Raw genomic sequence first — 115,343 nt, 5'->3', positions numbered from 1 at the left:
GGTATCGGGAATTTCAAGTACTGCGTAGCGGGTGCTGCTCCGGCGGGCTGCGCTATCTTCAACTATGCTCAGGAAGTCTCGGCGGATGGCTACGGGCTGCGGGGCTGGCGCTGGACGAAGGGAGACTATCAGTTCTCCGTGAAGACCGCCAACGCCGGAACGCTCCGGTACATCTCCTGTGAGCATGTCGTCAACGCTCGCGCTTTCGAGGCGGCGGAGCGGGCGATGATTGAAGGCACGGCGGGCTTCTGAGGCTGAGGGGATGAGGGGGAGTGTTCGGTCTATCCTTCCCTAGTTTCTCCCTTCCCTCTCTACCGAAGGTCACGCTCCCGAAGTTTTCCTTTCCCTCATTACCGAAGGTAACGCTGCCGACTCTGCCGAAGATTTCCCTCCCGAAAATCTCTGTACCGTCGCTGCCGAAGGTCTCTCTTCCTTCTCTACCCTCTCTCCCTGCGGGGATGCGGGCGGGCACAAAGGCGGCGCAGAAGTGGGTTGAAGAACAGGCACAAGCGGCACGGTGGGCGGCGGAAGCGGCGGCTTCGGCTGGCTCGATGCTCCCGAAAGTCGCTCCTCCGGTTATCTCCATCCCGAAGGTCGCTCTGCCGACCGTCAAGATTCCGGACATACCGAAGGTAACGCTTCCGACGCTGCCGAAGGTCGTGCTGCCTTCTCTTCCGGCGGTCAAACTGCCGGATCTCTCCGGGGCGGTGGTCGGGCTTCCGGCGGCGGTGATGGGTGCGGGTGCGGTTACGACTGCTGCGGTCGTCTCCGGTAAGCTGCCTGATCTTCCGAAACTGCCGGATATCGGCGGGGCGGTCGGTGCGGTCGGGAACACCCTTGGCGGCGCTGCCGGTGCAATCGGGGGCGCTCTCCCGGCTCTCCCGAAGCTTCCGGATAACCCGGAACTGAAGACGGTGAGCGGGGCGGCGGATGCGCTGATAGGTGCTCGGGATAAGAGTTACGAGGACGGGTTAACGCGGGCTTTTGCGGGTCGGAACACGGCGGAGACGGCGTTAGGGGTCGCTCAGGTCGGCGGCACGATGGCGGCGGATGCCGTCTTACCGATGGACTTGATCAACGTCGTCAATAAGACCGCTACGGGTCGCGGCGGGGATTTGACGGGTGAAGATTACTTTTGGGCGGCGGTGGATGCCGGAACGCTCGCGCTCGGTGTCGCTACCGGCGGTATCGGGTATGGCGTGGCTCGCGGTCTGATAAAAGGGGGAAAACTCGGCTCAAAAGGCTTGAAAGTAGGTGGTGACATGCTTAAACTGGGTAATGTTCGCAAAGTAGCGGGCGCTATCGGCGGGAAGTTCGGGAGCGTGAAGAAACCGGCCTGGGTGCAGGAACTCCGGAAGGCTCCGGCTCCGAAGAAAGCTCCCGCTCCGGCTCCGCGAAAAAATACGGTTTCGTGGAGGGAGACCTATACAAAGAAGGCTCCCGTTCCGGAGACTCCCCGCTATAAAACTCCGGCTCCTGAGAGCGGGATGATGAAGATAGCGGATACCGAAGCGCCGAAGATGCCGGATATCCCGAAGGCGCAGAGTAAAGTGAAGACGCTCGGCACGGCGGCGCTCGTCGGGGTGACGGGTGCGGGGCTCGGCACGATGGCCTTAAACGCGCTCGGCGCTTTCGGCGCTCCTCCGGGTGAAGACGGCGGCGGGGAGTACCCGTATGATCCGTATGCAGGGTACAACCCATACGGCACGGCTCCGGGGGCTGCCGACTATCCCGGCGAGTATGAGTATCCGGGCGGCTGGTGGGGTGCTGACCCGACCGGCGGCGAGTCTCCGTATGATCCGTACTATCCCGGTGAGGACGGCAACGGCGACGGCTATTATGATCCGGGGTATCCCGGCGGGGAGTACTTCGTGCCGGTGGAGAACTTCGCGCAGGATGTCGGCGGCTTCCTGGAAGGTCTGCCGGTCGTCGGGGGGCTCTTCGCTGAGGCGGCGCGGCGGGGGCTGGCGTTCCCGCTGCTCCTTGGGTGCTGCATCGTCATCGCGGGCGGCGGCTACTACGTCGCCACGAAGACGAAGGCGGGACGGTCGGCTATCCGGACGGTAAAGGGGGTTGTCGCGTGAGCGTCTACAATCCTCTGCTCCGGGTCGCGCAGATGGCGAAGACCGGCGAGATTTCGCAGAGCCTTAAGGGAGCGTCTGAAGTTTTTCAGTCGGTCGGGCAGCGGGGCGCTTCGGTGGTGCGGGATATTGGGGCGGCTCCCGGCTCGAAGGCGGCGCTCGGGCGGTTCGGCAAGATGTTTGCGTATCCGGCGGGGCTCGGTGCGGGTCTCGGTGTCGGGGCGTATGCGGCGGGAACGGGTGTGAAAGAGGGCTTCGGGCTGAATCCGGCGAATCCGGGCGATATGGTGAAGCAGAGTACCGGGCTGATTCTCTTCTTCGTGTTCCTTGTCGCGGGGCTATGGGTCGTCGGGAAATACATGGCGCTGAGGCGGTGAGCGGGCGGTATGTCTCTTGAAACGGTGGCGCTCTTTGTGGCTATCGGGGGGCAATACGCGCTCCTCTTCTCCCTGTACCAGAAGATAACGGTCGCGCTCTTTGAGATGCGGTGCTGTCCGTATCATACCAAGATGACCGGGAAGAAGGAACCGAAAGAGGGTGTTTAGATGGGCTGCGTTACCTGTGCGGATATCCTGGCGAATATGGCGGGAGAGGATGAGGCGGAAGGCTGGAAGCAGTACCTCCCGTATCTCCTGGGTGCGCTCGTCGTTGTCGGAGCATATCTGCTCCTCAAAAAGCGGAAGGGGTGAGCGATGGTCGATCTAACCTGTTTCGCCAAACTCTTCTGCTCGGAGATGCAGGAAGTCCGGAAAGGTCTGGTAAGGCTCATCGAGTCGGCGGGCGACGGCGTGAAGATCCTCGGGCTGATCTACAAGACGCAGTTTACGAAGGAGATTGAGGCCGATCTGTATCTGAATCAGTGGGATAACTTCCTCGTCGGGAAGCTCAAACCGATTCTGAAGAATAATCTCTCCGTCGATTCGGCGGCGATGGTGCGGATTCATATCTGCCTCGGAACGGCGGCGAAGCTCGTCTACTACATCAACGGGCGGTCGGCGTACCTCAATTCGGCTCAGGAGTTAAGCGCGGAGTGCGGGTACGTCTTCGACGTGCCGATGAATCCGGGCGATACGCTGAACTATGCCTTATCGTTCGATGATTCGGTATTCACGGAGATTACCGTTAAGTTCGTCCGGCTTCAGGAGGTGCGGTGAGTGCCGGAGTCGCTCACCCCTCCTCAGGGGCTTATTGCTATCACCGAGCGAAAGACGATCTACGGTCTGCCGATGGGGGTCGGCTGCGGCGGCGGGAGTACGAAAGTATCTACCTCACTCCCTCCGGCGTACAAGGCTGGCGGTGGGATGAGCATAACGCTCATTCCGGGGGATTGGTATCCGGCGGCGCTCCCTCCGGTTGTCGAATTTCCGAATTATACAAGAGCGGCGGGCTCGGGAAATGCGGTGAGCGTTACGCTCGGTTCCGCATTACCGAACGCTTCCGGCGGGGGCTCGATGCGGGTTTTGGTCGTCTCGGATGTGGTGAACATCAGAAACGGCGGCGGGGGCACGTTCGTAAGTGCTCAGTTATAGGGGGCTCATGAATGATTGATGCGATTAACAACGAGAGCAGCGAAGGCGGGAACGGCTCGGCGGTACACCTCACGGTGACGGTGAGGGATGCCGAAGGGCGGATAGTTTCGGAAGAGTGCAAGGATAACGATCTGTATCTGCTCAACTGGGGCGCTCTCATTGCGGGAGTGCTGAAAGAGGCGATCAGCACCTCTTATGCTCAGCGGTTCAAGGGGCATGACTTAAACGGTGATTCCTACACGACCGGTGGCGGGTTCTGGGGGTCTCCGGATAACTCACAAGAGGACGGCGGCGGCTGGGATAATACCGGGCGTATTCAGTTCGGCGTATCGTCCACTCCTCCGACGATTTACGATTTCGCGTTGGGGAATTATACGGCGGAAGTACAGCCGAACGCGCCGGTTATCCTGAACGATGGGAATACCATAAAAATTGTGTTCACCGGTACGTTGTCGTTTGAAAATTCGATTACGCTCTCCGAAGTTGCGTATAAGGTGAAAGAACCTCATGCAAGGGTGTACTGCATCTTAACGCGGGATATCTTCACGCCGGTTACCGTCCCGGCGGGCGGGTCGATCACGGTGCAGTTCGAGTACTGGCTGAACGGTATGCCGTCCTGAGGTGAGAAAATGTCGATGCTAGCGATTCTGGTTAAGGGATTCGATGAAGACGGGAATGTTATCGCGGAAGAGTGCAAGAAGAACGATCTGTATCTCTGGAACTTCGCGGTCTTCCTCACGCACTGGATTAAGCGATGGAACAACACGAGCGATCCGACGACCTATCAGTATACCGATATCAACGGTACGGTGAGGACGATCAGCAGCTACGTCGTTGCCTCTCATAGCCTGTACTCGTATAACGACCCTGGCAGCTATGAGGGTTCCTGGGCGAACAGTCTAAAGGCGATTGTCGGAAGCAACGATACGCCGCCGACGATTACCGACTATCAGTTGTATGCTCAGGTCGCGGAGGCGCTGCCGACTGCTCCGGCGCTCATCACCTCCGGGAGTATCATCAAGCAGTTATTCTCGGCTACCTTCCCGATGGCTTCCGAGACGGTCTGCGCTGAGGTCGGGCTGAAGATGGAGAGTCAGGATACCTATAACGGGGGTTACCCTACGCTGATTACGCGGGATGTATTCGCTCCGGTCACTGTCCCGGCGGGAGGCTCGCTGACGGTGCAGTTTGAGTTTTGGTGGAACGGGACACCCGCATAATAATTATCCTTTATTATTATGTCTTTTTAGGATTAAAGGGTGGATTAGAGATGAAATTAAGCACTTATGTATATATAACCGTACAAGCCAATAAAGCGTAAGGTAACCATAATGAATGTGGATACACTCGTCAGACTGCTCGAATTATTCAATCAGCATCATGTTATTATTGTTGTATTGGCAGTAATCATTAGCGCTATTGTGGCTTGGCATATTCACAGAAAGGAAAAGGCACTAGGTATGGCATTTGTTTGGGGCGTTTGTTGTTTCCTAGGAATATTGGGTTTTATCGTTTCGTTTCTTGGAATTGGATTGATTGAAGTGAGTTACAATCAATTATTACTAGCATCATCAACACCAGAGTCATTAACACCAGAGTCATTTTGGGGACTGACCTTTAACAACGGTTCATTACTTCTTAACTTCGGTTTTGCAGCAGTAATCGCTGTATTGAGCATTATGTTTGGGGTAGCTGCCAAATCGAATAGCGTAGATAATAAGATCTCAAGTGACCTCGATGATAGGTTTACGGCTATTGAAAAAAAATTGAATGCCATTATCGAAAATGCAGAATCAAATAGGGATGAAACAAGAAAGGCAACTGGCTCGTGCGAGCTCCAAATTAACATAAATAGTATAAAATCTGCTAAAACACCTAATAGGTCAACCGTAGGGTCTATCCTTGCCAAACGAAGGAACTTAAAGTAAACTAAATTTCACTTTTAAGTTAATCTCCGTGCAGATTGATAAGCTAAGACAAAAAAATTAAATCGGGAACTTCCCGATTAGTTTTTCATACTCTTCCGTTGCATTCTGAACCTTATTCAGATAGTGAGCGCTGCCGACCGTTGCGGCTGCCCTGCCCTGGATGAAGTCTGCTATGCTCTCCGTCACTCTCTGCTTGATCATGAAATTCATGTGCCACTTCCGGATGGTCTTAGAATTAACGCGGTCATGGGCGAGCTTCTTGTATATCGTATCCTCATGCTCGTAGGGAAGCGAATAGCACTTCAGCTCACTAACAAGGCTGGCCGGGAAGTATACGTGAAAGGTTCGTTTCGTGCCTTTGGCTAACTCGGACGTGGGATAGTGCGCCACTTCCGGGTATTCCTCATCGATGATAACCTGTCGGATATCAAAGGACTTGATCAGACCGATAAGGTGAGTGCCCCTACTCCCCGAGTACATCATGAGCCTGAAGAACGTCTTGAGTTCATCCGGACAATGCTCATAGGCTTCTCGAATCTCGTCATTGGAGACGTATATCTCCACAACGCCGGACTGTTTTACTTTGGCCGGTTTTAACCATCGCTCAGGCGGTATCCCCAAGATGCTGTCATACCCTTTCAGGTCTTCAAGGAAGTGAATGAAATTCCGAAAGGCTTTCGTCGAGTTTTCTCTTAAACTCGCCAATACCAAATCTGGAACGGAGGATATGGGCGGCAGTTTTTCCATATCATTAATGTACCACCGGGCTTTCTTCTCAGTAATCTTTCGGACGTTCAGGAGATACTCCCCGTATTCCTTCTTAAATCGTTTAAACAGGCTGTTAATCGACTCAGGGGGCTTGGAAATTTCCTTCGATTTTTTAGCCTTTGATTCTTCATCCGCAGATTTATCACTGAGATATTCGGCATCTGAGGCTGAAATCGCCCCCATGCCTTGGCATGGAAGAGGCCGCGGGTTCAATTCCCGCTCGGTCCATCTTATTTTCTGAAAGTTATTATCGCAGGCTTCACCCCGGAAATTGCATCTCTTGTTCATGCGTCCGGAGATCGACTGGCGTTGCCAACGCGATTTTTCCAGGGAAATCCGTCTTAAAACTGACTTTTACAGATGAAATGATTACTACGCTGTACAACAGTAGAACCCTTTACAGATCCGCAATCCCGGCCGAATCCCCCGGAAAAACCACCCTCACAGAAGCCCGTAGACGGCCGATCGCAAGGCGAGACAGGGTATCCATCCTCTCACAATTACCCTTGCTCATATGGCCATTATACCTCGATGATTCTCCATTCTTTCAGGAATCCGGACAATATCCTCCACCTAATTCCACTACCGGCATCCGGGCTTCTGAACCTCCTGTAAAATCGGAAAATACTGCACATCTGCCCTCCTTTCAGGACAGAGAGAATCCGGCTCTCCCTTCCATCCCCGGAGTGCTATGATCCCGGGGAGTATTCGAAGTGCTCGTGTTCAGTACCACACCCGCTCCATGATCACCCGGCCGTCCCCCCGGAACCTGACGCCCTCCATCTCGAGCAGCCTTCGTTTCACAACCTGGCCTGACTGAAACCCCCCCAGCTGCCCGTTCGCTCGCAGGGCACGGTGGCAGGGAATGACGATGGGAAACGGGTTGCGGGCGAGCGCGTTGCCGACAGCCCGGGCGGCACCGGGATTCCCGAGATGTCGGGCGATGCGTCCGTAGGTGCTGACGTACCCTCGGGGTATGCCGTATTCGGCGAGGAGTACGCGCCGCTGGAACGATGGGCACCGATCAAGGTCGAGCAGGTCGGTAGTCAAGTGTATGTCATTTCCCATGAGGAAGGACTGTATCCCGGCAATCAGCACCTGGATGCCTTTATCACGGGGCTTTTCGATGGAAGGCATGTTTTCGGTCACTATCGTACCGGATCGCGGATCGCCGGGGAGGATAATTCTCCGCACCTTCGGCTCCGATGCGGCGTGAACCCAGATGAGGCATACCTGACCCAGTGCCGTTGCGATAGTGGTGACCGCCGGCATCATCCCGGGCAGACAGTCACGAGATCGATCCATGATCGGCGTATGTCACCTGCTGACATAGTATCCTGCATACGTCGCCAGCTCCCGGTTCCGGTGACGCAAAACGGCGTTTACGGAGCGCAGGCGTCCCTCCACAAAAAAGAATAGCTTATTGATGCCGCTTCAGGAAATCAATCGCAGCCTGCTGCGCCTCTTCGGCCTGAGGCGATGCCCAGAAGCAGAAGTGCGTACCCTTTTCGATCCAGAAATGTTCTGCGCCTTTAATGGCATCCGCTGCGTAGAGTGCATCGCCGATGTCGACGTCTGCGTCTGCTGTTCCATGGATGATGAGGGCGGGAGCCGTGATCTTCGCGACAGGCAGTGCATCAATCTGTGAGTAGTTCGCGAGATCGTTCTCGGTCCCCTCCTTTCTCCGGCTGTACGGATACAGCGTATGGAAGAGCTTCAGGATATAGTCCAGTTTCTTCTCATCGCTCATGATGTGACCGACTCGTGATTTCAGCTCTTCCTTGGACAGCCTGCCTTCCGTTTTGATCATCTCCGCAACGATGGACCTCGGGAAAAAGTCTCCCAGCATCAGTTCGAACTTCAGGCCGGGATCGGAGAGGAAGAGCGCCTGCTCTACCCTGCCCGCCTGATCGGGCATGAGGTACTTTCTGCTGACGCCGTCGATGACGATAATCGCTTTCGTCCTCTCCGGATGCCGAAGTGCAAACTCATACGTGGGAGGACCTCCTGCAGACGCTCCCATCACAAAGACCCTGTCGATCCCGAGAGCGTCCAGAAGAGCTGCAGCGACATCTGCCTGATCGGCAATCGTTCTTCCGGTTGCAAGTGGCGTCCCCAGGTATCCCGGTCGTGATATGCAGATCAGTGAAAAGCCTGCATCTGCAAACATGTCGAACGTCAGTGCACTCTGGTCAAACCCTCCCGGGCCGCCATGAAAACACAGGATATGCGGCCCTTCCCCTACGATTGCATATTCAAGGGGGCCAGACGCAGTTTGGCAGATTGTACTGTCTGGGAGAGGATATTCTCGGTGTTTCATACATTCACATCGTGCAGGGTAGATAAGTACATATCGAAAACACGGGTCATGAATATCAGGCGGATCGGTATTATCCCGGGTATTGAAGAGGCTATCGGGATAAATCCCCACGCTAAATCGATTTTTGGTATCAGGAAGATTCCGGGATAGGAAGCGGGCTGCTTTGATCGGTGAGCCCTGCCTTCGCCGGTCACCGCGCTCTCTGCTTTTCCACCAGTCCGGCCAACCGATCCATGGATTCGGTCACCTCTTTCTCCATCCCCGATTGAAGCATCCCGTCGCGGTCTTCGACTATCTGGAAGATAGATCGATCCGTCATCTTCGTCCTCCCATTCAGGTCTTCGAACGTCACCGTCTCAAGCTGCACACGGCCCGGCATGCCCTCGAACTCAGAGGTATAAACAAGCCGCTCGGGCAGCGCGACCTCGTGGTATACGCCATGGAACGCGTACTCGTTACCGTCGGCGTCGCGCTGGACGAATCGCCAGATGCCGCCGGGCCTTACATCCCTCACAGTAACCGTGGTCGTGAAGCTCCTTGACCCCCACCAGCGTGGTATAAGCTCCGGAACCGTGACCGTCCTCCAAACGTCTTCCCGTGGTGCGTCGAAGATCCGCGTCATGACGATCTCCTGCTTTCCCGGCTCGGCAGTAATATTCATCTTCGCCATCCCGGCTTCTCCTTCCTCCAGGACTTCTGCGAGCGTGTCGAGGGATTCGTCCCAGCCGGCCTTGCTCAATTCATTAATCTCATCGCAGCCACCATGAAAACCGGGAGAACGGTGACGGATATTTTTCGTGGAAGACCACGACTCCGCGTTCTATCTCAGAGGCCGCATAAGACGGGGATGGCCTCTCCTGTCTGTCAAAACCGGATTGGCGGGAAGGGCAGAACCGACGCTCAACCCGGAGGAACGTCACTATCCTCATCGCACTCGAGAATGAACGCCCCGTTGTATCCACACTGCCGACAGTAATACATCGTCGCATACAGGCCGCGGGCGTCCCAATAGATGTTGGTGCTCCGGCAGATTGGGCAGCGTATTATCTTTCGTGTCATTGACGCATCACTCTGCTACATCCGGGGTTCCCGGACTACATGAAGGAGAAGGATGGGAGACTATTCAAAAATGTTCACCGGTTCTCTTGGGCGCTCACGCAGGAACTTCGACAGCGGGGGCATATCGGGCAGCCCTTCCCCGGAGAGATCTTCCATAACCGTGCAGGAGAGGCGCCCCACACACATCTGTCGGCTCCCCGGCCTGACACCCACCATAAGGAATACTGCAGCCGGATGCCGGCACCGGGCCGGAATCGCCCCCCTGCTTTCCCGCCTGCACCTCCCTGGAAGGCACGCGGGAGGGGTCAGGAGCAGATAAGGCACATTCCAGGGAAGAAGCGACGAGCGGGTGTCCTGCAGATCGGAATAGAGTTTCGGGAACACCGGCTCATACCCCATCGCGGGGATTATTATAAAGCGGTAGCAATATAAACAGAGCATACGGAGGGAGCGTCCGACCATGGCACCACTGACCGAAAATGCCCGCTTATTTATCATCGGCACCCTGCTCGCGGTATCGGTCATTGCGACCTACTACTTCCATGTGGTTCTGGGAATAGGTACGGTATTTTCCCATTTTTTCTACATACCCATCATCCTCGCGACGCTCTGGTGGGGGAGAAAGGGGATCATTGTGGCATTTTTCCTTGCCGGGCTCGTCCTCGCAAGCCACTTCCTCCTCAGGACAGATCCGGGGACGTTCAACGACTACGGGCGTGCGCTGATGCTCGTCATGGTCGGATTCGTCATCGCCTGGCTCTCCGAGCGCCTGAAGGAGCAGCAGAAGAATACCGAGAAAGAGCGCGACCGGGCGCAGAGCTACCTGGATGTGGCCGCTGTTCTGCTCGTCGTCATCAACGCAGATCAGACCATCGCCCTCGTCAACCGTCGCGGGTGCGAACTCCTGGGGTACCGGGAAGACGAGCTCCTCGGGAAGAACTGGTTTGACGTTGTGATACCGGAGCGGATCCGGGAGGACACCCGGCAGGCATTCACGCACCGGTTATCCGGGATAGCCTCATCGTATGGGAGTGATGAGTATGTTGTCGTGACGAGGGGTGGAGATGAACGCACGCTCATCTGGAGGGGGGCCATTCTGAAGGACGCCGGCGGTCGCGTCACCGGGATCATCGGGTCGGGGAAGGACATCACCGACCGGATCCGGGCAGAGGAGGCACTCCGGAACAGCGAAACCCAACTCCGTACAGTTGTCGAGAGCCTGAACGAAGGGCTGGTCGTCGCCGACCTCAATGGCAACCTGGTCAACTGGAACCGTGCCGCTCTGGAGATGTACGAGCTGCCCGGTCTTGGGGAAGCACTGGATAACCAGCGTGCGTTCGCCACCATCTTCGAGCTCTCAACCATGGACGGCACCTTCCTCCCGGTGGAAGAGTGGCCCCTGTCACGCATCCTTCGCGGGGAGACCATCCAGGATATGGAAGTCCTTACACGGCGCATCGGAGCCGACTGGCAGCGCATATTCAACTACGGCGGTACCCTCATCTACGATGCGGCCGGCGACCCACTCATGGCAGTGGTTACGTTCACCGATATCACCGAGCGCAAACAGGCAGAAGAAGCCATCCTGGCGGCGAATGAAGAGGCGAACCTCTACCTCGACATCATGGTGCACGACATCAACAACGCCAATTCGGTAGCACTCGGCTACACCGACCTTCTCAAAGATGAACTCGAGGGGAAAAACCGGACAATGGCACAGAAGATCCGATCGGCCGTCAGCCGGAGCATCCAGATCATCCAGAACGTCTCCACGATCAGGCATCTCCGCTCCCCGAACCCCGCCTTGAAACCCGTCGACCTCGACGCGGTTATCAGGGCTGAAATACGGCAGCACCCTGAGACGACCATCAGGTATCGCGGAAGACCGCTCTTCGTCAGGGCCGACGACCTCCTCCCCGAAATCTTCACAAACCTCATCGGCAACAGCATCAAGTTCGGCGAGCCCGATATCGTGATCACAATCCGTGCCCTTGAGCAGGACGGCGGGGTGCTGGTCTCGGTCGAGGACACGGGCCCCGGTATACCCGATGCGATAAAACCCACACTATTCTCCCGGTTCCAGAAAGGAAAGAGCAAGAGGAGCGGAAAGGGTCTCGGCCTCTATATCGTGCGGACGCTCGTGGAACGCTACGGCGGAAGCATCCGGGTGGAGGACAGGGTGCCCGGAAAGCCGGAAGAGGGAACGGCATTCCGGTTCACGCTGCAGAAGGTGCGCCCGGACGAGCAGCGGCACCGGGACGAAGCGACAATCCCGGACTGAGCCCGTCCGCCGATACAGGGTGCATAAACCTTTTCAGTGCTCGAACTGCAGCCTGACCCGGCACTCTCCGTCCCGCTCATCCGTGCGGACGGTATCGGCATACTGCCGGATCAGAAGCACGGGGAGGCGGGAGAAGTCTCCCCCGTCGGCAAGCAGGTCGGCTGGCAGTCGGCCGGGTTCGAGGTCGAGCGCTCTGCCCCGGTAGCGGGCAACGATAGTGAGCGCCTCTTCGGTGAACTTCACATCTACCTGCACCGGGCCGTCCGCGGCACCGGTGATGGTGACGAGTTCCATCAGCTCGTTCACTGCAGATTCCGCCCGGCGGATCACCTCGGGCCGGGCACCCCAGGCGCCTCCGACCCGCTCGAAGAACGAGAAGATCGCGTCCGGAAACCCGGTCCCGGACTCGAGCGTCAGCGACTGGCGCTCTGCTATTCCGATCCGAAAGACAAGGTTGACGACGAGTGCCGTCACGGTCGCGACGGAGAGCGCGGAGACGAAAACGGGCTGGACGAGCGGGTGCATGCCGTCGGCGAAGCCCGGGATCATCCCCGCCGCAAGGCCGAAGATGAACGAGAGCCCGACGACGAAGGTCTTGCGGGCGTCCATCATCCGTGAGGTGATGATCCGCAGCCCCGTGACGATGATGAAGGTGACGGCGTAGATAACGACCGACCCCATCACCGGCGCAGGCATGATGACGAAGGCCGCGGCCAGTTTCGGGACGAAGACGAGGACGAGCAGTATCGCTGCAACGACGTACGCAATCGCCCTGCTTGCGGCTCCCGTTCCGATGGAAAGCCCGACGTTGCTCGAGGAGGTCGCCTGCCCCATCCCGCCGAGGAGGCCCGCGACGACGGCGGAGAGGCCGTCTGCAAGGATGCCGCCGCTGATGTTCTGCATATCCGGCCGTTTCCAGTCGGCGTCGTTGATCTTCTGGCAGGTGATCAGGTCGCCGATGGTCTTGAACGTGGAGGAGAGCACGACGATGATGAACGGGAGGAGGAGTGCCGCATCGAACGACCATCCGGGGTGGCGGATCTCGGGGAGTGCAAAGAGCGGCGCCTCAACGAATTGGGCGATCGCGTCTGCCCCGAGGACGCCCGTTATCCCGGCGGCGATGTACCCGGCCACCATCCCGACGAGGACGGAGTAGAGTCGGAGCCCTCCCTTGCTCCAGACGCTGGCGGCGATCATCGTGCCGAGAGTGACGGCCGCGACGATAAGTTCCGCCGGTTCGCTGACGGGATCGCCGGTTCCGGTGCCGATGAGATTCTGGACGGCTATCGGGATGACCGCTATCCCGACCATCGTGACGACCACCCCGGTGACCTCGGTCGGGAAGAGAAACCGAAGGCGGTGGAGGAACCGCGAGAAGATGGTTTCGGCAACACCGGCGGCGGCCGTCATGCCGTAGAGCAGGGAGAGGCCGCCGGTCTGCACCGCGAGGAGCGATGCGGCGATATAGGACGGGCCGCAGACCGCCGGGCAGAGGTACCCCGACCCGATCCCTCTTCGGTTCACCGTCTGCAGCACCGTTCCGATAGCGCCCGCGAGCATCGACATGGTGACGACGAACGCCGTGTCTTCGGCGCTCCCCCCGACCGCCCGGATGATGACGACCGGGAAGACGAGTGCGCTCATAACGATGAAGATATGCTGCAGCCCGAGGAGGAGCAGGGGGACGGTCGGCGGTGTCTCGTCCACACCGTAGATCAGGTCGGGCGGCTTTGTCGGCATGGTACTCGTGGCCTACAGGAGAACAGGTGTGTCATCAGGTTCGATGCCCTGCAGGTGCCCGGAAACGTTTGGATCCTGCCGATTCGTTTTAACCGATGAAGCATCTCCTTTACCGGAACTATTCCTTCTGCGTGAAGAAAATGGTTTTGAAAAGGATCCGCTCTTTCCGAGCACGGCCACACGGGGTGAATCAGAGTCTCAGGACGGCCGGTGACGGTTCCGGGTAGACCCGGTCGGCGTACCTTCGATAACTGCCCGGCACCGCTCTTCACCCCCCCCGGGAACGATACCCGGAAGAGAAACTATCATCACGGATGCCTGCTATCCTCACAAAACAGTGGAGATCTTCAGACCGGAGGCAAGACTATGAGTGTTATCGGAAGAATGTTTCCAGAGATCAAGGGGCATGCACTTGCAGGATCGGATGTGGCGATTCCCGGTGTAGCGGCAGGCCGTATTACGCTCATCTCCGTCGCGTTCGAACGGCATGCACAGGGAATGCTGGATTCCTGGAGTGAGCCTTTTGTACGGAAATTCGGCGGCGACGAGACCTATGTCACCTATGAACTGCCCGTCATCGACGCGTTCTGGCCGCGGCTCATGTCGTTCTCCATCGATGCAGGCATGAGAAGCGGGATTCCCCGCGAAAAACACCCCTATGTAGTGACCTACTACGGCGACTCGACCGCGTTTCGGCAGGCGCTCGAGATCAGCGACCGCTCGCTCGGGTATGTCTATCTCCTTGACCATCAGGGGGTCATCCGGTGGGCAGGCAGCGGCTATGCGACCGATGAGCGTATACACGAGATGATCGGCATTGCAGGCGAACTCGGGCGAAAGGCGGAGGTGACCCGGGCACCCGCACACGGGGGTGCTTAAAGAGCAGGATCTCCGACCCTCACAGAAGCCTTCAGACGGCCGATCCCGGAGCTAGGGGAGAGAACCTCGCTCCTATAGCCGTTATATTTCAATACGTTCTCCCTATTTTGCGCATCTGAACAAAATTCCCGCTTTTCCGGATCCCCTCTTTTCGCCCACCGGAAACGGCGGGAAAGAATGGAATATGCGTCCTCTTCGGCGGTATTTCCAGCAGGGATAAGACCCCCTGGCCGCCCGCCCCTTTCCCAACACCATTAAACCCCCCCGGTTCGTTCTTGTACACACAGGAAGATTGTCATGGACGTCGTCGAGGGCTTCATCTACATAATTATCTCCATCGGCCTGCTGGTCTTTCTGGCCGGCGGCGGGGTTGCCGTAGCGGCGTACGCCGTTCTCCGCCACCTCGAGGAGAGGCTGATGCGGGCCGGGCTTCTTGCCGCCGGCATGGCGCTGAACTTCATCCTCTTTGCACAGACCGATCCATCATGGCTGCTCATCGGGGCGCTCCTCATCGGGACACCGATGGCCGTCCTTGTCCCGCCGTTTCTGATCTTCGACCGCATCGGAAAGGATCTGCGTATCTTCCACGTCCTGATCTGCTACGTGCTCGTCGCGGTGCCGGGCATCCTGCTCCCGTTCGGCCTCATCGCCTCCGGGCTCTCTATGATCCCGTTCATCTCCTGGCATACGACGCTCAGTAGCGGCCTGATCTACCTCGGTCTCATGCTCGCCGATATCGCCGTGGCCACGGCTATCTACCTGCTCATCGATGGAATCTCCGCGGTGCTGCGGAGGCCGTCATCCGCTGCCCGGTGAGATATCCCTTCGGGAAGGGAGAATGCGGTAAAAAGTGCTGGTAGAATATCGTAGTGTATACAGCACCATTTCCTTTAACGGTCGGTACTGCATAGTATGTACCTATGAGTGGGAAGGAAGGCCAGTATACCCGGATCCGGGAATTTCTTCAGGACCGGTATCCCGAGGCGGTTTCAATCTCCACAATCTCGCGTACCTTGAAAATGAACCGCGGTTCCGTGGCCAAATATCTCGAGGTCCTCCAGTCTCACGGCCATGTAATCATGAAACCCTTCGGCAAGGCCAAATTATATTCTTCGGCTCAAAACGTCCCGTTCGACGATCTCTTCGACTATCTTTCCGATGCGATCGTCATCCTTGACGCGGACCTGCATATCCTCATGGTGAATAGAAGTTTCATCGATACCTTCAACATCCATTCCGGAAGGAACATCATCGGCAGCGAACTGTCCCGGATACATCTGGCGCTCTTTGATAACCCCACGATCTGGGAAAACATTAACCGGATCTTAAGTTCCCAGACCTTCATCAACGAGATGCTGCTGATCGAGCGTGGGACTGAACGGATATTTCTCATGGAATTCATCTCCACGGTTATACCTTCCATCTCATTTACCGGAAACCCGGGGATCATGATAAGTCTCCGCGACATCACCACATGGAAAAAAACCGAAGAGGCGTTGAAAAACAGCGAACGTAAGATTCGCACCCTTTTCGAGGAAGTTCCGAGCGGCATCTTCCTCTTCCAGGAAGACGGGACTATCCTGAATGCAAACCGGGCTTCGCTCGAGATCCTCGGGCTCGCGAGGTTCACCGACCTTGCAGACTTCAAACTCTATGACGTCATGTGTTCCCGGGACATCATCCAGGACCTTATCAGGAAAGGGAAGATCGCTGAATTAACGCTGTCGTGCAATTTCGACCGGCTGAAATCAGAGACGCTTACATCGACCAAAAAATCAGGCGTCGCGTATTTCCAGGTTGTGTTTGCACCGGTCACCGACAAAGGGGGAAAAGCGCCCCGTGAATTTTTTATTCTCTTCCTCGATATAACAGCAAAGAAAATTGCCGAGAAACAGCTGAAAGAGCGATACCAGGGAATAATGAGCAACCTACCGGGGATCATTTACCAGTTCTATGCCCGCGATTCCGGAGAATGGGGAGTCTATTACGTCAATGAACGCTCGCAGGAGATCTATGGGGTAACAACCGAGCCGCTGGACACATGGTTTGAGAGGTACGGCGCATGCATCGCTCCGGAAGACCAGGAACGCTGGTTCGACTCGATCAACGATGTGATACGGAGGGTTGCACCCTGGGAATTCGAAGGGCGATTCCTGAAACCCACCGGGGAGGAGATGCACATCCGGGGAGTATCCCAGCCGGTGCGTCTGAAGAACGAGACGGTCTGGAACGGGATATTCCTCGATATTACCGACCGGAGGAAAGCGGAGGAGGCACTCCGCATGAGCGAGGAACGGCTCCGGGGTATCACCAGCAACCTTCCGGGGATCGTCTACCAGTTCTATGCCCGCGACTCCGGCGAATGGGGCACCTATTATGTCGATGACCGTTCCACCGAGGTCTACGGCCTCTGCCCTGACCCCCTGGACACCTGGATCCAGCGATACAGTACGTGTATCGCTCCGGAAGACCAGAGACGCTGGTTCAAATCGATAGAAGATGTGATAGGGAGGGTTGCACCCTGGGAGTTCGAGGGGAGATTTATCAAACCCACCGGGGAGGAGATGTTCATCCGGGTACTCTCACAACCCGTCCGGCTGAAGAACGAGACGGTCTGGAATGGGATCATCCTCGATATCACCGACCGGAAGAGAGCGGAGGAGGCGCTTCGCAGGACCGAATTGAAGGAGGTCCGGTATCACTCGTTCTTTGAGAACACCTGCAACGGCGTCTTGATCTATGAGCCGGTCGGGCAGGGAGAGGAGTACATCATCAAAGACGTCAACAGGGTAACAGCAGCCCTCCTGCGGACGAACAAAGAAGATCTCGTCGGAAAGAAACTCTTCGAAGAATTCCCCGATCTCCCGAACCCGTACGTGCACGATCTTCTGTATCGCGTTCTGACCACTGAAAAGCCGGAGTTCGTTACGCCGCTCAAATACCGGAACCGCGAGGACTTTCCCTGGATATCCCATTATGTCTTCAAGCTTCCTTCCGGGGAGATCGCGTCATTCATGATCGACGTCACCGAAGCGGTGATCGAGGATACAGACCCCGGATCAGGGGCCGGCACGGACTGACCGCGGTGCCTGGCTCGCACACCTTCCGGCGGGGACCCCTCTTTTTCGCGCTCATGCCTCTTCGCCACCGTTACTATCCGTGCATGCAACATTCAATGGCGAGCAATAACTGGTCGCAGATCTTTTCGCAGGGAGAGGAACCGGGAGTATTTTTCCACGTACCGGGGAAAACCGGGAGTATTCCCAGAATCATTGACCGTGGCGGTCTTCACGTAATGGCGAGCAATAAAAAACAGGTTTATCCGTGTCATGGTGAAATTTCAGTACGTGGATGAAAGTCCACAATACCGGAAACGAGCGAAACAGCATGGGCGAGGCAGCCGGGATCCACAATAGCGTACATTGAGGTCAACAACTTTCGACGAGTATCGCCTCGGATATGTGGACTCCAGCCGAACACACCGATCAATGTATAACCGGAACAATAGTTCAATATTTTGGTCGCGGGATCGTCATTTACCCGTGCATGCCCCTCTTTTCCGGCACGAGGTAGTAGACATGGAAACGAAAGTAGGATATTTCGCGTCTCTGGAGCAGTACAAGCCGAGGGATGCACTGGAACAGACCATTCGGGCAGAAAATGTCGGTTTTGACTCGGTCTGGGCCGACGACCATTTCCACCCGTGGTATCACACGAATGCGCAGTCCGCACAGGCCTGGGCATGGATGGGAGCGGCACTTGAGGCAACCAAGAAGGTCTTTATCTCCACCTGTATCACCTGCCCGGTCATGCGATACAATCCGGCGATTGTTGCGCAGACATTTGCGACACTCCGGCAGATGTATCCGGGAAGAGTTGGTATCGCCGTCGGCGCCGGCGAGGCCATGAATGAGGTCCCGGTGACCGGTGAATGGCCAAGCGTACCCGAGCGGCAGGACATGACGGTGGAAGCCATCGGAGTGATGCGTCAGCTCTGGGGAAGCCAGGAGCCCGTCACCTTCAAGGGGAAGTATTTCACCCTCGACAAGGCGTTCATGTACACCAAACCCGAAGATGAGGTTCCTCTCTACTTCAGCGGAATGGGTCCGAAGGGTGCACGGCTTGCAGGGAAATACGGCGACCACCTTATGACGGTGGCTGCGGATCCGTCCGTACTGAAGAACGTTACCATCCCGAACTTCGTAAAAGGTGCGGCTGACGCGGGAAAAGACCCCGCCAAGATGGAGCGTGCGATGCTGATCTGGTACTCCGTCGATCCCGACTATGACAAAGCAATTGAGGGACTGCGTTTCTGGGCCGGTTGCCTGGTTCCTGCCATGTTCAAATACAAGGTCTACGATTCAAAGGAGGTCGAACTCCACGCGAACCTCGTAGGGCATGACACGATGAAAGAAAACTTCATGGTTGCAACCGATGCGGAAGGGCTCATCAAGGAGATCGAGAGATTCAAAGCCGCCGGAATCACTCATTTCTGCCTCGGAAATTCGAGTCCCGATGTGAACCGGGGCATCGATATCTTCAAGGAAGTAATCCCCGCAGTGAAAGACTGAGATGAATCCATCTTACTCTTTTTACCTGCCGATGCGACTGGAGAACAATTATGGAACAGAAGAACGTCCTGGATATCTTTGACCAGGGAGTCGTGTTTCTCCCCGATCTTGAGATCATGAGTGCGGAAAAACCCTGGTATCCGCATCCTGAGTGGAAAGGGGTCTTTCTCAAAGACCTGGTGACCGGAAAAGAGACTGGCGGTGCGTTCAGTTACCACCTCGTCCGGGTGTGGAAGAACCATGAGGTCATGGACCATAACCATGAAACCCAGTGGGAATGGAATCGTATCATCGACGGGACGGGGGTCTTTTTGTTCGAAGACAAGGAAATTCCCCTCGCTGACGGTCAGACATTTGTCACCCCGCCAGGAGTCCGTCATGCGGTGAGTGCGCACCATGAGGATCTTTCGCTGCTGGCAGTGTTCGTACCGGCGCTCGTATGAGTCGTCACATGCGGATGAGCCTGTACCGGAGTTTGTCCCCAAAACACTCTGGCAGGAGGGGGCGATCCCCCTCCCGCCCCTCTCCCGATATGATAACCCGGCATCTATTGCAGTTATTTCCGCTGATCCGGTGACCAAAAAGTACCCCGTTCCAGATCGATCTTTTCATTCCCGGACACCTTTGGGATTTGCTCCCGGTAGCATTCGGCTTTTTGGGAACGAATCTCCCTGCCCAAGCAAGTAACGGCGGTGACTATCACGGCCGGAACGGTTCCCCGAGATGGCAGCGTGAATGTTCCCTCAATCGGGCGGGGACGATCGTGAAAACATGACGCCTATCCGGCAGGGTGATGCCTGCTCCTGCCTTCGCCAATGTAACGGAACTATCGGAAAGGCCACCGGCAGCAATTGGGACGAACTCACACGTCGCATTCGATTCTATAATCTCACGGCTTTGAGTGGGTAAAGGTAAAGGGACCCGGAGAAGAGGTCAGGTTTCGTATTGCATGCCGGAGAGCTTTTCCAGCCGCTGTCCGGGGGTACTGCAACAGGAAGACAAGATTCCCCCGGCATCGTCGCGGATACACTTTTCCCTGTAATTATTCCCTGTGCCTCGTCCCCCATGCAATCCGATATGTCCTGAAGCATATAGTATCCTGGAGTATGCTCAATGCATAACTCGGGATCCGCTTTTTGGCCATGTCTCCTGTAAACACCGATCATCATTGCCCGCATCGCTTTCATCGCGAGTTTTCTCTCCCGTCGAGTAAGATTGGGTGCAATCGATAATCGCAAGGCGTGCACCGGCAGGACGCCTTCCCTGCATGATGCGCAGTGTATGGTTACGACCCAGGGCACTCGTCGCCCGGTATGCGGAAGAGTCCCGGCGGCACGTGGATCTCGAACCGTGCACCCTTGCCGTGCGTCCCGGTCTCCCGGATCGACAGCCCCGTGATGGCGAGTATCTCGCGTGAGAGAAACAGGCCGAGCCCGGAATTCTTCCCGACACCCCGCCGGAAGATCGCCTCCTTATCACTGTCCGGAACGCCGACGCCGTCGTCCTCGTAGACGATAATGAGGCTTCCGGCATCGAAGCGGTAGGAGAGGGTGACGGTGGTGACCTTCCCGCCGTGCCTGCAGGAGTTGTCGACCAGGTTGTAGAGCACCTTTTCGAACATACCGTCGGCATAGATCCGGGTGCCCGGCGCCGGGAGATGGAGCGTCTGCTTCCCGAGAAGGCTTCTCAAGGAGGCGTCGCTCATGACTGCGACGGGATCGATCCAATCCGGCTCCTGCAGCCCGAGGTTCTGGTACTGGCCGGTGAACCGGATCAGGTGGGTGATCCTCTCGCCGCTTTCGACGACCGCCCGGATCATCCGCTCCTCCTCGGCATTCCGTGGCCGTTCAAGCAGCATCTCGCCGTAGGCGGTGACGACCATCGCCTGGTTGAGGATGTCGTGGCGGGTGATGCCGGTGAGCAGGTTCAGCTTCTCGTGCGCCGTCTTCAGGGCGGCCTCTGCCTTCCGGAGGGGCGTGATGTCGTAGAGGAGCCCGATCGCCCGGGCATCCTCCCGCTCCTTCCCCGGGATCACCCGGACGTGCGCTCGGAGGTGCTGCAGGCTCCCGTCGTCGCGCCGTATCGGAAACTCGGTCGTCAGATCGCCACCGTCCCGCTCGTACCGCCCGACTGTCTCCTGCAGCCGGCGAAACTCCTCGTTCCCCTCAAGATGGTGCCGGATATCCTGCATACTCGCATCGGTACCCGCACCGGCTCCGACGAGGCGGTCGAGCGAGGCGTCGCGAGCGAGTGCTCCCGTCCTTATGTCCATATCCCAGATACCCGCATCCCCCGAGGAGATTGCAAGGGCATAACGGTCGGCGAGGTCTTCGGCCGCCCGCTTCGCACAGGTGAGTTCGGTCGACATCCTCTGGAAATGCAGGAGGAGAAACAGGAACGTCGCAGTAAAGGTTGTCACGAGGACGAAGAGGCGCCCTATCCTCTGCAGGGGCGTATCGTTGACGAGTGTGAAGGCGGTCGGATCGAATACCCCGGATACGAGGCGCAGAACGATCAGGAGTATGAGCAGGGCGTAGATGGATGCCAGCAGGCGGGAGAGGGTTCTCTGCTCCTGAGCGGCGAGGAGGACGGCGATGCTCTGCGAGACGATCAGGACGAATGTTCCGGAGAAGAGGATGTTGAGCAGGAGGAGGTTTTGCGTCATCGCGATAAGCAGAGCAGCGGCGACGAGGGCAGGGATCCCGGCAACGTAGATCTCGCGCCGAAGCGGGCTTTTGCGGAAGAAACGGGTGAGCCCGTCGAGGAGGAAGAGTACTGCGAGCAGGATGCAGAAGCCGTTTATAATCATGACGCCCCGCTCCGGCAGGACTCCGTCGAGGAAGAGGGAGGCCGTCTGCCCGACGGCCATGGTCAGGAGGCTGAGAAACGATACGGAGAAACCGGGATAGGTACTCTGCATCTTCCAGTACGCGGCAAGGGGTATCGCGAGGAAGACCTCGACGACGATGGTGCAGAGGATCACCGTATCCGTATCAATCATGCGTCTGTTTCACCGACAGGAGAGACCGAACGGATCCGGCGGGCAGAAGTACCATGAGCGATACGCGGTAGAAAATGCAGGCAAAGGTGTGGGTATTCGCTCTTTGCCGAAAATACGGTTCGACAGAACCCTCCCGTGGTCGTACGTCTCCGTATAGCGTGCGAATTTCCTGCATGTATTCCTTTTTGTTTGACTCGCCGGAACGCCCCGGGCTCCGGATGGAAGGTACACTGCTGCAATGGTGTGCATCCGGAGCACCCGTCGGGTTGACCCGTCTTCGAGATCCGGAGGGAGCTTGGAAACAACCTCCTGATCATCTACCGAAGAACGATCGAGAAAAACAGAATCGCCATCTTCCCGGGGACGTCTTTCATGCATGTGGCGGGCGCCGCTCAGCACGTACCTGCAGGTGTATTTCTTTCGCCGGAAAGGGGGATGGGAAAACCGTCGTCTGCCGATCGGTTCCGACCTTCCCACTTCAAAAAGAGTTATTCTCCTTTCTCCGGGATCTCAGGCCCCGGTCCGAGCGGAGGCAGGGTAGGAGCGGAGAGGATGGAAACCGTCCAGTTGCCGGGATTGTCCCGGGCAAGGACGCTCATAATATACTCGCCCGACTGAGGGATCGTGATGATCCGGAACGTTTCAGGAGAAAGTTCGTGGAATCCGGGCTCGACGTAGGTGTTGTTCGCATCCATGACGTAACTGCCGTTCGCATACAGAAGTTCGTACAGGGGCGAAGATACGCCGGTCTCATTTCTCTCGAATATATACTGCCCTTCTTCCAGGTAGAACGCCGGAGGCACTTTTGTGCCGTCGCCGGAGAGGTTCAGCGGCGCTCTCAGGACGGCATCCGGTTCGAATCGCGAGACACTCGCGGTCCATGCACCGGTTCCGGAGACGTTCAGCAGATACTCTTCCTTCTGGGGGACCGGAAGCACGAGCGAACCGTCGAAAGGCCCTGTCGTGGAAAAGTCATACCATACACTGTATACGTCGGAGACATCCGCAAAACCAATATCCATCTTCTGCGCCCCGGCAGCGTGGAACGACAGGAGAAGGACGCCCGCATCGAGAGAGAGCGTTGCGTTGGGGCTGGAGTCGGAGAGGCGTGCAAGGGCGGGCTGGTCGGCAGCCGTCGGCGTAGTCGTCGGTTCCGTCGGAGAAACTGCGGACTGCTGGGTACAGCCGCACGTGAGGATTACGGCTGCGATAAGGAGCAGTATCCAGAATGCGTATTTCATATGGTTATTTTGTGCTATCTGAGGGCAATAGACTTTTGCTTTGAGAAACGGAGCATGACGGTCGGATAGCGCAGTATTTGACGAGGTCCAGAGTGCGGTCTTCTCGCTCTCCGGGTATCTCGAACTGGAGAGGGAGCTTGGGATGACCCGGCAGCGGGAGGAGTGTCGGCAGGAGCAGGCGCTCCGGGATTCGCTTGCCTTTGCCAGGAATTAGCAGGATCTTGGGCTTCGGCCTGGCAGAATGTGATGCATGCATTCCTCTACGCGATATCCCATCTCGACATGCTTGATGTTTCCCGCGATCTCAGAGTCGACGGGCTCGAGATCTATGCTGGCCTGCTCCTTGAGAAGGTCTTCGTGGTGCTGGTGGAGAACGTCGTCCTGCACGCCGCAGGGGCAACGAGGATCAGCCTGCAGTACCGTGAGACCGACGACGGGGCCGGAATACCTCAGCACCTGAAAGAGCAGATGTTTGAGAGGAGGTTCGAGGAAAAGCCAGGGATGGCCCTTTTCCTTGCCCGCGCGTTTCTCTCCATCGCCGACATAGCAATCCGGGAGACCGGCGAGCCGGAGGGCGGGGCACGGTTTGAGATGCTGGTGCCGAAGGGGGCGTACCGGTTCGCAGAGGGCGCGGAGTAACCGGCGTTGCGCATCCCCGACCGCGAGGCCTATCACCTCTTGTAGCACTACCTTCCGGCCATGACGAGGATACTGGCGTTCAGCGATCTTGCATGGGGAGTGAAGATGCGGGGCTCTTCCGGGAACCGGAGGGTCGACGCCTCCTCGTTCCTCCGCGTGGTCAGGGAGACCGACCCTGCAATCGTTGTCTTTGCCGGCGATGCCGCCTACGACCGGTGTTCACGGGCGGAGCCGAACGAGACCGACCGGTTCATCGGCCTTCTTCGCCACCTCGTATCAGCAGGAAGGCACTGCATCGTCGTCGAGGGGAACAACGACGACTCAATCGGCACGTACAACCGTGTCCGCGATGCAGCAGAAGCAAGCCCCTACCTCCACGAAGTCTCGTCAAGGACAGAGGCCGTTCGCGGCATACGCTTCCTCGGCGTCCCCACCGGGAACGAGCGGAGGATGGCCGAATCAGTCCTCGAAGCGGTCGATATCGTGGTGGCGCACGCCCCGTACGCAAACCGGACGTGGCTCTTCGATCTTCCGGCAGCGTGCATCATCACCGGCCACTACGGGACGCTGGTCGGCGAGATTGCCGGAAAGGCGTATATCTCCCTCGACTGCTCACCGTTCTCCTACGCGGTGATCGATTGGCAGCAGGGGTGGCGGCGGATCGAGTACGCCGCAGTCTCCGCAACCGGAACCTGCCGTATCGAGGTGCACCGGGAGGATGGTTTTGCCGGGGCGACAGGCACCGGCTGTGGCCCTGCCGAGCTCCGGCGCCTGACGGAGGGGGAAGGGCCGATCCCATACCGCGACGAGATCGAAGCGCTGCGCCGGGCAAAGAGCGAGATCGCGATCTTCGGCCGGGAGGAGGTCTTCGGACGCCTGCTCGGAAGGGGGATACCAAAGACGCATATCGAGCGATACCTCGGGAGACGGCAGGTCATGAATCGTCATGCACGATAAGTATGGCATTTTCCCGGGGTAGAGGGGACACTATCGTGTCGATTCCCGATACGCCTCAAGGAGTCGGTTTCGATCGATGAACTCTGCTGTGCCTTCTTCACGCGGTTTTTCCCAGGCGAGCGCCCAATTCGAATCCCCGCCTGCAGTCCTCCGGGAAGACCGTCCTGTGCCGTTCCCGCCGCTCCTCAGGGTCGAAGTAGCTGAAGACGACCTTATCGTAGTCCTCGAACTGGAGCGTCTCGAACGAGCAGAGCGACTCCGCCTGACCAAACAGCATCTTCAGGGCATACTCGTTGGCTCCGATATGGCCTGCGTAGATCTCCTTTGCGTACGCTTCAGGAGCATTCATCGTGTAGATAAAAGCCGTCCGGATCTTCCGTTCGAAGAGGGAGGATGGGGGACTCGAGTACACCAGGTACGGGAAGAGCAGCCGCTCCATAAAAGACCGCATCTCCCCGGTAACGGTGCCGAAGTAGATCGGCGAACCGAGGATGAGGCCGTCCGCTTCGGCGATCCGGTCGAGTACCGGGGTCAGTTCGTCGTGCACGGCACATCTCCCGTAACTCTTTCCGCCTTTCAGCTTGCAGGCAAAGCAGCTCGAGCATCCCTTGAAGTCAAGGTCGTAGAGGTGGACGAGTTCCGTCTCCGCCCCCTCCGATGCGGCGCCTTCGAGCGCGTGTTCGAGCAAGGTTGCCGTGTTCCACGTTTTTCGTGGGCTCCCGTTGATCGCGATAACAGTCATGGCAGCTCGTTCCCGGGGATACTTTTCAGCCATCCGCACCTATCTCCAGGTCACCTGCGCCGGGCTCCTGCGGGGGATGCCGCAGACCCTGTACTGCGGATGGCCGAACATCATTGCATAGGCGCTCTTCCGCCCTGCGGGGAGGCCGAGTTCTCTTTGGAGCGGCTCGTGCGAGGCGGCGGCCATTGCGACAAAGCCGGCCCAGCAGGTGCCGATGCCGAATGCCGGGGCGGCGATATCGACGTGTGTCAGCGCGATGATGGCATCCACGGATGCGACCGGGTTCCCTTCCGGCACGTGGGCAAAGAGCAGGTGCGGAGCGCCGCGGCAGATGACATCGTTCCCTGCCTCCCATGCTCCGATGAGCCCCGGCACGTAGCCGCTCATCGGATGGCTGCTCTGCAGCAGGGTCTTCATCCAGTCGACGGTCAGCCCGGCGATTTTTTGGACGTTCTCCGGATCGTGAACGACAAGCCACTGTACCGGCTGTCCGTTTCCTCCCGAAGGTGCGTACCGGGCGATATCGAGAATCTGCAGGATCGTCTCCCTGGAGACGGGATCGTCTGTGTAATGACGGACGGACCGGCGCTTTTGCAGGTAAACACCGAGGCCTTCAGCCGACAGGGCGCCGGCACCGGCCGGTATACCCACCTTCTCGTCCGGCCTGACATTCAGGAGGAGCGCCTGCGACGGGCAGGAGACTTCGCAGTGCCCGCAGACAATACACATCCCGGCCTTCTCCTCCCGAACTTCGGGAAGGGTATGGTCATCCGCCGCATCGACAATCGAGATCGGGCAGACGACGGAACAGATCCCGCAGCGGGTGCAGAGATCCTGATCTACGAATATGGTTTCCATCCTATGCCGTCCGTTCAGGTTCTTTGCGACTGCTGTATCAGGTCCCTGCCGGCGCTCCAAGCATCCCCTGCAGGTTCCCCGAGCCGCCGGTAGCGGTTGTCGGGCATCGTCAGGAGGAGCGGGTCGATCGCGGGGAAGTCCGGTTTTCCGTCCTGCATCACCGACGCATCTGCATACGCCCCCGCAATCTCGCCGATAAAGATCGTATTGGTCGGAAGCGGCACCGCCTGCACGAGGCGGCATTCGAGATTTACCGGGCATTCCCGGATCATCGGTGCGGTCTTGAGCGAGCCGTAGAAGATATCGAACACGCCGGACTTGTCAGTCGCATCCCCGGAGACGAGCCCGCAGTAATCGGTCTTCTCCATCAGAGCCGATGACGGGATATTCACCGAGAAGGTCTCCGTCTCTGCAATCCCTCGTGGCGTATAGTGGTGGTTCCCGATTCCGCAGAGGATCATAGGCGGGTTCGCGTTCGCCCGCGAGCACCAGCCTACGGTCATGAAGTTCGCTTTTCCGTTCACCTGCGTCCCGACGAGCACTACCGGCATCGGGATGAAGAAGTTCAGTCCGATCTGTATCTTATCCATAGATATCTCCTCACTCCGCTCTGTATGCGAAGACTCCTGGGTAACCCCTCGCAGGGATAACGGCTATTCTTCTGCAAGGGCAATCCGACCCATTAGACTACTATCTGCCCTAACTGAATATATAGGAGATACGGGCATAATTGTAATATACTTTCATTGGAGTAACCATGATCTACACGAAGAACGGGAAGACGTACCATTGCCCGGTCGAGGCTGCACTCGACGTCATCGGAGGAAAATGGAAGCCGCTTATCCTCTGGGCGCTCGGCGACGATGTGATGCGCTTTTCCGAGCTGCAGAAGATGATACCGGGAGTCAACACGAAGATGCTCACGAAGCAGCTCCGCGAGCTCGAGGCGGACGGGGTTCTCACGAGGACGGTGTATCCCGAGGTGCCGCCCCGGGTGGAATATGCCATCACGGACTTCGGCAAGACCCTGCTCCCGATCATGGAAGCGCTCTGCGCCTGGGGTGCGCAATATCTCGGCATCGACGATGCGGCCGTATCCCGATGCCCGACGAAGGCCGGGAAAGGGAAGGCATGACCTGCCCGGGAGTCACCGATGCCTCCTATCGAATATCACACCATTGGCATCACCGATATCGAACTGATCCGCCCGCTCTGGGTCAGGCTCAACGACCATCACCATACACATGCCCGGGCGTTCCGGAGCCGGTACGAGCGGATGACCTTCGCCGACCGGAAGGCACACTTCGTGAGACTCATAGCGGCCGGCGCCCTGCAGGTCGACCTTGCCTTCGATCCGGCGGCTGGCAGATACGTGGGTTACTGCGTAAGTTCGCTCTCGCCGGAGATGACGGGCGAGATCGAGTCGATCTATGTCGAAGAGACGTACCGCTCAGCAGGGATCGGCACGACCCTCGTGAACCGGGCGCTCGCGTGGCTGGATGCGAACGGCTCGGTCAGGAACCGGGTCTCGGTCGCCGACGGGAACGAGGAGTCCTTTTCGTTTTATTGGAAATTCGGGTTCTGCCCCCGGCAGACGGTGCTCGAGCAGAAGAGGGAGTAGCCGGGGGAGGGGCATCCCCCGGATACCACATCACTTATCGCGCATCCGGACGAACATTCGAATACGATAGACGAGGCTCATCGAGATGGAATTCATCGTACGGGAAATGAGCGCCGCTGACCGGGAAGATCTCCACCGTATTCATCTGGAGGGTATTGCCACCGGCAACGCAACGTTCGAATCGGAAGCACCGTCATGGGAGCGTTGGGATGCGGGCCATATTCGATCCTGCCGTTTTGTTGCCGTCGGCAACGGGAAGATTCTGGGCTGGGCAGCGCTCAGCCCCTACTCCGGGCGCCCGGTTTACGCCGGCGTGGCCGAAGTCAGTGTCTACGTAGGAAAAGATGCCCGAGGGTTGGGGGTCGGGAGCGCGCTCTTAGCCGAGCTCATCGCCGCATCGGAACGGGAAGGGTTCTGGACGCTACAGGCAGGCATCTTTCCGGAGAACGAACCCAGCCTCGCCCTCCATAAGAAGCACGGCTTTTGCGTCGTCGGCCGCCGCGAACGCCTGGGCCGGATGAAAGATGGCACCTGGCGGGACGTGCTGCTCCTGGAACGCAGGAGTCTCAGGGCGGGTCTATGACTCCCCCGACTGACGGCGGATATGCGATGAACTCTTCTTTGGCATTCCCGACAGACCCGACCCTTTCATAGAGCCGGAAGAAGCACCCGTGTTACAGTTTTGCCGCCACACATACTCCAGTAGATGCGTCGGGAGAGACGTATCAAATCCTATATTCCGGAGTTTCCGCCGGATTTCCTCACCATTATCGGTCAGGTGCGTGTACAGGAAGAGGGCAGCATCCAGATCCTCCAAACCAGCCCGCCGCATCCCTTATCATCCCTCCCTTCGTACACCTGAATAATGGATCCGGTCATCGAATCGATACGGCAGGAACTCGCGGCGCACGCGGACCCCGAGATCCGGAAGAAGTCGCAGCGGTTCTTCAAGGAAGACGTCCGGTGCTACGGGATGAAGACCGCAACCGCAACGGCAATTGCAAAGAAGTACTGGAAAGACGTCAAGTCCCGGGATAAGCAAGAGATCTTCCGGCTCTGCGAAGAGCTCTACCGCTCGGGGCTCATGGAGGAGGCGTTCGTGGTATCCACATGGGTTCCGAAGCTCGCAGACAGGTTCGAACCCGATGACATCGCCGTCTTTTCCCGCTGGATCGATACCTACATCACCAACTGGGCTGCCTGCGATGGGTTCTGCAATCACGCCGTCGGGGATCTCGTCATGCGGTATCCCGACCTGATCGGGGAGCTGCAGGGCTGGACGCAGTCGGAGAACCGCTGGATGCGGCGGGCGGCAGCAGTCTCGCTGATCGTGCCGGCAAAGCGCGGGATGTTCCTCGCCGAGGTCTTCGCGATCGCCGACCTGCTCCTCACCGATACGGATGATATGGTGCAGAAGGGCTACGGGTGGCTCTTAAAGGAGGCGAGCCGGAAGCACCAGGACGAAGTCTTCGCCTATGTCATGCAGAAGAAGCGGGAGATGCCCCGGACGGCGCTCCGGTACGCCGTCGAGCTGATGCCGAAAGATCTCCGGGCGGAGGCGATGAAGAAAGACTGGTGAATTACGCCTTCAGCTCGGCTATCTCCCGGCATCTCTCCTGTTGTGCCCGGCGTATACCGCCGGGAGTGCTCCCCGGAGACCGGGCGTGGGTAAGGTATATATTCGATGTGGCAGGGGAAGGAGCGAGGTGAAGCAATGCTGTTTGTCCTGTGGTACCAGTTCGAGCCGGAGCATACGCACCGGGTCGTGGAACTCTGGAAACATTTCCAGTTTCCGTCGGACGTGAAGGTGCATCATCGGTATGTCCTGATCGGGAGACACATGTCGGTAGCGGTCTTCGAGGCCGACGACGAGAAGTCCGTGATGCGGATCACCGCACCGTTCAGCTCCTACGGCGTGGCGCACGTCGCACCGGCGATGCCGATCGAAGAAGCAATCAAAGTGCAGTGATCCCGTGATGATTCCGGGGATCCTCTCCTTTTTGCAGCCGTGAAAAGTGCCGTGCGCGGATCCCGTGAAGGTCTGCTGCAGCGTCAGGGCCGGGTTTTGGTTTTATCTCCGCCGTAAAAGGAGACCGGGAACGACGATCAGCCCGAAGGCGAGCAGGAGAGCGACGCCGATGAGCAGACTCCCACTGAACCTTCTGTGCTGAAGATCGCTGTAGTCGGCGCCGGTCTCCTTGAGGATGACCGGGATACGCCGTTCGGCGCCGGAGATAGGATCGATGGCAGTGACGATCAGTCCTCCCCGAGGCAGATCCGATACACGTATCACGCCGCTGTAGTGACGGGTCGTATCGTCGGGCTCCTCGACCGCGTCCGACGAAAGGGGGTACGTCCCGATAACTTTCTCATCCGAAACACTGTAGAGCGTCACCTGGATAACCCCAGGCGGCGGATACACGCTCCCCTCCCGGTGCCACGCTACGGAGATTGTCATACCGTCATCGGGAAGTATCGTGCCGTCAGATACCGAGAGCGTGAGCTCGGGTAGCAGCGGTGGGGTTGATCCCAGAGCAGAGTGGGGAACAACCGAAAGCGCGAGGAGACACGCCGCCGTCACGAGAAGGAATCGAGAGGGAGATCGATACCGTTCAGAAGGCGCCATGGAGTGAGATCTTCGTATCAAATAATACTTTTTCCCCTTTCCCGAGGAGCCTGTCAAACCGGCGCCGTGCACCGGGGATCATGACCGCTTCGCTCATGCTTCGAGGAATGTAAACCAGTCAGGGCATGAAGAATAATATTCGCATTTCTGGCAAATTAGGAATCAAAATTTCATAGTATCTAAAAATAGAATGAAATAATCGATATCGGAAAACAGATGTTATATATAGGGGAATTTCCAGAAATAATTCGTGTTCTCCTGGTATGGGATTATGACACAGCTCTTCTTCGTCGCTGCCGTCGCCGTGGCCCTCCTCGGGGCATTTGTCCTTGGAAAGAATCCTGCGAGTCGCCTCCATCAGATATTCTTTCTCTCCTCGGTCACGGGATCGCTCTGGGCGTTCAGCGAATTCATGCAGTTCGCGCTCGGGGAGGCGTCCGCCGGCGTCTGGAACGCAGTGGGAGCGATCTGGCCCGTCGATACCGCCCTTACCGTTCACTTCATCCTCTTGTTTACGAAAAATCGGCACCTCCGCGGCTCCCGTACCCCCTGGACGCTCGCCGGCCTCTACCTTCCCGCCGTGGCGTTTGCAGCTGCAGCGTACTCGATCGAGACGGACTACGCAAACGTGCATCCCGTCATTCTCCTGGCGTACTTCTGGACGCTCGCCTGCGCCACGCTCGCCTGGCTCCTCTGCACCCGGTATATGCTTCGGGTTCCGGACGGGGCTGAACGACGGCAGGCCAGACTCGTCGCCGTCGGAATATCCGTCCCGCTGTTGTCGGGCTTTTCCTACCTCGCCGCGGATACGATACCGTTCTTCGCGATATTCGAGCTCCCGGCGGTCACCGCGATCTGGTACACATTCTTCGTCGGATACGCGATCTGGAGGTACGGACTCTTCATCATCACCCCGCAGACGACGGCGGATACCATTGTATCCACGATGAACGACGGGCTGCTGCTCCTCGACGACAATAACCACATCATCGAGACGAACGCTGCGCTGACGGCGATGCTCGGGCGCGACCGCCCCGGTCTCGCCGGCACTCCGGCAGATACGCTCTTCGCCGACCGCCCGGAGGCCGGGCGGATCTTCTCGGCCATCCGGACGGACGGATCGGTCTCTGACCGCGAAACCACCCTGGAGCAGAGAGACGGCCGCCCGCTCCCGGTAAGTATCTCCGGCGCCGGTATCCGGAGCGACGACGGAGCATTTGCCGGAGCTGTGGTGATACTCCGGGATATCACAGAACGGAAGAGGCACGAGAACGCCCTCCGGGAGTCGAACAGAAAACTCGCCCTCCTCTCAAGCATCACCCGGCACGACCTCTTAAACCAGGTGATGGTTCTCCGTGGTCACCTCTCCTTTGCGTCGGAGGATACAAAAGATCCCATCCTTCTCAACCGGCTTGCAAAATGCGATACGGCGGCCGGGATCATCCAGCAGCAGGTCGAGTTCACCCGTGACTATCAGGATCTCGGCCAGCAGTCTCCGGTCTGGCAGAACGTCGGAACCATCGTGGAGAGGGAGGCCGCCTCGTTCCGGAGCTATCCGGTGACGATCCGTGCCGATACCGATGGTGCCGAGATCTATGCCGATCCCCTCTTCTCCAGGGTCGTCTACAACCTCATTGAGAACGCGCTCCGCCACGGCGGGAATGTGACGGAGATCACCTTCTCGGTCAGGCGCGACAACGGCAGCACGTTCCTCCGGTGCGAGGACGACGGACAGGGCGTCCCGATGGAGGAGAGGGACGGACTCTTCCGGTGGGGTGTCGGCAGGAACACCGGCCACGGCCTCTTCCTCTCGCGTGAGATCCTCGCCATCACCGGGATTGCCCTCCTGGAGACCGGAACGCACGGCAGCGGAGCCCGGTTCGATATGCGAGTCCCGGACGGCAACATCCGATACGGCAAGGCATAGTGTCAGGGAGAACCTCCGGCAGCGGCCTCTACGGGAGCACGGCCTGGCGTGCTCTTCATTCCTGGCAACGACTGGAGAACGCGCGAAAACACCGAAAACTCCAGTAAGACAGCCAATAGAGATAGAAAGGTTTATCCAATGTTTATCTCTGTTATCTTGTATGGATCACCGTTTCGTTACCGCTCTTCTGGTCGTATCCGCCCTCCTTCTCTCGTTTGCGGCGGGCTGCACCGGCATAACGGAAGAAAAGAAAGTACCCGATGCATCGGGCGCCTCGCCTGCCGACGAGGCATATGCCCGGGGTCTGGCCGAATACGCGGATGCAAACTACCGGATCGCTGAGAAACGCTTTGCGGAGGCCTGTGCCCTCTATGCCGGTGCCGGCGATTCCGATAATGCACAGGCGGCCAGGAATGCAATGTTCCGGGCGAACAGGACATACATTGAGTATCAGTTCGATGCCGCGGGCGCAGAGGCGGCGCTGCGGGAGAAGGTATCCGGCATCACCGACGAGAAGATAACCGACTGGCTGGAGAACCGTGCGCAGACGATCGTCTCGGAGAACGAGACGCTCTACTTCTACGACGTCGCCTCGGACTACCTCTACGCGCACGTCGACGAGATGCAGAAGATCAAGAGTATTGATATCGACTATACCGCTCGATACGCCTGGTCGGAGACCCCATCCGGGAAGACCGGGCTGTACGTGAACCCGGTGCACTACGCCGGAGTCGAGCTGCTTGAGATTCCGCACGAGATGCTTCCCTCGTCGGGCATGCTGAAGATCTGGTACCCGCTTCCGGTCGAGACGGACTCGCAACGGAACGTGACCGTTACGAACCTGTCGTGCCCGGATTACATCGTCGCCGGCCCAGTCACCACGGGAGTCATCGGCTACGTCTACTACGAGATCCCGGCCGAAGCGGTCAACGGAGACCTGATACTCTCGGCGGATATCGATTTTGTCTCCTACGAACAGGTCTTTGACGACATCGACCCGGCACAGGTCGGGGAGTACAACACGAGCGATCCCGAGTACCTGCTCTACACGACATCCGAGCGGAACATCGAGATCACGGATGCGATCCGGCAGAAAGCAAAGGAGATCGTCGGGAATGAGACGAACCCGCACCTCCAGGCACAGCTGATCTACCGCTACATCATCGAGACCTACCCCTACAGCCACGTCCCGCATACGTCACTCGACGCCCGGGTGCCGAAGGTCGCTGAGTCCACCTACATGTTCGAGACCGGTCACGGCGACTGCGGCACCCAGAGCATGCTCTTTGCTGCGCTCTGCCGGTCGCTCGGGATCCCGGCCCGCACGCCCGGAGGCTACCAGATGCTGCTGTCTGAGGATGCCGGCACCCACTTCTGGTCGGAGTACTACCTGCCCGGCTACGGATGGGTCCCGAACGACGTGACGGTTGCCGATGCGGGGGACTGGGTCACCATACCCGACGAGAAGCGAACAGTGTTCAAGGACTACTATGCCACCAACCTCGATCCTGCGCGCCTCATCATCCAGAAGAACGTCGACACCCCGATGGATCCCGCACTGCCGGAGGACGCCGCCCTCTTCAGGCTTGCCAGGCAGTATCCGGCGATCGTCTCCGATACGGCAGAATACGATCTGGCTCTCTTCAGCGGGGACTGCTTCAGCATCAGTATTGCGGCCGTCGAGTGAAGATTCCACAAACATCTTTTTTTGTGCCGCGGGTACGGGGGGGGCGTTGTGATCTCCCGGGCACGGGACGCTTCGCCCCTCCCTGCCCGGGAGTATCAGGTATTATGACTCCCTCCCGCACACCTCTACACACGATGGTCCCGCACCGGGGGTATAAACCCGATGCCGACAGTCTGCGATGTGATGATCATGTTTCAGCGAATCACCTGTACCCGTATCGGCGACGGCGAGTTTGTCCAGGATGTCGCCAGAGAGGCGCCGGTGGCGATCTTCGTCAACGGCAGGCACCTGACGACCGTGATCCTGAGCCCCGCCGGGCTTGAGGACTTCATCACCGGTTATCTCTATACCGAAGAGATTATCCGGAGCCCTGGCGAGATCGAGTCAGTCAGGATCGAAGAGAACCGGATCAGTGTCCTTACAAAGGATCCCTTCAGGAGGGGGAATGTGAAGAAGACCATCCTCTCCGGGTGCGGGGGCGCGGCCTCCTACATCGACACGCAGAAGCTGCCCGCGATCGACTCGGACCATATGGTAGCCGTTCCGGAGATCAAGGCCGCCGTCGATGCTCTCCCTGCGCCCGGCGTGCTCGAGGCGGTCGCCCTCGCAGACGGGAGCCGGATCGTCGCCTGTTCTCAGGATCTCGACCGGCACAATGCACTTGACCGGGTGATCGGGCGGGGACTGCGTGACGGTTTTGACCTCTCCCGGATGGTTGCCGTCGGCACCGGATCCGTCACCTCCGAGATGGTCCGAAAGTGCCTCATGGCGAAGATCCCGGTGCTCGTCTCCACCGGACCCCCGACGGCCCTCGCCGTGGAGATCGCTCTGGAGACCGGCCTCTGCATCGTCGGGTCTGCGGGAACGCCGGACATGGCGGTCTATGCGCACGCGGAGAGGATAACGGGACTGTCTGCGTGAGGCTGTGCAGCGGGCTTCACGTCCGGTCGGTCACGCCTACGCCGCCAAGACGCGAAGTGCAGCCTGCGCTACGCGTCAGCGTCCCCGTGCGATCTCGCCGACGGCGGCGATGAGGAGATCTATCTCCTGCTCGGTGGTGTAGAGCGATAAGCTCGCCCGCACCGTCCCGTCGGGCAGACCGAGATACTCCATGAGCGGCTGGCAGCAGTGGTAGCCCGACCGGACGAGGATCTCCGCCTCCTCGTCGAGGTACTGCGCGACCTCATGCGGGTGGATATTCTCGACATTGAAGGAGACGACACCGATACGGGATGCCGGATCCTTCGGAGCGTAGACCCGGACGCCGTCGATGGCAGAGAGCCCTTCGATGAGCCGCGTCGTCAGGCGCTCTTCGTGCCGGCGGATCTTCTCCATGCCGATGGCTTCGAGATAGTCCACCGCAACCCCGAGGCCGATCCCGCCGGCAACGTTCGGCGTCCCGGCCTCGTAGCGGCCGTAACCTTCCGCCGGAACATACGCATCTTCCGTCACGGTCTCGATCATCCCCCCGCCGAGCAGGGACGGTTCGATGATCGCCTCCCGCATCCAGAGGACGCCGGTGCCGGTCGGCCCGAGCATCTTGTGGCCCGAGAAGCAGAGGAAGTCGCATCCGAGCCTGCCGATATCGACGGGCATATGCGGGACGGACTGCGCAGCGTCGACGAGCAGGAGAACGCCGCGGTCACGGCAGATCCGGGCGATCTCTTCGACGGGCGTAACGACGCCGATGGCGTTCGAGGCGTGGGTGACGGCGACGAGCCGGGTCGTATCGGTGATGGCGTCCTCGAGCGCGGCAAGGTCGAGCGAGTAGTCCTCGTTGATGCCGATGACGTCGAGCGCGACACCCTGCCGAGCGAGCGCCCGCCACGGCAGCAGGTTCGAGTGGTGCTCGAGGATCGTGGTGATCACCCGGTCTCCCGGCTTCCAGCAGAGCCCCTGCGCGACCATGTTGATCGCCTCGGTCGTGTTCTTCGTAAAGACAGTAACGCCCGCATCGCCCCCGATGAACCGCGCCACCTTCTCGTGAGCATGCCAGTAACGCTGCGTCGCTATCCGGGTGAACCGGTGCACGCCCCGCCCGACGTTGGCCCGGTAGCGGTGTTCGAACTCGAGGTGCGCCGCTACGACGGGCTCCGGTGAGAAACTCATCGCTGCGGAGTCGAGGTAGACAAAGTCGCCGAGGATCGGGAAATCTTTCCTGACGGCATCCACGGCGAACCCCTCGGCCTCATCGGCGATCACGGGCGGTTCGGCAGGCGGAGCCCGTGCAGCAGGTTCGGCCAGAACCCGCCGCTCAGCCTCCGGCAGGGGACGCAGGGTATAGTCGTCGTTGACGGGAATACCCTTCTCCCTGCAGAGTTCGCGCATCTTCGGCGGCAGCGCCCGCCATCGCCAGAGCCCCCAGGTGCAGTAGGCCTCGGGCATCCCCGACTTCGCAGCCCACTTCTCGAGGAACTCGTCCCAGCGGCGGGTGAGGTCGGGGTGCATGACCCGGAGCGCTTCGTACTCGCTTTCGAGCATGGCCGGACAGAGGTAGCACCCGATCCGTTCGAGTCCCTTATCGTAGAGCGGGTTGATGGGAACGTTCCGCCACCAGAGGTAGAGGAAGACCTCGAGCGCCCGCCAGCTCCGTATCGGGGATACGTTCAGCTGCAGGGGGTTCGCCGGGTTCTGGCTGGTTTCATCGAGATCGGCACGGTTCCATGACTCGTACCACCGGTTCCCCTGCATCGTGACGGAGGGGCCGACCTCGGCGAGGTAGATCTTGAGCGGATGAAGCTTTAGGAGCTTGCAGCACCAGCGATGGTCTTTCCCGGGCGGCCCGACCTTCTCGACCGCCTGGAAGAAATCTCCGGCTTTCCGGACGATCTCGACGCCCTGCGATGCGACGTACTCGACCGTCTCGGGGAGCTCTATCCCGGTATCGATGAAGAACGCCTTCGTAACACCGGCTTTCCTGGCGAGGTGGAGGACGGCGGCGCTGTCCTTGCCGCCGGAGAAGGATACGTTCGCGTTCGGCCGGTCGTGCATATGCTGCTTGATGGTGCGGACGGCGGCCCGCTCGAGGTTTTTGAGGTGGTAGCGGTTCCGGTCGATCGCGACGTTCCAGTCAGGGTCGCTGCACTCCCGGGGGGTTACCGGCGAGAGTTCCTTCACCTTGATATGCCCCTCGCGGACGATTCCGGTGCCGTGTTTGCCCCGGTAGGTCACGATCGCCATCCCGTCGGCCACCGGGCTGGTTAAGGGAAACCGTTTGCCGCCGATACGGATCTTTCCCCTGCCGGGGTCGAGGTGATCCTCAAGCGCGACGATGCCGCGCGTTGCGTACGGGATGATATGGGGGAGCGCCTCGGGCGCGATATCGAGACTGAACCGGCGCTCCACCGGATCGAACGTGAGCCAGCCGAACCGGTTCCCGTGCATGATCACGAGGTCGGCACGGTCGGTGCCTCCGGTCTTGTTCAGGAGGATGATCTTCGGCAGGGGAACCGCGCCGAATCGCTCGTGCACGAGCCTCCTGATGAGGTCGGCATCCGCCGCGAGTGCCGGGCGGAGATCGTAGGGCTGCAGGAGAGGGATCTGTCTCCCTTCCGCTCCGCAGCCGCATCGGCGTCCTATAAGGGGGACGTTGCAGGTATCGCACCAGTAGAGATCTTTCTTGACGGCCGGTTCACGCATTTCATTAAAAAGGTACGCTGTATCAGACAATAAGTGGAACGGTGCTTGAAACGGTGGACGCTTCAGCCCCGCCCGGCAGGCTGCGATGCCCGCCTCCGGGAACGGCGCTCCGTTAGACCTCCGCCTTCATCCGCCTCCGGAAACCCAGTCCTTCGAGCACCAGCAAGAACCCGAAGAGCAGGGCAATCGCGCTCACGGCATACACGAGCAGTTCCTCGACCGCGTCCGGAACCGCGAGGATGAGAACAGCGAAGAGCAGCGAGGCGATGCCTATACCGAGGCGCTTGTAGAAACCCTCCGGGACGTCGAAACGACCCCGGACAGTCCGTTTCAGCGAGACGACGGCGCTCGCGAAGGCCCAGAGTGCCAGGATCAGGACGAAACTCGAGGCCACCCACTCAAGGTCGAGGGAGAACGACGTGAGGCCGACAGCAAGGATGCCGAACCCGAGGAGGACTCTCCCGCCGGAAACGACCCGGAAAGAACGCGGGTCAAGCCCTTTTGCGATGATGACGAGAGCAAGGCAGAGAACGCTCAACCGGACGCCGAGAATGACGATCCGCTCGAAGGATGAGAGCGGGTCGATACCGATCAGCACGCCGATCAGCATCATGCAGAACCCGGCGACGAGCAGGAGCTGCCATGCCGCCTTCTGCTCCGCAACGAGGGATGAGGTCTCCCTGCGTAGAGCGCTCTTCGTATCCATGATGAGCGCCAGGAGCGTGCCGCTGATCATAAAGACGAGCGGGGCATCGTCGACCAGGTGAAGCAGCGGATGCACCTTCGGATCGTAGCGGTCGAGGTGCACCCGCCATTCCGTCGCCGTCTCGTGCACGTGGTACTGCCCTTTCCGGTAACTGGCGATCGTGCCGGGGGTGGGGAGGTTGATCGCAGACTTCGCCCACCCGGTGCCCGGTGACCCTTCCACCGACTCCTTCGGTACCGCAACCTCCCAGACGCCCTGATGCAGCGGTTCGAGAAAATCATCGAGTTCGTTCACGGTATACCAGCCCCGCCCTGAAAGGCTCCTGATAAACAATAGAAAAGATATCCCTTATCTCTTTCGAAATCCGCACTTATCCCGGCTGAATTGCGTATCGCAGTTGAACGACGCCGGCAGGGTAGGTTTCGGCACCGAGAAGGGCGAGGTGCACCTCGCTCCCAAGCCTCCCGAAGAGCGCGATGCCCCCGCCGAGCAGCACGGGGATGACCGTGAGGATGATCTCGTCGACAAGGCCGTCGCGCAGGAACTGCCCCGCAAGCGAAGCGCCCCCGACCAGCCAGACGTTTTTGTGGTTCCGTCTCCGCATGCAGAGGGCGAGGTCGTGCGGGGTGCCCGAAAGAAAGGTGACGTTCGCCCTTTCGGGAACCGGCAGCCTCCTCCCCGAAACAACGTAGACGGGCTTATCCCCGTACGGCCACTCGCCGAATCCTACAATCTGCTCGTACGTCCTCGATCCCATGACGAGCGCATCGATCCCGGCGAAGAAGGTCGGATAGCCGTAATCTTCCCCGCTCTCCCCGTATATCTCCAGCCATGAGACGTCGCCGTCCTCGCGGGCGATATAGCCGTCGAGGCTTGCGGCGATATACAGGATCACAGTCATACGGCACCGGGCCGGGTCACGAGGCTATCTTCTTTAAGAGCCACGCCATATTCCGCCCGAGGTTCTGCATCGTCGCGATTCCCTCGGCATCCTCCTCGACGTCCCCTGCCTCAAGCCCGATGCCGATGTTCCAGTAGGACGAGCCCACCGTGAACATATTGCTGATGCCGAAGAAGTGATTGATCGAGTCGAAGGCGTGGATCGCTCCGGCACGGCGGACGGCGACGACCGCTGCACCCACCTTTCGGGCGTAGAGCCCGCCGTTAGCGATCCCCACGAACCCTGCCCGGTCGATGAGGGCTTTGGTCTCGGGGGAGAGGTCGGCGAAGTAGGTCGGCGAACCGATGATGATCCCGTCTGCCGCGATCATCTTTTCGATGCAGTCATTGACGACATCTTTCCCGATGATACAGCGTTTATCCTGGTTCTCGAAGCATTTCTGGCATGCCGTGCAGCCGTGAACCGGTTTTCCCCCGATCCGGACGAGTTCGGTCTCGATCCCCTCCTCCTCGAGGACGGCGAGGGCGTGGCGGATCAGCCGTTCGGTGTTCCCCTCCGCTCGCGGGCTTCCACTGAATGCGACAACGTACATAACCGGAGGTATCGGCGGTCGGGTTGGTATAGTTTTCCTGCAATAGTGCTCCGGAAAGTATACAAACTAGTTCGGAGACATACGAACATATGCCCTCCCGATGCATTAACAATCTCGGCGGCAAGGTGCTCTTAAAGGACACAACGCCCGATGAAGTGAACAGGTACGTTACGAAGAACTCAAAAGAGCAGTACGAACTCTACCCGGAGTTTGTCTTCCGGGATATCCGGATACTGCTCAAAGCGCCGATGCTTCTCGGCATGCAGATCCGGAGGCAGAAGATCCTTCTTCCCTTCACGAAGCTCTGTCCGGGGTACGGAACCGTGCTCTACGAGATCAACGCGACCGAGGATGATTTTGCGTACCTGCGTGCGCACCTCAAAAAGCCGGCTGACGAGAGGTGAGGCAGGGGATCGGTAAGCGGAGAGGAGCGGCGAAGCGCCGGTCATCCGATCGGCTGCCGGAAAGGGAGAATACGCATCGTGATCCAGAGACCGAAGACGATCTTGGTGATGATGTCGAGGATGGCGTAAAGAACCGCCCCGGCAGGAGTCGTGATGATCCCGAGCCCAGTCGGCGCCAGCACCCAGACGACCGGAAAGAGCGTCCAGAATAGCAGGATAAACCACATGACCGGCTTCATCCCCGGCTCTGCCCGCCCCGTCCCGGCAAAGAGGGTGTAGAGGAGCCCTGCGTATGCGGCGCTGCTGAATGCGAAGAACCACCACCTCTCAGGCCCGGTGAGGAAACTTGCCAGAAAGCCGCAGAACATGACGAGCCCGGTGAAGAGTGCGACCTCGAACTTCGTCACCGTCGGCCTGCCGGCGAGATAGGCCACGTCGAGCGTCAGGATACTGCAGCTTGCGATGTAGTAGAGCCACCGCGTCCAGTATATCGGTTGTCCGTCCGCTGCGACGGATGTCCCGAGGGCGAGCGCCATCGTAACATACGAGATCGTCGTAATAAAGCAGACGAAGATATCGGAACCGTAGAAGATCCCATATTCGGGTCTGCGAAGCTTGAGCACCACGAAAAGCAGGGTGGCAAGCCCGAAGATCACCGCCCCTGCCCAGAAGACAAGCATCTCTTCACCGGCCATAGCATCTCACTGCGCCATGATGCGTGCCGGACTACATAAGGATAGTGCCGATCAACCGGCTGATTGATGCTGTCCGGCCGCCATGGGATGCCCATGAGAGTCCTTGTCATCATGGGCAGCCCGCGGAAAGGCAACACCTACCGGGCGGCACAGACGATCGAGGCAGCGATGCGGTCGCTCGGGGAGGTGGAGTTTGAGTACCTGATGCTGAAGGATGCCAACCTCGCCCAGTGCCTCGGGTGTTTCCTCTGTTTCGAGAAGGGCGAGGAGCGCTGCCCCCGAAAGGACGACGCCCCGTCGATCGAGCAGAAGATGCACGACGCCGAAGGCGTGATCTTCGCCTCTCCGGTCTACGGAATGAACGTCTCGGGGCTGATGAAGGTCTTCATCGACCGGTTGAGCTACATCTTTCACCGTCCCCGGTTCTTCGACAAAAAAGCGCTCCTCCTCGCGACCGCCGGTGCGCTCGGGGAGAAAGACGTCCTCGACTACTTAAACCTCGTCGCCACCGTCTGGGGGTTCGAGGTCGCCGGCCGCGCCGGTATCGTCACGTCGCCGGTGATCTCCGCACGGCAGACGCAGAAGAACGAGCAGACACTCAGAGATGCCGCAAGAGTTTTTTATGAGGCCCTAAACCGGAAGACGCGGGCGTCACCCGGCCTTCGGGACGTCATCATCTTTCACGGCCAGCGGGGAACGTTCGACGAGCTCCGAAACCACTCTCCGGTCGACTACGCCTACTGGGACGAGATGGGCTGGCTCGCGCCCGGGAAGCGCTACTTCGTCGACGTGCCGGTCAACCCGGTCTACGACGCCGTCGGCCGCGTAATTGAATGGCAGACCCGGCGGCAGATCCGGCGGAGCCTTGCGGAGACCGGGTGATCAGAACCCGACCCGGCAGACACCTGCGCGGCCGGCATCCACCGGATACTCGATCTCCTGCTTCGGCGAGAGACCTTCCGCTCTCCGCGTCATGTCAAGAAACTCAATCCGCACCGGCGTGATCCGGATTGCGTAGAGCTCTTCAGGGATGCTCCGGGCATCCTGCCCCTTTCTCCTCCGGTATGCCGCCTCGCCCTCGCTGAATATCGCCGATCCGTATCTGCCTATCTCCGCGATGCCGGTCAGCTGGATACCCTTGATATGCTCCCACCCGATAAACTGCGTATGGATAGCCACCGAGACTGCCGGGTTTTCGCTGATATTCTCAACCTTCCGGCCTCCCTCGGTCAGGATATAGAGCGTCGTCCCTGCCGGGAAGAACTCGACGGCGGACGCCCTCGGGACGTTCATCGAGCAGGTGGCGAGGACGCACATTCCTTCCGTCGCCAGAAAATCGACGACCCGCTGCTCGAGGTCGTCGCGGGAGAGCATTCGCGAGGTCATAGCAGAGGCTTCAACGGCAGGGATGCATATGAACCTGTCGAACGGGGATGAGCCCGCGCTCACCCCTCCGGATAGCGGTGTCTCCGGGCTATTCCGAGCAGCTCGCGGAAGAACCGTTCACGAACCTGCTCCAGGCGAAGGGCTTCGTCGATGCCGACGGGGCAGGTGTCCTCCAGTCTGCACCGCTCCGGCTCCACCTGTAGGACGTATGTATTGATACGCCGCTCCCAGAACCACCCGGCGCTCCCGAACTGGATGTACGACGGATCGATCCCGGCGACGTCCCGGAGATCACGCTGCAGCGCAAAGCCTGCCTCACTATTTCGGATACAGACCGCCAGATACGCGATGCGGTACAAAACCTCGTCGATCACACCTGCATAGCCTGCAAGTGGCTCGAGATTATGAGCATCCGGCTGCCGTTCGTGTACGAAATGGCCGTAGCAGCTCTGCAGGGTGAAACAGTGAGGGACCTCTGAAAACTCCCGAAGGAGCTCGCAGCGGAGGGTCAATCGAACCCTCGTTCATCCCGGTGCGGAGTTCCTCGAATGCAATCTGCCGCTCGGCGTCGTACGACGGATCATCGGTGAACGCCCTTGCCTCCTCGAACGTCTCCATGCTGTATGAAAGGAACGTCGTATCCAGCAAAGATAGTTACCCGGGTTTTCAGGCAGTGGCAAGCTCCCCGGTGATCGTCGCTGCCCCGACGCCGGGGCTGTTGAAGACGCTCTGCGAAGGTGGAGAACGCTGTTCCTCCGGCATGCTTTTCCGCGGATCCGGGAATGGAAAACAAGGCTGCAGAGCTTCAGCGCAGGAATCCCGGAAAAAAGAGAATCATGATTCTACATCCAGGTCCACTTCAATACCGCCGGAAGCGGCGAAGACGAAGTTGTAGATGATCGCCGCGATTGCTCCGCCGACAAATCCTCCGATCGCCCAGACAATCACCGAGACGATGATGCCGAAAATACCACCCCCGATCGCAGCAAAAATGCTTGCATCGAGTACCGGCGCCGTTGCAATCACGACCAGGATTCCGTTAACCAGCCCGTACAGGGCACTCAGAATAGCGAAGAACCATGCGACCGACCATACTCCGAGGTGTTTCACCTTCACTTTCTCCTTTGTCATTTGCATCACCCGAGGAACACTCCCAAGGAATAGTACCTATAATATAAAACTATCTGAATACTTCCGACACAGTCACGGCCCGCTTCCAGCCGGGGCTGCGCCCGGTTTTTAACCCCGTTCAGGAGGCCGATAAGCCGCTGATGGTCAACCCTTTCCATCTCCCGTCCATTTCCCTCCATGCGTCGTCGCAGCTCCAGATAATATCAAATCTACGTTATTTGAATTGAAAATCCCTGGAACGGCGGTTACACCACCCTAAAGAAAGTTACAAATATCAGCTAATTTGATTATCACCTGATGCCAACACTCTGTAAATGAAAGAGAATACCCTGCTGTACGTGCTGCAATTCTTAACCGGCGTAATAATCATTCAGATGCTTATTATTGCTATTCATACACAATTCGCAGCACTCGCCCTACCCGGCCTCTTTCCCGGCGGTATGGGAAGTCCGCTGAATAGCCAGAGCATCACGACGATCCAGCTCCTCATATTCTTCGTCTTCGACATCGCCGGGGGAATCGGGTTCGTCGCTCTCGTCAACGGAAGAGGAAACGATCGTCTCAGGAGCGGGGCGTGACCGCTCTTCCCGGCCCCTCGTACGCTCGGAGAAACGACCTGCCCGGGTTGGTCGGGCAGATACGGCAATTGCTCCCCCCGTCAGCGCACCGGTACTGCCAGGGAAAAACGATCGCTATTTTGAGAGAGAAGACATACCATTCTGGTGATTATTGTGGGAATCAAGGAGTGGGTTGTACCGCAGGATCGGATATTCTTCGATCTTCTGGAGAAGCAGGCGGAGACGGTCGTCAAAGGGGCCGATCTCCTGGTAGAGCTTGTCGAGGACTATACGAACGTTAAAGAAAAAGTCCAGCTGATGAAGGATATCGAACACGAGGGCGACGAGATCACGCACGAGATCTACGAGCAGCTGAACCGGACGTTCATCACGCCGCTCGAACCCGAGGAGATCTCCCGTCTGGCATCGGCACTCGACGACATTCTGGACTACATCGACGGCACCGCTCAGCAGATGCACAGTTACTGCATCAAAGAGACGGACGACGCCATGATCGAGCTTGCGAAGCTGATCCAGGTCAGTGTCGTCGAAGTGGAGGGTGCGGTCAAGGGCATCCGGACCATTAAAGATCCGAAGAACATCGAAGAACGGTGCATCGAGGTGAACCGGCTCGAAAATATCGCCGACGGGGTGCTCGGAAGAGCTATCCGGAACCTCTTCACGACGAGCGATGCAATCACCATCATCAAACTCAAGGATATCTACGAGAACCTCGAGCTCGCCACCGATAAGTGCGAAGACGCCGCCAATATCCTCAGCGATATCGCCATCAGACACTCCTGATTGCCATGGAACTCGTCATACTCATCGGAGTTGCCCTTGCGCTGCTCTTCAACTTCGCAAACGGGCTCAACGATGCTGCAAACTCCATCGCCACCATCATCGCCACAAAGGCGCTCACCCCGCTTCAGGCAGTGGCACTCGCCGGCATCTTCAATCTCGTCGGCCCGCTGCTCTTTACGACCGCCATTGCACAGACGATCGGAAAAGGGATCGTCGATCCCATGTTCCTCACCCCCCCGCTCATTCTGGTTGGCCTCATCGGTGCCGTCCTCTGGGTGTTCGTCACCTCGTACCTCGGCATCCCGGTCTCGAGCAGCCACGCGCTCATCGGCGGACTGCTCGGTGCAGGCATTGCCGGCGCGGGTGTTTCGGCGATACGCTGGCCGACGCTGGAGATCGTCGAACTCGTGGTGATCTACGGGCTCATAGGAGCGGTACTCGGCATGGCCGCGCTGGCAGCCCTCGCCCTGTACCACAAGGAGCCCGTATCGCGGTACGTCGCTCTCGGCGCCCTGATCGGGGTGACGCTGACCTTTCCGGTGCTCATCGCAACGGGTATCATCAAGATCAGCGGCATCCTCGCGGTCCTCGTCTTCATCGTCGTCTCACCGATGCTCGGGCTCATATCGGCATTCGCGTTCGCGCTCATCGTCGTCCGCACCGTCCGGAACTACCCGCCCCAGCGGCTGAACAATATCTTCCGCAACCTCCAGATCTTTTCGGGCTCGTTCCAGGCGATCGGCCACGGCAGCAACGACGCCCAGAACGCGATGGGTATCATCACGGCGCTGCTCCTTGCCGGCGGGTTGATCACCGAGTTTTCCGTCCCTCTCTGGGTCATCCTCGCCTCGGCGTTTGCCATCTCGCTCGGAACGCTCCTCGGCGGGTGGCGCGTCATCGATAAGATGGCAAACAAGATCACCAAGATCCGGCCGTATCAGGGTTTCTGCGCCTCGACGTCGGCGGGTGCCGTCCTCTCGCTCATGACCGCCTTCGGCGTGCCGGTCTCGACGACCCACGCCACGACCGGCGCGATCATGGGTGTCGGCGCGACCCGCGGCTATTCCGCGGTAAAATGGGGTATCGTCCGCGAGATCGTCGCCGCGTGGGTTCTGACGATTCCGGCAGCCGCGATCGTTGCCTGGCTCTGTTTCCTGGTCTACCAGGCGATCTGGCTTTAAAAAAAGATCAGGGGCTTTTCGCCCTCACTTCTTCTGCATAGTAGCGGCAGAGATCACGGAGAAAGCACGCATCGTGCTGCGGGTTTCTGGCCGTGCAGATCTCCCGGCCGTGCCGGATGAGGAGATAGTTCACCTCACCCCAGGTCCCCTCGGGGAGGAGCGCCATAAGATCGCGTTCGATGATATCGGGATTTCTGCTATCGGTCATCCCGAGACGGTGCGAGACCCTTTTAACGTGCGTATCAACGGCGATCCCGATGTTGATCCCGAAGGCATGGGAAAGAACAATGTTCGCGGTCTTTCTCCCGACGCCGGGCAGCGACCGGAGTTCGTCCATCGTCCGCGGCACCTCGCCGCCGAACGACTCGACGATCTTCTGCGCCGTCCCGACGATATACGCAGCTTTTGCGTGATGAAACCCGATCGTCCTGATGATCGGTTCGACCTCTGCAGGCGAGGCAGCGGCGAGCGCCTCCGGGGTCGGGTACCGCGAAAAGAGCGCATCGCGCACGGCAGTGACCGACCGGTCGGTGGTCTGGGCGGAGAGGATGGTCAGAATAAGGGACTCGAACGGATTGTCGAACGGAATAAAGTTGGTGCGGCCGCCGACGATAGGATAGTGCTTCGAAAGGCGCCGGTAGATTGCACATGCCGTATCCGGATCCATAATCGATGGGGTAGGGCAGATTCGAACTGCCGTCAAAGCGTCCCAAACGCTCTAGGATGGACCAGGCTACCCTACTACCCCTGTGCCTGAATACATTGGCAGAGCGAGCAAAAATAGTTGCCGATGAAGGGGAGGCCGATCAGACCGGCAGCGGGCAGGAGCCCGCATCCCCGACGATCGTGCCGACGAACTCGCCCTTCAGGATCGCCCTTGCGAGGTTCTCGGGGTCGCGGCCGTCCAGCACCAGGAGCGGGATGCCGCTCCGTTCGACGACCTTCCCGGCGACGATATCAAGAACGGTGTTCGCGCCGGCATTGAGTCTCCCGTGGGCAATGATCTCGAGGAGCTGACCGCTCGTCAACCGCTCGTGCCTGACGGCGCCCGCATCCTTATTCGGATCGGCACTGTAGATCCCGTTGACCGAGGTGGCATTGATGAGAAGATCCGCACCGACGCTCTCGGCGAGCACCGCCGAGACGGCATCGGTCGTCTGCGCCGGAGTGACCCCGCCCATGACGACTATCTTCCCCGTCTCCGCAAACTCCTTCGCCTCGGTGTAGTTCTCGGCCACCCGGGGATATGCAGCCGTTCCGAGTCCGCCGACGAGCAGGCGTGCGTTCAGGCGCGTGACCATAATACCGAGTTCGTCCGCCGTCGCCTCGTCGATGCCGACGGATCGCGCCGCCCCTATATAACGGCGTGCCTCTCCGCCGCCGCCGACCACAATAAAAATCCGGCATTTTTCGGCTATCTTTTTGAGAACGGCAACGTACCGTTCTATATTATTCGACTCAAGATTTGGGACTAGAACCGAGCCGCCGAGTGAGATGACTATCCTCTTCATTCCACCGTATACTTTTCCAACAGATCACTCATATAACTGTTGAAGACGGTGCACTGCCTCTCTCCCGGAGATGCAGATATATACGCCGTCAACGCCGGGAATACACGAGATACGCGTACAAACGGTGCGAATACCGCGGCGGCGCGACGGCGGTTCCGGCATCACCTATATACAGGGGTTTATCTCATTCGGATATGTGGTCCGCATGCATGAAGCACGACTGTACGAGAAACTCGAAGGCGGGACGGTACACTGTTCGCTCTGCCCGCACCGCTGCACCATTCGCGAAGGGAAGCAGGGTGTCTGCGGCGTTCGGATAAATCGCGGTGGAACGCTGTATGCCGCTACCTACGGCAAAATCAGCGCCGAGGCGGTCGATCCCATCGAGAAGAAACCGCTCTTTCACTTCCTCCCGGGCAGCCTCTGCTACTCGCTCGGCACCATCGGCTGCAACTTCCACTGCAGCCACTGCCAGAACTGGCATATCTCCCAGGCAACCCTCGAGCAGCAGATGCTCCGAGACCTCGCTCCTGAGGAAGGAGTGCGCCGGGCGGTCGAGACCGGCTCTGCGAGCATCTCCTGGACCTACAACGAACCGACGATCTGGCACGAGTATCCTCTCGCCATGGGATCGCTCGCCCGGCAGCAGGGGCTCGGCACGGTATACGTCACGAACGGCTACATAACCGAGGAGGGGCTCCGCGAGGTCGCGGGCATGCTGAACGCCTTCCGCGTAGATATCAAGGCCTTCTCGGATACCTTTTACAAAAAGGTCTGCGGCGGAAAGCTCGAACCCGTCCTCGACGCCACGATACTCGCCCACGAGCTCGGTCTGCACGTCGAGACCGTGACCCTCGTCATTCCGGGGCTGAACGACTCCATCGAAGAGATGGACTCCCTGATCCGGTGGGTGCTCGAACACCTCGGCCCCGATACCCCGATGCACTTCACCCGGTTCCACCCCGATTACAAGATGCAGGATAAAGGCCCGACCAGCGTTGCGCAGCTTGAGAAGATCTACGAGCACGCAAAGAGCCTCGGCATGCACTACCCGTACCTCGGCAACGTCATGAACCATCCTTACGAGAACACCTACTGCCCGGAGTGCGGTGCGGTCGCGATCGAGCGGACGGGGTTTGCGACCAGGGTCGTAGGAGTCGAAGACCACCGGTGTACGGCCTGCGGCGGCAGTATCACGTATGTCTCGAAGATCGACTGAAAAGACCGGAAGCGGGGTGCGGTTCCTCGCCGACCGTATGCTCGGGACGCTGACCCGCTACCTCCGCTTCATGGGCTACGATACGATGAGCGCAAGTTCGCTCACCCGGGGCAATACCCGCGAAGATACCGTCCTCCTCGAGATTGCGGCGGAGAGCAGCCGAATTCTGCTCACCCGCGACAAAGAGCTTGCCCGGAGAGGCGGCGATGCGGCCGTCTATATCCATTCGGAAGACGTCCTCGACCAGGTCAGGCAGCTCGTCGAGGCCGGGCTTATCCGGCCGGAGATCCGGATGAGCCGCTGCTCCGTCTGCAACGCCCGTCTCCGCCCTGCAACGGAGCGGGAGATCAGGGAGACAACCTACGCCCCGGTGGGCTGCGCCGATACGGACTTCTTCTGGTGCGCCGGATGCAAAAAACTCTACTGGATGGGGTCGCACGGCGAGCATCTCATACGGCGGCTCCGGGGCATCTCCCTCCTCTGATGTTCATGCCGCCCGGTCTGCACCGCGTATCCGGCAGAATATGCGTTTCCCTGCGGATCAAGTGCCGCTCTCTCACCTGCAAACCATTATCTTCTTCGAGGGTATAAGGAGGGCGCTGACTGCCCGGGCTGCCGGAACCTGTGAGGTGTGGTAACAGGAACATACCGGCCCCGTGCGGAGAAGGGCTCAGACGTCCGCCAGTCTATACCAATACGAAGACGGCACCTGAAGACCCGGGTAGGAAATGTCGCCGAGAGCTGCTAAAAGACAGGGGTCTCTATATTTCGTCTTTCGTGCAGGAACAGGGGGGGGGAGCCGGAACCACCCGGAAGATGCGGCAGCAGTCAGCAGGCATGCGGGTCCTGAAAACAGTTTACCAATCGATAAAGAAACGAAGAGGAAAAATATGGAAAGTCTGAAGATTGCTTTTTTCTGCTGGGAGTCTCTCCATGCCGAACGGGTCGGAGGACTTGCCAACGCAGCAACCAACCTCGCAGAGACACTCGCCCGTACCCATGAGATACACTTTTTCACGAGGGGGCGGGGAGACGGCGAGGAGATCAACGGAGTGCAGTACCACTATTGCCAGCCCACGGGTAACGATATCATCGATTACTGCGGCCGGATGAGCCGTGACATGGTCGAGCGGTTCCGGGGACAGGACAGAACGCCCTTCGACGTCCTCCACTTCCACGACTGGCATGTCGTCGAGGCGATGCACCACCTGCAGGAGCGGGAGACGGTCTTTACCTATCATTCAACGGAGTACGGGCGATGCGGCAACACCGTCGGAGACGGATGGGCATACCGGGAGATATCGGGGAAAGAATGGTATGGAGGGCTGATTGCGAAGAGGGTCACGGCGGTCTCCTCGACGCTCCGCAGCGAGGCCATGCAGCTTTATAATGTGCCGGACTGGAAGATCGACGTGGTCCCGAACGGCGTGGTGCCGCAGGAGTACAGGACAAACGTCAACCCGGACGACGTGAAACGGGAGCACGGACTCGACCCGGACGAACCTCTTCTGCTCTTCGTGGGGAGGCTCGCCTGGCAGAAAGGCCCGGATATGCTCGTCGATGCGGTGCCGACGCTTCTGCAGCACCACCAGGACGGCAAGATCCTCTTCGTCGGGGACGGCGATATGCGCGGGGCGCTCGAAGAACGTTCAGAGAAACTTCCGGTACAGTTCCTCGGCCACCTCGCCGACGCCGATCACCTCCGCCTCCTGAACGCGGCGGATGTCGTCGTCATCCCGAGCAGAAACGAACCCTTCGGTCTTGTGCTCCTCGAGGCGTGGAGCGCCGGACGGTGCGTCGTGGCATCGGACGTCGGCGGCCTCGGGGAGAATATCGAGCACGGCACGGACGGCGTCAAGGTGCTCCCGAGGCCCGAGAGCATCGCCGAGGGGCTTCTCTCGGTAGCGGACAGCCCGGCCAGAATCGCTGCAATGGGAAGGCAGGGACGGGAGAAAGTAGAGCAGCAGTTCCGGTGGGAGACCGTCGCGAAGAGAGTTGCCGAGACCTACCGGAATACTGCGGCGAAAGAACATCTCATCTGCTGAAAGGCGGAAGAAAACCACCTCCGCAGGAGTCCCTACCCTTCCTGCCCCCGGCTCATCGCCAGCGAGAGATGCTCCATGAGCCGGAACGGATCGGATGCGACGATAGGCGTTCCGGCATACAGTTCCATGCCGCCGATATCGGAGGTGCGTGCGGCGATATCCCCCCGGTCGACGATACGGGCAACGTAGTAATCCCCTTCTTCAAGTTGCGGCATAAAGAGGGCGACGTTGAAACTCCGGATACCCATCCGCTGATAGCAGAGCAGGACTCTCGAGAGCGCCGGGGCGAGTCTGTGCGGCGTCTTTGCAAACAGAACCACCTCATGCTCTTTCTTCGGAGTGAGGTGCGCCATCACCGATGCGCCGCCGAACGTGAGGCCGAGACCGAGTTCGGTATGGACGGCAAAGAGGTCTTCGTAGTACTCGCTCCCGTAGTCACGCCGGTAATCGTCACGCACCCGCGCCATCCAGGCAGGAGCACTGTAGGGTGTGTGCGTGAGGAGTATCTGTGCGTGACAGTGCAGAACGCTTGCTCCCGCCCGCCAGAGCACGTTCCAGAGGAGGAACGGATACACGGCCGCAGGATTAACCCGGTTCGCCTCCTGGCACCAGCGGACGGCGACGTTGAGGAGATCGAGGATCCGGGCTTCATCGGTCGTGAACGGTTCGTCGTCCCGCGCGATGATGAGAGCGTGGAGGTAGTCGTACTTGGCGATGTTGCTCGCCGTCACCCAGTGGTCGCCGTGGATCCTGCCGAACGTATCCTCAGGAGTCTCTGTGAGCGGGACGGCGAACGGCCCGCCGTTCCCCGACCCGGGCAGCGCAAGAGCCTCATCCTCCCGCACCGTTATGACCGGCCGCCGTGCCCTGACGGAGTTGTAGAGCGTGCTCTCGTTCGTCCGGATATTGATCACGCGGACGATCTGCTGGCGTTCGATCTCGCCGTACTTCTCATGCACCCAGTCCTGCATCTGCTCGGGGAGGACGAGCCGCCCCGTCTCGCTGTAGTAGGAGTATATCCGTCCAAAGAGTGCAGCCTTTTCGGGAGTGAGCGTATGCACGATAGCAGGGAGCCGGGTAATATCAAGCGCCACCATAAGTGTCGGTATACCTCCCTTCTCTGCGATAAAGATTGGCATCGCCCCGCTTCACGGCAGGAACAGAGCGCTGGAAGAGCCGCACCCGGAAGGAACGCCGACGACGGAATGGAACATTTATGGCTCTGCAGGAGAAACTAACACCTATATCTGCCGGGATTCACCCATTAAAGAACCCAGCTACTCTTTCGGGTTTTCGGAGCGGCAGGACGATGTGTACCGACCATGGCAATCTTCGATAGATTCAGGCCGAATATCGGACAATTAAAAGAGCAGAAGGATATCGACGGCCTGATAGAGGTGCTGGCGTCCAGGGACGAGGCTATTCGGAGAGAGGCCGCAGTCGCACTCTACAGCCTCGGTGCAGCCGCCGTTCCCGTGCTGGTCGCAAGGCTTGAACGGAGCGGTCAGGCCGATCGCCGGTGGATCTCGGAGGGGCTCATAGCCGCCGGTGCGCCTGTATTTCCACTGCTCCTTGCTCTTCTCATTCAGATCCCGGAGGATGCGCAGGAGACCATGGCCGATGCACTGGCCGGGGTGGGAACAGCCGCTCTCGATACGTTTATTCCGGCACTTCACCATACCCGGCCGGCGATACGGCAGGGAGCGGCGATCGCTCTCTCGGGGATGAGTCCGCAGGGAATCCCGCCGCTGCGGGAGGCACTCGGCGATTCCGATACCCGGGTGGCCCGTGCGGCAGCCCGTTCGCTTGCACGCCTGAAGTGGAAGCCGTCCGAGCAGGACGATACGGCAACCTATCACTTTCTTCGGGGTGACTACGGCGAACTCGTCAAACTCAAGAGGGGGGCAGCTCCGGTCCTCATCCGGGGGCTCGCCGACAAAGACCCCCGGGTCAGAAGAGATTCGGCACGAGCTCTCGGGAAGCTCAGCGAGGCTCCGGCGATCCCGGCGCTGGTACGGGCGCTCGACGATCCGGACATCCTCGTGCGAACCGCGGTGATAGAGGCGCTCGGGGAGATCCGCGACCCCCGGGCGCGACCTCCTCTTCTTAAGACCCTTGAGAAGGACTGCCACCAGGTGCGGATGGAAGCGGCCTGGGCACTCGACAGGCTGGGCTGGAAACCGGAGAGCGTACTCCAGAAGGTCCAGTACCTGATAGCGAAGGAGCAGTGGAACGCGCTCGTCGGGATGGGGCGACCGGCCATTGATCCACTGATCCATGCACTGAAGGAAGATCACTCCGGTGTGCGGTCCGGGGCGACTGAGGCGCTTAAAAAGATCGGATCACCGGCGCTCGAGGCGCTCGCCCGCGGATGCAGGAGCAAAGACCCCGTCCTCGCGAAGGCGGCAGTCCGCGCTGTTGCGGTCATCAGGCAGTGGAACGAAGCGGAAGCGCGTGCCCGGCCGGTCGTCGAGCGGTCGGACAGGTACGACCGCGAGCTCAAAGAGGGGCTCGGCGTCCAGAAGCGGTTCGAAGAGCGGTTCGGAAGACCGACCTTCCAGACAAAGAAATCCGGTGCCGAGAGACCAACGTCCGCAAGTCCGGAGCAGCCGTCACCGCCGGACAGCGCATCTCCGGTTCAGCCACAGAAACCCGAAGTCAGCCTTTCACAACTGATCGAAGAGAACCGGCGGGCGATGCAGGCATGGACGAAGGCGAAAGAGGAACTCCGGGAAGCAGCTGTGGAACAGGCACCGGCACTATCCCTGGATCACCTGCTGCCGCCGGAGTTTGAAGAGGAGATCTTCGACGCGCTCCCCGACGACGAGGATGCATCGCTCGTCCAGGGGGACGAGAAAGAAGAGATGCTCACCACCTTCGATCTCCCGGATCCGGTGCAGCCACGAGAAACTCCGGAGAGAGAAGAGAGCGAGGCTGCGCTCACCCCTCTTGAGCGCTACCTCAAGGCACTGCAGGACGGCAGCGAAGAGGTCAGGGCTGCTGCGATCGAAGCATTGCGAGGGATGGGGGATGCGGCAGTCGACGCCCTTATCGGTGCGCTCCGGGACAAGAGTTACGTCGTCCGGATCGCTGCCGCGGAGGCGCTCGGGGATATGGGAGGGACGCGAGCCGTCGAGCCGCTCATCGGAGTACTCACGGACACCGACCAGGACGTCCGGATCGCCGGAGCAGCAGCGCTCGGCCGGCTCCGCGATAGAAGGGCGGTCAGGCCGCTTATAAACCTCTGCAGCGATCCGTACGTCGGCGTCAGGCACGCGGCCGCGGATGCCCTCGCAGCGATCGGGGATGGGGCACTCGAAGCCCTCCTCGCGGCTCTAACCGATCCGGCAGCGATAGTCAGGGTCGCCGCCGCACGAGCACTCGGGAGCATGAAAGATCCGCGGGCAGTCCCAGCGCTGATCGAACGGCTGAGTGACCCGGGGCCGGAGGTGCGCTGGAGCGCTGCCCAGGCGCTCGGCGATATCGGCGCACCGGCCGCCGCCGCACTCTCGCTGGTGCTCAGGGGCGGCTTGAAGATCGAACGGCTCGCGGCGATCGATGCACTCTGGAAGATCGCCGATGACCGGGCGACGGAAGCGCTGCTCGGCGCCCTGCACGACGACGATCCCGATGTGCGAGAGAAGGCCTCGCAGGCGCTGAAGAGACGCGACGTCCTCGATGTCTGGAGGAGAGCGCTCGGGGAGCAGGTCGAGGCGGCGTCCGCGGAATCGAAGAAGAAGAAGAAGAAGAAGAAAAAGAGCATTAGCGAGGAGGACGCAAAGGCGTTCAGTGAACACGGGCAGCAGGAGATCGCAAATCTCATCCGGGGTCTTCGGGAGAAGACCTGGACGTCCCAGCTCGGGGCGGCAACCCGGCTGATTATGATGGGCAGACCCGCCGCAGAAGGCCTGATCCGGGCGCTCAGGGATGAAGACCCCGAGATCCAGACGGCCGCTGCCGGCGTTCTCGGGGAGATGCGCGAGGTCGCCGTCGAACCGCTCATGAATGCTCTTGCGGACGACGACGGCAGAATACGGATCGTTGCAGCGCGGAATCTTGGAAAGATCGGAAACGATCGGTCAATTGAGACGCTCATCGCCGGACTGCACCGCGAACGCGACGCCGAGGTCAGGGCGGTCATAGCCGAGGCGCTCGGGTATATGGGAAAGAAGATGGCCATCGAACCCCTCACGCTCGCTCTCCGCGACCGCGACGAGGCCGTTCAGATCGCCGCGGCGCGGTCTCTCGGGTATATCGGTGACAGGCGCGCCATCGAACCCCTGCTCCAGGCGCTCAACGACGTCGACGACCGCGTCCGCCATGCCGCGCTCGAGGCGCTGAAAGATCCGGGGGGACTTGTGCAAGACCATCTCCTCGACGCCCTCAGGCACGGCGACCGGGAGCTGAAGCTCGGCGTTGCGGAAGCACTCGAAAGCCTCGGCTGGACACCAGGGAACGAAGCGGAGCAGGTTTACTACCTGATAGCGAGAGAGCGCTGGGCCGAGGTCGAGCGGATGGGGGCGGTCGCCATCGAAACACTCGCACAGGAACTCAACAACCTCTCGGCCGATGTCCGGATAAGCGCCGTGAAGACGATCACCCGTATCGGGGGGACGGACGCGGTAGCGCCGCTCCTCCGTGCGCTCCGGGACGACCATTTCGCCGTCAGGCGGCGTGCGGAACGGGCACTGATAGAGATGGGCGAGACGGCACGCGGCCGTCTCACCGAGAGTCTCGCCACCGCAGAACCGGAGCTCGCAGAGACGATCCGGCGCATCCTCCGGGAGACGGAGGCATAAACACGGGAGAGAAAGTTATTCCGGCCTTCCCTCTTCGAGCCGCTCGGGCACCGTGCCGATCCTGCTCCAGTGCTCGTACTCATGGTGCCAGCGGTCTTTGTTCGCGATGACGAGACGCCGCATCCGGTCGGTCATCGCCGCGTGCAGTTCCTCCTGCTCAGGGTAGGTTGTCCGGTTCAGAATAGCACCCGCAAGGGTCTTCCCGAGCTCGTAGGCATGCCGCTCCGCAGGGATGATCGCCTCCGGGTCGGGCCCGAGGACGACACCGACTTTGCCGACCGTGTTCGCCCCGAGGATCTGCAGGACACTGTTTAAGTAGTCGGCGACCTCGTCCGCCCCGGAGCCCCCGGCGGTGGAGACGGCGCACCCGTACTTGCCGGTGAACATCTGGCAGTGGATGGCATCCGCCATCCGGTCGAGGAGCGTCTTTATCTGCCCCGTGACGGAGTTGATGTAGTTCGGGGAGGCAAAGACGATGCCGTCACTCTCGAGCATCTTCCGGTATAACCCGGAAAAATCGTCTTTCCGGACACACTCGCCGCGCTCGTAGCAGACGGTGCACCCGTTGCAGTACTCGATCCGGAGTTTGCAGACATCCACGTAGTCGACCTCCGCCCCGGCCGAGCGGGCGCCGTCGAGCACCGCGTTGAGCAGCCGGAGTGTCTGGCTCTTCGACCCGCGCGGGCTCCCGTTAATCCCGAGTATTCTCATACGTCTTCTCCCGCTACTCCGGCGTACACCGCAATAATCCTTCTCGTCTGCCGCCGCACCGGCCGGGTCAGGAGATGTCGTAGAGCGTCTCCAGCTCGAGGCGGTAGGATCTGTCGCCCTCGCCGTTCAGTTCCCGGGTGAACCGTTTGGTATCCCCCGCACCGAACCGGGAGACGAACTCGGTTCCGGTCGAGCGGATGCCGCCGCTCTCATCGTCCACCAGTTTAAACCGGATGACAACGCCGTTTCCGGCGACATCGGCGGTATTGGTGATGGTTGCCGTGGCCACCCAGTAGCAGGAGCCGTCGGCCCGGTAGTGCTTCTGCAGGCTCACGACCGAATGGTCGAACGAGGGGTGCGGAGCTCCCGAGAGTTCCGCTGCCGGGCTCTGGGTCTCGACGGGTATCACCAGAGGAGCGCTCGCCCCGTCAGGCTGCGTCGTGCACCCGGGGATGATCGCAAGACAGAATACCAGGAGGAGGGATGCCATGCCGATCTTTCTCATCACTCTTCTCAGGGGAGGGACAGGATTTAACCGATCCGAATTGATCGCCCGGGACCGGCCGGACGCCCCACGGGGCAGGCCGTAACCGGTACAAACCGGGAACGGGGCAGTGGGAGAGCGGATCGTTATCACAATGATTATATTCCAAACATGGAAATGTACTTCCATCTGCAGCGATCAGCCTCCCGGCCGACAGAGAACCGGGAACGGTCGAATCGCTCATCAGAAGGCGCCGATACGAATACCGGACGGGATTAAGAGTGATTCAGTATGATGCACGGTGAGAAAAATACGGATATGTCGATGTTCTTCCTCTTCACCATCTTTCATGTGCTGAACGAACTTGAGGACGGCGTCGTCCTCGTCGGGCAGGATGGAAGGATCAGATGGGTGAATGCCGCGATGCGGAGGTTTTTCGAACTCCGTGACCGGGAGGTCGCCGGGATGCAGGGCGAGGAGTTCTTCCTGACAGTCGTCGCCCCGACACTTGAGCGCCCGGAGGAGGTATCGGACGCCGTCCTCTCCTCGAACCGGGAGCGGCGAAACGTCCACAACCTCGAACTCCATGCCGTCACCCCGGAGGGGAGGGAGTTCTGGCTCGAGTACACCAGCCGGCCGCTCAACATCTACCCGATGCTGCAGCACCGGCTCGATATCTACCGGAAGATAACGCGGTGGAAGACGACCGAACGGCGGCTTACGGAGAGCGAAGAGCGGTACCGGATGCTCTTTAACAAGGGCAGCGACGCCGTTCTCGTTTTCACGCTTTCGCCGGATTCCATGCCGGTACGGTTCATCGAGGTGAATGAGGTCGCCGAAAGAAGGCTCGGGTATACCCGGGACGAACTGCTCAACCTCTCGCCGCTCGATATCACCCCACCGGAACGGATAGGGGAGATCTCGGCAGTGCTGAAACAGTTCAGGGTGACCGACGAGCTCCTCTTTGAGATGGAGCACGTCACGAAAGGCGGCAGGCGGATACCCGTTGAGATAAACGCTCTCCGGTTCCTCCTGCAGGGACGCCCGACCGTTCTCTCCATCTCGCGGGATATATCCGAACGGAAACGCACCGAAGAGATCCGGAAGAAGGCCTTCGAGCAGATCGAGCAGAACATCGAGCAGTTTGCCGTGCTCGGGGATCATATCAGAAACCCGCTCGCCGTCATCGTCGGCCTCGCCGGGATCGAGGAGACACCGGCCTCGGCGAAGATCCTCGAGCAGGCGGCGCTCATCAACGGCACCATCGACCGGCTCGACCGGGGCTGGGTCGAGTCCGAGAAGGTGCGACGGTTCCTCCGGAAACACTACGGCCAGCGGTAACGGAACACCGCCATCCCGGTGCGGGTGGAGGAATATCTTTATATCTTCGGCAGGTCTGCTTCGGTTACGGGAGGCAGGACGATGAACCATACGGTATCCACAGGGGAGCAGGAGCTCGTCAGGATCTACAATGCCAGGGCCGATTCGGTGGAACTGGTCGAGAAGATAAGAAAGACAGAGGAAGAGTGGCGGGAACTGCTCACGCCGCAGCAGTTCCACGTCGCCCGGCAGGCAGGCACCGAGACGGCGTTCACCGGACAGTACTGGAACTGCAAAGAGAAGGGGCTCTACCAGTGCGTCTGCTGCTCGACCGACCTCTTTTCGTCCGAGGCGAAGTTCGAGTCGGGGACGGGGTGGCCGAGTTTCTCGAAGCCGGTCTCCGAGCTGAACGTCGCCACGGAGACCGACAGGAGCTTCTTCATGACCCGGACCGAGGTGCTCTGCCGGCGATGCGACGCCCACCTCGGGCATGTCTTCGACGACGGCCCGCCGCCGACGTACAAACGGTACTGCATGAACTCGGCATCCCTGCAGTTCGTGCCCGATACGCGAACCCTTTAACCCGGATCCGGTGCAACCTGGATCCGTGGATACAGCCCCTCCCTCGTGGGAGAACGACTACGCACGCCGGGGCAGGCTCTGGGGCGGCGTCACCGGCCGCCTCCCGGAGCTGCCGCCGGGCTCGTGTGTCCTCGAGCTCGGGTGCGGGGACGGCAAGACACTCGCGGCGATGGCGGAGAAGCGCTGGAGCGTGACGGCGCTCGACATCTCGCCGACCGCCGTGCGGATGAGCCACGCCCGGTTCGGAACGACCGGCATCCACCTGCTCGTCGCCGACGCCCGCTCGCTCCCTCTCCGGGACGGCAGCTTCGATGCCGTATTCCTCTTCCATATCGCCGGCCACCTGCTCGCAGACGACCGGGCGCGGATTGCTGCCGAGACCTCCCGCGTACTGCGGGACGGCGGTCTCCTCTTCTTCCGGGCTTTTTCGACGGAGGATATGCGGGCCGGGAAGGGGACAGAGGTCGAGGAGCATACCTACCGCCGCGGCGACGCCATTCTGACCCACTACTTCACCTCTGAAGAGACCGCCGCCCTCTTCTCCATGCTGACTCCGGTCTCGGTGCAGACCCACCGGTGGCAGATGCGGATCCGGGGGAACGACTACCCGAGGGTCGAGATTGAGGCACTCTTCAGAAAAAATCGATAGACCCGACTCCCCGGGGATACGGGCGGTTCGAGACCCGGAACGGCAGCGCTACTGTCTCGCCCGCAGCGCCACGATCAGCTCGCCTTTCGCCATCTGCGAGCGGCCGGCGATACCGAGCTCCGTCGCCCGCTCGTAGAGCTCCTTCTTCGTCCAGGATTCATAACTGCGGGCTCTCTGAGCCTTCTTGATATTCTCGCGCCGTGCCTCCCGCTGCGCCGACGTGAGCCGCTCCGGCTCCGCCACGGAGAGCCGCGCCTGCGCCCGGAACCGGTCACTCCGCGGGCGATCCACCTCCGTGCTGCAGGTCGGTTCGCCGGGAGCATTCTCGCAGTGATTCATCTCGTGCAGGGAATCCTGTGCTCGCTTCAGGTTCTCACGCGTAGCCTCGATCTGTCTCCGGGTCGCCATACGGGCAGGTGATTTGCGGGAAACGATTTATAGATTGTTGTCGACGGATAGCCTCCCGGAGATCGGCCGTGCAGACCCCCGGCCGTCAGCCGCACCGCCGAAGAAACTCCTGCACCTTTCGTGACTCGATCCAGCCCTGGTCGAGCTGCCTGATGATATTGTTGATCCTCCGTACCTGCTGGGCAAGGATCTCGCTCTTCTCGTCACCGATGATATCCGCAATGCCGAGGATCACCTGGAGCGGCTGGCGGATATGGTCGCCGAGGATCGCGAACTGCTCGATGTTGCGGTCGATCTGGTCGTAGGCCTGTTTCTTCAGATCTTCCGCGGCGATCCGTTCGGTGACGTCTCTCCCGACCCCCTGGATACCCGTGACAACGCCGTTCCTGACGATGGGGGATGCGTTGATCTCCACGAAGACGGGAGAGCCGTCGTCCCGCACACATTCGAGGATCAGTCCTTCCACATCCTTCCCTGCAAGCAGCTGCCCGGTTGCACGGGAGAATGCGGAACGGTTGTGACGGGCGATGTACTCCCGGCACCTCCTGCCGGTGATCGCGGCGGGCTCGCATCCGAGGATGCGGTGCACCGCAGGCGAAGCATAGGTGATCACCCCGGCCGGGTCGGCGGTGAAGATCATATCGAAGCTGCGCTGGGTGATGCCCCGGAACTTCTCTTCGCTCTCGATGAGGGAGGTCTCTATCCTTTTTTGTGCCGTTCTGTCGTCAAAGACGGCGACGAGATACCCCGAAGGGAGGCGGTTTACGTAGATCTCGCCCCAGACGACCGGCTGGCCTGCCCGGGAGCACCGCATCGGGATCTGTTCGGGACTGCCCGTCCTCCAGACCCGCCGGAGCGTATCGACGAACCCGGGGAACTCTGCACCCGGCGAACTGCCGCCCGCCCGGCCTGCCGCGGGGTTGAGCGACGTGACGACAAAGTACCTGCCGTCGTCACGCGCCTCGAAGGTGGCGACGCCGCTTCCCATGCTGCAGAGTTCCCCGGCACCTCTGCTCCCGGCGGCCTCCTGAAAGGAGATGGTGACGCCCTCACCGTCGCCGACCGGGGTGAACGTAAGCGAGCAGGCCTTCGTCCCGGTCAGGATACCGATCCGCTCCTTCTCCCCGCTCCTCAAGACGAGATCGACCACGCCGATCCACCGACCCGGGAGCCGATCCCCGATGAGGAGATTCCAGTGGGCAAGCAGCGGGAGTGCCGCCTCGTTCGCGCCGAGCACCTCGCCGTCTTTCGCGACCCGCAGCACCGGAGTATCAGGATATCCCGCTCGCTCTCTGTCGGCATCCCCCGTCAGGAGCGTTCGATCCAAAACCTCATCCACCACGGGACTCTTCTCCAGGAAGGGTCTCCTCATACCCCGGCAGGTTACGGTCTTCCGGAAGGACGGCTCTCAGCGTGAACCGGAATGCCGCCCCGAGTTCGGGACTTCCCTCGACCCGATCTTCCACCCAGATGCGGCCGTCGTAGCGCTCGACGATCAGCCGTGCAGCGTAGAGCCCGAGATAGGTGCCGGTACCCAGGCCTTTCTCCGGCTCAAACCGGTGGAATATATCCTCTTTCACCTCGTCCGGCACACCCGGCCCGGAATCCTCCACCGAGACCAGCACTTCGTCCGACGACTCCTCCACCGTCACGGTGATAGCAGCATCGGGACCGATGTACCGTATGCGGCTGCCGACGAGGCTTTTAAAGAGCTCCCCGAGAAACTCGTCCGCCCAGACCTCGGGAACCGAGCCGCGGAACTGTAAGGTGACGTTCGGAATATCCCGGAGTTCGTCTCTGGCGACGGAGTCGAGGTGGACCGGCCGGAGGAGAACGGGTTCCTGGTGAACCTTCCTGATCGTGGAGACGTGCTTGATGATCTCCGTCCCTTTCATAATATTCGTCCGGACTTTATCGGCGTACTCGGCGGCGGAGCCTTCGAGCATCTCGACGAGGAGGTCGGAGTAGAGACTTGCGACGTTCTCGGCGTTCCTGATGTCGTGGGTCAGGATGTCGATGTAGAGGTTCGCTTCGCGGTTGGCGGCCTCGAGCTTTTTATGCAGCATACTCCGCAGTACGCCGGCTCCGATCTCCTTGCCTATCGCTTCGAGCAGGTTCTTTTCCGGGAGGGAGAACGACTCTTTCTCCCTGCTTCCGACGAAGATCGCCCCGACGACGACCGACTCGGCGACGAGCGGGATGGCGGCAAGCGCACGGACGCCGTATTCGCGGAGGAGCTCCGCTTCCATCGAGCCCAGTTGCTCCTGCTGCTCGAAGTATCGTGCCTGACCGGCGATGAAGACGAAGTTATACGGCCAGTTGTGGATACTGACAAAGCGCTGGCGATGGTGCAGGGATGCGGGCGTTCCCCGGCGGTATTTCGGGAGCGCCCGGGTGCGCTCACTGTCGAGCAGGTACGCAACGCCGAGATCGAAGTCCAGGAGCTCCATGGTCTTTGAGAGCGACGCCTCCATCAGCTCGTCGAACGAGAGTGCCGAAGCTGAGACCGTGATGATCTGATTGAGCACGGCGAGCTGGCTGTTGCGCATCCTTATCTCCGCTTCCGCACATTTTCTCCCGGTGATGTCGCTGTTGATCTCGAGGATTGAGAGAGGTTTTCCGTCGCTCCCCCGCTGGAGCGCCCATCTGGTCGCAACGACGACGCGTGATCCGTCACGGCGGAACTTTACAAGTTCGCCCTCCCAGTGCCCCGTACGGACGAGTTCGGCGATACTGGATTCAAGCGAGGTCGGAAAGTGCGTCTGCAGGAGATCGTGCGTCACCTGCCCCAGTGCTTCGTCGCCGCGCCATCCGTACTCCTCTTCGGCAGCCCGGTTCCAGAAGGTGATCCGCCCGTCCATGCCCCAGACGGTAACGGCATCGTGCGTGAGATCGAGCAGGGCAGTCTGCCGTTCGAGCACCTCTGCCGTCTGCAGCCGGCCGAGCAGCCGGCCGATCATCCCGGCGGCCAGGTGCAGGAAGACCGACTCTTCCCGGAGGAATACTTCGCCCGCCTCTCCGGGAGGTTGCTTCGTGTAGCCCACCTCGACCACCCCGTCCCGGTTACCGTGAACGATGAGATCGGCCGTCAGTCTCCAGGGTGTTTCAGGAACGTCCCGGCCGTGAACCGTATCGCCGAGCACTATTCTGGCGTATGCCTGGTCGGGATAGCGCAGAGCGGTCGGCAACAGCCCGGCGATCGCCGTGAGTATCTCGCCCGCCGAGAGGCCCTCGGTCTCGAACAGGCGGGATATCTCGGAGAGGAGCGTGAGATGGGCTTTGTGGGCATGAACCCTGGTGAATGACTCCTGCCGGCAGATGTCCCGGAACCGGATGACGATCATATCCTGAAACGGTCCTGTCGGGATATACTGGCAGGAACACGAGAGCAGGCAGGTCTCGCCGGAAGCCGTATGAATCAGGCACCCGCACGGCGGGGGCTCCGTCTCGGCATGCAGGAGGTTTCGCAGGCAATGAGCACATGCAGGGTCCTGCAATCGCGGCAGCAGGTAGGTGTCGATGATCTGCAGGGCATTCTTCCCGATGGCGGTATCGGGAGGAATGCCGATGATATCCCGTACGGCATCATTGCACCAGAGCACGTTCCGGTCGCGATCCAGCACGAGGATGCCGATGCTCGGCTCGCCAAGGATCGAGAAGGCCTGCAGAGGATCGAAATCAAGTGTCTCGGTATAGTTCATGGTATCGGCTAACCCCCCGTATTTCAATTATTCACTCAATTATATTACGGTAATTAAATAATATGCCATCCGATAAGAGAATTATGGTGATCAGGCGCGCGAGGTATTTCCCGGAATAACCACGGTTCCTGCAGGGAATATCCGCGACAGTCCCATCCATTTCGGGATCTGCCGCCTCACGGGAGAGATCCGTGATACGGTTCTCCCGCCCACGTACCGGGGGATGACCGTTCAGGCCGGACTCCAGGCAGTTTACAGTCCCGGATCCCGGAAAGAGCAGTTCATCAGATAGATTCATAGCATCCCCGGATCCACCTGTCAGCAATGGCACCCTGCTCGCGTCACCCTGATAGCGAAACTTCATTGGTCTGCAGGATCTGTTCGGAACCCTGCTGCGAGGAATGCAGCGGAATATTCGGCATCTGCACCCACTGTCTGTATAAGATCTCCGTCGTGATCCTCGTCGTGATGGTGATCGTCTCGTACTCGGCCTGGGCGTTCCTGCTGTGAACCGGGCGGAGTCATATCAACGCGCTCTCCAGCGTCGAGTCACGGCAGAAGAGGCAGGTAGACCGGGTCTTCTCCACGATCGTCCGGACCGCCGCAAAGTCGGGCTTCGATGAGAGGCTGAAGACGGTCAGATCTGCCTGCGGTTCGCTGCCGAGATACTCCTCGTAGCGGCGGTTCACCACCAGGAGTTCAGCGTGCGGAATGCGTACCTGCTCGAGGAGTGCCGAAAGGCTCTCGCGCACGGCGGGGACTCCGGCGGGGTCTTCGACCGTTGTGATGAAGGTGACGACCGCGCCCCAGTTGATCGCGAGTTTATAGGCGACCAGAATGGCGAGATCGCAGTTCGGCAGTTTCTCTCCGGGCGTCCACGCCGTGCAGGCCGCCGGCACCCAGAGGTTGATCCTCCTGCGGCGCCCGAATCCTGCCTCATGGTGGGCGGCGTAGAGGATGGTACCCATGCTGCTCTCGCCGGCTCTGCGGACGATCGTTACGGTCTCCTCCTCCTGCTCCGCCGATCCCGGCATCCGGAGGAAGACGATGTTCGGCGGGAATATCGTCCTTTTGAGTGCCTGTATGCTGATCGCCACCCCTTCGGCGAATGTCCTGGCCTGAACAATGGTCCAGTCTGCAAAGAGGCCGTCCTTCCGGAATTCCCCGGCAAGATGCGGGATGCGCGTCTCAAGCTGCACCCCCGCACGTCCACGATCCACCCCGAGGATACTGACCGAGCCGCCCGGGAGGGTGAGGTCGCGGATAAACTCCGAGACGCCCCGCAGCTCTTCCGGGTTTTCGGTCGGAATGAGCAGTTTCGGCCTCCACGCCCGGCTCCGGGACTCGGGGAGTGTCTGTGCCTTCTTTGCCGCCCACTCCGCCAGCGCTACGAAGAGACTGCTTCTGACGTCGCCGTACGGCGGTGCGTCGTTTAAGTGCCGCTGCATCAGGATGTAGTAGAAGACTCCGACGAGGACGACGGCAAGGAGGCTGAAGAGCGGGTTGATGACGAACATGGCAAAGAGGCAGCCGGCCGCCCCTGCGAACGGAACCGCCCGCGGGATGGTCAGGCGCGGGCGGAAGCTCACGAGACCCAGGCTCTGCTCCAGCAGGGTGACGATATTGATCATGGCGTAGGTGATCAGGAAGAACATCGTGATCAGCGGGGCGACCGCGTTGAGATCGCGGAGCAGGAGCGCCGCGACCACAATCAGCCCGGTCAGCAGGAGGGCGTTTCGCGGAACCCCGGCAACGGAGCGCCGGGTGATCCAGCTGCTCCCGGGGAGGATGTTGTGCTCTCCCATGGCGTGGAGGACCCGGGAAGCCCCCACGAGCGAGTTTAAGGCGGAGGAGAAGGTCGCAGCGAGGAGCCCGGCCAGGACGAGCCAACCGAACGCCGACGTCCGGATCAGGATGGTGAAATCGGAGACGAGCTCGTCCGGCGTCGCGGAGCCTGCCAGCCACAGGGCAAGCCAGAGGTAGACGGCGAGGCTGATGGCGATCGCCGCAAGTGTCCCCACCGGGATGCTCTCCCGCGGGCTCCTGAGTTCGCCCGACATATTCGCGCCCGCCATAATCCCTGTCGCCGCCGGGAAGAAGACCGCAAAGACGACCCAGTAGGAGAGCGGCGGTGCAGGCTCGGTGAACGTGAGCGGCGGCAGGGCCGAAAGCCCGGCGGCGGCGACCGAGAGGAGCGAGGCGATGATGACGGCGAGGACCGCATACTGGATACGGAACGCGAACTCGGTGCTGATGAAGACAATGACGAACAGAACCGCAAAGACACCAAAATCAATAATGAGCGCCGGCGCCTGCGGCAGGAGATACTGGAGCCCCTCCCGGAACCCGAAGATGTACAGCGCCATCGAAAGGGTAAGCGCGAGGTAGAGCGGCACACCGACACTGCCGCCGATCTCAAGCCCGAGCGACCGGGTGATGATGGCATACGCTCCTCCCGCACCTATCCGGACGTTGCTGACGATCGACGAGATCGAGAACGCCGTGGCGGTCGTGATCCCGAACGCTATGAAGACGATCGACCAGGCGCCTACAAGGCCGACGTTCCCGACGACCCAGCCGAGGCGCAGGTACATGATGACGCCGAGGATCGTCAGGAGCGTCGGTACCAGCACGCCTTTGAACGTCCCGAACATCGGGATCTCTGCTTCGTTCCGATCCGTCATCTCCGGCGGCATAGCGCTACCAGGCGTTCTCCGGGACAACAGCAGGATCCTCATCGCTGAAGAGTGCCGTGGTTTTCCGCCGCAGGTCGTCCTCGCCGACGGGAAGAGCGGTGCCGTGCGGCCCGACGGAGGTCGGGTGCTTCCCGGCGATAGCGCGACCCTTCCTCCACCACCTTCCCGAGCGCCAGCAGGTCGGCCAGGGCTTCCGTGACCTCCTCATCGTCGACCGCGATCGCATACCGGCAGGAGAGCGCCGCCCGGATCTCCGCGAGGGTAAGAGCCTGTCCGGAGATGACCTTCTCCGTGAAGCCCACAAGGTCTTCATGGGCTGCCCAGGGATAGATCACCCACTTCCAGTCAGCAAGGTACTCGGCATAATAATCCGGGCTGAACGCGGAGGTGCGCTTGTGCTGGAGCACTCCGCTCCTGATCTCCTGCGGCTCGAACTGCTCCACATACCCGGCCGCGAGCCGGAGGGTCGACCCGGTATCGGTGATGTCGTCGATGATCAGGACGTTGAGGCCGCGGACGTCGACCGCGAGCGGATAACGGATCGACGCTTCCCTCCCCTTTGAAGCCGCGATCCCCCAGTGCTCGATCTTGATGCTGGTCAGGGCATTCAGGAGGAGAGTGTCGCAGACGATGCGGGCCGGGACATAGCCGCCGCGTCCGATGGCGATCACCATCTCCGGGCGGTACCCCGAGGCTCTGATCTTCGCTGCAAGGGCACGGGAGAGGCGAACGGCATAATCCCAGGCGACGAGATCACAGGTGAATGTTTCGGGGATCATTGCGGATGGGATGGGGGAGGCAGCATATAAAAGGTGAGGAATGCCGGCGCGTGTCGGCACACCCTCCCGTCAGGTCGCGGGAGACGGCCTGAAGAGCGGGACGACCGTGTCCATAGCAGAGGCCGATGCGAGAATGACGAGCAGGTCACCCTCCCCGATGGGAACCTCTCCTCCGGGAATGGGAACCACACCACTCTCCCTGCGGATGACCAGGACGGTTACACCGTAGTTTCGCCGCAGGTTCAGCTCGGCGAGGGTCTTACCGGCCATCACGGAACCCGGTGCGACCCGGACGGTGTAGATAGCGAGTTCGGGAGCGCAGAGCTTGAGATCGTCGAGCGATCGCTCGAAGGAGGACGGCCGGCGAAGCATCTTGTATCCGCCACCCCGGAGCTCGGCAACGAGATGCTCGATCTCGTCGTGGGGGATGAAGTACTTGGCAAGCACCCGGGTAAAGATCTCGATGGAGGTCTCGTACTCCTCGCTGATCACCTCATCGGCGCCGAGATCGATCAGCGGCGTCACCTCGGCCATGAACCGTGTCCTGGCGATGACGTAGATCGACGGGTTCAGCCTCCGTGCCGTGCGGATCACCCTGCCGATCGCCGACCGGTCGGAGACGGCCACGACCAGCACGCGTGCCTGCCCGATATCAGCATGCTCGAGAACCTCGCGGTTCGTAGCGTCGCCGTAGAGGATATCGACATTACGGCGTTTCTCCTCCCGAACCGTTGCCGGATTGCACTCGATGACGGTAAAGGGTATACCGGCGACCCGCGCCGCCTGGGCGACGCTCCGCCCGGTCAGGCCGAAGCCGACGAGGAGCAGGTGGTCAGATCGCCGCTTCTGCTCCGGTTCGGCAAGCAGTTTTCCGGTGCGGAGCGCCCCGGGAACCCGCTCCTGCAGAATGTCCCCCACCCGCGGGGCGGCGCCTATCAGGAACGGTGTCGCCGTCATGGTGATGATGGCAGCAGCAAGGAAGATCTGGTAGATCCGGCTGCCGATGACGCCGGCCTCAAGGCCGGTCTCGATGAGTATGAACGAGAACTCCCCGATCTGGCTGAGTGCAAGGCCTACCACGATCACCGAACGCATGGGAAGGGCGAGGGCGATCGCCGAGAGCGAGGTGCAGAGGGCCTTGACACCGAAGATAGCCGCAACGACGAGCAGCACCTCGACCGGATGGGTGATCACCTGAACGGTGTTGAGCAGCATCCCGATCGAGATGAAGAAGAGCCCCGTCAGCACGTCACGGAACGGCACGATGCTGCTCAGCGCCTCGATGTTGTACTCGGACTCGCCGACGATCAGGCCTGCAAAGAACGCACCGAGGGCGAGCGAGAGGCCGGCGCTCGAGGTGAGCCAGGCGATCGAGAAGACCGTCGCCGCCACGGTAAAGAGGAAGAGCTCGCGGCTCGACCGGCGGGCGGCGTGGAAGAGAACCTTCGGGACGAACCAGCGTCCGCCGACGAAGATCACGAGGAGCACGATCACGCCGTAGACCGCCATCTGCAGAAGCCCTTCGGGGTCGGTGGCGGCGGTTCCCGCGAGGAACGGGGTCACGAGGATCATCGGGATGATGACGAGGTCCTGAAAGATCAGGATCCCGAGCGCCGCCCGTCCGGGAAGGCTCTCAAGTTCGCCCCGTTCCTGGAAGACCTTCATGACGATGGCGGTGCTCGAGAGTGCGACGAGGAACCCGAGGAAGACCGATTCGCCCCAGGAAAGACCCAGAGCCAACGAGGCGACCGCAACGACGCCGATGGTTATCAGAACCTGGAGGAGGCCGCCGACCACGATCGTCCGTCTGGCTTCGAGGAGCTTTTCGAAGGAGAACTCAAGGCCGATCGTAAAGAGCAGGAGGATGATGCCGCCTTCGGCCAGCACCTGCACCGTTTCGATATCGCTGATCAGGCCGAGCCCGAAAGGCCCCGATACCATTCCGATGAGGAGGAATCCGACGATGCTCGGGATGTTGAACCGCTGGCAGATGAAGAGTACGGAGATGGATACTAAGAGGATGACGGTGACGAGGGTGAGAATATCAAGTACCATGGTCGCGACTCCGGGATAATCGACTGCACGTCGCCTTCTTACCCGGGGATATCTCCCGGGTATCTGCGTTATCGCGTATGATCTCGGAGTGGCTTCTATATAGTCATATCACCGGTGGAAAGACCCCTCTCACGGCACCATAGCCATTTCCGACCGGTGCCGTATCCTGCACCGCTCCCGCCCCGGAGATGCAAAGGCATAAACAGTCTCCCCGAGACATCGATCAGTACAGCGAGGAACCCCGGGTATCCTCACGGGAGCCATAGCCCCCATGCGACTGACACTTCTCCAGATCAACACGACCGTCGGCGATCTCGATGGAAACGCCGAAAGGATCAGAGCAGCCGTCCGGAAAGCGTGCCTGCAGCGACCCGCTCTCATCGTCGCCCCGGAGCTCGCGCTCTCCGGCTATCCCCCCCGCGATCTCCTCCTGACAGACCGGTTCGTGGCACGCGCCTCGGAAGTGCTCGACGGGCTTGCCGAAGATCTCGCGGACGCCCCGCCGGTCCTGGTCGGCGTCCCGGAGCGGAATCCGGAGGCCGCCGGCCGCCCGCTCTATAACGCGGCCGCCCTCCTGTACGGCGGCCGGGTCTGCGAGACGTTTCACAAGACGCTGCTTCCGACCTACGACGTCTTTGACGAGGACCGCTACTTCGAGCCCGCCCGGGGAGCGCAGATCCTCAGGCTCGGCGACCGCCGTATCGGCATCTCGATCTGCGAGGATATCTGGAACGACGCAGACTATCGGAACCGGCGGCGCTACCATACCGACCCGGTCGCGGAGCTCGTCGGCGCCGGGGCGGAGTGCATCGTCAATATCTCCGCTTCGCCCTTCACCGCCGGCAAGCAGGAAGTCAGAGAGCGGATGCTCTCCCGGATCGCGAAAGAACACGCCGTCCCCCTGGTGTACGTCAACCAGGTCGGCGGCAACGACGACCTGATCTTCGACGGCAGGAGCTCGGCGTTCGATGCCGCCGGGAGGCTGATCGCACGAGCGGCGGGGTTCGCCGAGGATCTGGCGACGGTCGATCTCGCCAGCCCCGCTCCGGGCACCATTGCCACCGACGATTTTGCACCCGAATCGGAGATCTGGCGGGCGCTGGTGCTCGGCACCCGGGACTACACCAGGAAGACCGGCTTTACCTCCGTGCACCTCGGGCTCTCGGGCGGCATCGACTCGTCTCTGGTGGCCGCCGTCGCCGCCGAGGCGGTGGGAGCGGAGAACGTCCTCGGCGTCATGATGCCCTCGCCGTACTCGAGTGCCGGGAGCGTCGAAGATGCAGAGGTACTCGCTGCGAACCTCGGGATCCGCACCGCTCTTCTTCCGATCCGCCAGCCGATGGTGGCGTTCGACGATCTCCTGGCGGAGGTCTTCGCCGGCCTCCCTCCCGATATCACCGAGGAGAACATGCAGGCACGGATACGGGCGGTGCTGCTGATGGCCATAGCGAACAAGTTCGGCTCCCTCCTCCTCTCCACCGGGAACAAATCCGAGATCTCGGTGGGATACACCACCATCTACGGCGATATGGCCGGCGGCCTTGCGGTAATAGCCGACGTCCCGAAGGGGATGGTCTACCGCATCGCAAGCTGGCTTAACGGCCGGGAAGGCCGCCCCGTCATCCCCGAAGCGATCATCGATAAGCCGCCTTCGGCGGAGCTCCGCCCCGGCCAGACCGACCGGGACACCCTGCCGCCCTACGAGATCCTCGACGCCATCCTCTTCCGCCACATCGACCGGCACGAGTCGGCCGCCGAGATCGTCGAAGCAGGGTTTCCGGAGGGGCTCGTCCGCACAGTGCTTCGGATGGTCAGAACCGCCGAGTTCAAGCGCAAGCAGGCTCCACCGGGGCTGAAGGTGACCGACCGTGCATTCGGAACGGGCTGGCGGATGCCGATCGCCCGGGGCGAGTGGTGAGCCGGACGGAAAAGATTTAGTACCGCCGTCCCCTCACCCATGACCATGCCGGACGCTACTCCCGGCAGCCCCGAGGTTCTCGCGTTCGTGCCGACGGTGCTCCTCGCCGGGTGGGCGATGATGCTGATCCTCGGGATGCTGGTCTACCGCGACGCGAACGCACGGGGAATGCAGGGGCTCTTCTGGTTCTTCCCCGTCGCCATCCCGACGATCGGGTTGCTGTTCTTCTTCCTCTACCTGGTCGTCCGCCGGACAGAGCGCCGGGGCGGTGCCGAGTCACGGGAAGAAGCCTGCAACCTGCTCGAGCGGTGGTATGCGGAAGGCGAGATCTCCGCGGCCGAGTACCGGGCGCTGCACGAAGACCTCGATGAGGAAGAGGCCGACGGTCACTCCTTCTTCCGGTAGATGTTGAGCCCGATCTTGATCTCCTCGTGTTCGGGAACCGATATGTTGCCTTCGGTGGAAGCTATCGTGATAGATTTGCCGCTCTTTGAGACGCCGAACTCCTTTGCGAGATCGACGCGGATCGTGAGAACGTTCCCTTCGACCGACATCTCGATGTTCTTCATACCCATTGCAGGAACGGCGTGCCGGATATGCCTGCCGGTCTTCCGGCTCAGAAGAAGAAACGCTTTCAGTCCGCCGGTGCAACCTTCTTTTCACGATTGCCCGGGGCGGCGTGCGGAGCGGGAACCTGCGATGAATGCAAAAACCGAGATGCTCGAGAGATACTTTGGCTATACGACGTTCCGCCCCCTCCAGGAGGAGATCATCGACGCGGTTCTCGCCGGGAGGGACGTCGTCGCCGTCATGGCGACCGGGGGCGGGAAGTCGCTCTGCTACCAGCTCCCCGCCCTGATGCTCGGCGGCCTTGCGGTCGTGGTATCGCCCCTCATCGCCCTGATGAAAGATCAGGTCGACGCCCTCACGGCGAACGGCATCCCCGCCGCCACCTTGAACAGCACCCTGACCTACGGCGAGCGAACCGCCGCCGAACGGGCGATAACTTCAGGCACGCTCCGGCTGCTCTACGTCTCTCCGGAGCGGGCGGTGACGAGCGGTTTTCTCTCGCTGCTGAAACGCTCCGACCTCCGGCTCATCGCCGTCGACGAGGCGCACTGCATATCGATGTGGGGGCACCAGTTCAGGCCCGAGTACCGGCGGCTCCGGGAGTTGCGCGAACAGTTCCCGCGCGTCCCGATCGTCGCGCTCACCGCGACCGCCACCCCCGCCGTCCAGGAGGATATCGTCAGGCAGCTCAACCTTCGCTCTCCTGCCGGGTTCACCGGGAGTTTCAACCGCGAGAACCTCCGCTACCGCGTCCTCCCGAAGAGGAACGTCTTTCCGACCCTGCTGAAGTACCTCGCCGATCACCGCGAGGAGGCCGGGATCATCTACTGCTTCTCCCAGAAATCGACGGAGGAGCTCGCCGAGAAACTTGCGGAGAAGGGTTACCGGGCGGTTCCCTACCATGCCGGGCTTCCGGACGTCGTCAGAGCCGTGCACCAGGAGCAGTTCATCCGGGGCGACGTCGATATCGTCTGCGCCACCGTCGCCTTCGGGATGGGGATCGACAAGCCCGACGTGCGGTTCGTGATCCACGCCGATCTCCCGAAGGATATCGAGTCGTACTACCAGGAGACCGGCAGGGCCGGGAGAGACGGCGAGCCGAGCGACTGCATCCTCTTCTACAGCCGCGGCGACTACCGGACGATCAAATACCTCATCGAGAAGGAGTGCGGCGAACCCGCGCAGAAAGACGTGGCCTACCGGAAGGCCGGGAAGATGCTCGACTACTGCGAGTCCACGGAGTGCCGGAGAAAGTTCCTCCTCCGCTACTTCGGCGAGACCTACCCGGCGGAGCGATGCGGCACCTGCGACCGCTGCGAGACGCCCGCAGAGGTCTTCGACGCTACCGAGGCGGGAAAGACGATCATCGAGTGCATCCGGCAGACCGGCGAGCGGTTCGGAGCCTCGTATATCGCAGACGTGCTCTGCGGCTCAAAGAGCGGGCGGATCATCGCGAACGGGCACGATGCCATCCCTGCATACGGGTCGGGGGGCGGGTATACCCGTGACCAGTGGCAGACCGTTCTGCAGGAGATGGTGCGAAAAGGCGTTGTCACCTCCACCGGCGGCCGCTACCCGGTGCTTACCCTCAACGAGACGAGCCGGAGCGTTCTCAGCGGCAAAAAACCCATTAAAATCGCCGGGTCCCCGCCGGAAGAAACCGATTCTGCCGGGGAAGAGTACGACTCCAGGCTCTTTTTTAAACTCCGCCAGCTCCGCAAGATGGTTGCCGACCTCGAACGGGTGCCGCCGTACGTCATCTTCCAGGATAAAAGCCTCCGGGAGATGGCGGCGCGGCGTCCCCGGACGGAGCGTGCATTCCTGACGGTATACGGCGTCTCCGAGGGGAAACTGCAGCGTTACGGGAAGCAGTTCATCAGGGCGATCGACCGCTACTGCACCGAAAACGGGATCAGCCGGGAGTAGTAACGACCGGATCGCTCTACGCCTCCGGCCGATGCAGCCAGTCCCACGCCTCGGCGAGTCGCTCTTCCCTGAAGAACTGCAGATCCATATCGGTGAGGCCTGCAAAAACCTTCATCATCCAGGTCATCACCGTATCCCACGACTCGTCGGTTACGACGGCCATCCGCTCGATCTGCCGCCATTTCGGCCAGTTCGTCAGGTCTTCCCATGCGCCCCCGACGGTCCAGCCCTCGAAATCCTTCACCTGCAGCAGGACGCGGATCTCCTCGTGCTGGTCGATCGCCGCATCAAGCGCCGGAAGCAGGACTTCGGTGTAATCGGCTTCGGTGAGCCTGCCCCGGAGCAGAAACCCGAGAGTTTTCCCCTCCTGCCCGGTCAACGCCACGGTCATGAACCCCTCCTCTGAAGGGGGAGATAAAACAGTTCCGGTTCCGGCATCATGTCAGTTCGTGCCGCCGGAGGAACTCCCGGATCTGCCTCGACTCGATCCATCCCTGGTCAAGTTGCTTGATGATAGTGTTGATCCGGTGAACCTGGGTGCGGATGGTCTCCATCTCCGCTCTTCCGTCGCCTTCCAGGTCGACGATGCCGAGGATCACCTGCAGGGGCTGGCGGACGTGATCGCCGAGGATAGCAAACTGCTCGATGTTCTGCTCGATCTGTTCGTATGCCTTCTTCCGCAGGTTTTCTGCCCGTACCCGGTCGGTGATCTCCGAGACCAGCGCGACATACCCGTCGAGACGGCTCTCGCCTTCCCGCTGTATCCCGGTGACGAGGACGTCCAGATACCGCCGGCCTGCGTGCGATGTCCGGTAGAGCCCGCGCTCCGTGACCAGATCGAAGTCGTACTCCGTCGTGAAGTGCACCGCCGCACCCTGCTTTACGTTCCGGCGTTCCTCTTCCGGATAATTGGGGTCTGCAAAGAGGTCGAACCCTCTGACGTCACGTGGATCCCGGACACCGAAGATGCGAAGCGCCGCGGGGTTGATGTCGATCAGGCGGCCGTCCGCATCATAGTACTCTATGCCGATGGGAGACTCCTCGAATATGCTCCGGAAGCGCTCCTCGCTCTCGCGGAGCGCTTTTTCAACCAGTTTTCGTCCGGTGATATCCTCCACAAGGCTGATGGAGCGCAGGGATTCTCCTTCCGGGTTCCGAAGGTGGGTGACGGTCTTACGCCCCCAGATGATCCGGCCGTCCTTTGTGACATACCGCTTTTCCAGTTTCTCACGCTTCCTTCCTCCAGCGGCCATCCTCTCATAGAGCGCGAGGGTCGCCGGCAGATCGTCCGGGTAGGTGATATCGCGGATGTGCATACCGGTCAGCTCTTCCTCGCCATATCCCAGCATCGCCTGGAAGGCCGGGTTGCTCCTGACGATCCTGCCGCTCTGGTCGACGACCAGTATGCCGATCCCCGACTCTTCGAAGATGCGCCGGAACCGCTCCTCGCTCTCGCGGAGTTCCCGCTCCACCTGCTTCTGTTCGGTAATATCGTAGACCGCCCCCTGCACGTGAACCGGGACTCCCCGGCTTCCGGTAACGTTCTGGATCATCTCGCGGATCCACCGGATCTCCCCGTCCTTTCTGATGATCCGGTATTCCCGCTCGGTCGCATAACCGGGGACGGTGCGCAGCTTCGTTGAGGACTCGGCAAGGCGCGGACGGTCGTCGGGATGGATCATCCGGTACCAGAGTTGCCGGTCCCTGCAGAACTCCTCTTCCGAACAGCCGGTGATGGCCTCCACCGCACCGTAGCAGAAGATCGGCACGAAGTCGAGGTCGGCGCGGAACGCAATCCCCTGGAAGTTCTGAAGGAAGAGACGATACCGCTCTTCACTCTCCCGCAGCGCCTCCTCCATCTGCTTGCGCTCCGTGATGTCCCGGGCGATGCCTTCGACGGCAACGAGCGCCCCTTTCTCGTTGTAGACGGGGACGTTCTGCTGTTCCGTCCAGATCACCGTTCCGTCTTTCCTGATCCACCGGAGGGTGAGCGGCCGATCCTGCGGGGTCTCTCCCCGGATAGACGCGTCAAGGAGCGGCAGATCGTCGGGATGAACCATCTTCCTGCCGATATCGGGATCCCTATAGTGCTCTTCGGGCGTGTAGCCGGTAACTGCCGCTACAGCAGGGCTGACGTAGGAGTACCGGCGTTCCGGGACGAGGTCGATGCGGTAGATAACGTCGCGGGCGTTTCTGAGCAGGAGGTTTAAGCTCTCCGTGCTCGACCGGCACTGCTCCCTGGCCCGCACCTGGTCGGTGACGTCGAACGACGTGCCCGATACCCCGACGATTCTCCCGCCGGCATCCCGGAGGGGTTCCAGCGTCACGTCGCTGAAGTGCTCCGTTCCGCCGATCGTGAACGGCACCTCCTCCCTGACCACGTCGCCGGTCTCAAGCACCCGGTTCTTCAGCAACGTCAGCCGTTCCGCGTCGGCGGGCGAGAAGAGGTCGTAATCCGTCTTTCCGACGACCGACGCTTCGGAGAAACCGAACTGCTGATTGAACGACCAGATGTACCGGAGATTCGTATCCTGCGCGAAGACGAAGACCGGCGAGTGGTCGATGGATGCCCGGAAGAACCGGGCGGTCATATCTTCGGTGCTGTCGTGGAAACGGAGAATCCTGCGGTCGGTTCCGGCAGACGCTCCGTTCCGTTCATACGCGATCGAGAACCAGCGAAGGCTCCCGGTGCCCGCCCGGAGAGGTACCGGCAGCCGGTGGACACTCCTGTTGTTCTGCAGGTCCGAAGCGACCTCCTTCAGGGCTGCCGTGTCCGGCGACAGCGGTGCCACGTACTTCCGGATGAAGACCGAAACGCTCTCTCCTCTGGCACCCTCCAGACGTACGTCCAGGAGATTCTGAAGCGTCCTGTTGAGCCAGACCACCGTTCGGTCTCCATCCAGCACGAGGATGCCGTCGGCTTCCTCGTCAAAGACCGTGAACGCATGCTGCTCTTCGATCTGTTGTATGGACGTCATTGTTCCGTGTAGAGGGAAGTTGCCTGCTGTGCGTGTTCATCTCCGATCTGCTGCTTCCGGTCAGGAGCGCCTGCCCCGATCACTCCCTGACCTCCTTGAGGGTAAACCGGAATGCCGCACCCTTCTCCGACCGGCCGGGCACCCGGTCTTCTGCCCAGATACTCCCGCCGTAACGCTCCATGAGTTTGCGGCAGATGTAGAGTCCGAGCCCCTCCCCCCGCGCCCGGGTCTGCCCCCGCTCGAACCGGTGGAAGATTCCCTCCTTCAGGTCATCGGGAATGCCGGGGCCGGTATCGGCCACGGTGACGATGACGCTGTCGCCGGATCTCTCGGCGGATATGGTAACGGCGACGTCAGGGCCGCCGAACTTGACGGCATTCCCGATGAGGTTATTGAAGACTTCGGGGAGGAGATCGTCTGCCTGAACCGTGTAAGCGGTGTTCTCATAGGTGATCGCGGTATCGGGGAAGTTCTTCTGCTCGGCAAGGACGACCCCGTGAAGGTCGATCGGTTTCAGCGGAGCACGTTCTACATGGATTTTACGGATCGTGGCGACATTCGCCAGGATCTCCGTGCTCTTCTCGATACTGCCCTTCATCTTCAGGACATACGTCTTCGGGTCTCCTTCGAGGATATCCACGAGCAGGTCGGTATACATGGTGGCGACGGTGTTGACGTTCCGGATGTCGTGCGTGAGAATGTCAAGGTACAGGTTGGCTTCCTGGTTTGCCGCCTCCCGCTGTTTATACAGTATCGCACGCAGAATCCCCGCCCCGATCTCCCTGCTGATCGCCTCCATGAGCCACCGGACGTCCGGGAATGCCTGCCTGCCCGCAACACTCCCGAGGGCCATCGCCCCGACGACCCTTGACTCGGCCACGAGCGGGATCCAGGTGAGCGAGGAGACCCCGAACGCAGCCAGAACCTCCTCCTCCGCCTCACCGATCGCCGGCCCGGCAGAGATGCTCCGGAACCTGCCGGCAACGAAGATATCATCGAAGGGGTGGTGCAGGACGTTGACGGTCTTGAGCCCCGGCGCCCGCTCCGCACCCCGGTAACGCATGAGCTTTGCGCTGTTTCGTTCCCGGTCGAGCAGGTAGATAGCACCGACGTCGAAGCTGAAGAGGGCGAGGGATGTGGTGAGTGCAGACTCGAGGAGCTCGTCGAGCGTAAGAGCCGATGCCGAGACGCGGATCAACCGGTTCAGCATTGAGATCTCAGTACTGCGGCGCTGTATTGCCTTTTCCGCCCGGATTCGTTCCGTGATGTCCCGTGCCGCCGCAAAGACGCCGGTGACCGTCCCTTCTTCGTCGCGGTAGACGGTGGCATTATAGAGCACCGGGGTCGTCGATCCGTCGCGGTGCCGGATCTCCAGCGGGTAGTCCCGCACCTGCCCCTCCGCAAAGACTTTCCGGTATCCTGCCCTCGCCCCTGCGGGATCGGTGAAGTAATCGGAAAAATCCGTCCCGATCAGCTCGTCGCGTGTATACCCGGTCACCTGCTCGGTGGCGGTATTCACGTCGGTGATCCTGCCGTCGGAGCCGATGGTGACGAGCGGGTCGAGATTGGCCTCGATGAGACTCCGGTTGTAGGCGTTTGCTGCTTCAAGCGCCTCTTTTGCCTGTTTCTGCTCGGTGATGTCGATCGCTGAGCCCACGCTGATGCGAGGCGTGCCGTCCTCGGCGGTGACCTGAACGACGCTGACCTGCACGGGGAATACCGTACCGTCCCTTCGCCGGGCCGGCAACTCACCGGACCAGCGCCCCTCCCTGCGCAGGGCATCCGTCACCATCTCCGGATCCCCCGGATCTGCCCAGAAGATGGAGACCGGTCTTCCGAGGACGTCTTCAGGCGCGGCATACCCCCAGAGGTCGAGGACGGCCTGATTGACGTAGAGCACCTTCTGCGCGGGATCGGTGAGGGTGATGGCGTTCAGCGAGGATGCTATGGCCAGATCCTTGATCCGCAGTTCCTGCTCTGCCCGCTTTCGGTCGGTGATATCCTGCCCGAACTCGATGAGCCCGATAACCGTCCCCTCCTCATCGAGCACGGGATACCCACGGAGGAAGAACACCCTCCCGTCAGGCGTGGTGATCTCCGTTTCGTGGGGCTTTCCGGTCTCCCGGGCAAGGATCACCGGGCACCCCTGGCAGACGCCCGTACGGCCGTGCCAGATCTCGTAGCAGAAATGCCCGACCAGGTCTTCAGGTCTCCTGCCGATGAATGCGGCGGCAGCCTGGTTGACCCAGAGCACCCGGAGATCTGTGTCGTAGTAGGCGAACATCTCGGCCGTCGAGTTCAGGATCAGCGCTTTATCCCGTTCCGCCCGCTGTAGAGCCTCTTCCGCCCGTTTTCGTCTCGTAATGTCCCGTGCGTTTACCACAATCCCCCGGATACGGGGGTCGTCGAGGAGGTTTGTGATAACCGCCTCTATCACGTGCATGCCCCGCATTCCCCTGAACCGGACTTCGAACGGCACGCTGCCTCCCGGTCTCTGCACCAGATCCGCTATGATCTCCTCTGCCCGGGGCACCTCTTCGGGCAGCATCATCTCAAACGCACTCCTCCCCACCAGCATTTCCGGCGATATTCCGTCAATCCGCTCGATGGGCGGGCTTGCGAACCGGATCTTCATCTGTTCGTCGAGGATGAGGATGAAGTCGGAGGTCTTCTCGATAAGCGCCCGAAACGTCTCTTCGCTCCGGCGCAGCTCGTTTTCGGCCTGGTGACGCTGCACGGCGATAGCCGCCAGATTCTTGAAGGTATCGAGAGACCCGAGGTGAACCGGCGCTCCCTCCCGGCGGGTGAGGATGACGGCGGTGCCGAAGACCTCCCCTTTCCAGGTGAACGGGATGCAGTACATCGCCCCGAGCCCACCGGCCTCCTCGAGCTTCCGGCAGGCGTCCAGCGGAATCTGCCAGAGCGCCACCGCTTCAAGTCCCCCCTCGATCTCCTCGATCTCGCCGCGAACCATGATATCCCGGATAGTCCGGGGCAGGTTGAGCGTGATCCCGGTAATATCCCGACCGAGGAGCGTGGCGACCTCGGGAAGGCAGTACTCCATCCCGAAGATGGCGCGAGGCGTCAGGGTTCCGGCCCGGGCATCGGCAGCGCTCACGATGACGATCGAGTCGGGCGCGAGCTCGTGGAGGTAGCTGCCGATGGCGGCGAAGATATCCGCATCCGGCGGCAGTCCGGCAAGTCCGGTTGCGGCTCTGGAGAGGAACGCCAGATCACCGAAACACCGTTCGTGTTCTCTCGCTGCTTTCTCCTCCCGCGTGATCTCTCTGAACCGGTGTATCCGGATGCCCGCGAGAGCGCCTTTCCCAAGCTGCCTGCTCGTATATGCGTACCACGCTTCACCCGCCGGCCCGGCTACCCGGCACGTTATCTCGTGCTCGTCGGTGCGGTTTCGGATTGACGAGATGACCGCATCGGTGCACGCTTCATCCGCCTGCGGCAGCACCCGGGCGGCGACGAACTGCAGCAGATCGCTTCCTCTGGCGTCCCCGGCGGAGATGCCCGCAAGACGTTCCATAGCCGGGTTGATCCAGAGCACCTCCGTCTCCTGAGTGGCGATGCATGGCTCCTCCTCCGCACCGCTCAGTATATCGAATACTTCAGCTCGTATTTCCGCACTTAGCTCACTGACATGCATCGCTCCGTTATCGCCTCGTTCGTACCGTGACGATCGGTTTTCTGGAGATCCTCACGTATACCCTTTTGGGAGAATCAGGGAGAGAAATGTTATATAAAGTGATCTCCGCGGGGGATGCCGATCATCTGCGATCCTTTCCGGCAGAGAGTGCGGCGCACCGGCAGAACAGAGCCGTCTGGAGAGACCGTAAAGGAGAAAAGCCGGGTCAGCCGTGTTTCGTGCGGAATCTCTCCGTGAGATCGGCCGAATCTTCCTGCGCGGCGGCCGCTGACCGCCCCCCATTCAGAGGCCGTAACCATACCGTAATCATAAACCCTGCAGAGCGCCGACTACTCTTCAGCAGAACCGCCCGTGCCGGAGGTCGCCCGCAACGTCATGCAAGAACGCCTGGTCACACTCGGAGAAGCCGCAGCGTGGGCTTCCGCGTACATGGATAAAACGATAACCCGATCCAATATCAGTTATCTGCTCCAGTACGGGAAGGTCAGGAAGCATACGGATACCGCCGCAGGCGGCGTCCGTGTCGATCTCGACGAGCTTGCCGCCTACTACGAGGAGAACCGGGCACGGGAGATCGCGTGGCGGGAGAAACTCGGGGACGACCTGAACTGGGATCTCTCTTTCGACCGCTGCACCGAGTCCGAGACCACAAAGCACGTCCACCGCCTGCACCCTTACAAGGGCAAGTTCATCCCGCAGCTTGTGGAGTACTTCCTCGACGACCGCACCGATGCGTTTAAGACCGGCGTCTTCTTCCGGAAGGATGATACCGTTCTCGACCCGTTCATGGGGAGCGGGACGACCCTGATACAGGCAGCGGAGATGGGGATACATGCCGTCGGGATCGATATCTCCGGATTCAACTGCATGATCGTCCGTGCAAAGTTCACGCACGGCAATCCGGCCCGGATCAACCGCTCCCTCGAGGAGGCACTTGCCGGGACGACGGCCTTCTCATGCAGGAACTTCGACGACGACTACGACCGGCAGCTGAAGAAGAAGCTCGCCCAGTTCAACAAAGCCCACTTCCCGAGCCCCGGTTTCAAGCGGAGCGTCCACGGGAAACCGGAGGAGGAGCGGGCGTACGGGGAAGAGATGCTGGAGCGGTTCTTCCGCGAGAATGCTTCGTTCTTTGCGAAGAACGAAACGCGGGACGATGCCCGCCTCATCGACGAGGACGGGATGGCGGTTTTTCTCGCGGAATGGTTCAACCCGAGGATCCGGCAGGAGATGGCCTGCTACCTCCGGCTGATCGACGAGGTGCCGGACGAGGATACCAGGACGCTGATGCGGATCGTCTTGAGCCGCACCGCCCGGGCATGCCGTGCGACGACTCACTACGACCTTGGAACCCTGAAAGAGCGGCAGGTCGGGCCGTACTACTGCTATAAGCACAAGAAGCTCTGCACGCCGGTCGGCAGCATCCTTCGGCACCTCCGGAAGAATACCCGTGATACGCTCGACCGCCTCGAGGCGTTCGCCGCACTGCGGCAGGAGGTCGAGGTCGCGGTTCTGCACGGCGACTCACGCACGATCGGCATCCCGGACGCGGTTCGTGCGGAGAACCCGGATTTTGCCGCCCGTATCGCAAAGAAAAGGATAGACGGGGTCTTCACCTCGCCGCCCTACGTCGGCCAGATCGATTACCACGAGCAGCACGCCTATGCCTACGAGCTCTTCGGGATTCGGCGCCGGGATGCCGAGGAGATAGGGGCGCTCTCCTCCGGTACCGGGAGTGCGGCGCGGCAGCAGTACGTGGATGGGGTCGGCCGTGTTCTCTCGAATGTAAGCCGCTACGTCAGGGACGACGGGAACTTCTTCGTCGTCGCGAACGATCGGTTCAACCTCTATCCGGCTATCGCCACCGAGAGCGGGCTTGCCATCGTCAACGAGTACCGGCGACCCGTGCTCAACCGGACCGAACGCGACCGCCGGCCGTATGCCGAGACGATCTTCCATATGGTAAAGGAGTAAAGCCGCAACTCCGCACGAGCCGGTGCCGTTCTCTGAAAAGAGGTGAGGTGCAGATGATGAGAAGTATCGGAAAAGGGGCTCCGAACGGTTCTATTTCGCGCTCATGATCACCGGCAGCCAGTGAAACTGGGCATACACATCGCGGGTGGGGTTTTTTGCGAGCGGGTAGGGGAGCGCAACACCACGCTCCGCGTAGAGCGAGTAGATCTCAGAGTCGTACCGTATCCCGATCTTCCCTTCAACCATCAGTTCACCGATCGCCCCGATAAACTCCCCGGAGACGTCATCCCAGAGGACGATCTTGGAGTTGGGGGACGAGAACATCGTATATTCTCCGGTAAACCGCTCGCCGAACCTGTCATGGAGTTCTACAAACGAGACGTCGCCCGAAGATGCAATAAATTCATAAATTTCCTGTTTGAACGACTCCATAAAATGCCACCTCATCCGAAAATTCAAAAGTTCTTATGAATGCGTGGACATTCTGGAGATATGAATATTATTATTCTAAATTCCTCTTCGTACATATCCTTTTCCATTCGGTATTGCTAAACATAGAGGGCATCAATCAAAATATACGCCCCATATGCGGCATTATTGCAGGAGAGAGCCCCGGAACAGAATCGCTGTTACCGGGGCTTATAATTGCGAAATACCAGAGCATTTCCGATACCATCACCTGTATTCTTAAGAATCACATCGATTTTCAGTACTGAGCCGCAATTGCCGAAAAGAGATGAAAAAAAGGAACCTCAGGATGCAGACTCCCGGCTCACCCGCAGGCACCCTCCGGCAGCGTGATCGTGAACACCGCGCCCTGCCCGGGGTGGCCCGGCACCCTCCCCTCCACCCGGACTCGCCCCTGTGCCGCTGCACCCCGCATCGTCCGGCGGATCACGGAGGTCTATCCGCAAAACCTTCGCAGCACCCCGGGTGCCCGAAGAAACGCCGCCAGCTCCTTCCGGCATGTACGGGGCGGCTTTGTTGCCTTCCCGCCGCATCAGCCCCGGCGGACAGGCCGGAGGGTCGGTTGAGACTGTCCGCATGGACGAACCGTGTGCCCGAGCAAAAAGGCAAGCGTTTCGGAGCCTACCGCATCGGCAGAACCCCGAGCTCCCGCACCTCCCCTATGTCGACTATGAGATAATCGTCCTCGAACTCGCTGTTGTTGATAAGCTCCCAGTACTCGAGGAGTTCCGCATTCCCAACCGCGTACGCATCCTCAAAATCGGATGTTCCGAGCATCGTCGTCTCGAGAGCGTCGATGTACTTTCCGGTGTCGTCCGTCCCCCATGCAACGAAGACGTGATCCGGGAAGGTGACGATGTAGGGCCTGATGCCGACGGCTTCGAGTGCCGAAGCGATGAGAACCGCCCCGTCGGCGCAGTTCGCAGTCTCAAGGCGGATCGATTCCTCGGGCGGGTTTATCCGCTGGAGATAGTATCCGTCCGGCCCGCCGACGGCGGTTGCGGTGTTGATATACGTGATGTTGTAGCCGTACTTCAGCGCATTATAGACGGCCTTCACCTGCAGCGCCGTATAGTTCCGGTACTCGTAGATCGAATCCCCCGGGTACTGGTAGCCTTCGAGCGAGTGCTCAAGCAGGTAGGTGCTGTACCGCGAGTCGTACGCCGGGTCGGCGTAGCGGCCGGCTGTCGCGAGCAGTTCGCGGACGGCCGGGGAGTTCGGCGTCACGAAGACCCCGACGAACTCATATAGGGGAACGCGGTTGCCTTCTGAGTCCATCGCCTCCCAGATCATAATGTCTTCGGGGAAGACGTCGACCGGCACCGTCTGCTCCTCAAGGAGGCGCCACCCGGTTCCGTCGTAGACCTCGACACCATAGTGAAGGTTCACCGTCGTAATGGTCGAGATATTCGCGGTTCTATTCCGCAGCAGCGACGGTGTCTGGTTGACGAGAGTGGAGGAGCCCGGACTGACGGTGCCGGTATTGACCGAGCGGTAACTGAGACCCTGGTACTCCGAGAACGCCCGTATACTCCGGGGACTGCTCCCGGCGTTCGAGAGGTTGAACGAGAGCATAGGGCACTCTTTCCCGACGATGGTATTGTAAAACGCGAGCGGGCATGCCGTCAGGTAGGTCACGTTGGCGGCAACCGCCACGCCCTCCGGCTCCCCGGTGCCGCCGCCGCTCGCGGGTGCGGCGATAGCCAGCAGCATGAGAATACTCACGGTGAGTGCCATATATACTCGATACCTCATCTTGTTCACAGGCAGGCTCCCCCGGGGATACGTTCGATTAGCGGTTCATCACCCCATTTGAGGGGTGTAGTTCGGCGTTGCCGGGGGCATGAGGCCGGGCATCGCGCCGGTCGGGAGCGGTTCGGGGAGGCCGGAGCTCGGGATTGTCATCGTCGGCGACGGGGTCATGCCGGGTTGCCCGCTCTGATTCTGTCCCTGCGGTGCCTGCTGGCCGCCGGCGGAGGCACGATAGATCTCCCACTGGCCGGTCGTGTTGCCCATCCAGACCATCTCTCCGTCGGAGACGTCCGGGAAGGCCTGGGCATACGGATCTTCCGTGACCTGCGTCTCCGTTCCGGTACTGATGTCGTACCTGTAGATGTCGAGGTTTCCGTTCCGCAGATCCGAGTAGATCACGAGGTTCCCATCGACCGCGACCGCCGTCGGCCGTGCGGATGCTCCGGTTATGCGTGTTGCGTTATCCGTCGCCACGTCGTAGAGGTAGACGGCGGTCCGGTTCTCGAGGACACTGATCCAGGCGACGCGACTGCCGTCGCTCGAGACATCGGGCACGAGGTCGTCACCGGACCGCCCCCAGAGGCTTATATCCCGCTGATCGAGGAACGCTACTGCAATATCGGTATCCCCGTCCTCAGTTTCGTTATCCGCCCATGCCATGGTATCACCGCCGATATCGGTCCAGGCCTGGAAGTACGGATCGATCACCACGGGCATGACGGTATCACTCGCAATCTCATAGAAATATACGTCGCTCGATCCGTTCGACAGATTCGTCCAGATGAGATTCTCCTCTGATGCACCCGGATAGACATGCATCCCCGAGCCGTTTGTCACCTGCTGCAGGCTGCCCGAAGCGGTGTCGTAGAGGTAGACATTAATGCCTTCCGTCTCCGTGTTGATCCCCGACCAGACGACGTTATTCCCGGCGACGGCAAGCTGGTACGACAGCAGGAGAGGAACTGAAGCCTGATCGGATATGATCGAGGTGTTTCCCGACGATATGTCGTAGAGCTGCACCGAGAATGATTCGTTATCGAACCAGACGATACGCTCTCCGGAGATCGCAGGGAAGAGCTTATCCCCCTGGCCGCTTGAAACCTGCATCGCGGCACCCGCAGAATCATTCTGCGGCTGCTGGGGCTGCATCGTTGGCGGCGGAAACGGCTGTGCCGAAGCGAGTCCCGTCGCACAAATGACGGCGATGACGATGATGGCGCCGGTCATCGCCCTGAAAGATACCATTCTCATACGTTTCACCTTCCTCGACTGTTGCCGGTTCTCCGCCTCTCTACCGAAAGGAGAGTCCTCCTGCATGCGACCACGATCCCGCGTGCGGTCTTCGGTGACGGGTGGGGGTGAAAGCACTGGTTCCCGGAGAACTCACTGCACCGGATGCGCAGATCCCGGTGGCCGTTCTCAAAAGCGATACTCTGCCTGCAGGCGGTGGATGGTAAATGACCCCACGGGATCGGTGTTCTTACACTGCGGCGTGGTAGCGGAGAGAGTATATATAGCTACGTGCGCCGGCCTGTCAAGCTCCCCGACCCGGAACGAACGGCAGAGAGCGGTTATCCGCAACCGGGACGACTCCCCGGCAGTCTGACCGAAGATACCGATACTCGCGGCACCAAGCCGCTCCCGGAGCACCGGGAACACCCCTTTGTGCCCGGCGACAGCCATTCCGCTCGCATCTGCCGTCACCTGCTGCGAGAGATCAGTGCGATGCCCATGACCACGTACCACTGCTGGTACGACGCGGTCAGCAGCCGTTCGAGAAGGCCGACGTACGCGGTCTCGGCGAGCGCCACGGTCGCTCACGCCCCAAGGAGAACTCCGGCACGGCGGGTGCCGTTACGTATCCGCTGTTATCGGGCATCTCGATCGCTTCGCCGACCATCTCCCGTGCGGTTGCGATGCCGCCATAGACGCCATTCCCTTCCCGGAATGTTCCCGGCAGGATAGCAGCATTCAGCGCCGTGATACGCCTTTTTCGAAGAGGTGCGCATACCGCCGGTAGAACCACCGTTTCGCAACGTCCGTAACGATAAGGTATCCGACGACGAGCCCGGCCAGGACGGCGAAGAACGAGATCGGCGGATGGACAAACCCGAAGATGCTTCCGATGACGGTAAAGGGGATGATACAGGCGACGACGACGATCAGCGCCATGCTCCCCAGCAGGAGACGGCTGGGTCTGCTGGCATAGAATGGCGTTATACGTGTTCTGATCACGAATACCACGAGTGTCTGGGTGCAGATCGATTCGATGAACCATGCGGTCTGAAAGAGCGGTGCGTCGGCGTTGAAGAGAGAGAGGAGGATGAAGAACGTGATATAATCGAAGACCGAACTGATAGGGCCGAATACCAGGATAAATTTTTGAATGAACTGCATATTCCACGTCTTCGGCGTCGCGATGTACTCGGCGTCGACGTTGTCGGTGGGGATGGCGAACTGCGATGACGAGTAGAGGAGGTTGTTGAGCAGGATCTGGATCGGCAGCATGGGGAGAAACGGGAGAAACAACGACGCTCCGGCGACACTGAACATATTGCCGAAGTTCGAGCTGGTTCCCATCAGGATATACTTCATCGTATTCCCGAAGGTCTTCCTGCCCTCCAGCACGCCGTCGTAGAGCACGCGCAGGTCATGTTCGAGCAGAATGATATCCGCCGACTCTTTCGCGATATCGACGGCGGTATCGACCGAGATGCCGACATCCGCCGATCGGATGGACGGAGCGTCGTTGATCCCGTCGCCGATGAAACCGACGACATGGCCGTTCCGCCGAAGAGCGTTCATTACCCGGTCTTTCTGGATGGGATTGGTGCGAGCGAAGACGGTCGCATCTTCCACCACTCGTGCCAGAGCCTCATCATCCATGTGCGTGATCTCGCCGCCCGTGAGAACGCCTTTTATGTCGAGTCCGATAGATGCGCAGATCTTTCGCGTTACGAGCTCGTTGTCCCCGGTGAGGATCTTCAGTTCGATTCCGGCCGCTAGCAGCATCTGAACGGACTCACGGGCACTTTCCTTGGGCGGATCGATGAAACCGATGAGCCCGAGGAGAACCATGTCGGTTTCGTCATCGACAGAGACGGCGGCGACCTCCCCCGGAAGAGGACGATACCCGACGGCGAGGGTCCGGAACCCGTCCGCACTGAGCGAGCGGTACAGGCGGTTTACCCGCTCTCGCACATCGTCGTCCAGCGGCCCGATCCTGCCGTCGTGCTGCTCGGCCGACGAACAGACCTGAAGAATCTCTTCGGGCGCACCCTTGGTAATGAGCATCGTCCGGGATTCGTCCGTCACGGCGATCGACAACCGTCTCCGGATAAAATCGAAGGGAATTTCGTCGATTTTACGGTAGCCCGCGATCTCGACCTGCCGGTACCTGATGATCGCTTCGTCGAGCGGGCTTTTGAGTCCGGTCTGGAAGGCGCTGTTCAGGTACGAATACACCAGGACCTTCTCGCTGTCGTTCCCTTCGAGATCGAGATGCTTGACGAGCGCAATCGTGTTTTCGGTGAGGGTTCCGGTCTTATCGGTGCAGAGCAGATCCATACTCCCGATGTTCTGGATCGATTCCGGATGCTTGACGATCGCTCCTTTCTTCGACATCGCGATCGAGCCCTGGGAGAGGTTCAGCGAGAGGATCATCGGCAGGAGTTCGGGGGTCATGCCCACGGCAAGGGCGATGGAGAACAGAAGCGCTTCGAGGACGTTGTGTTTCAAGAGCGCGTTGATAAAGAAGACGAAGATCACGAGAAAGAACACGAACCGCGTCATCAGGTAGCTGAACTGCTTCAGACCCCGCTCGAACTCCGTCTCGGGCGGACGCTGAACCAGCGTCCGGGCAATCCTGCCGAACTCGGTCCCGGAACCGATCCTGGTGACAACCGCGGCGGCGGTCCCGCTGACGACCGACGTACCCAGAAAGATGTAATCCGCAGCTTCGATAACCGGCGCTTCGGTCCCTTCCGGCACGGCAGCCTTTTCAACAGGATACGGCTCGCCGGTCAGCACGGACTGGTTCACAAAAAAATCCCAGGCTTCGAGCACCCGGGCATCAGCAGGAACGACATCGCCCGCACTGAGGGAGATGATATCCCCCGGCACCAGCTCGGTGATACGGACGTCCTGCCGCTTTCCGTCTCTCGTGACCGTTGCCAGGGTCGAAATCTTCTGCCTGAGCAGGTCTGCGGCGTTTTCCGCGTTGTACTGCTGGAAAAAGTCCAGCGTGACGCTCGCGACGATGATGACCCCGATAATAGCCGCGCTCAGAACCTGTCCGACGAACGCGGAGACGAGTGCGGCGATGAGGAGGATCACCACGAGGAGGTTTTTGAAGTGTGCGAGATACTGGATAACAATCGGCTGCCGCTCGATCCGGGAGATGTCGTTGTAGCCGTAGACCTCGTGCCGCTGCCGTGCATCCTCCGACGTGAGCCCGGCAGCCGACGTTTTGAGCCCCGCCAGCAGGGTTTCGATAGGAATCGCGTGGAATTCCGGGGATTCCTCATCCTCCTTCATCGATTCCTTCTGCGCTCGATCGCTTCCCATGCGGCCTCTCACGCTCCACAGCGATACACCCCCCCGGAATTCTTATAATTAATGATTGCTCACGGCTGCCGCCGGTGTAGTATCCCGAAATCATTTGCCACCAGATTTATATCCGGGTGTGAGCACGCTCTCCGACCGCGATAGCCGGGGTATCATTCGTCAGCGGAAGCGAGGCCGGCCTGTTCGTGACCTTGCGGAGTGGCATCACGTCAGCAGGCAACGGATCTGCCAGGTTATCGCAGTGTATCGGCAGACCGGGGTGGTATCCGGATCCTGCTTGAGCAGGGACGGGGATCGGGCTTGCCACGAACCTGATCGTTCCGGGAGTGCCGGTCTCGATCGTGCGTTTTCGGTATCAAAACCGCCGTCACCGCCATGATCCCGGGGTCGGGGCTCAAGCGAGGGAGGGCGGACGTACGTGCACCTCCGCCGGCAAAACTACATACCTGAGCGGAGAAAGGCCTTGATACCAACCCGCAGTGACTGCACGCTCTACCGGGAATGGAGCGTCCGGAGCATCGCCACCGGCTCTCCGGTGAAGGGCTCTCTCCGATTCCTCGGGGCTGGAAACGGTTTTCGGGCACGGGGCAGGTATGAGAAGGCATTGATGGCGGGCGAGGAGCTGCAGGAGGAGATCTCCGATGAAACGAAAGATAATCGAGATAGACGAGGAGAGATGCACCGGGTGCGGCGTCTGCATCCCGGACTGCCCGGAAGGAGCGCTGCAGATCATCGACGGAAAGGCACGGCTTGTCAGCGACCTCTTCTGCGACGGTCTCGGCGCCTGTATCGGGACCTGCCCGGAGGGGGCGATCGCCGTCGTCGAGCGTGAAGCCGTGCCGTACGACGAAAAAGCCGTGATGGGCAGGATCGTCCCCCAGGGCGAGGCGGTCATACGAGCGCACCTCGAGCACCTCCTCGGCCACGGGGAGGAGGGTCTGTACCGCCAGGCGCTCGAATACCTGCACGAAAACAACATTCCCATCCCCGAACACACCGCCGCGAGCGCCCCGGCGGCGTGCCCGGGCTCCGCGGCACGGAGCATCGCCGGCCCGCGTACCGGAGAGCAGGTCACACGGGTAGCGTCGGAGCTCCGGCAGTGGCCGATCCAGCTCCGGCTCCAAAACCCCGCTGCCGCGTACTTCGACGACGCCGACCTCCTCATCTCCGGCGACTGTGTTCCTTTCGCCTACGCGGAGTTCCACCGCGAGTTTCTGCGGGGTAAGGTAGCGATCATCTTCTGCCCGAAACTGGATGCGGATATCGAGGAGTATATCGCGAAACTTGCGGCGATCCTCTCGCAGCATACGATCCGATCGGTCACGGTGCTGCACATGGAGGTTCCCTGTTGCAGCGGGGTGCGCTCTATCCTCGATCAGGCCATGCAACGCTCGGGAAAGGAGATCCCGGTCAGGGAGTATACCGTAACGCTCCAGGGCGAGGTCGTCGAAGGGGGCATGGCCCGGCGCCGGAGATGAGGGCTCACGGGAGGTACTCGTCCACGTACCCGAGGAACCGCTCCACAGTGGCCGCCGCGTACGGCCCTTCCTCGTACGCCGCCGTGAGCGTCATGCGGCCCCGGAAGGTCGCGGCCGTCATCAGGAACCCGTACGGCCAGCAGACGCAGGGGAGGTAGCGGACGTCCCGAAGGTCGAGGGCTCTGCCGCTCTTCCCGGGAACGGGCAGGTAGTCGTCGGGGTCGATGATCCCGAGGTTCGAGAAGACCGGGTTTTTCTGGCCGGATTCCTGATACCGTTCCATCATCCCGTCGAAGAACGCCTCCACCGCCGGCACCCCGCCCGCCATGATCGCTTCGTAGAAGAGAATGGACGCAAGGCCGAGGCTCCCTGCCTTGTGGCGGGCCATCACCGCCGTCACCCGGCCGACGAGATCCGCAAGCTCCGCACCATCCGGGATCGAGAGGGAAACCTCGAAGGCGACGGAGAGGTTCATCGGCGGGCACGCCTCCGGGCGGTCGAGGTACCTGCTGCGAAGGTCCGCCGAGGTCAGGATCGAGCGGGGTGCCCCGGAATCGGACGGGTCGCGGCAGATCCTCATGAGGGCGAGGAAAAACGCACCGATGATGATGTCGTTCACCGTGGCTCCGTGCCTCCTCCCGAACGCTTTTGCGGCCTGGAGGCGCTCGGGAGAAAGCGTCCGGTACGCGATGCGGGGCGTCCCCCGCCCGACCGCTTCGACCGGGAAACGCCACCGGTCGACGAAAGGCTCTTCCTCGCCCTGCGCCTGCTTGCGCTCCTCCTCCGAATAGAGCGCAAGGATCCGATCCGTGCTCCGGTCGTAGGCATCCGTGGGAGCCGGTAGAAACGCCGGATCCTCCAGGATACCCCGGTATACCGCAAAGAGCTGCCGTGCGATGGTCTCGGCACCGTGAGCGTCGCAGAAGCCGTGGTGGCAGGTGACGGCCAGCAGGTCGCCGTCCCGCCGCCGGTAGAGCGTGACCCGCACCTGCGGGCCTGAACGGACGTCGAGCGGTGCCGGGGGGACGGTGAGGGGTTCGCTCTCATCCTCGCCGGCCGGGACGAGGGAGAACGCCCCCGCCCACTGCTCTCCCGGGATCTCCTCCCAGACGGGAAGGCCGTCCACCACCGCGAATCGTGACCGGAGATAGGGGTTCTGGGCGATCAGCCGCTCTGTCGCCTCCCGCATCACCGCCTCGTCGAGCTCGCCGTCGAACGCGAAGAGGATGTGCATCGTCGGGTCGTAGATCCGCTCGAAATAGACATTGAAGACGTCGAAAGTGGGTGCCGGGTGGCGGACGGGTGCGGCGGGCATTAATCGTACCATTCTCGTCGGTGGGAATAATTGCTTTTGCGTTTGCGTCCGGGAGACCCGGCATGCCGATGCCGGTTACTCTCCCGCACCCGGGGTGGCATCGAAGAACGCGATCACCCTCTGCTCGTATTCCTCGGGGTAGCGGCCGAATGCGCCCGTGTGCCCGGCATCCGGTGCGACCCATAACCTCACACGCTCGCCGACGGTCTCTGCAAACACTTCGCCGAACGCGACTTCCCTGGGCACGGCACCGCCTGCGATCAGCAGGAATTCGGTCGAATCTGCCTCGAACATCGAATCCAGGAGCGGCTTGGGAGGTTTTATTCCGCTGACGGCCTGCACGGTTGTGTACATAACCCGGGTGACGAAACTGCGGTAGAGCGGCCGCTCCGACTCCAGCGCAGAGAGCTCCTCAGGAGAACGCTGGGTCGCACCGTCGGCAACGATCGCCGTGACCTGCGGGTATGCCGACGCCGCACCGAGGAGCACCTCACCACCGAGCGACAGCCCCATGCCCCCGATCGTCTCGACCCCGTCCTGTGCCTCCAGGAACGTGACGGCGGCTCCAACGTCGCAGGTTCCCTGCCACCCGAACCGATTGGTCGCACCGTCGCTCCCGCCATGCCCCCGCAGGTCAGGCGCAAGCACGCCGTAGCCGTGACGGACGAGCATTGCAGCGTAACTCCGCACCGCCTCCCGTGAACTGCCCGCCCCGTGAAGGAGGATGATCGCGGCGCCGTTGTCAGGGGGTGCATACCACGCTTTCAGGGCGACGCCGTCGCCGGTCGTGAGCGTGATCTCTCCGAACCCGTCCGGCGGTGCACCGACCGGTTCCCGGGTCGGCAGGACGGCGAAGATGCCGAGCGCCATCGGCAGAACGAGGTACACCGCCAGCACGGCGATCAGCACCAGAAGGACGACCCGGCGGAGCATGTGCCGGCGGCCGGAGAGGGGAGGTGTCATAAGCAGTATCCCGATTCGTACCGGTTGCATGCGATGCTATATAGCATCACGGAATACCCCGTCGATTACATCTTTGACCAGGCCTTGTTCAGGCCAGGCGACCAAACACCGGTCAGGTTATGCGCCGCCGCGGTCATGCCGCCAAACCCCTTCCCGGTGGTTCTCGGACGAAACCCGCGCTGCGGCCACATCGTGGAGTGTTAGGAATGCGTATTCCGGCGGTACGGCAAAAAAAGAAAATCGTATCGTCAGTGCAGCTCTGCAAATCCGGGAATGCCGAGCAGGTGCTTTGCGAGGTACATCGCGTCGTGGAGCGAGAGCGTATCGCCGCCCGCGACCATGCCGACGCTCTCGGTCATCGGGTAGCCCTCCACCCCGAGGACGTGCCGGGCGGTGTAGACCGCGTCGTAGAGCGTGACCCGGTAGTCCTGGTTCGCGTCGCCGTTCTTCACCACGGTGAGCGGGATCGAGGCCGTGGTGTTGCTGCCGTGTGCATCGGTGGCGTTCACGGGGAGGGGCGTCGGCCGGTAGGCACCGTTCTCAAACGCCGATGGAATGGTACCGACCGTGCTCGCCGTCCAGACGCCGTTTCCGGCATCCGTCATCGGTGCCGTAGCAGACCCGCCTATCCGCGAGAGATTTACCGTTACGGTTGCAACGGCCGTCCCGGTAACCTTCACGGAGACCACGGCAGTCTCGCCCGCCCCGGGGGTGCCGTCGGTATCGGTCGGGATGACCGCGGGTACCGCCGCGGGACTGCTGACGAGCGGGGGAGCGGTGACGGTGATGCAGTCCGCCCGCACCAGCGTGTCGCTGCCGCCGGAGGCGGTGACCGTCAGGTTCACCGTATAGCTCCCTGCCGCCGTGTAGGTATGCACCGGGTTCTGCTCGGTCGAGGCCGCACCGTCACCGAACGACCATGACCACCCGGTCGGCCCGCCCTCCGAAAGATCGGTGAACCGCACCGTGAGTGGTGCCGTGCCGTTGGCAGGCTCCGCAGTGAAGTCGGCCCGGAGCGGTTCGCCGAGCGGGGCGAAGATGGCCGTGCCGTCGTCCCACGGGACGAGGTGTATTACCTGCACCCCTACCTCATGGGTGGCGTTGTCGAGCCACCGGGTTTTGTTCCACGCAGCATCACCACCCCCGATATCCCAGCGGGTGCCGTTATACCGCCAGACAATGAGGCTCCGCTCGCCGACACCTTTGAGTTCGCCCGGTTCGTAGTGGAAGGTCAGGTTCAGCGAGACGTTCTCCTGATTGGTGAAATTGCCGCTCCGGATAGAGAGCCACTGGCCGATATCGGTTCTGTTGAAGGAGTAATCCGGTTTTTCCGGGGGTTTCGGAGGGGAATTGACCGCCCGGATAGTGACTCCCTCGGAGAGGTCGGCGAGGGAGAACGTCGTCATGTTCTTCCCGAGCACGTCCCTCGCCAGGGTATTGCTCTCCAGAACGAGGTTGTCGGGGAAGGTGTCCGGCCGGGTACCGATCCGGATGTCGACCGGATTCTCCTGTGCTCTGCTCATGAGGAGGTTATCCCGGACGAGGTTCTGATCGCCGTACTCGATCTGAATCCCGGTGCCGGTATACCCGGTCACCGTATTGTCACGGATCTGAGAGTCGCTCCCCTCAACCAGGATCCCGGTGTTCCCGCCCGCGATCATATTCTCCCACACGTAGTTACTCTCTGCCCCTTCCGAGAAGGGGTAGACGGTCTGCTCTCTGTAGATGGCGACGCCGTGTCCGGTGGTCGGGACAAGCGTATTCGAGAAGACCCAGGTGTCGTTGGACGCCCGTATGACAAGCCCGTCATAGAAATCCATAACGAAGTTGTCCGATACGATCGTTTCGTGATAATTTTCGATCAGTATCCCGTATCCGGCCGTCTCGGCGATGAGACCTGCGCCCGTGATGACGTTGCCCGTGATCGCGTTGGCCTGCTCGGTACCATCATCAGCGGGAGCGGCATTCTGCAGGCTGATACCGTAATACGTCATATCCGTGAGCGTATTGTTCTCGATGACATTCTCGCCTTTCGTATTCGAGAGTTTCACCCCCTGAATGCCGCCCGTGATGGTGTTATTCTGGATGGTGACCTCCCCGGTGTCCGTCAGATAGAGAACCGCCTGTGCTTTCGGCTGATCGGTATCGACGATGGTATTCCTCTCAAAAACAGATCCTTCCGCGTTATAGAGCAGGACGACCGATGCTCCCGTCTTATCGCTGGTGATATTTCTGATAACGTTGTCGGAGACACGGACGCTCCCGGTGATCTCCATCGCCCTCTTGAACTCCTCGATGGTGTTGTTGGAGACGCCTCCTCCGACACCGTTCATGGTGATTGCAACACCGGCCGCCGATGCAGTGCCGTTCAGCCTGGAAAACCGGTTCTCCGATACTGCGCAACAAAAACCGTCCAGCTCAAGCCCGTTGCCGATATCCGTGAAACTATTGCCCCTGACGAAGATGAGATCCCCGTTCAGGCGCAGGATTCCTCTCTCACCGGTGAACAGGCTATCCGTAACGCACGTCTGGTTTCCGGTTATGGAGATATAACTATTCGATGCGCTGATATTGTCCAGACTGGAAAAATTATCCACCGGGGTCTGTACAAACAGGTCTGCGTCCCGAAACGCAGTGTTGTTCGCCCGGATCTCGCCGTTGCCGCGGATCGCCGTCGCCATACCGGTATCGGCGTCAACGCTGCCCGTCACTGCCGTATTCCCGATCGTGAGCGAATAGCCTCCGAGGTCGACGTCGTCGATCAGCATGACGGACCCGCCTGTCCAGGCATCGTCGGATTCTAATTCGGCGAGGTCTCCAAAGGCTCTGCCGGAAGCGATCTCCTGTGCGTAGTATCCGGTTTCCTGGTACATTACGTCGAGGGCAACAACCGTGTACTCAGCCGCAACATTGCGATCGCCAGCAGGGCAGGTGTAGATATATTTGCACTCGCCTGATTCTCCAACTAGCCCGACGTAGTCTCCGGCTCGATATACGCGATACCAGCATCCGGTCAGCGGACTCCACCTGAAAACAATCCGATCGGCACCGACGTAGCGGACGTCCAGAGGACCCAGGTACGGGGTGTCCGGTTCTATCGTGAGACCGGCGTCCTGTTCTTCAGCAAACGACTCTTCGCCATCCGGATAGCCGCTCAGGCCGTCCGTGCCGGCAGGAGGGGCATCTCCTGCTGTAATGTTCTCATACTGCGTAAGAGAGTTGTTCTCCTCCTCTGCCAGAGCTCCCGGGACGATACCGCAGGAGAAGAAAAGAAGGAACACCACCATTGCAACGCGAATCTTCACGGTAAACACCACCTACAAACTGAAAGAGAGAAGCGAGTAAAGGCAATTCGTTCACGTCCGGCGTCCGGCAGCCTTCTTCCACGTATCACGATGTACCCCTCTCAATGCCCGCCCATACTCCCGGTTGGCAGAAGATGCAAGCACCGGCACTCGCGTGCTCCGGGAGCAAAGCTCCGGTATAATTTATTAAATTATTCCAGAAGGTATATAGGTATCGACCTCACCAGAAACAGGTGGACGGCCTTTTTTTGAAAAATTGCGGTTAAAATCCCCCATTCCGGAACCAGGCAGATCTATCCGGCGATTGAGGTGCCGGCCCAGGTCGGCCGCGGTCAGGACGGAGCGAGGGGCTTCCCGGAGCCTTCGTGCGATACCGGGGGAAACCCACATCCCGCCCGCTCGACCGGGAGGCGCCACCGGCCGCCACGGCAAAAAGAGAGAGCCTTCCCGTCAGTGCAGCTCTGCAAATCCGGGAATGCCGAGCAGGTGCTTTGCGAGGCACATCGCGTCGTGGAGCGAGAGCGTATCGCCGCCCGCGACCATGCCGACGCTCTCGGTCATCGGGTAGCCCTCCATTTCGAGGACGTGCCGAGCGGTGTAGACGGCGTCGTAGAGCGTGACCCGGTTGTTCCCGTTGGCGTCGCCGTTCTTCACTACCGTGAGCGGGATGGAGACCGTGGTGTTGCTGACGCCGTCCGTGCTCGTCGCGTTCACGGGCAGGAGCACCGGCAGGTAGGCGCCGTCACCGAACGGCGACGGGAGGGTGCCGGCCGTGCTCGCCGTCCAGACGCCGTTCCCGGCATCTGCCATCGCTGCCGCCGCGGGCCCGCCGAGCCCGGAGAGGTTCACCGTCACCGATGCGATGCTCCCCCCGGTAACCTTCACGGAGAGCTCTGCGGTCTCGCCCACTCCCGGGGTGCCGTCGGTATCGGTCGGGATGACCGCCGGCGCCGCCGCGGGACTGGTAACGAGCGGCACGATGACCGGTTCCTGGAGCGGTGCGAAGACGCCGAACTCGCTCGCCGTCGCATAGACGAACCGGTTCTCCGTATCTACCCCGTTCATCCCCTGTACCCGCGACCAGGCGTCTGCATGCCGCCAGATACGGAGCGACGACGGAGTGACGCCGTCGAGATCTGCAGCGGTATAGTACATCTTGATCGCAGCCTCTGCGGGAGTGGTGTTGCTGATCGCAACGAACCTCCCGATCGCCTGCATCCCGTCGGGAGCTGTCGGGGGAGCGTCCACACCGCTGATCCGGATCGAACCGGTTGCGGTGAGGTTGCAGAGGACGGGGTGCGCATCGCCGACCTCGAAGAACCCGAGAGTGGCATTGTCGCTCGAGAGGAGCGCGACAGCGGCACGGTCTCCGGTGCCGGTTACCCGGGTGACGGTGAGATTCTCAAGGATCATCCCGGTGCTGGCGTTGACGAGGACTCCGAACGCCTCCCCGCCGGTCGAGTTGATCCGGTCGATCGCGGTCATCCTGACGGCAGCGGCGGCGGCACGATCGGCGGCTATCGCCGTGACGTTCCCGGTCGCACGGAGGTCCGTCATCGCCGAGCGGTCGATCCGGGCACCGCCCGTATTCGGTTCGATGGCAACCCCGACCACCCCTGACCCGCCGCCGGCGAGGTCGCGCACCGTCAGGTTGGCGATGCCCGTCCCCTGGCTCCCCGACCCGATGACGGCGCCGGCGATCTTCGGGGCGGTGACCGATGCGATGACCGTATCGGTGATCGTGGCCGCCGTCGAACTCCCGGTAAGGCGGATCCCCGTCACCGCGTGATTCTGCGAGGTGATGTTCGCGATCCGGCAGCCGGTAAGGGTGCTTCGATCGGACTCGCGAATCAGAATGCCGGTCGTCTCCCGCCCGTCCGGGGCACCGGTGACCATGCAGCCGGTGAGGGTGTTGTCGTCCGCACCGTCGAGGAGAATGCCGACCGGTGAGGCCGAGACGTTCTCGGCGGTGAGGGTCGTTTGGTGCGACTCAAGGAGGGTGATCCCGGCTTCGGTCGCATCTGCAACCGTATTCTCCTGAAGAATGCTCTCGCAGGTCCGGTCGAGGAGGATTCCCTGCTCTCCGCCGGCAAGCGTGTTGCGGGTGACCGTGCTCTTCTCGCCCCCGATGATCCAGATGCCCTTCTCATCGCAGCCGGTGAAGGTGTTTCCGGAGATGCGGCTCTCTGTCGCGTTCTCAAGCCCAATCCCGAGATGGGGATCCGAGAGGATACAGTTCTGAACGGTATGCCCGGAGCCCTCGACGATCAGGACGCCCCCCTGGATGTTTCCGGTGACGGTCGTCCCGAGTATGCTGCAGTTCGTCGATTTCAACTCGGTATAGGCGCTGAACGGCTGGACGACCACTCCTTCCCGGTTGCCCCGGACGGTGCAGTCCCGGATCGTGATCTTCGTGCCGCCGTCGACGAGGACGCCCTGCGATGATGTCGCACCCTCGAAGACGAACCCGGCAACCGTCGACCCCTCACCGATCAGATCGACGACCGGCTTTGTCGGATCCTGTGCGGTCACGCGTACGTCCGAAGGAAGGCCTGAGGTTGCGAGCAGGCTGATGGACTTTCCGATCTTCAGGTTCTCCTGCCCGGCGTAGCCGGAATCGACGACGATGGTGTGGCCGCCCGCGAGGTCTTCGTCGGCGAGCGCCTCGGTGATCGTCCCGTAGTCCCGCTCGAGGTTGAGGTTGTGCACCGGCATGTTCCCGAGCGGTGCGAAGACGACCGCATCCGCCGTATACGGCGGCAGACTGGTGACCTGCACGCCGACCTCGTGAGCGGTGGTGTCGAGCCATCGGGTTTTGTTCCACGCGGCGTCGCCGCCCCCGGCGTTCCAGCCGCTGGTGTTATGCCGCCACACCGAGAGGCTCTCGGCGCCGACCCCGACGAGGTCCTCCGGTGCGTAGTGGAAGGTGAGGTTGAACCGGAAGGGGTCGCTCCGGACAGCGTTGTAGGTGTTGATATCGATCCACTGGCCGATCGGCGCCCGGTTCAAGGGGTAGTCGGGGTACTTCGGGGGTGCCGGAGGGGTCAGGACCGGTTTTATTACAAGACCGTTGCTGCTCCCCGTGATGGAGAAGGTCGTCCGGTGGGTCATGTTGCCGATGGTGTTTCGCTCGATCGCAAATGCGTCCGCTGCGTAGGTGTTCACCCGGATGGCGGGGAGAACGCTCTTTCCGGCGTTCAGGATGGTGTTGTTCCGAAGGAGCGTGCCGACGGGGTTTTCGAGGTAGACTCCCTGGGTGGTGTAGTTGCAGAAGGTATTTTCGCATATCCAATCGCCCGTCCCCTTCAGGGAGAGGGCTTGCGACCCCCGCTCGACGGTGTTTTCTGAGATTATGGTGTCCTTCGTCAACTGATACGTCTCGATGCCGGAGACGAAGTCCCGGATTGCGTTCCCGGATACCCGGATCCCGTCGACCCGGTCGATCGAGACGGCGCTGCTCCATTGCTGGTTCTTGCCGGCGATGGTGTTGTTCAGCACCTGCAGATCCGAGTAGCCCTCGCCGGTGGCCGCATCGCCGCCGTACACCTGGTACAGATACATGCCGCTTACCGTTACGTTTGTAATGGCATTCTCCTCGATGACCGTGCCGTTCTTGATCTTTGTGCAGTAGAATCCGTTTTTGCCGGAGTCGATCAGGTTGTTTTGGAAGGTATTCTCTCCCACCCCGGCGACGTAGACCACGCCACGCGCCCACGACGGCTGGGTGGTGTTGATGATGGTGTTTTCGGCGAAGAGCGAGGCGTCGGCTGAGAAGTTGACGACGTGGTGATTCATCGGGGTGCCGGAGATTGTCCGAAGGACGTTTCCGGTCACGGTATGGTTGGTACCGATGATATCCAGTCCTGAGAAGTACCGCTCCACCGTGTTGTTCCGGAGGAGGCCGTACTCACCCTCGATCCGGATACCGTACTGCAGCCCGCTGTTCTGGACGCCGGTATACTCCGCTACCGCATTTCCGCTGATGACCGTATCGTTTCCGTAGACCGCGATCGCGGCTTCCGCGCCGGAGAGCCCGTATGCACCGCTGATCGCGGTGGCGCTGTTGTTGCAGACGGTAAATCCGTTGCCGTGCAGCCGGATTGCAGCGTTGACGTTCGCAAGGGTGTTGTTCTCGATGTAGCCGTTGCTCCCGGCGAGGTAGATACAGTACGTCCCCGTGGTATCAATTGTGTTCCCGCAGATCTCAAAGAAGCGGGGGGTGGCCGGCGTGGTGGATTCACGCTCTGCATAGATCCCGTGATGCGTCGTGTTCCGGATCGCATTGCCCTGGATCGTGAGGAGTTCGGTGTCGACGAGCAGCCGTATGCCGACGCCCGTAACCCCGTCTATCCGGTTATCCTCGATGGTGATATTCTCGACCGGGTTCCCGTTCGCTGTGCCGAGCCTGATGCCGTCGCCCCAGGTTGACCACGCGGTGACGTTCGTGACGGTGTTGTTCCGGATGATGCTCCCTGACCCGTCGCTGAGCCAGATGCCGTAGCGTTCGTCGTACAGGGTGTGCCAGATGTTCTGCAGTACATTGTCCTCGATAACGGCATTCTCTCCTTTCACGGAGATCCCGGCGTATCCCTCCCCACTGCAGCCGCCGACATAGGTACCGTTCCCGGTTACCGTGATCATACCGGTGCAGGACTGGATCCGGTTCCTCTCCCCGGTCACGTCGAGCGAGGATGTCGAAGCGATGTCCAGAAGCAGGAGGTCGCTGTCCTGCACGATGATCGGGCTGTCCGTGTTGATGGTGCCGTAGGTGCTCAGCGCTTTATTGTCTGAGCCTCCCCGCGAGATGTCCACGAGGACGCCCGAAAGAGTGGTATCCTGCAGGATGAGCGAGCCCGGGCCGGTGATACAGGTGCCGTTCTCGGCCACGAGGGTGGCGTCGCGTATCTCAAGCCGGGAGCCCGCCAGATCGGTGAGCCGGGTGTCGTCAAAGAGCGTCAGCGTGCCGCCGTCTGCATCCCAGACATCAAAGATGGAGGTCTCGGTCGGCAGGTCGCCGCCGACCGTCCGGCCGAAACCGACCGTTACCGGACCGCCGAGCGGACACTCCAGTTTCTGTGAGGTCTTGTTGTAGCAGAAGACCTCATAGGTGTGCTGGCTGCCGGGCACTTTATAATCGACAAGACTGGTTCCGGCATCCTGCCAGACCCTCCCGGTGCCGTCACGGTAGACGTAATAGCCGCCGTCATGCGAGGTGCCCTTCAGCGGGCTGCTGTCAGGCCAGGCAAGGCGGACGGTCTCGGTGCCGAGATAGGTGACCCAGGTGTGCGGCGGACTGTGAGTCGGCGTCGGGGTGGGGGTGACCGTCGGGGTGACGGTCGGCGTCGGGGTGGGGGTCGCCGTCGGCGTGGCGGTCGGCGTCGGCGTCGGTTCGTCCGGTGCGGTGACGGTGACGAGGTTTGCCCGCGAGGTGGTGTTCGCCCCGTAGGCGTTCGTGATCGTCAGGTTCACGGTGTACGTGCCGTTCGTCGTGTAGGTGAAGACCGGGTTCTGCTCGACCGAGGTATTCCCGTCCCCGAACGACCACAGGCACGTATAGTTCATCCCGGTAGAGGTGTCGTTGAACCCGACCGTCAGCGGCACGGTGCCGCTCGTCCGGTTTGCGGTGAGGCTGGCGTTGAGGTACACCGCCGAAAGCGCCTTCGTGGCGTTGATCCGCCCGCCGGTCGCGGTCCTGCCCGCAAGAGCCGGGAGCGGATCGACGGTTGCGAGGATGACGCCCCGCACCTGCGATGTTGTCAGGGACGTGTTGTAGGCCTTCAGGAGGCCGGCAAGCCCGGCGACGTGCGGGGTGGCCATCGAGGTGCCGCTCATATATCCGTAATTGGGGAGGACCTGCGTCACCTCGGTGACCGAGACGTCATCGACGTACACGTAGTCGGGCGCCGTGGTGTTATCCCTCATAAGTATGAGTGCAAACTTCAGATCCTTCGGTATCGCTGTAAACCCGTTATTCTTGTATGCTGTGAGTATGGTGGATGACGAGATGAAAATCTTCGTCCATCCGCCGTTCGAACTCCCCCTGCGTGCTCCGATAGGGTAGTACGTATTGGCCACCGTCGGGGACGAGGCGTAGATGGCGAGCTGGTTATTCCCGGCGGTGAGGGAGTAGTTGCACCAGAACGTGAGCTCCGGAAGGCAGTAGTCGCCGAGCGTCACGTTGTTCGCCATAAGCAGCCAGGACTCTCCGACCGGCGTCGTGTTCCCGAAGGGGTTGTCGGATGCCGATCCGGGCGATGACTGGTATACGGTCGTATTCAGGCCCCACGTACCTGACGTCGACCAGTTGTTCAGGGTGGCCATCGTGTCGGCGAACCGCTCCTCCCGGTCGAAGTAGATGAAGGTACTATAGATGTTGGTGCCGGGCGCGGCGAGGTCTACCGTGGTTGCGCCGTAGTTTGAGAAGGAGGAGAGGGCATCCCGGTTGTCGGTCGAGGCGACCGCGATGATATGCGAGCTGTTGAAAGAGCCCGGATACCGCGGCGAAGCGTCGTTATCCGAGGCGTCATTTCCGGCTGAACAGGTAACGACGCCGTCGAACGCGTCGATGGCCTGTTTCAGCGACTCCGAGTAGCCCGGCGTCCCCCACGAGTTGCTGATGATGTGGGCACCGTTATTCTTCGCATAGGTGATCGCGTTGATCGCACCGGCGATGGTGCCGACACCGTTCGGGCCGCTGAACCGCAGCGGCATGATCTTCGCCGTCCACATCACCCCGGCGACGCCCAGGTCGTTGTTCCCGGCCGCGGCGATCGTCCCCGCACAGTGCGTCCCGTGCCCGTTCAGATCGTCCGGGTCGTTGTCGTTGTCGTAGAAGTCCCAGCCGTAGAGATCGTCGACGTAGCCGTTGCCGTCCGTATCGCTCCCGTCTGCCGTTTCACCAGGGTTGCGCCAGAAGTTATCGACGAGGTCGAGGTGCTGCTGGTACACCCCGGAGTCGAGGACCGCGACGACGACCTCTTTTGAGCCCGTGGTGATATCCCAGGCGCCAGGAGCGGCGATGTCCGCACCGGCGGTGCCGGCCTGGCCGCCGACGGTCTGCCCGGTGTTCCGGAGCCCCCAGAGGTAGGAGAAGTACAGGTCATCGGGTATCCGGTCCGGGTAGCAGTAGTAGTTCGGCTCGGCGTAGAGGACGGCCGGATCCTGCCGGTAGGTCGCGACCGCATCAGGCACGCTGAGATCCTCCGGAAGGCCGACCACCTGCAGGCCGGCAAGGCCTTTTTCTGAAAAGTCCTGCCGGAGGTATGTTCCGTGGCGAGCATGAACCCGATCGGCGGTCACCGCCATCAGAGAGATATCCTCCGCCACCCCGGGCTGGAACTGGACGATGATGCTGTCCGGTGCATAGAGGGGGCGGTCTTCCATGCCTGCCGGGAGAAGGGCGTACTCCGGTGTATCCCCGGTGCAGAAGGGTACGGCGATGGGGGTATCGTCGGGCTGCGGGAGGTCCTCCTGCTCCTCACACGGATCTATCGGAGGGTCAAGGGGTTCCGGCGCGACGGAGGAGTTGTCCCCGACTGCCGTGGTCAGAGCAGGTTCGGCGAACGTTTCGTTCTCACCCGGCAGCATCGCAGAGACGCCGCTGCAGAAGAGGAGGAGAGTCAGGATCGCAAGATAGATAAGCTTCATCGGAATCACCCGCAGGTTCAATGCACCCTGATATGAGAACGGCGCCGTTACCCGCCACTACGGGGCGTATGGTTCTCATGGCGGTCGCAAAAAAATCGCAGACGTATGGATTACCATCGCCGTGCACCCCATACGCTTGCTGGCGTCCCGGTCTCCTTATGGGCGCACAATCAGGGATACTGAAATACGATACAGGATATTTTTCAGGAAGGTATATATAGATGCGTACACGGCAGCTGCCCGGTGAGCGTTGCGGGGAGAACAGCACCCGCCGCACCGGCAGACACCCATTTATTCCGGCGGGTTTCAGAGAATAGTATGGTTCGCCCCTCCCCCGGAAGGCTCCTTGTCGTCGTGCTCGTTCTCACCACCGCTGTTGCGGGCTGCACCTCCGCACCGGCTCAGCAGGATACCCTCAACCGAACACTGGACTCGCTCACCCTCGATGAGAAGATCGGGCAGATGCTCATGGTCGGGTTTCGCGGCTACGCCGTCGATGCCGACACGCAGATCGCCCGCGAGATCGCGGCCGGGCGGGTCGGCGGGGTGATCCTCTTCGACCGCGACGTAGCGCTCGGCAGCAGCGAGCGGAACATCAGGGATCCGGCCCAGGTCCGTGCCCTGACCGCAGAACTCCAGGGCTATGCCGAAAAGATCCCGCTCTTCATCGCCGTCGACCAGGAAGGCGGGGCGGTCTGCCGGCTCAAGGAGGCCTACGGCTATCCCCCGACCGTCTCCGCCGCGGCGCTCGGCGAGCTGAACAACGAGACCGCCACCCGGGAGGCGGGACGGAGCCTTGCCGCGATGGTGCGGGAGAGCGGCTGCAACCTCAACTTCGCCCCCGTCGTCGACCTGAACGTCACGGCCGACTCGCCCGCGATCGGCAGGCTCGGACGGAGCTTCTCCGACAACGCGAGCGTGGTCGCCGAAAACGCACGCTGGATCATCGAGGAGCACCACGCGGAGGGCGTGATGACGGCGATCAAGCACTTCCCGGGCCACGGGAGCGCCCTGGCCGACACCCACGCAGGGTTCACCGACGTCACTGCGACCTGGACCGAGGAGGAACTCCTGCCCTACCGGGACCTCATCGGCCGGAATCTCCCCGACATGGTCATGACCGCCCACGTCTACAACGCACACCTCGACCCCGACTACCCGGCCACGCTCTCGCACGCGACGGTCACCGGGATTCTCCGCGAGCAGCTCGGGTATGACGGCGTGGTCGTCACGGACGCGATGGACATGGGCGCGATCCACGACACCTACGGCCTTGAAGAGTCGCTCTGCCTCTCGATCAACGCCGGATGCGACATCTTCCTCTTTGCAAACAACCTGGTCTACGACGAGGAGGTTGCAGAGAAAGCGGTCGGGATCGTGAAGAACCTGGTCGCAGAGGGGAAGATCTCCGAGGAGCGGATCAATGAATCCTGCGCCCGGATCCTCCGGCTGAAGATGCGGTACCTGGCGGACGGGCAGGGTTCGCCCTGATGCAAGATCGAGTGATCACCGATCCTGTTTTCGTCCGGGGACGTAACTCCAAATACCCGGGGGCTCGGGCATCCCTCCGATACCTCACAGTCGCACCGGGGCAATCTACCTCTTCCGCCCGCTCGGCGAGCTCGGGATCAGGTTCGAACACGCATTCCGGATCGGGATGATCGTGTCGACGGTGCAGCTCTGGGAGGGGGAACGAGAGCGTGATCTCCCTCTGCACGAGAGGTATCTTCACGATTGAATCGGAGATCCGGCCGGGATGCTCCGACGCTTGCCCCCCCAGGAACTACATCTGCCAAGGAACACACCGGACCCCCGGTTAATGAATACATTTTTTATTCAAACGAATACATTATGTATTCATGCTGGAGGCGCTCATCTCCTCAAAGACCCGGGTCAAACTCCTCACCCTGTTTCTGCTCAATCCGGAGAGCAAGTTCTACATTCGCGAGATCGTCCGCATGACCGGTGAGAATATCAACGGAGTGCGCCGCGAGCTTGCAAATCTGGAGTCATTCGGTCTTCTTGTCGGGGAGCGAAAGGGGAATCAGCAGTACTTCGGTGTCGACCGTGATTTCTTCATCTACCATGAGCTCCAGCAGATCGTGCTGAAGACCGAAGGAGTCGCACGGATCATCCGGGAGAACCTCTCGCTCGTGCAGACTATCGAGTGCATGTTCATCTACGGATCATTTGCACAGGGAACCGCAGGAGGAAAGAGCGATATCGACCTCTTCATCGTGGGCGATGTGGACGAAAAAACGCTGATCCCGCTCGTGCATACAAGCGAACGCGCGATCGGGCGGGAGATCAACTACTCGCTCATGCGCAGCAGTGAATTTACCCGGCGAAGAGAGGACGGAGATCCTTTCGTAAAGAATGTAATGAGTGAGAGAAAGATCATGATCATCGGAAACTGCGATGATTGACGATCTCGCAAGGCAGGGACTTATCAGAAGGCTCCCTCCCGACCGGAAATGCGTGGATGATGCGATGGCTCTCGCCCACCGGGACATCGACACTGCCCGCACGCTTTCTCCCGATCGATTGCGATTGGACATATAGTATCGCCTATAATGCAATTCTCCAGGCTGGGCGGGCTCTGATGTTTGCAAAAGGCTATCGTCCTGACGGTGCAAACCAGCACATCTCCGTGGTGAAGTTTGCCGAACTTTTCCTCGATGAGAGTGATGCCCTTGTATTCGACCGGATGCGTCGCAAGCGGCATAGTTCGGTCTTATGATACCGCCGGAGCAATCTCGAGAACCGAGGCAGAATTTGCGGTAAGCGAGGCTGAGGTTCTGATACGACGGATTGAGAATCTCCTCAGGTAACCTCCATGAGCTTCACCGCCTGCGCTCCTGCAAGGAGTTCGAACGCGGTGGATGTCTCGCCCAGAGGAGCCGGAGTGGCCGGTATCGGCCGCCCTGCCCCTGCCAAAACTACATCTGCCGGGGGGCGCAAACCTGAATGCAGCGTTGCAGCATGAATAACTGTCCGGTCGTCCTCGTGCACGGGTGGAAGAGCCACCCCGGGGTCTGGAAACGCCTCGCCCTCCGGCTCGAGGAGCGGGGAATCCCCGCCTGGAAGTTCGACCATTCCGGGATGCGGGACGAGTCGGCGCCTGCCGTAGCCGCCGCACTGCAGGGCTACATCCGCACGATGCGGGAGGAGAGCGACCACGCGGGCGCTATCGACATCGTCTGCCACTCGATGGGCACGCTCGCCACCCGCTACCTGCTCGAGGTGATGGACGGCAGTGCCCGAACAGAGCGTGTCCGGAACCTGATCGGCATCGGCCCGCCGAACAACGGCTCATCGATGGCCGAGCTGTTCAACGATCCCGTCCACGGCCCCGGTATCAGGCGGCTCCTCGCCGGAACCTTCGTGCCGCACGGCTACCGTCCTGCGGAGGACGCGATCGTCCAGGACCTCCGGCCGGGAAGCAGGGTCGTGGCCGCCCTCCGCGCCGCCGGGATACGGGACGATATCCGCTACCGGGTGATCATGAGCGCCAACCACGCAGCGGCGTCCGGTTTCTTCCCGCTGTTTGAAGGAAAGACCTGGGTCTTTGCATCGGACGGAACCTGGGAGACGACGTATGCCGGCGACGGCATCATCCCCCACGCCGACTCGTACCTGCCGGGAGCGGGCTACGACATCCTCCCGCTCGACCCCGTGCTGCTGCACAGGGAGCCCGACACCTACTGCCACCTCCGCCTGCCGGGAAACCCGGAGGTGATCGAGCGTATCCTCGAGTACGTCACCAATCCCGCGACCCGGCCATCGGGCTTTTTCCCGGAGGGAGAGGAGGGGACGCGCAAGTAAATCTTCAGGGGGACTTATCTACACCCCATCTCGATTCCCCGGATTACCATGGGGCCTTGATCCCTGCAGCTTTCCGGGATGGTCGTGAACGCAGGGCTGGTCAGCTGGATGCTGGAAAAAGCAGTCTGATCGACGGGGCAACCGAGAAAGAATGATATGCGATGCAGGAAGAGTAAAGACCAGGAGCAGACGATGCAGGGAGAGATGCGGCGGCGCCACGTACTGGAATCTGAGGAGAGAGAGCAACTCCTCGATACCGTCCGTGCGGTTCTTGCCGGCCTTCCCGGGATAGAGACCGGATATGTCTTCGGTTCGTTCTGCAGAGGGGATTTTGCAGACGTGGATGTCGCGGTTCTGATCGCCGGAGAGCCTTCCCCCTACCAGGCGATGCGGTTCGCGAGGAGAGTCGAGCGGGAGCTTGAGCGGGCGCTTTGCCACCGCTTCGAGGCCGACGTGAAAATTCTCAACACCGCCCCCATTGCATTCCAGCACGAGGTCATCCGGAGCGGAAGACCGGTATTCTCCCGCGATCGGGGCAGGACGGTAGGGTACGAGGCCGATATCCTCTCCCGATACCTCGACTATAAGGATACGCTTGAGTGGTTCGACAGAATCCTGCTTACGAAGGCCTGATATGACGCAGTATACGGGGATCACCGGTCATCTGCGGGAACTCGATGAGGCGACCGGGGACTGGGAGCGGTACCAAGCCATCACGCTCGCAGAACTGAAGGCCGACCGGGACAGGCGGAATATGGTGCTGCACGCGCTTCTCGTCAGTGTCCAGGCATCGATCGATATCGCCAACCATCTGGTCGCAGCCCGGAGTACCCGGCGGCCTGAAACCTACCGGGAGAGTTTTGCAATCCTCTGCGAGGAGGGGCTTATCCCGGAAGATCTCGCCGATCAGCTCTCGGATCTTGCAGGATTCAGAAGTGTTCTGGTTCACGTGTACTGGAGACTGAACCTCGATGAGGTCTATGGGGTACTGCAGAATGACCTGCAGGCCGTGAACCGGTTCAGAGACCTCGTCAGGGCGATGCTCCGGAGCCACCTCTTTCCGGAGTGACGGCACAGGAGACCTGCCCACCCGATACTGAGGGAAGGACACCTATCGGAAAATGCGCCCGATGCCCTCTTCGTGAAATAGCAGCTCTCCGACTATGCACTCTTCTGCGATGCCGACCTGTGCACGGAGTGATCTTTTCCGCTCGACGTTCAGGACTCTGCCGGCACCGCCAGCGCCCGCAGAATGCCGCCGGTCCAGGCCTCGATATCGTCCCAGTTCCGGAAATCGCCCTCGGGAAGGAGGTCCCGCCCGGCCGGCAGTTTTCGGATGAGCCGGTGGCTGAAACCAAGTTTGGCCGGGTCGAGGGCACCGAAGAAGACGCGGTGGTCACGCGGGTGGATTGCCTCGCGGAACTCGCCGATCTCTTTTGGCTCGAGCCCGGGATCCTCCGTCGAGGTTACCTCCTGCCCGAGCTGTAAGGGGCCGCTCGAGAAGAGCCAGACCGGCCGGTCTGCGAGAGCGGCGCGGTTCTGCCGCACGAACTCAACTGCGTCGCCCATCCAGTGCCCCATATAGACGGCGCTGCCGATCACGACGGCGTCGTAGTCGTCAAGACGCGGGGCTGCACCGACACTCCGGGCATCCGCGGCCACGCCCTGCCGGCGGAACGTTTCGGCGATGAACTCCGCAATCTCCTTCGTGGATCCGTACCTGCTCGCATAAAGAACGATTACTTTCATGGTCGACCGGCCTCCCTCGCGGTTCAGAAAGGCATCTGATCCCCCACACCTCATAAGGGTAACGAATCATGCTGGTGTGCGATCGTCCCGGAGCCATCGGGATCGCGAGGGGCGTATGCGCATCAACCCCCTGCAGTCCGAAAAAGGCCGGCCGCTGGAAGAGGAGCAAAGCCTGCGAGACTCCGTTCCGCTACCCGGGCAGCCTTCCCGTCCGCCACAGGCATACCGGCCGGGATCCGCCCCGCCCTTCAGACTTCATACGCCATCTGGATCAGGTTTGCGCAGACCACGCGGAGCATGAGTTTTGCCGGTGAGGGAGGGATATGACAGGAGAACTGCTTCCAGGCCTCCTCGATCATCTCCACCGCCTCCTGCGTGCAGCTCTCCACCGCTCCTGACTTCCTGACCAGCGCTATCCCCTCGGCAAGAACCACTTCGTCCTCCCGCAGCTCCGGAGTGCAGAGGATATCCTTCAGCCTCGCCGACTCCAGCCCATTGAGCATCCATATCGCCCGGATTATCGCGTAGGTGGGCTTGCCTGCCTTCAGGTCCTCGCCCTGCACCTTCCGCCACTCCGGCGAGTCGCTGAAGTTCAGCACGTCGTCTATGATCTGGAAGACGACGCCCATCGCCCTTCCGAACGCAAGGCAGGCCTCCTTCTTTTCGTCGGCGAGGTCCAGGAATGTTGCCGAGAGCGCAGCGACCCCTTCGGTGGCCGAGGCGGTCTTGTAGGAGTACATCTGCAGGAGCTGCGCATCGAGGCTGCTTTCCAGCCACAGGTCAAGATTCTCCCGCGAGATGGTGCCCGACCAGTAGATGTCCTGTGCCTGGCCGAGATGCGCCTTGAGCGAGGTCTCCGTCATCAGCATCAGGATTCTGTAGCGCTGCCCGTCAGTCAGCCCCTCGGAACGGGCCACGACGCTCTGCGGGAAGAAGTACAGGGTGCTTGCCGCGTTGATGGCGACATCGATGCCGTAGCGGATATGGATGCACTCCTCCCCCCGCCGGAGGATCGACTGATCCTCGATGTCGTCGATGATGAGCGCCGAGGTATGCAGGAGTTCGGTGAGAATGAAAAGCCGCTCGACATCTTCGTCCATCGGAACACCCATCGCCTCGGCTATCAGGAAACCGAATATAGGCCTCCAGTGCTTCCCGTTTCTCGAGAGCAGATCCCATACCGGCTTTGCAATCGTCTCGGTCATCGGCGTGCAGTCCAGTATCGGCTGGTGCCTGCCGAAGAGGGCATCGCACCATCCGCAGTTGATCGCTCTCGGAAACATCCCGGCCAGTCCGGTGTCGATCTTCTCATGGAACCGGCCGAGGAAGTCGGAGAGGTTTCGTATGTAGCCGCACCCGTAGACCTCGAGCTGCCCCCGCCCCGCCACGGCCATACCGCCGATCTCGCCCGCAACAGTCCCCGACCCTTCCCAGATGCCGCCCGATATCCCGATCAGCTCGATCTCCTGCGGATCGATCTCGGGCGAAAAGGCCAGCCGGCACCCGATATCGGAGACGGTAAACGCCCATTCGACCGGGTAGTGAATGTGGGTCTTTCCGCTCTCCCAGAACCGCAGCGGTTCGAGCTCGAAATCCGAAAAGTACCGGGCATCATCGCCCTCAAAGAGGATGCAGAACTTCGCTTCCGTCTCGCCGGACTCGATCTCCTTTCTGTGCATAAAGAGCAGGCTCCGGCCATCGTCGAGGTTGACACCGCACCAGTCCCAGCCAAGGGGAGCGGATATCCCGTCCCGGTTCTTCTTCGCAAACCAGGTATCCCCCCCTGCCTGGCAGTCGAACCATGCCTCCCCCGCGATCGCCTCGTCGCCGTAGCGCCCCGTAAGCACAAGACGGGGGCAGGTGACGTACTCCATGCCGATCCCCTCCCCGTCAGGGAGCAGGCCGGGGATATCCACGAACGGGACTTCCGGCTGTAAAAGAAGCGAGACCGACTGACCGCTCCCGGGATCCGGAAAAGCCACCGATATCGCAGACGGTGCAAACGAGAGCGATGCAGCCTCCCATGCCAGTCCGTCCGGCGAGATCCGCATCGGGGCATCCCGGCAGGAGAACGGCGGGTAGAGCCCGTAATCGGCGATCTCTTTCTGTATCGTCTCTGCGATGCATCGGTTGATCCGAAGCGTCTCCGGGAGATCCCCGAGCCTCTCCAGGTACCAGGCACGCGAGTTCTCATCGAGGAGAATCTCTTTGCCGTGCTCTCCCGTCTCCGGGTCGATGACGGAGCAGAGGTACATCGAGCCCGGCGTGCTGTTCCCCGGCAGGTGCAGTGAGAAGAAGCAGACGACAAAACTCCTCCGCCGGCAGTCCTCTCCGGAAAAATAGCCCTGGATATACCACCACTTGACCAGTCGGCTCTCATCATCGGGGCGATTGAATACTGACGGGTGAACGGGGAACGTCTGATCGCATTTCAGTTCGGTAACGGCCTTCTCCTCCCTTGGTTAAGATCAGCTTATGTCGCCATATAAAGTTTGGGAAAGACCGATACGAAGCCTGATCGCGAAATAGCACGATTTGAAGAGATTTATTACCCGCTCAGACCGTCTATCCTCACCGTTCCGAGGCTGCCGTTCACCTCCACCACCTGCCCGTCCGAGAGTATCGCGGTGGCGTTCTCGATGCCGACCACACAGGGTTTTCCGTACTCGCGGGCGATGATCGAACCGTGCTGCAGGAGCCCGCCCACCTCGAGGATGATGCCCCCCGCGGCGATGAACATCGGTGTCCATCCGGGGTCTGCTGCCCCGATCACCAGGATCTCCCCGGGAAGGACTTCTTTTTCACCGGGATAGCGGAGTACTTTCACCGGGCCGCGGGCTGTTCCCCCGGAGACGCCGTAGCCCAGGAGTTCCCCGGGCGCCGGTTCCCTTGCCGGCGGCTTATGGATACGGCCCCATGAATCGATGAGCGCGGGAAAGCGACGGCATCTCTCGACCCGCCCGTACTCCGCCCGGTTCCTCTCGATCTTCCCCCGCAGATCCGCACCGGGGCTCTCAAGGGCGTGCCCGACGTCGTCTATGCCGAGCAGGAAAACGTCTTCTACGGACTCAATCCGGCCTTCAGCCGCGAGGTGCCTGCCGATCTCAAGCGCCCTCTTCCGGACGCGGGAGGTGACCACGACCAGGTAGTACTTGTGATCCTCGCGCAAACCCCCGAAGGCGTCGAGCACCCTGCAGAGGTGCCTGAAGTACCAGGCCTTCAGGCGCCCCCGTTCCCTACAGTAGGCGTGAAGCTCCGCATATGCACGCTCCCGGTTCTCCTGCATCTCAAGGAACCGTTCCCGGCAGTCGGCCGGGCGGATGTTTCTCGCCTGGGCCAGAAGGAGCAGCAGGTCGCCTGCATATCCTTTCGCGGCCGGGTCGATCTCACGCGGCCCCCGGCAGCCGTAGGCCTCCATGAACTCCTCCAGCGCTTCCATGAACGGTTCCGGCATCTCGTTCCGCCGTATGCGTTCTGCCAGGGCAGAAAGATCCGAAAAGAGCACGGGATCGATCTGCTCTGCCAAGCGGTGCATGGATCGGCCCATCTCCGTCGTGACGTTGCCCGGATGCGCCCGGTCGAGCAGTTCTGCCAGCCCCCTGATATCGGGTGACCCGTCCGCGAACATCCGCCGCAGGAGCAGGCGGGCGCCTTCCGAACAGATCAGCGTGGCTCCCGTCGATTCCTTGACAAGCCGCACGACCAGCCGGCCGGACGCATCGCAGAACTCCCGCAGATCCAAAAGTCCCGCTTCGAGATCCTCAAGGGCGGTCTCGAACCGTTGCACCCGTCCTGCATACTGCCTCTGCAGGCGGCCGGGGAAGAGGAAACCCAGCACCGCCCTCCCGATCAGGTCTTTCGAACGCCAGAGCGAGGAAGAGACGATCCGCTTCATCTTCTCCGGCCGCTCCGGGCTGCGCCACTCACGGGGGTCCAGCGCCCGTATCGCCTCCGCTGCCGATGCGTCAAGGCCTTCGAACTGCAGGGCAATCACCCGGGGATTCTCCAGCCAGAGGAGGTTCGAGATGTTGAGGTAGATCCTTCCACCGAGCGTCTGCCCGAGGCCTTCTCTGATGTCGCTGCCGATTCCTCTAACCCCGGTCAGGTCTTCCAGCGTATACGCCAGGATGCGATCGAGCCAGGAGGATCCGAAGGGCGAAAGAGAGCCCTGCATGCCGTGCTCTATCAGGGTGATGTCCATGTAGAGACGGCGGGGTTCTCCGGGCGGCGTCAGCAGCCTCTCATCGAGGGGGATGAGCGCCGTTACCGGCCGGGCCTGCAGGAGGTAGCAGGCATCGCCCGAGAACGTCCATTCGAGATCGACCGGATGGCAAAAGAGTGCCTCGGCCTCCCGCACGAGATCGCGCACCCGCCGGACTTCCCCGTCGGTGAGCGACCACTCGCCGCTCCGGTAGCCGACCCGCTCCTCGATGCCCCCGTCGGGTGAAAAGAAGAGCGAGATCTGCTTCTCGCCCCGCTGTTTTTCGAGGAGCCCGTCCCCGTACTTCTCAACGACGTAGAGGTCGGGCGTGGCGCGTCCCGACACGATGGTTTCGCAGAGTCCCCAGTTCGCGTTGATGACGAGCTCGTAGCGGGAGTTGGTCTCGGGGTTTGCCGAGAAGGCAACCCCTGACACCCTGCCCGCCACCAGGTGCTGTACGATGACCGCGATCTCGTCATCACCGACAGAGAGCCCCAACTCCCTCCGGTACCGAAAGACCCGGGGCTCGAACTGTGATGCGAAGACGTCCCGGATGGCCGATTCCAGCTGCTCTTTGCGGACTCCGAGCCTTGTGCGGTACATGCCCGCAAATGCCGCATCGGCCGCATCCTCGCCGGCTGCAGACGAACGGACGGCGTACAGCCCGTCCGGCAACCGCTCCAGCGCCCGGCAAAGATCCTCTCGCTGCGACTCGGAGAACGCAAGCGTGCCGCACTCGGCCGCTACCCGCCTGGTAGCGTCGTCCCTCTCTTCTTCATCGGCAGCGAGGAGGTTCTGCCAGGCATCGGTCTTTTTGAGCGACACCGTCCACTCCGCAAAGAAACCTGCCGCGAGGACGAAGCCCGGCGGGACAGGAAGGCCGCTTTGGATCATCCGGTGCAACGATGCCGCCTTGCCTCCCACTGCCCGGCCGGCATCGGCATCGCCTTCGCCGAGGAGTATGACGGAACTGCTGGATCCATCCATGCCTGACAGGGTTTTGTCCTCCCCGCAGTTATGTGCATTGCTCTGAGCGGGGGGACGGTTTGCCGGAGGCGGACCGCCGTGCCGGCACCTGATGCCCGCCATGGGAAACAACATATATAGGCAGGGGTGTAGGAGACGGCTGCAGAATAACCGGGAGTTTTGGCTATGGAAGATAAAGAATCACCATACGAGTGTCGATGTGCATTTAACGAAAGTATATGCGAGATGCACAGGCGGTTCCACGAGATGATGGCGGAGGCCGGGAGAGCCGGGCAGCAGATACTGCCCGTGATCCGGGGCGTGGGGATTCCGGTCGATGTCCGGGAGATCGAGGGCGAGGTCGTGGTCGTCGCCGACCTCCCGGGGATGAAGAGCAGCGACGTCACGATACGGCTCACCAGCCCGGAGACGCTGCGGATCACCGCCCGGCGAAGAGAGGTGCCTGAAGAAGCAGGAGAAGGCTACGTCATCAGGGAGCGGGTCTCCGGCGAGATGACCAGAACCGTAAACCTTCCCGCAGACGTCACGGACGAGGGTGCATCGGCCGCCTTCAGGAACGGCGTGCTGACCGTGCGGCTGAAGAAGGTTTCCGGGGAAGAGGGGATCGAGATCCCGATCGGCGAGGAGGACTGACCGGCCGGGAAACGCCGAAA

98 protein-coding genes and 1 tRNA gene (1 of these 99 running past the window's edge) are annotated in these 115,343 nt (G+C 60.8%); 50 read left to right on the top strand and 49 right to left on the bottom strand.

All coding sequences use genetic code 11. The annotated features are described in order from the left end of the window. The 10 genes from ABH15_RS10045 to ABH15_RS10010 form a co-directional block, all read left to right on the top strand. Positions 1 to 252, top strand: partial view of a hypothetical protein gene (locus tag ABH15_RS10045; RefSeq protein WP_128694196.1) — the 3' end only. Its footprint begins 738 nt before the window's first position; 252 of the gene's 990 nt are visible here — the last part of the coding sequence; its start codon lies off the left edge, out of view; the stop codon is at positions 250 to 252. Positions 253 to 458: 206 nt separating this feature from the next. Continuing rightward, entirely contained in the window at positions 459 to 2,084 is a 1,626-nt protein-coding gene (locus tag ABH15_RS10040; RefSeq protein WP_128694195.1) for a hypothetical protein, read from the top strand. Continuing rightward, complete coding sequence (locus ABH15_RS10035; protein ID WP_128694194.1) at positions 2,081 to 2,458, top strand: hypothetical protein; 378 nt, start codon at positions 2,081 to 2,083, stop codon at positions 2,456 to 2,458. Before ABH15_RS10040 ends, ABH15_RS10035 begins: the two co-directional genes overlap by 4 nt. Before the next feature lie 9 nt (positions 2,459 to 2,467). Next, the gene (locus ABH15_RS13690; protein ID WP_164913718.1) at positions 2,468 to 2,626 is read left to right on the top strand and encodes a hypothetical protein; all 159 of its coding nucleotides are present in this window, start codon (positions 2,468 to 2,470) and stop codon (positions 2,624 to 2,626) included. Then, the gene (locus ABH15_RS13685) at positions 2,627 to 2,770 is read left to right on the top strand and encodes a hypothetical protein (RefSeq protein ID WP_164913717.1); all 144 of its coding nucleotides are present in this window, start codon (positions 2,627 to 2,629) and stop codon (positions 2,768 to 2,770) included. 3 nt (positions 2,771 to 2,773) lie between these two features. After that, the gene (locus tag ABH15_RS10030) at positions 2,774 to 3,235 is read left to right on the top strand and encodes a hypothetical protein (RefSeq protein WP_128694193.1); all 462 of its coding nucleotides are present in this window, start codon (positions 2,774 to 2,776) and stop codon (positions 3,233 to 3,235) included. Beyond that, complete coding sequence (locus tag ABH15_RS10025; protein ID WP_128694192.1) at positions 3,236 to 3,610, top strand: hypothetical protein; 375 nt, start codon at positions 3,236 to 3,238, stop codon at positions 3,608 to 3,610. Between the two features lie 11 nt (positions 3,611 to 3,621). Beyond that, entirely contained in the window at positions 3,622 to 4,230 is a 609-nt protein-coding gene (locus tag ABH15_RS10020) for a hypothetical protein (protein ID WP_128694191.1), read from the top strand. Between the two features lie 15 nt (positions 4,231 to 4,245). Beyond that, the gene (locus tag ABH15_RS10015; RefSeq protein ID WP_164913716.1) at positions 4,246 to 4,830 is read left to right on the top strand and encodes a hypothetical protein; all 585 of its coding nucleotides are present in this window, start codon (positions 4,246 to 4,248) and stop codon (positions 4,828 to 4,830) included. Between the two features lie 117 nt (positions 4,831 to 4,947). Next, the gene (locus tag ABH15_RS10010; protein WP_128694189.1) at positions 4,948 to 5,538 is read left to right on the top strand and encodes a hypothetical protein; all 591 of its coding nucleotides are present in this window, start codon (positions 4,948 to 4,950) and stop codon (positions 5,536 to 5,538) included. Between the two features lie 57 nt (positions 5,539 to 5,595). Here the strand turns inward: ABH15_RS10010 and ABH15_RS10005 are convergent, their stop codons facing one another. The 5 genes from ABH15_RS10005 to ABH15_RS13680 form a co-directional block, all read right to left on the bottom strand. Further along, entirely contained in the window at positions 5,596 to 6,594 is a 999-nt protein-coding gene (locus ABH15_RS10005) for an integrase (RefSeq protein WP_128694188.1), read from the bottom strand. A 435-nt stretch (positions 6,595 to 7,029) separates the two neighbouring features. Then, positions 7,030 to 7,611, bottom strand: coding sequence for a methylated-DNA--[protein]-cysteine S-methyltransferase (locus ABH15_RS10000; RefSeq protein ID WP_241648070.1), 582 nt, complete (start codon positions 7,609 to 7,611; stop codon positions 7,030 to 7,032). 115 nt (positions 7,612 to 7,726) lie between these two features. Then, positions 7,727 to 8,626: an alpha/beta fold hydrolase gene (locus tag ABH15_RS09995; RefSeq protein WP_128694187.1), complete on the bottom strand. Its 900-nt coding sequence runs from the start codon at positions 8,624 to 8,626 to the stop codon at positions 7,727 to 7,729. Between the two features lie 190 nt (positions 8,627 to 8,816). After that, positions 8,817 to 9,365 carry an SRPBCC family protein gene (locus ABH15_RS09990; protein ID WP_241648069.1) on the bottom strand — a complete coding sequence of 183 codons (549 nt, stop codon included), beginning with the start codon at positions 9,363 to 9,365 and terminating at the stop codon, positions 8,817 to 8,819. A 161-nt stretch (positions 9,366 to 9,526) separates the two neighbouring features. Continuing rightward, a complete protein-coding gene (locus ABH15_RS13680) occupies positions 9,527 to 9,685 on the bottom strand; it encodes a hypothetical protein (RefSeq protein WP_164913715.1) in 159 nt (52 codons plus the stop codon). Positions 9,686 to 10,145: 460 nt separating this feature from the next. Here ABH15_RS13680 and ABH15_RS09985 point away from each other — a divergent pair, with 460 nt between their 5' ends. Next, positions 10,146 to 11,966: a PAS domain S-box protein gene (locus ABH15_RS09985; RefSeq protein WP_128694186.1), complete on the top strand. Its 1,821-nt coding sequence runs from the start codon at positions 10,146 to 10,148 to the stop codon at positions 11,964 to 11,966. Between the two features lie 33 nt (positions 11,967 to 11,999). Here ABH15_RS09985 and ABH15_RS09980 read toward each other — a convergent pair whose 3' ends face one another. Further along, positions 12,000 to 13,706 (bottom strand): solute carrier family 23 protein, encoded by a 1,707-nt coding sequence (locus ABH15_RS09980; protein WP_128694185.1) that lies wholly within the window; start codon positions 13,704 to 13,706, stop codon positions 12,000 to 12,002. Positions 13,707 to 14,072: 366 nt separating this feature from the next. Here ABH15_RS09980 and ABH15_RS09975 point away from each other — a divergent pair, with 366 nt between their 5' ends. The 5 genes from ABH15_RS09975 to ABH15_RS09955 all read left to right on the top strand — a co-directional run bounded on the left by ABH15_RS09975 (position 14,073) and on the right by ABH15_RS09955 (position 19,599). After that, complete coding sequence (locus tag ABH15_RS09975) at positions 14,073 to 14,585, top strand: hypothetical protein (protein WP_128694184.1); 513 nt, start codon at positions 14,073 to 14,075, stop codon at positions 14,583 to 14,585. A 297-nt stretch (positions 14,586 to 14,882) separates the two neighbouring features. After that, on the top strand, positions 14,883 to 15,401 hold the full coding sequence (locus ABH15_RS09970) for a hypothetical protein (RefSeq protein WP_128694183.1): 519 nt from the start codon (positions 14,883 to 14,885) through the stop codon (positions 15,399 to 15,401). A gap of 263 nt (positions 15,402 to 15,664) precedes the next feature. After that, entirely contained in the window at positions 15,665 to 17,665 is a 2,001-nt protein-coding gene (locus ABH15_RS09965) for a PAS domain S-box protein (RefSeq protein WP_164913714.1), read from the top strand. A gap of 498 nt (positions 17,666 to 18,163) precedes the next feature. Continuing rightward, on the top strand, positions 18,164 to 19,156 hold the full coding sequence (locus ABH15_RS09960; RefSeq protein WP_128694181.1) for a TIGR03557 family F420-dependent LLM class oxidoreductase: 993 nt from the start codon (positions 18,164 to 18,166) through the stop codon (positions 19,154 to 19,156). Positions 19,157 to 19,206: 50 nt separating this feature from the next. Further along, positions 19,207 to 19,599, top strand: a complete 393-nt coding sequence (locus ABH15_RS09955) for a cupin domain-containing protein (RefSeq protein WP_128694180.1) — start codon at positions 19,207 to 19,209, stop codon at positions 19,597 to 19,599. An 842-nt stretch (positions 19,600 to 20,441) separates the two neighbouring features. On the opposite strand, the gene ABH15_RS09950 is transcribed toward ABH15_RS09955, so the two are convergent. Together ABH15_RS09950 and ABH15_RS09945 are read right to left on the bottom strand one after the other, a co-directional pair. After that, a complete protein-coding gene (locus tag ABH15_RS09950; RefSeq protein ID WP_128694179.1) occupies positions 20,442 to 22,157 on the bottom strand; it encodes a sensor histidine kinase in 1,716 nt (571 codons plus the stop codon). A gap of 488 nt (positions 22,158 to 22,645) precedes the next feature. Next, a complete protein-coding gene (locus ABH15_RS09945; protein ID WP_128694178.1) occupies positions 22,646 to 23,398 on the bottom strand; it encodes a hypothetical protein in 753 nt (250 codons plus the stop codon). 282 nt (positions 23,399 to 23,680) lie between these two features. Between ABH15_RS09945 and ABH15_RS09940 the strand changes: the two genes are divergently transcribed. Together ABH15_RS09940 and ABH15_RS09935 are read left to right on the top strand one after the other, a co-directional pair. After that, positions 23,681 to 24,037 (top strand): ATP-binding protein, encoded by a 357-nt coding sequence (locus ABH15_RS09940; protein ID WP_128694177.1) that lies wholly within the window; start codon positions 23,681 to 23,683, stop codon positions 24,035 to 24,037. Positions 24,038 to 24,097: 60 nt separating this feature from the next. Next, on the top strand, positions 24,098 to 24,994 hold the full coding sequence (locus ABH15_RS09935) for a metallophosphoesterase (RefSeq protein WP_128694176.1): 897 nt from the start codon (positions 24,098 to 24,100) through the stop codon (positions 24,992 to 24,994). Positions 24,995 to 25,091: 97 nt separating this feature from the next. Here ABH15_RS09935 and ABH15_RS09930 read toward each other — a convergent pair whose 3' ends face one another. From ABH15_RS09930 to ABH15_RS09920, 3 genes are read right to left on the bottom strand one after another with little or no spacing between them, the layout of a single operon-like run. Further along, positions 25,092 to 25,769 (bottom strand): flavodoxin family protein, encoded by a 678-nt coding sequence (locus tag ABH15_RS09930; RefSeq protein ID WP_338323529.1) that lies wholly within the window; start codon positions 25,767 to 25,769, stop codon positions 25,092 to 25,094. Positions 25,770 to 25,775: 6 nt separating this feature from the next. Beyond that, positions 25,776 to 26,594, bottom strand: coding sequence for a nitroreductase family protein (locus tag ABH15_RS09925; protein ID WP_128694175.1), 819 nt, complete (start codon positions 26,592 to 26,594; stop codon positions 25,776 to 25,778). Between the two features lie 14 nt (positions 26,595 to 26,608). Continuing rightward, positions 26,609 to 27,184: a flavin reductase family protein gene (locus tag ABH15_RS09920; RefSeq protein WP_128694174.1), complete on the bottom strand. Its 576-nt coding sequence runs from the start codon at positions 27,182 to 27,184 to the stop codon at positions 26,609 to 26,611. Positions 27,185 to 27,351: 167 nt separating this feature from the next. Here ABH15_RS09920 and ABH15_RS09915 point away from each other — a divergent pair, with 167 nt between their 5' ends. The 5 genes from ABH15_RS09915 to ABH15_RS09895 all read left to right on the top strand — a co-directional run bounded on the left by ABH15_RS09915 (position 27,352) and on the right by ABH15_RS09895 (position 30,184). Continuing rightward, positions 27,352 to 27,729 (top strand): winged helix-turn-helix transcriptional regulator, encoded by a 378-nt coding sequence (locus ABH15_RS09915; protein WP_128694173.1) that lies wholly within the window; start codon positions 27,352 to 27,354, stop codon positions 27,727 to 27,729. Between the two features lie 18 nt (positions 27,730 to 27,747). Next, on the top strand, positions 27,748 to 28,215 hold the full coding sequence (locus ABH15_RS09910) for a GNAT family N-acetyltransferase (protein WP_128694172.1): 468 nt from the start codon (positions 27,748 to 27,750) through the stop codon (positions 28,213 to 28,215). 85 nt (positions 28,216 to 28,300) lie between these two features. Beyond that, on the top strand, positions 28,301 to 28,798 hold the full coding sequence (locus ABH15_RS09905; protein WP_128694171.1) for a GNAT family N-acetyltransferase: 498 nt from the start codon (positions 28,301 to 28,303) through the stop codon (positions 28,796 to 28,798). Between the two features lie 282 nt (positions 28,799 to 29,080). After that, a complete protein-coding gene (locus ABH15_RS09900) occupies positions 29,081 to 29,794 on the top strand; it encodes a DNA alkylation repair protein (RefSeq protein ID WP_128694170.1) in 714 nt (237 codons plus the stop codon). A 135-nt stretch (positions 29,795 to 29,929) separates the two neighbouring features. Continuing rightward, positions 29,930 to 30,184, top strand: a complete 255-nt coding sequence (locus ABH15_RS09895) for a DUF3303 domain-containing protein (RefSeq protein ID WP_128694169.1) — start codon at positions 29,930 to 29,932, stop codon at positions 30,182 to 30,184. A gap of 102 nt (positions 30,185 to 30,286) precedes the next feature. On the opposite strand, the gene ABH15_RS09890 is transcribed toward ABH15_RS09895, so the two are convergent. Continuing rightward, complete coding sequence (locus ABH15_RS09890; RefSeq protein ID WP_128694168.1) at positions 30,287 to 30,673, bottom strand: hypothetical protein; 387 nt, start codon at positions 30,671 to 30,673, stop codon at positions 30,287 to 30,289. Between the two features lie 418 nt (positions 30,674 to 31,091). Between ABH15_RS09890 and ABH15_RS09885 the strand changes: the two genes are divergently transcribed. The 3 genes from ABH15_RS09885 (at position 31,092) to ABH15_RS09875 (ending at position 35,376) form a co-directional block, all read left to right on the top strand. Beyond that, complete coding sequence (locus ABH15_RS09885) at positions 31,092 to 32,768, top strand: PAS domain-containing protein (protein WP_128694167.1); 1,677 nt, start codon at positions 31,092 to 31,094, stop codon at positions 32,766 to 32,768. 160 nt (positions 32,769 to 32,928) lie between these two features. Continuing rightward, complete coding sequence (locus tag ABH15_RS09880; RefSeq protein ID WP_128694166.1) at positions 32,929 to 34,455, top strand: transglutaminase-like domain-containing protein; 1,527 nt, start codon at positions 32,929 to 32,931, stop codon at positions 34,453 to 34,455. A gap of 162 nt (positions 34,456 to 34,617) precedes the next feature. Further along, positions 34,618 to 35,376: a formate dehydrogenase accessory sulfurtransferase FdhD gene (locus ABH15_RS09875; RefSeq protein WP_241648068.1), complete on the top strand. Its 759-nt coding sequence runs from the start codon at positions 34,618 to 34,620 to the stop codon at positions 35,374 to 35,376. Positions 35,377 to 35,451: 75 nt separating this feature from the next. Here the strand turns inward: ABH15_RS09875 and ABH15_RS09870 are convergent, their stop codons facing one another. The 4 genes from ABH15_RS09870 to ABH15_RS09855 all read right to left on the bottom strand — a co-directional run bounded on the left by ABH15_RS09870 (position 35,452) and on the right by ABH15_RS09855 (position 40,293). Continuing rightward, entirely contained in the window at positions 35,452 to 38,094 is a 2,643-nt protein-coding gene (locus ABH15_RS09870) for an aminotransferase class V-fold PLP-dependent enzyme (RefSeq protein ID WP_128694165.1), read from the bottom strand. 112 nt (positions 38,095 to 38,206) lie between these two features. Then, complete coding sequence (locus ABH15_RS09865; protein WP_128694164.1) at positions 38,207 to 39,094, bottom strand: HdeD family acid-resistance protein; 888 nt, start codon at positions 39,092 to 39,094, stop codon at positions 38,207 to 38,209. Between the two features lie 76 nt (positions 39,095 to 39,170). After that, the gene (locus ABH15_RS09860; protein ID WP_128694163.1) at positions 39,171 to 39,701 is read right to left on the bottom strand and encodes a dihydrofolate reductase family protein; all 531 of its coding nucleotides are present in this window, start codon (positions 39,699 to 39,701) and stop codon (positions 39,171 to 39,173) included. A 16-nt stretch (positions 39,702 to 39,717) separates the two neighbouring features. Next, positions 39,718 to 40,293, bottom strand: coding sequence for a flavodoxin family protein (locus ABH15_RS09855; RefSeq protein ID WP_128694162.1), 576 nt, complete (start codon positions 40,291 to 40,293; stop codon positions 39,718 to 39,720). An 89-nt stretch (positions 40,294 to 40,382) separates the two neighbouring features. Between ABH15_RS09855 and ABH15_RS09850 the strand changes: the two genes are divergently transcribed. Then, complete coding sequence (locus ABH15_RS09850; protein ID WP_128694161.1) at positions 40,383 to 40,697, top strand: DUF1894 domain-containing protein; 315 nt, start codon at positions 40,383 to 40,385, stop codon at positions 40,695 to 40,697. Between the two features lie 41 nt (positions 40,698 to 40,738). On the opposite strand, the gene ABH15_RS09845 is transcribed toward ABH15_RS09850, so the two are convergent. Next, positions 40,739 to 41,392 carry a bacteriorhodopsin gene (locus ABH15_RS09845; protein ID WP_128694160.1) on the bottom strand — a complete coding sequence of 218 codons (654 nt, stop codon included), beginning with the start codon at positions 41,390 to 41,392 and terminating at the stop codon, positions 40,739 to 40,741. 93 nt (positions 41,393 to 41,485) lie between these two features. On the opposite strand from ABH15_RS09845, the gene ABH15_RS09840 reads away from it, so the two are divergent. Further along, positions 41,486 to 42,274 carry a flavodoxin family protein gene (locus ABH15_RS09840; RefSeq protein WP_128694159.1) on the top strand — a complete coding sequence of 263 codons (789 nt, stop codon included), beginning with the start codon at positions 41,486 to 41,488 and terminating at the stop codon, positions 42,272 to 42,274. Here ABH15_RS09840 and ABH15_RS09835 read toward each other — a convergent pair whose 3' ends face one another. From ABH15_RS09835 to ABH15_RS09825, 3 genes are all read right to left on the bottom strand, one after another. Continuing rightward, positions 42,275 to 42,778, bottom strand: coding sequence for a pyridoxamine 5'-phosphate oxidase family protein (locus tag ABH15_RS09835; protein ID WP_128694158.1), 504 nt, complete (start codon positions 42,776 to 42,778; stop codon positions 42,275 to 42,277). A 59-nt stretch (positions 42,779 to 42,837) separates the two neighbouring features. Then, complete coding sequence (locus tag ABH15_RS09830; protein WP_206633442.1) at positions 42,838 to 43,290, bottom strand: hypothetical protein; 453 nt, start codon at positions 43,288 to 43,290, stop codon at positions 42,838 to 42,840. A 322-nt stretch (positions 43,291 to 43,612) separates the two neighbouring features. Next, positions 43,613 to 43,909, bottom strand: a complete 297-nt coding sequence (locus tag ABH15_RS09825; protein WP_128694156.1) for a hypothetical protein — start codon at positions 43,907 to 43,909, stop codon at positions 43,613 to 43,615. Between the two features lie 314 nt (positions 43,910 to 44,223). Here ABH15_RS09825 and ABH15_RS09820 point away from each other — a divergent pair, with 314 nt between their 5' ends. The 3 genes from ABH15_RS09820 (at position 44,224) to ABH15_RS09810 (ending at position 46,451) form a co-directional block, all read left to right on the top strand. Next, positions 44,224 to 44,487 (top strand): hypothetical protein, encoded by a 264-nt coding sequence (locus ABH15_RS09820; RefSeq protein ID WP_128694155.1) that lies wholly within the window; start codon positions 44,224 to 44,226, stop codon positions 44,485 to 44,487. A gap of 153 nt (positions 44,488 to 44,640) precedes the next feature. Continuing rightward, entirely contained in the window at positions 44,641 to 45,270 is a 630-nt protein-coding gene (locus ABH15_RS09815; protein WP_128694354.1) for a DUF47 domain-containing protein, read from the top strand. 5 nt (positions 45,271 to 45,275) lie between these two features. Continuing rightward, complete coding sequence (locus ABH15_RS09810; protein ID WP_128694154.1) at positions 45,276 to 46,451, top strand: inorganic phosphate transporter; 1,176 nt, start codon at positions 45,276 to 45,278, stop codon at positions 46,449 to 46,451. Between the two features lie 7 nt (positions 46,452 to 46,458). On the opposite strand, the gene nth is transcribed toward ABH15_RS09810, so the two are convergent. From nth to pyrH, 3 genes are all read right to left on the bottom strand, one after another. Further along, positions 46,459 to 47,118: an endonuclease III gene (gene nth, locus ABH15_RS09805; protein WP_128694153.1), complete on the bottom strand. Its 660-nt coding sequence runs from the start codon at positions 47,116 to 47,118 to the stop codon at positions 46,459 to 46,461. A gap of 6 nt (positions 47,119 to 47,124) precedes the next feature. Beyond that, positions 47,125 to 47,199: transfer RNA gene (locus ABH15_RS09800), tRNA-Pro, on the bottom strand. A 58-nt stretch (positions 47,200 to 47,257) separates the two neighbouring features. Continuing rightward, a complete protein-coding gene (pyrH, locus tag ABH15_RS09795) occupies positions 47,258 to 47,962 on the bottom strand; it encodes a UMP kinase (protein WP_128694152.1) in 705 nt (234 codons plus the stop codon). A 205-nt stretch (positions 47,963 to 48,167) separates the two neighbouring features. On the opposite strand from pyrH, the gene amrS reads away from it, so the two are divergent. The 3 genes from amrS to ABH15_RS09780 all read left to right on the top strand — a co-directional run bounded on the left by amrS (position 48,168) and on the right by ABH15_RS09780 (position 51,226). Continuing rightward, positions 48,168 to 49,181, top strand: a complete 1,014-nt coding sequence (gene amrS / locus ABH15_RS09790; RefSeq protein WP_128694151.1) for an AmmeMemoRadiSam system radical SAM enzyme — start codon at positions 48,168 to 48,170, stop codon at positions 49,179 to 49,181. Next, complete coding sequence (locus tag ABH15_RS09785) at positions 49,162 to 49,665, top strand: Mut7-C RNAse domain-containing protein (protein WP_128694150.1); 504 nt, start codon at positions 49,162 to 49,164, stop codon at positions 49,663 to 49,665. Before amrS ends, ABH15_RS09785 begins: the two co-directional genes overlap by 20 nt. A 406-nt stretch (positions 49,666 to 50,071) precedes the next feature. Then, complete coding sequence (locus tag ABH15_RS09780) at positions 50,072 to 51,226, top strand: glycosyltransferase family 4 protein (protein WP_128694149.1); 1,155 nt, start codon at positions 50,072 to 50,074, stop codon at positions 51,224 to 51,226. Between the two features lie 32 nt (positions 51,227 to 51,258). On the opposite strand, the gene ABH15_RS09775 is transcribed toward ABH15_RS09780, so the two are convergent. After that, positions 51,259 to 52,323: a hypothetical protein gene (locus ABH15_RS09775; RefSeq protein ID WP_128694148.1), complete on the bottom strand. Its 1,065-nt coding sequence runs from the start codon at positions 52,321 to 52,323 to the stop codon at positions 51,259 to 51,261. 225 nt (positions 52,324 to 52,548) lie between these two features. On the opposite strand from ABH15_RS09775, the gene ABH15_RS09770 reads away from it, so the two are divergent. After that, entirely contained in the window at positions 52,549 to 56,025 is a 3,477-nt protein-coding gene (locus ABH15_RS09770; protein ID WP_128694147.1) for a HEAT repeat domain-containing protein, read from the top strand. Between the two features lie 15 nt (positions 56,026 to 56,040). Here ABH15_RS09770 and ABH15_RS09765 read toward each other — a convergent pair whose 3' ends face one another. Together ABH15_RS09765 and ABH15_RS09760 are read right to left on the bottom strand one after the other, a co-directional pair. Beyond that, positions 56,041 to 56,736, bottom strand: coding sequence for a flavodoxin family protein (locus ABH15_RS09765; RefSeq protein ID WP_128694146.1), 696 nt, complete (start codon positions 56,734 to 56,736; stop codon positions 56,041 to 56,043). 67 nt (positions 56,737 to 56,803) lie between these two features. Next, the gene (locus ABH15_RS09760; protein ID WP_128694145.1) at positions 56,804 to 57,241 is read right to left on the bottom strand and encodes a hypothetical protein; all 438 of its coding nucleotides are present in this window, start codon (positions 57,239 to 57,241) and stop codon (positions 56,804 to 56,806) included. Positions 57,242 to 57,538: 297 nt separating this feature from the next. Here ABH15_RS09760 and ABH15_RS09755 point away from each other — a divergent pair, with 297 nt between their 5' ends. The 3 genes from ABH15_RS09755 (at position 57,539) to ABH15_RS09745 (ending at position 59,771) form a co-directional block, all read left to right on the top strand. Continuing rightward, on the top strand, positions 57,539 to 58,561 hold the full coding sequence (locus ABH15_RS09755) for a PAS domain-containing protein (protein ID WP_164913713.1): 1,023 nt from the start codon (positions 57,539 to 57,541) through the stop codon (positions 58,559 to 58,561). An 81-nt stretch (positions 58,562 to 58,642) separates the two neighbouring features. Beyond that, complete coding sequence (msrB, locus tag ABH15_RS09750; RefSeq protein ID WP_128694143.1) at positions 58,643 to 59,122, top strand: peptide-methionine (R)-S-oxide reductase MsrB; 480 nt, start codon at positions 58,643 to 58,645, stop codon at positions 59,120 to 59,122. A 25-nt stretch (positions 59,123 to 59,147) separates the two neighbouring features. Further along, positions 59,148 to 59,771, top strand: a complete 624-nt coding sequence (locus ABH15_RS09745; RefSeq protein ID WP_241648067.1) for a class I SAM-dependent methyltransferase — start codon at positions 59,148 to 59,150, stop codon at positions 59,769 to 59,771. 48 nt (positions 59,772 to 59,819) lie between these two features. Here ABH15_RS09745 and ABH15_RS09740 read toward each other — a convergent pair whose 3' ends face one another. From ABH15_RS09740 to ABH15_RS09730, 3 genes are all read right to left on the bottom strand, one after another. Then, the gene (locus ABH15_RS09740; RefSeq protein ID WP_206633441.1) at positions 59,820 to 60,179 is read right to left on the bottom strand and encodes a Rho termination factor N-terminal domain-containing protein; all 360 of its coding nucleotides are present in this window, start codon (positions 60,177 to 60,179) and stop codon (positions 59,820 to 59,822) included. 85 nt (positions 60,180 to 60,264) lie between these two features. Continuing rightward, positions 60,265 to 61,506, bottom strand: coding sequence for a PAS domain S-box protein (locus ABH15_RS09735; protein WP_164913711.1), 1,242 nt, complete (start codon positions 61,504 to 61,506; stop codon positions 60,265 to 60,267). A gap of 4 nt (positions 61,507 to 61,510) precedes the next feature. After that, positions 61,511 to 63,880, bottom strand: coding sequence for a PAS domain-containing sensor histidine kinase (locus ABH15_RS09730; RefSeq protein WP_128694140.1), 2,370 nt, complete (start codon positions 63,878 to 63,880; stop codon positions 61,511 to 61,513). Between the two features lie 324 nt (positions 63,881 to 64,204). Between ABH15_RS09730 and ABH15_RS13675 the strand changes: the two genes are divergently transcribed. Continuing rightward, on the top strand, positions 64,205 to 64,390 hold the full coding sequence (locus ABH15_RS13675) for a hypothetical protein (RefSeq protein ID WP_206633440.1): 186 nt from the start codon (positions 64,205 to 64,207) through the stop codon (positions 64,388 to 64,390). An 11-nt stretch (positions 64,391 to 64,401) separates the two neighbouring features. On the opposite strand, the gene ABH15_RS09725 is transcribed toward ABH15_RS13675, so the two are convergent. The 3 genes from ABH15_RS09725 to ABH15_RS09715 form a co-directional block, all read right to left on the bottom strand. Beyond that, positions 64,402 to 66,564 (bottom strand): amino acid permease, encoded by a 2,163-nt coding sequence (locus ABH15_RS09725; RefSeq protein ID WP_164913709.1) that lies wholly within the window; start codon positions 66,562 to 66,564, stop codon positions 64,402 to 64,404. A 50-nt stretch (positions 66,565 to 66,614) separates the two neighbouring features. Then, positions 66,615 to 67,355 carry a phosphoribosyltransferase gene (locus ABH15_RS09720; RefSeq protein ID WP_128694138.1) on the bottom strand — a complete coding sequence of 247 codons (741 nt, stop codon included), beginning with the start codon at positions 67,353 to 67,355 and terminating at the stop codon, positions 66,615 to 66,617. A 69-nt stretch (positions 67,356 to 67,424) separates the two neighbouring features. Beyond that, positions 67,425 to 69,410 (bottom strand): cation:proton antiporter domain-containing protein, encoded by a 1,986-nt coding sequence (locus ABH15_RS09715; RefSeq protein ID WP_128694137.1) that lies wholly within the window; start codon positions 69,408 to 69,410, stop codon positions 67,425 to 67,427. 271 nt (positions 69,411 to 69,681) lie between these two features. Here ABH15_RS09715 and ABH15_RS09710 point away from each other — a divergent pair, with 271 nt between their 5' ends. Together ABH15_RS09710 and ABH15_RS09705 are read left to right on the top strand one after the other, a co-directional pair. Beyond that, on the top strand, positions 69,682 to 71,328 hold the full coding sequence (locus ABH15_RS09710; RefSeq protein WP_128694136.1) for an NAD+ synthase: 1,647 nt from the start codon (positions 69,682 to 69,684) through the stop codon (positions 71,326 to 71,328). 45 nt (positions 71,329 to 71,373) lie between these two features. Continuing rightward, positions 71,374 to 71,733 (top strand): SHOCT domain-containing protein, encoded by a 360-nt coding sequence (locus ABH15_RS09705; RefSeq protein WP_128694135.1) that lies wholly within the window; start codon positions 71,374 to 71,376, stop codon positions 71,731 to 71,733. On the opposite strand, the gene ABH15_RS09700 is transcribed toward ABH15_RS09705, so the two are convergent. Then, on the bottom strand, positions 71,715 to 71,897 hold the full coding sequence (locus ABH15_RS09700) for a hypothetical protein (RefSeq protein ID WP_128694134.1): 183 nt from the start codon (positions 71,895 to 71,897) through the stop codon (positions 71,715 to 71,717). The two genes, ABH15_RS09705 and ABH15_RS09700, sit on opposite strands and share 19 nt — an antisense overlap. Before the next feature lie 130 nt (positions 71,898 to 72,027). Between ABH15_RS09700 and recQ the strand changes: the two genes are divergently transcribed. Next, positions 72,028 to 73,824: a DNA helicase RecQ gene (recQ, locus tag ABH15_RS09695; protein ID WP_128694133.1), complete on the top strand. Its 1,797-nt coding sequence runs from the start codon at positions 72,028 to 72,030 to the stop codon at positions 73,822 to 73,824. Positions 73,825 to 73,840: 16 nt separating this feature from the next. Here the strand turns inward: recQ and ABH15_RS09690 are convergent, their stop codons facing one another. The 3 genes from ABH15_RS09690 to ABH15_RS09680 all read right to left on the bottom strand — a co-directional run bounded on the left by ABH15_RS09690 (position 73,841) and on the right by ABH15_RS09680 (position 80,361). Next, the gene (locus ABH15_RS09690; protein WP_128694132.1) at positions 73,841 to 74,215 is read right to left on the bottom strand and encodes a SpoIIAA family protein; all 375 of its coding nucleotides are present in this window, start codon (positions 74,213 to 74,215) and stop codon (positions 73,841 to 73,843) included. Positions 74,216 to 74,261: 46 nt separating this feature from the next. Beyond that, positions 74,262 to 76,802: a PAS domain S-box protein gene (locus ABH15_RS09685; RefSeq protein ID WP_128694131.1), complete on the bottom strand. Its 2,541-nt coding sequence runs from the start codon at positions 76,800 to 76,802 to the stop codon at positions 74,262 to 74,264. A 79-nt stretch (positions 76,803 to 76,881) separates the two neighbouring features. Next, positions 76,882 to 80,361, bottom strand: a complete 3,480-nt coding sequence (locus ABH15_RS09680; RefSeq protein WP_164913708.1) for a PAS domain S-box protein — start codon at positions 80,359 to 80,361, stop codon at positions 76,882 to 76,884. Positions 80,362 to 80,889: 528 nt separating this feature from the next. Here ABH15_RS09680 and ABH15_RS09675 point away from each other — a divergent pair. Beyond that, entirely contained in the window at positions 80,890 to 82,434 is a 1,545-nt protein-coding gene (locus tag ABH15_RS09675) for a DNA methyltransferase (RefSeq protein WP_206633439.1), read from the top strand. A gap of 90 nt (positions 82,435 to 82,524) precedes the next feature. Here ABH15_RS09675 and ABH15_RS09670 read toward each other — a convergent pair whose 3' ends face one another. The 6 genes from ABH15_RS09670 to mgtA form a co-directional block, all read right to left on the bottom strand. Beyond that, positions 82,525 to 82,866 carry a hypothetical protein gene (locus tag ABH15_RS09670; protein WP_128694128.1) on the bottom strand — a complete coding sequence of 114 codons (342 nt, stop codon included), beginning with the start codon at positions 82,864 to 82,866 and terminating at the stop codon, positions 82,525 to 82,527. Between the two features lie 320 nt (positions 82,867 to 83,186). Then, the gene (locus tag ABH15_RS09665) at positions 83,187 to 83,480 is read right to left on the bottom strand and encodes a hypothetical protein (RefSeq protein ID WP_128694127.1); all 294 of its coding nucleotides are present in this window, start codon (positions 83,478 to 83,480) and stop codon (positions 83,187 to 83,189) included. A 43-nt stretch (positions 83,481 to 83,523) separates the two neighbouring features. Beyond that, entirely contained in the window at positions 83,524 to 84,639 is a 1,116-nt protein-coding gene (locus tag ABH15_RS09660) for a hypothetical protein (RefSeq protein WP_128694126.1), read from the bottom strand. A gap of 66 nt (positions 84,640 to 84,705) precedes the next feature. Next, the gene (locus ABH15_RS09655; RefSeq protein WP_164913707.1) at positions 84,706 to 85,905 is read right to left on the bottom strand and encodes a hypothetical protein; all 1,200 of its coding nucleotides are present in this window, start codon (positions 85,903 to 85,905) and stop codon (positions 84,706 to 84,708) included. A 168-nt stretch (positions 85,906 to 86,073) separates the two neighbouring features. Continuing rightward, positions 86,074 to 86,337 (bottom strand): hypothetical protein, encoded by a 264-nt coding sequence (locus tag ABH15_RS09650; RefSeq protein ID WP_128694124.1) that lies wholly within the window; start codon positions 86,335 to 86,337, stop codon positions 86,074 to 86,076. Positions 86,338 to 86,625: 288 nt separating this feature from the next. Continuing rightward, positions 86,626 to 89,220: a magnesium-translocating P-type ATPase gene (gene mgtA, locus ABH15_RS09645; RefSeq protein ID WP_128694123.1), complete on the bottom strand. Its 2,595-nt coding sequence runs from the start codon at positions 89,218 to 89,220 to the stop codon at positions 86,626 to 86,628. A 641-nt stretch (positions 89,221 to 89,861) separates the two neighbouring features. Here mgtA and ABH15_RS09640 point away from each other — a divergent pair. Continuing rightward, positions 89,862 to 90,698: an ATP-binding protein gene (locus ABH15_RS09640; RefSeq protein WP_128694122.1), complete on the top strand. Its 837-nt coding sequence runs from the start codon at positions 89,862 to 89,864 to the stop codon at positions 90,696 to 90,698. Between the two features lie 4 nt (positions 90,699 to 90,702). Here ABH15_RS09640 and ABH15_RS09635 read toward each other — a convergent pair whose 3' ends face one another. The 4 genes from ABH15_RS09635 to ABH15_RS09620 form a co-directional block, all read right to left on the bottom strand. Continuing rightward, complete coding sequence (locus ABH15_RS09635; protein WP_128694121.1) at positions 90,703 to 92,025, bottom strand: condensation protein; 1,323 nt, start codon at positions 92,023 to 92,025, stop codon at positions 90,703 to 90,705. Positions 92,026 to 92,088: 63 nt separating this feature from the next. Beyond that, the gene (locus ABH15_RS09630) at positions 92,089 to 93,006 is read right to left on the bottom strand and encodes an alpha/beta hydrolase (protein ID WP_128694120.1); all 918 of its coding nucleotides are present in this window, start codon (positions 93,004 to 93,006) and stop codon (positions 92,089 to 92,091) included. A 218-nt stretch (positions 93,007 to 93,224) separates the two neighbouring features. After that, a complete protein-coding gene (locus ABH15_RS09625; RefSeq protein WP_128694119.1) occupies positions 93,225 to 96,281 on the bottom strand; it encodes a right-handed parallel beta-helix repeat-containing protein in 3,057 nt (1,018 codons plus the stop codon). A gap of 450 nt (positions 96,282 to 96,731) precedes the next feature. Next, on the bottom strand, positions 96,732 to 103,928 hold the full coding sequence (locus ABH15_RS09620) for a S8 family serine peptidase (protein WP_128694118.1): 7,197 nt from the start codon (positions 103,926 to 103,928) through the stop codon (positions 96,732 to 96,734). A 318-nt stretch (positions 103,929 to 104,246) separates the two neighbouring features. Between ABH15_RS09620 and ABH15_RS09615 the strand changes: the two genes are divergently transcribed. The 5 genes from ABH15_RS09615 (at position 104,247) to hepT (ending at position 108,822) form a co-directional block, all read left to right on the top strand. Next, positions 104,247 to 105,419, top strand: a complete 1,173-nt coding sequence (locus ABH15_RS09615) for a glycoside hydrolase family 3 protein (RefSeq protein ID WP_128694117.1) — start codon at positions 104,247 to 104,249, stop codon at positions 105,417 to 105,419. A gap of 368 nt (positions 105,420 to 105,787) precedes the next feature. Then, positions 105,788 to 106,354 (top strand): nucleotidyltransferase domain-containing protein, encoded by a 567-nt coding sequence (locus ABH15_RS09610; protein WP_128694116.1) that lies wholly within the window; start codon positions 105,788 to 105,790, stop codon positions 106,352 to 106,354. A gap of 541 nt (positions 106,355 to 106,895) precedes the next feature. Then, positions 106,896 to 107,753 (top strand): lipase family alpha/beta hydrolase, encoded by an 858-nt coding sequence (locus ABH15_RS09605; RefSeq protein ID WP_241648066.1) that lies wholly within the window; start codon positions 106,896 to 106,898, stop codon positions 107,751 to 107,753. 156 nt (positions 107,754 to 107,909) lie between these two features. Further along, the gene (locus ABH15_RS09600) at positions 107,910 to 108,386 is read left to right on the top strand and encodes a nucleotidyltransferase domain-containing protein (RefSeq protein WP_241648065.1); all 477 of its coding nucleotides are present in this window, start codon (positions 107,910 to 107,912) and stop codon (positions 108,384 to 108,386) included. Position 108,387: 1 nt separating this feature from the next. Beyond that, positions 108,388 to 108,822: a type VII toxin-antitoxin system HepT family RNase toxin gene (gene hepT / locus ABH15_RS09595; protein ID WP_128694115.1), complete on the top strand. Its 435-nt coding sequence runs from the start codon at positions 108,388 to 108,390 to the stop codon at positions 108,820 to 108,822. A 149-nt stretch (positions 108,823 to 108,971) separates the two neighbouring features. Here hepT and ABH15_RS09590 read toward each other — a convergent pair whose 3' ends face one another. From ABH15_RS09590 to ABH15_RS09580, 3 genes are all read right to left on the bottom strand, one after another. Then, complete coding sequence (locus ABH15_RS09590) at positions 108,972 to 109,502, bottom strand: flavodoxin domain-containing protein (RefSeq protein ID WP_128694114.1); 531 nt, start codon at positions 109,500 to 109,502, stop codon at positions 108,972 to 108,974. Positions 109,503 to 109,750: 248 nt separating this feature from the next. Beyond that, positions 109,751 to 111,757 carry a polyprenyl synthetase family protein gene (locus tag ABH15_RS09585; RefSeq protein WP_128694113.1) on the bottom strand — a complete coding sequence of 669 codons (2,007 nt, stop codon included), beginning with the start codon at positions 111,755 to 111,757 and terminating at the stop codon, positions 109,751 to 109,753. A gap of 293 nt (positions 111,758 to 112,050) precedes the next feature. Continuing rightward, complete coding sequence (locus ABH15_RS09580; RefSeq protein WP_164913706.1) at positions 112,051 to 114,690, bottom strand: PEP/pyruvate-binding domain-containing protein; 2,640 nt, start codon at positions 114,688 to 114,690, stop codon at positions 112,051 to 112,053. A 225-nt stretch (positions 114,691 to 114,915) separates the two neighbouring features. On the opposite strand from ABH15_RS09580, the gene ABH15_RS09575 reads away from it, so the two are divergent. Further along, complete coding sequence (locus ABH15_RS09575) at positions 114,916 to 115,323, top strand: Hsp20/alpha crystallin family protein (RefSeq protein WP_164913705.1); 408 nt, start codon at positions 114,916 to 114,918, stop codon at positions 115,321 to 115,323. The last annotated feature ends 20 nt before the right edge of the window (positions 115,324 to 115,343 follow it).

This window comes from Methanoculleus taiwanensis, from assembly GCF_004102725.1.
In the GTDB taxonomy this organism is placed as follows: domain Archaea; phylum Halobacteriota; class Methanomicrobia; order Methanomicrobiales; family Methanoculleaceae; genus Methanoculleus_A; species Methanoculleus_A taiwanensis.
This window is presented reverse-complemented; position numbering and strand designations above follow the sequence as displayed.

What these genes read in the sequence shown, in the direction of transcription:
- ABH15_RS10040 (WP_128694195.1), top strand. Translation starts at nt 459, where the DNA reads ATGCGGGCGGGCACAAAGGCGGCGCAGAAGTGGGTTGAAGAACAGGCA.
- ABH15_RS13690 (WP_164913718.1), top strand. Translation starts at nt 2,468, where the DNA reads ATGTCTCTTGAAACGGTGGCGCTCTTTGTGGCTATCGGGGGGCAATAC.
- ABH15_RS13685 (WP_164913717.1), top strand. Translation starts at nt 2,627, where the DNA reads ATGGGCTGCGTTACCTGTGCGGATATCCTGGCGAATATGGCGGGAGAG.
- ABH15_RS10030 (WP_128694193.1), top strand. Translation starts at nt 2,774, where the DNA reads ATGGTCGATCTAACCTGTTTCGCCAAACTCTTCTGCTCGGAGATGCAG.
- ABH15_RS10020 (WP_128694191.1), top strand. Translation starts at nt 3,622, where the DNA reads ATGATTGATGCGATTAACAACGAGAGCAGCGAAGGCGGGAACGGCTCG.
- ABH15_RS10015 (WP_164913716.1), top strand. Translation starts at nt 4,246, where the DNA reads ATGCTAGCGATTCTGGTTAAGGGATTCGATGAAGACGGGAATGTTATC.
- ABH15_RS10005 (WP_128694188.1), bottom strand. Translation starts at nt 6,594, where the DNA reads ATGAACAAGAGATGCAATTTCCGGGGTGAAGCCTGCGATAATAACTTT.
- ABH15_RS10000 (WP_241648070.1), bottom strand. Translation starts at nt 7,611, where the DNA reads ATGGATCGATCTCGTGACTGTCTGCCCGGGATGATGCCGGCGGTCACC.
- ABH15_RS09995 (WP_128694187.1), bottom strand. Translation starts at nt 8,626, where the DNA reads ATGAAACACCGAGAATATCCTCTCCCAGACAGTACAATCTGCCAAACT.
- ABH15_RS13680 (WP_164913715.1), bottom strand. Translation starts at nt 9,685, where the DNA reads ATGACACGAAAGATAATACGCTGCCCAATCTGCCGGAGCACCAACATC.
- ABH15_RS09985 (WP_128694186.1), top strand. Translation starts at nt 10,146, where the DNA reads ATGGCACCACTGACCGAAAATGCCCGCTTATTTATCATCGGCACCCTG.
- ABH15_RS09980 (WP_128694185.1), bottom strand. Translation starts at nt 13,706, where the DNA reads ATGCCGACAAAGCCGCCCGACCTGATCTACGGTGTGGACGAGACACCG.
- ABH15_RS09975 (WP_128694184.1), top strand. Translation starts at nt 14,073, where the DNA reads ATGAGTGTTATCGGAAGAATGTTTCCAGAGATCAAGGGGCATGCACTT.
- ABH15_RS09970 (WP_128694183.1), top strand. Translation starts at nt 14,883, where the DNA reads ATGGACGTCGTCGAGGGCTTCATCTACATAATTATCTCCATCGGCCTG.
- ABH15_RS09965 (WP_164913714.1), top strand. Translation starts at nt 15,665, where the DNA reads ATGAAACCCTTCGGCAAGGCCAAATTATATTCTTCGGCTCAAAACGTC.
- ABH15_RS09960 (WP_128694181.1), top strand. Translation starts at nt 18,164, where the DNA reads ATGGAAACGAAAGTAGGATATTTCGCGTCTCTGGAGCAGTACAAGCCG.
- ABH15_RS09955 (WP_128694180.1), top strand. Translation starts at nt 19,207, where the DNA reads ATGGAACAGAAGAACGTCCTGGATATCTTTGACCAGGGAGTCGTGTTT.
- ABH15_RS09950 (WP_128694179.1), bottom strand. Translation starts at nt 22,157, where the DNA reads ATGATTGATACGGATACGGTGATCCTCTGCACCATCGTCGTCGAGGTC.
- ABH15_RS09945 (WP_128694178.1), bottom strand. Translation starts at nt 23,398, where the DNA reads ATGAAATACGCATTCTGGATACTGCTCCTTATCGCAGCCGTAATCCTC.
- ABH15_RS09940 (WP_128694177.1), top strand. Translation starts at nt 23,681, where the DNA reads ATGCTTGATGTTTCCCGCGATCTCAGAGTCGACGGGCTCGAGATCTAT.
- ABH15_RS09935 (WP_128694176.1), top strand. Translation starts at nt 24,098, where the DNA reads ATGACGAGGATACTGGCGTTCAGCGATCTTGCATGGGGAGTGAAGATG.
- ABH15_RS09930 (WP_338323529.1), bottom strand. Translation starts at nt 25,769, where the DNA reads ATGGCTGAAAAGTATCCCCGGGAACGAGCTGCCATGACTGTTATCGCG.
- ABH15_RS09925 (WP_128694175.1), bottom strand. Translation starts at nt 26,594, where the DNA reads ATGGAAACCATATTCGTAGATCAGGATCTCTGCACCCGCTGCGGGATC.
- ABH15_RS09920 (WP_128694174.1), bottom strand. Translation starts at nt 27,184, where the DNA reads ATGGATAAGATACAGATCGGACTGAACTTCTTCATCCCGATGCCGGTA.
- ABH15_RS09915 (WP_128694173.1), top strand. Translation starts at nt 27,352, where the DNA reads ATGATCTACACGAAGAACGGGAAGACGTACCATTGCCCGGTCGAGGCT.
- ABH15_RS09910 (WP_128694172.1), top strand. Translation starts at nt 27,748, where the DNA reads ATGCCTCCTATCGAATATCACACCATTGGCATCACCGATATCGAACTG.
- ABH15_RS09905 (WP_128694171.1), top strand. Translation starts at nt 28,301, where the DNA reads ATGGAATTCATCGTACGGGAAATGAGCGCCGCTGACCGGGAAGATCTC.
- ABH15_RS09900 (WP_128694170.1), top strand. Translation starts at nt 29,081, where the DNA reads ATGGATCCGGTCATCGAATCGATACGGCAGGAACTCGCGGCGCACGCG.
- ABH15_RS09895 (WP_128694169.1), top strand. Translation starts at nt 29,930, where the DNA reads ATGCTGTTTGTCCTGTGGTACCAGTTCGAGCCGGAGCATACGCACCGG.
- ABH15_RS09890 (WP_128694168.1), bottom strand. Translation starts at nt 30,673, where the DNA reads ATGACAATCTCCGTAGCGTGGCACCGGGAGGGGAGCGTGTATCCGCCG.
- ABH15_RS09880 (WP_128694166.1), top strand. Translation starts at nt 32,929, where the DNA reads ATGGATCACCGTTTCGTTACCGCTCTTCTGGTCGTATCCGCCCTCCTT.
- ABH15_RS09875 (WP_241648068.1), top strand. Translation starts at nt 34,618, where the DNA reads ATGCCGACAGTCTGCGATGTGATGATCATGTTTCAGCGAATCACCTGT.
- ABH15_RS09870 (WP_128694165.1), bottom strand. Translation starts at nt 38,094, where the DNA reads ATGCGTGAACCGGCCGTCAAGAAAGATCTCTACTGGTGCGATACCTGC.
- ABH15_RS09860 (WP_128694163.1), bottom strand. Translation starts at nt 39,701, where the DNA reads ATGACTGTGATCCTGTATATCGCCGCAAGCCTCGACGGCTATATCGCC.
- ABH15_RS09855 (WP_128694162.1), bottom strand. Translation starts at nt 40,293, where the DNA reads ATGTACGTTGTCGCATTCAGTGGAAGCCCGCGAGCGGAGGGGAACACC.
- ABH15_RS09850 (WP_128694161.1), top strand. Translation starts at nt 40,383, where the DNA reads ATGCCCTCCCGATGCATTAACAATCTCGGCGGCAAGGTGCTCTTAAAG.
- ABH15_RS09845 (WP_128694160.1), bottom strand. Translation starts at nt 41,392, where the DNA reads ATGGCCGGTGAAGAGATGCTTGTCTTCTGGGCAGGGGCGGTGATCTTC.
- ABH15_RS09840 (WP_128694159.1), top strand. Translation starts at nt 41,486, where the DNA reads ATGAGAGTCCTTGTCATCATGGGCAGCCCGCGGAAAGGCAACACCTAC.
- ABH15_RS09835 (WP_128694158.1), bottom strand. Translation starts at nt 42,778, where the DNA reads ATGACCTCGCGAATGCTCTCCCGCGACGACCTCGAGCAGCGGGTCGTC.
- ABH15_RS09825 (WP_128694156.1), bottom strand. Translation starts at nt 43,909, where the DNA reads ATGACAAAGGAGAAAGTGAAGGTGAAACACCTCGGAGTATGGTCGGTC.
- ABH15_RS09820 (WP_128694155.1), top strand. Translation starts at nt 44,224, where the DNA reads ATGAAAGAGAATACCCTGCTGTACGTGCTGCAATTCTTAACCGGCGTA.
- ABH15_RS09810 (WP_128694154.1), top strand. Translation starts at nt 45,276, where the DNA reads ATGGAACTCGTCATACTCATCGGAGTTGCCCTTGCGCTGCTCTTCAAC.
- nth (WP_128694153.1), bottom strand. Translation starts at nt 47,118, where the DNA reads ATGGATCCGGATACGGCATGTGCAATCTACCGGCGCCTTTCGAAGCAC.
- pyrH (WP_128694152.1), bottom strand. Translation starts at nt 47,962, where the DNA reads ATGAAGAGGATAGTCATCTCACTCGGCGGCTCGGTTCTAGTCCCAAAT.
- amrS (WP_128694151.1), top strand. Translation starts at nt 48,168, where the DNA reads ATGCATGAAGCACGACTGTACGAGAAACTCGAAGGCGGGACGGTACAC.
- ABH15_RS09785 (WP_128694150.1), top strand. Translation starts at nt 49,162, where the DNA reads ATGTCTCGAAGATCGACTGAAAAGACCGGAAGCGGGGTGCGGTTCCTC.
- ABH15_RS09780 (WP_128694149.1), top strand. Translation starts at nt 50,072, where the DNA reads ATGGAAAGTCTGAAGATTGCTTTTTTCTGCTGGGAGTCTCTCCATGCC.
- ABH15_RS09775 (WP_128694148.1), bottom strand. Translation starts at nt 52,323, where the DNA reads ATGGTGGCGCTTGATATTACCCGGCTCCCTGCTATCGTGCATACGCTC.
- ABH15_RS09770 (WP_128694147.1), top strand. Translation starts at nt 52,549, where the DNA reads ATGGCAATCTTCGATAGATTCAGGCCGAATATCGGACAATTAAAAGAG.
- ABH15_RS09765 (WP_128694146.1), bottom strand. Translation starts at nt 56,736, where the DNA reads ATGAGAATACTCGGGATTAACGGGAGCCCGCGCGGGTCGAAGAGCCAG.
- ABH15_RS09760 (WP_128694145.1), bottom strand. Translation starts at nt 57,241, where the DNA reads ATGAGAAAGATCGGCATGGCATCCCTCCTCCTGGTATTCTGTCTTGCG.
- ABH15_RS09755 (WP_164913713.1), top strand. Translation starts at nt 57,539, where the DNA reads ATGTCGATGTTCTTCCTCTTCACCATCTTTCATGTGCTGAACGAACTT.
- msrB (WP_128694143.1), top strand. Translation starts at nt 58,643, where the DNA reads ATGAACCATACGGTATCCACAGGGGAGCAGGAGCTCGTCAGGATCTAC.
- ABH15_RS09740 (WP_206633441.1), bottom strand. Translation starts at nt 60,179, where the DNA reads ATGGCGACCCGGAGACAGATCGAGGCTACGCGTGAGAACCTGAAGCGA.
- ABH15_RS09730 (WP_128694140.1), bottom strand. Translation starts at nt 63,880, where the DNA reads ATGAACTATACCGAGACACTTGATTTCGATCCTCTGCAGGCCTTCTCG.
- ABH15_RS13675 (WP_206633440.1), top strand. Translation starts at nt 64,205, where the DNA reads ATGGCACCCTGCTCGCGTCACCCTGATAGCGAAACTTCATTGGTCTGC.
- ABH15_RS09725 (WP_164913709.1), bottom strand. Translation starts at nt 66,564, where the DNA reads ATGACGGATCGGAACGAAGCAGAGATCCCGATGTTCGGGACGTTCAAA.
- ABH15_RS09720 (WP_128694138.1), bottom strand. Translation starts at nt 67,355, where the DNA reads ATGATCCCCGAAACATTCACCTGTGATCTCGTCGCCTGGGATTATGCC.
- ABH15_RS09715 (WP_128694137.1), bottom strand. Translation starts at nt 69,410, where the DNA reads ATGGTACTTGATATTCTCACCCTCGTCACCGTCATCCTCTTAGTATCC.
- ABH15_RS09710 (WP_128694136.1), top strand. Translation starts at nt 69,682, where the DNA reads ATGCGACTGACACTTCTCCAGATCAACACGACCGTCGGCGATCTCGAT.
- ABH15_RS09705 (WP_128694135.1), top strand. Translation starts at nt 71,374, where the DNA reads ATGCCGGACGCTACTCCCGGCAGCCCCGAGGTTCTCGCGTTCGTGCCG.
- ABH15_RS09700 (WP_128694134.1), bottom strand. Translation starts at nt 71,897, where the DNA reads ATGAAGAACATCGAGATGTCGGTCGAAGGGAACGTTCTCACGATCCGC.
- recQ (WP_128694133.1), top strand. Translation starts at nt 72,028, where the DNA reads ATGAATGCAAAAACCGAGATGCTCGAGAGATACTTTGGCTATACGACG.
- ABH15_RS09690 (WP_128694132.1), bottom strand. Translation starts at nt 74,215, where the DNA reads ATGACCGTGGCGTTGACCGGGCAGGAGGGGAAAACTCTCGGGTTTCTG.
- ABH15_RS09685 (WP_128694131.1), bottom strand. Translation starts at nt 76,802, where the DNA reads ATGACGTCCATACAACAGATCGAAGAGCAGCATGCGTTCACGGTCTTT.
- ABH15_RS09675 (WP_206633439.1), top strand. Translation starts at nt 80,890, where the DNA reads ATGGATAAAACGATAACCCGATCCAATATCAGTTATCTGCTCCAGTAC.
- ABH15_RS09670 (WP_128694128.1), bottom strand. Translation starts at nt 82,866, where the DNA reads ATGGAGTCGTTCAAACAGGAAATTTATGAATTTATTGCATCTTCGGGC.
- ABH15_RS09665 (WP_128694127.1), bottom strand. Translation starts at nt 83,480, where the DNA reads ATGCGGACAGTCTCAACCGACCCTCCGGCCTGTCCGCCGGGGCTGATG.
- ABH15_RS09660 (WP_128694126.1), bottom strand. Translation starts at nt 84,639, where the DNA reads ATGGCACTCACCGTGAGTATTCTCATGCTGCTGGCTATCGCCGCACCC.
- ABH15_RS09655 (WP_164913707.1), bottom strand. Translation starts at nt 85,905, where the DNA reads ATGAGAATGGTATCTTTCAGGGCGATGACCGGCGCCATCATCGTCATC.
- ABH15_RS09650 (WP_128694124.1), bottom strand. Translation starts at nt 86,337, where the DNA reads ATGGCTGTCGCCGGGCACAAAGGGGTGTTCCCGGTGCTCCGGGAGCGG.
- mgtA (WP_128694123.1), bottom strand. Translation starts at nt 89,220, where the DNA reads ATGGGAAGCGATCGAGCGCAGAAGGAATCGATGAAGGAGGATGAGGAA.
- ABH15_RS09640 (WP_128694122.1), top strand. Translation starts at nt 89,862, where the DNA reads ATGAAACGAAAGATAATCGAGATAGACGAGGAGAGATGCACCGGGTGC.
- ABH15_RS09635 (WP_128694121.1), bottom strand. Translation starts at nt 92,025, where the DNA reads ATGGTACGATTAATGCCCGCCGCACCCGTCCGCCACCCGGCACCCACT.
- ABH15_RS09630 (WP_128694120.1), bottom strand. Translation starts at nt 93,006, where the DNA reads ATGCAACCGGTACGAATCGGGATACTGCTTATGACACCTCCCCTCTCC.
- ABH15_RS09620 (WP_128694118.1), bottom strand. Translation starts at nt 103,928, where the DNA reads ATGAAGCTTATCTATCTTGCGATCCTGACTCTCCTCCTCTTCTGCAGC.
- ABH15_RS09615 (WP_128694117.1), top strand. Translation starts at nt 104,247, where the DNA reads ATGGTTCGCCCCTCCCCCGGAAGGCTCCTTGTCGTCGTGCTCGTTCTC.
- ABH15_RS09610 (WP_128694116.1), top strand. Translation starts at nt 105,788, where the DNA reads ATGCTGGAGGCGCTCATCTCCTCAAAGACCCGGGTCAAACTCCTCACC.
- ABH15_RS09605 (WP_241648066.1), top strand. Translation starts at nt 106,896, where the DNA reads ATGCAGCGTTGCAGCATGAATAACTGTCCGGTCGTCCTCGTGCACGGG.
- ABH15_RS09600 (WP_241648065.1), top strand. Translation starts at nt 107,910, where the DNA reads ATGCGATGCAGGAAGAGTAAAGACCAGGAGCAGACGATGCAGGGAGAG.
- hepT (WP_128694115.1), top strand. Translation starts at nt 108,388, where the DNA reads ATGACGCAGTATACGGGGATCACCGGTCATCTGCGGGAACTCGATGAG.
- ABH15_RS09590 (WP_128694114.1), bottom strand. Translation starts at nt 109,502, where the DNA reads ATGAAAGTAATCGTTCTTTATGCGAGCAGGTACGGATCCACGAAGGAG.
- ABH15_RS09585 (WP_128694113.1), bottom strand. Translation starts at nt 111,757, where the DNA reads ATGTACCTCTGCTCCGTCATCGACCCGGAGACGGGAGAGCACGGCAAA.
- ABH15_RS09580 (WP_164913706.1), bottom strand. Translation starts at nt 114,690, where the DNA reads ATGGATGGATCCAGCAGTTCCGTCATACTCCTCGGCGAAGGCGATGCC.
- ABH15_RS09575 (WP_164913705.1), top strand. Translation starts at nt 114,916, where the DNA reads ATGCACAGGCGGTTCCACGAGATGATGGCGGAGGCCGGGAGAGCCGGG.